We start from the raw sequence: 100,375 nt of genomic DNA on the forward strand, positions 1-100,375 counted from the left end.
TGTTGGGGGTTGTGGGGCCCGGGGCCCTTGCGGGGGGGGGGGGCCCCCCCCGCGCGGCCCGCCCCGCCCGGGGGGGGGCCGGCGGGGCCCCCCCGGGCGGTCCGCCCGGCCGGGGGGGGGCAGGGGGGGGGGGGGCCCCCCCCGTCCGGGGGCGCCCCCGCGCGGCCGGCGCCGCCGTCCTATCCCCGGCGGTGACGGCCGTGCGCCGGAGCGGTGGCGTCCTCCGCCGTGGCCGCACCCCCTCGGTGCTTCCCGGAGCGGCCGGCGTCGTCCCGTTCGGCGGCCGAGGGCTGCGGCCGCGTCTGGGTCGTGTCGGTTCGTACGTCAGACATGTTGGGAAATCCCCTGGAGTCGCTCGATCGCTTTCACCTGGCGCAAGGCCCGCCCCGCCGTCACCACCGGCGTTCAGCCGGAACGACCGCGTAGCCCCGACCGGAATCAACGACGCGCGTCACGCCCGGTCAGGGGCGCCTGCTGGAGCGGTACGGGCTTGCACACAACAGGAGTGTCCGGAGCCTCGAACGGTTCCCCACCTGGTCCTTCCCCCGCCGCGGGTTCCGCAGGCGCCACGTCCTGCGGGGCGTCGATCCGCGCCACCCCGCACGGCACCGCACCCGTCGCGTACGGCAGACGCAGCACCCCCTCGCGCGTCCAGAGCCCCGTGCCCCGCAACCACCCCTGGGGCGCCGCCAGGTGATGCAGCCGCCGCCCCGCCGGACGCCACACCCCGACCCAGCTCCCCGCCGCACCGTCGATCCGCAGCGCCACCGCGCAGGTCTCCGGGGTCAGGACCTGCCCCGGCTGCACCGCGAACGGCGTCACGGCGACATCGGCCGGTCCCAGGCACTCCGGGAAGCGCACCGGCAGCATGCTGCCCAGTACGCCCCACCCCAGCCGGTCGCGTCCCGGCGCGTCCGACCGGATGAGCAGCAGCCCGCTGTCCGGATCGGCCAGCAGCAAACGGTCGTTGCTGCCCTCCGCGATCTGGAGCAGCGGCGTCACCTCCCCGCCCCGCTCCAGGTCGACCGCCACCGCCTTCGTCACCCCGTCGGCCTCCCGGTCGAGCGCGAGTATCCGGCCCGTACGGTCGAGCCACACGCCGCCCGAGCAGCGCCCCTCGATCTCGGCCACGTGCTCGGGGCCGAAGGCGCCGCCCGCCACCTGCCAGATCGTGGTGAACCGTTCGCCCACGGACAGGGCGTACGCCCGCGTACCGTCCGGGGCCGGCGGCAGCAGTTCCAGCCGCTCGCACTCGACCGCGCCCACCGGCACCTCCCCGGTGCGCGGCCCCGTCGGATACAGCAGCGCGAAGGAGTGCCGCCCACCCCCGCTGCCGAAGGCGTGCGAGGCGCCTCCCTGCCTCCGGTGGATCAGTACCCGCCCGTCCGCCAGCGGCAGCAGTCCGGTGTCCGGCTCCTCGGGCTGGTCGGCCGGCAGCGGCACGGCGTACGGCTCGGGTCCGTCCAGCGTCCACCGCTCGGGGAACCGGGCGTCGCCCTCGCCGGCCAGCCGCGCGGCGTAGGAACCGTCGGCGGCGATCGTGAACACCGCCTCACGCACCGCGTCACCGTCGGCCGCGGTCTCGATGGCACAGGCCGTCATCAGGCCATCACCTCCGGCGAACGAAGCTAGTTTTCGCACTTCCTGCCGAACAACACGAGACAGCCCACTTCACACATAAGGGTGGCCGCTGTCCGATTCCGCTGAGGTGGCGGGGGCTGGTGTGCTGCGAGATGTCCGTATGTCGACAAACCGAGGGCCGCGGCGGCGGTTTCCGGCCGCGAGGCGAGGCCCCGAGCGGACCGGCGACGCGTACGCCGACCGGGAGCTTCACCGGCGTCCACGACGACTCCGGCGGCACCGGCCGGGACGAGGGGCGCGCGCCGAGGCGGAGGGCCCCGCCCGCCGACGGCGTCGTCGGCGGGACCTTTCCCCGGGCCTCGGCGTGGGCATGACGGCCGGCGCCCGCGTGCTCGACGACGTTTCGCGGGGTGGACGGGGCGACGGAGTGGATCGCTCCGGCCGGGCGGACCGGCCTGCCCGGTGCGGCGGAGGGGCCGCCCGAGCGGGTCCCCCACGCCATGGCGGGCGGGGCATCCGGCGCAGGTAACCTGTCTGCGTGCCCCGTCTGTCTGAAGTCATCGCCGCGCTCGACGCCCTCTGGCCCCCCGAGCGGGCCGAGAGCTGGGACGCGGTGGGTACGGTCTGCGGCGACCCGGACGCCGAGGTGACCCGGGTCCTGTTCGCGGTCGACCCGGTGCGGGAGACCGTCGACGAGGCCGTACGGCTCGGCGCGGACCTCCTCGTCACCCACCACCCGCTCTACCTGCGCGGTACGACGACGGTCTCGGCGTCCACCTTCAAGGGCCGCGCCGTGCACACCCTGATCAAGAACGACATCGCGCTGCACGTCGCCCACACCAACGCCGACAGCGCCGACCCCGGTGTCTCCGACGCCCTCGCCGGGGCGCTGGACCTGCGGGTCACCGGGCCCCTCGTGCCCGACCCCACCGACCCCAAGGGCCGCCGCGGCCTCGGCCGCGTCTGCGAACTCGACCCCCCGGCCACCCTCCGCCACTTCGCCGCCCGCGTCGCCGCCCGGCTGCCCGCCACCGCGCAGGGCGTCCGCGTCGCCGGCGACCCGGACGCCCTCATCAGCAGGGTCGCCGTCAGCGGCGGCTCGGGCGACAGCCTCTTCGCCGACGTACGGGCAGCCGGCGTCGACGCCTTCGTCACGGCCGACCTGCGCCACCACCCGGCGTCCGAGGCCCGTGAGCACACCCCTCTCGCGCTGATCGACGCCGCGCACTGGGCCACCGAGTGGCCCTGGTGCGAACAGGCCGCCGCACAGCTCGACGAGATCTCCGACCGGCGCGGCTGGGACCTGCGCGTCCACGTCTCGAAGACCGTCACCGACCCCTGGACCTCCCACCACGCCCCCACGACCGCCCTTCCGACGAGCGCTTCGCGCGCCCCCTTTGATCCTTCTGGAGCCCCCAACTGAACGCCGCGCCCGCCGACCAGATCCGTCTCCTCGACGTACAGGCACTCGACCTGCGCCTGTCCCAGCTCGCCCACCGGCGCAACTCCCTGCCCGAGCACGCCGAGCTCGAATCGCTCACCAAGGACCTCGCGCAGCTTCGCGACCTGCTGGTCGCCGCGCAGACCGAGGAGAGCGACACCACCCGCGAGCAGACCAAGGCCGAGCAGGACGTCGACCAGGTCCGCCAGCGCGCCACGCGCGACCAGCAGCGCCTCGACTCGGGCGCGGTCTCCTCGCCCAAGGACCTGGAGAACCTCCAGCGCGAACTCGTCTCCCTCGCCAAGCGCCAGAGCGACCTGGAGGACGTGGTCCTCGAAGTCATGGAGCGCCGCGAGTCCGTCCAGGAGCGCGTCGCCGAGCTGACCGAGCGCGTCTCCTCCGTCCAGGCCAAGGCCGACGACGCGACCGCGCGCCGCGACGCCGCGTTCGAGCAGATCGACGGCGAGGTCGCCACGGTCACCAAGGAGCGCGAGGTCGCCTCCGCGACGATCCCCGCCGACCTCCTGAAGCTGTACGAGAAGCTGCGCCTCCAGTCCGGCGGCGTCGGCGCGGCCCGCCTCTACCAGCGCCGCTGCGAGGGCTGCCAACTGGAGCTCAACATCACCGAGGTCAACGAGGTGCGCGCCGCCGCCCCCGACGCGGTCGTGCGGTGCGAGAACTGCCGCCGCATCCTCGTCCGTACGTCCGAGTCCGGCCTGTAGCCGTGGGACGCAGCCTCGTCATCGAGGCCGACGGCGGTTCCCGGGGCAACCCGGGCCCCGCCGGCTACGGTGCGGTCGTCCTCGACCCGGAGACGGGGGAGACGCTCGCCGAGGCCGCCGAGTACATCGGCGTCGCCACGAACAACGTCGCCGAGTACAAGGGCCTGATCGCCGGGCTGCGCGCCGCGCACGCGCTCGCTCCCGACGCGACCGTCCACGTCCGTATGGACTCCAAGCTCGTCGTCGAGCAGATGTCCGGCCGCTGGAAGATCAAGCACCCGGACATGAAGCCGCTCGCGGCCGAGGCCGCCACGGTCTTCCCGCGCGTACGGGTCACCTACGAGTGGATCCCCCGCGAGAAGAACAAGCACGCCGACCGGCTCGCCAACGAGGCGATGGACGCGGGCAAGAAGGGCAGGAAGTGGGAGCCCTCGGCCTCCACCGCCGACCTCGCCTCCCGTGCCTCCGCCGCACCGCGCGTGGTGGGTGACGCGGTGGCCGGCGCGGCCAAGGCCCGTGCGGCCATGGGGCGCACCGCGACGGTGGCCGAGCCGCTGACCCTGCCGGAGGCCGCCGAGGCCGAGCCGGTCACCGCCGCGCCCGCCGTCGGGTGGGGCGCCGCCGCGGACCTCGGCCCGCCGGCGACGTTCGTGCTGCTGCGCCACGGGGAGACGGCGCTCACCCCGGAGAAGCGGTTCTCCGGGAGCGGGGGCTCGGACCCGGAGCTTTCGGCGGTGGGCCGCCGGCAGGCCGAGGCGGTCGCCACCGCCCTGGCCGCGCGCGGCACCGTACAGGAGATCGTCAGCTCGCCCCTGCGGCGCTGCCGCGAGACCGCGGACGCGGTGGCTGCGCGGCTGGGACTGGACGTACGCGTCGAGGAGGGCCTGCGCGAGACGGACTTCGGGGCCTGGGAGGGCCTGACGTTCGGTGAGGTCCGCGAGCGGTACCCGGCGGACCTGGACGCGTGGCTGGCGTCGCCCAAGGCGGCGCCGACCGGGGGCGGCGAGAGCTTCGCGGCGGTCGCGCGGCGGGTGGCGACGGTGCGGGACAAACTGCTCGCCCGGTACGCGGGCCGCACGGTCCTGGTCGTCACGCACGTGACGCCGGTCAAGACGCTGGTACGGCTGGCCCTGAGTGCTCCGCCCGAGTCCCTGTTCCGGATGGAGCTCTCGGCGGCGTCGCTGTCGGCCGTGGCGTACTACGCGGACGGCAACGCGTCGGTGCGCCTGCTGAACGACACGTCGCACTTGCGCTGAGGTCGTTCGGCGGGGTGCGGGGTGCGGGGTGCGGGTTGCGGGTTGCGGTGCGGGGTTCTGGGTGCCGGGTGCCGGGCCCTACGGGAACGGCATTCGGGACTGCACGATTTAGGCGCGATGCCGGGGTGCCTGAAAGCCTCCCCGGCGCCCTGCCCACAAATCGCGCTTTACGTCCCGAACACCGCTCCCTACGGTCCCGACACCCTCCCGCCGTCGCGGGTACCGGTCACCACCCCGGCCGCGCGGCGCGGCACAAGGGGCTGACCCGGACCTCCGGCCGGAATCACCCGTGGCGGGATGCGCCGGAGGCATGCCTGCCGGCGTAGGGGCGGGACCCGCGAGGAGGGCTTCGGACGTCGCGCCTTCTCCGGGGGCGCCCTCGGACCCCAGGGCGGAACGCCAGGGCCACCCGCCGCCCGAGGGGCTGCAACCCCGGGAGGGGGCGGGACGCGCAGGGGGTGGTGTTCGGGACGTAGAGCGTGATTTGTGCGCAGGGAGTGGGCGTCGTACAAGGACCGCTGGTGCGCGGCTAAATCATGCAGTCCCGGACGCCGCCCCCGGAGCGGCCCGCCCCCGGCACCACGAACGGGCCCAACCCCGGGGTCAGCCGCGCAGTGCCGCCGCCTCGCGGGCCAGTGCCTCCACCCGGCCCCAGTCCTTCGCCGCAAGCGCGTCCGGGGGCAGCATCCAGGTGCCGCCCACGCAGCCCACGTTGGGCAGGGCCAGGTACGAAGGTGCCGTAGCCAGGGTGATGCCCCCTGTGGGGCAGAAGCGGGCCCGGGGGAGCGGTGCGCCCAGCGCCTTCAGGTACGGCGTGCCGCCCGCCGCCTGCGCCGGGAAGAACTTCATCTCCGTCACGCCGCGCTCCAGCAGCGCCACGACCTCCGACGCCGTGGACACCCCCGGCAGGAACGGAACCCCCGACCCGGCCATCGCCCCCAGCAGCCCGTCCGTCCACCCGGGGCTGACCAGGAAGCGGGCCCCGGCGTCCACCGCGTCGGCCACCTGGGCCGGGGAAAGCACCGTGCCCGCGCCGACCACCGCGTCCGGCACCTCGGCGGCGATGGCGCGCACCGCGTCGAGCGCGGCGGGCGTCCGCAGCGTCACCTCGATCGCCGGGAGCCCGCCCGCGACCAGCGCACGCGCGAGGGGCACCGCGTCGGCGGCGTCCTCCAGGACGACGACGGGAACGACGGGCGCGAGGTCGAGCACGGAAGTCATGCCGCCATCCTGCCGCCGGCCCACGCAGCACGCAACGACCGTTGCGCACAGTGCAACGAGCCGTCAGTGGATCTGCGTCACCACCACGTCCAGTGCCCACGGCTTCCCCGCCTTGGCGGGAGCCGTGGCCTCCACGACGTACCCGAGATCCCGCAGCACCGCCACGAGCTCGGCCGGTCCGGCCGGAGCCGCTCCCGCGACGAGGAGGTCCCGTACGATCCGCCCCTTCGTCGCCTTGTTGAAGTGGCTGACGACGGACCGCTTCTCGACCCCGTTCGCGTCCGTCTGCGCGTGCAGCACCCGCACCGTCGCCGTGCGCCCCGCCAGGTCACCCTTCGGCTTCCACGCCGCCGCGTACGCCGAGGACCGCAGGTCGAGGACCAGCCCGTCGCCCGCGGCGACCGGCATCGCGGCGGCCATCGGCTCGCGCCAGAACGCCCCGAGCGCGCCGAGCCCCGGCAGCTTCACGCCCATCGAGCACCGGTAGGAGGGGATCCTGTCGCCGATCCCCACCGCGCCCCACAGCCCGGAGAAGACCAGCAGCGACTTCCGGGCCCGCTCGTGCGCGGCCGGGTCCAGGGTGGCGAGGCCGAGCGCGTCGTACAGCACGCCCGTGTAGATCTCCCCGGCGGGACGCGCCCCCGAGGTCCGCAGTACGACGTTCTTGGCGATCTCGCCGCGCAGCCCCTCGCTGAGCCCGAGGACCACCCGCGCCTTCTCCTCGTCGGCGGCGCACAGTTCCACCAGCTCGTCCAGCACCGCGGCCCGCGCTCCGGCCAGCTCCGGCAGGGAGAGGGACTCCGGCTTCAGGGGCGCGCCGGACCCGCCGGCGGCCTTTCCTTCGGACGGAGGCAAGAGGACGAGCACGGCGGAACTCCTTCGGATACGGACACACCAACACGCCAGGGTAAGCGGAGTCCGCCATGCCGCCGGGCCCCGTCCGGCCTACGCTCGGACCATGCCCCGTCGCCCCATCCATGTGACCGGCGCACCGGAAGCCCCCCTCCGGGCGGCCCTGCGCGCCCTGCGCGGCACGCTCGACGTGCCGCCCGCGTTCCCGGCCGAGGTCCTCGCGGAGGCGGAACAGGCCGCGCAGGCCCCCCGGCTGCCCGCGTACGACGCCACCGACATCCCGATGTACACCATCGACCCACCCGGTTCCGTCGACCTCGACCAGGCCGTGCACCTGGCCCGCCGCACCGGCGGCGGCTACCGCGTGCACTACGCGATCGCGGACGTGGCCGCCTTCGTCAGGCCGGGCGGCGCGCTCGACGCCGAGGCCCACCGCAGGGTGATGACGCTGTACTTCCCGGACGGGAAGGTCCCCCTGCACCCGCCGCTGCTCTCGGAGGACGCCGCCAGCCTGCTCCCCGACCGGACCCGCCCGGCCCTCCTGTGGCGCATCGACCTCGACGGGCACGGCCGCGTGGAGGCGGTGGACGTACGGCGTGCGCTCGTCCGCAGCCGGGCGAGGCTGGACTACTCCGGTGTCCAGCAGCAGATCGACGCGGGCACGGCCGACGAACCGGTGGCCCTGCTGCGGGACGTCGGGCGGCTGCGCGAGGAACTGGAGCGCGAGCGCGGCGGCATCTCGCTGAACGTTCCGGAGCAGGAGATCGTCGAGCGCGGCGACTCGTACTTCCTCGGCTTCCGCGCCCCGCTGCCCGCCGACGGCTGGAACGCGCAGATCTCCCTCCTGACCGGTATGGCCGCCGCCGACCTGATGACCGCCACCGGCACGGGCATCCTGCGGACCCTGCCCGCCGCCCCGCTCGGCGAGGTCGCGCGTCTGCGCCGGTCGGCGAAGGCGCTGCGGATCGAGTGGCCGCACCACACCTCGTACGCCGAGATCGTCCGTTCCCTGGACCCGACGAAGGCCGCGCACGCCGCGTTCCTCCAGGAGTGCACGACGCTGCTGCGCGGCGCGGGCTACACCGTCTTCACGAACGGCGAGATCCCCGACCCGGCCGTCCACGCGGCCGTCGCCGCCCCCTACACCCACTGCACCGCCCCGCTGCGCCGCCTCGTCGACCGGTACGCGGGCGAGCTGTGCGTGGCCGCAGCGGCCGGCGAGGAGCCGCCGCAGTGGGTACGGGACGCGCTGCCCGGGCTCCCGGGGCGGATGGCGGAGGGGACGCGGCGGGCGGCGGCCGTCGAGCGCGAGTGCGTGGACATCGTCGAGGCGGCGCTGCTGAGGGACCGGGTGGGTGACCTGTTCCACGCGCACGTGGTCGACGTGAAGGAGCGCGACCGGTCCGTCGGCACGGTCCACCTGGAGGACGTGGCGGTGGTGGGCCGCGTGGACGGCGGCGACGGCGACCTGCCGCTGGGCGAACGCATCAGGGTCCGCCTCACCCAGGCCGACCCGGGCACGGCGAAGGTCCTCTTCACCCCGGCCTGAACCCTCCCGAGAAGCGCGCGCCGCGTCTGTCGTCCCTCTCCGGGCATGTGCCACGATCGGGGGGAGAACTCCCATCTCACGGACGGCTGAACGCGCGATGTCCCAGTCTGGCGAGCGACCGAGGAAGGGGCGTGACATGAGTGCCATGCCGCAAGAACCGCTCACGCAGGCGGACGTCCTGCTGGCCGGCTTCCTGGCGCTGGACACGCCGGAGGGCTTCCGGGCCGAGCTGATCGAGGGGGAGATCGTCGTGACGCCGCCGCCGGACGGAGACCACGAGGACTACATCAGCGTGCTGGTGAAGCAGGTGCTGCGGCACTCACGGACGGACATGGACTTCTCCGGGAACAAGGGCCTCAGACTGCGCAGCGGAGGATCCTGCCCGAGAAACCATGCCATTCCCGACTGCACCTTCGCCCCCACCGAGCTTCGCCTGTATCGCGGCGCCGAGCCGTGGATGCCGTGCGACGGCGTGGCCATGGTCGCCGAGGTCACCTCCACCAGGCCGAGGCGTGGCCGGGAGGAGAAGCGCCACTGCTACGCCCGCGGCGGCATCCCCCTGTACCTGCTCGTCGACCGTGAGACGTCCTCGCTGACGCTGTTCGGCGAGCCGGAGGGGGACGACTACCGCCAGTTGTGCACCGTCCCCTTCGGCAAGACTCTCGGGCTCCCCGACCCTTTCGGCTTCGACCTGGAGACGGCGGCCTTCGTCTGAGCCGGCGCGTCCCGGCGGGTAGCATGGGCGGCACGGCAGACGAGCCGGGCGGACGGCCGCGTGGAGATCCCCGGATCTCCCCGAGGAACGTCCGGGCTCCACAGGGCAAGGTGGTGGCTAACGGCCACCCGGGGTGACCCGCGGGACAGTGCCACAGAAAACAGACCGCCGGGGACCTCGGTCCTCGGTAAGGGTGAAACGGTGGTGTAAGAGACCACCAGCGCCTGAGGTGACTCAGGCGGCTAGGTAAACCCCACCTGGAGCAAGGTCAAGAGGGGGCGTCGCGAGACGTCCCTGCGCGGACGTTCGAGGGCTGCCCGCCCGAGTCCGCGGGTAGACCGCACGAGGCCGGCGGCAACGCCGGCCCTAGATGGATGGCCGTCGCTCCGACGACCGCGAGGTCCCGGGGCACAGAACCCGGCGTACAGCCCGACTCGTCTGCCGCTCACCGCTTGTGACCCGTAGGGGTTGCGCGCTCGTGCGCGCGGGAGGTGTCGCAGGTGCGCGGGGCTGCCGGTCTGCGCATTCTTGACGGGAGTGTCCCAGCGAGCCGAGGAGTCCTCCCGTGGTGATGACCGCCGATCAGTTGTCGGAGCCTGCCGTGCGCGCGTTCGTGTCCGCCGTGAACGCCGGCGACCGGGCGGCTTTCCAGGCGGTTCTCGCGCCCGGGGCGACCATGTCCGACGACGGCACGGAACGCGATCTCGCGGACTGGACCGAGCGGGAGATCTTCTCCTCGGGCGGTCGGATGGTCGTCGAGGCGGAGAAGGCGGGCGGCCGGTCCCTGGTCGTCCGGTACACCAACGACACCTACGGCGAGATGCGTACCGCCTGGGACTTCGTCGTGGACGGCGGGAAGATCACCCGGTTCGAGACAGGGCAGGCGTAAAGCCCGTTGCGCTGCCTCGCCGGGCCGGCCGCTGACGGGGTTACGCCGTCCCGCTGCCTCACGGGCTCGCCGCTGACGCGTTGCGCCGTCCCGCTGCCTCACGGGCTCGCCCCTGACGGCGCACACACCGTTCCGACTGGCCATGCCGCCCACGACTGATCACGCCGGCCCACGACGGGGCGCCGTCCCACAACGGGCCACGCTGTCCCGACGCGTCACACTGTCAGGCGTCGGGACACCGCCGACCGGCCCGCCCATCGTTGCTTCAGGCGTGCCTGTGCCGTCTGGGCCGTCCCGTGCGTGCCCGCACCGTTCGGGCCGTCCCGTCAGCCACGCCCGCGCCGTCGCGTCACGCCTTCGCGACCCGCCGACCGGCCCGTCAGGGAGTCGGCGTGCCTGCCGCGCCGTCGGTCGGTCCGTCCGGGATGCGGGCGCCCGTGCCGCCGACCCTGACGCGCGTGTCCTGCGTGTGGAGTTCGACCGTCAGTACGCCGGGGCGGCCCATGTCGGCGCCCTGGTGGAGGGTGAGGACCGACTCGTCGGGGACCAGGCCCAGCTCCCGCGCGTACGCCCCGAACGCGGCCGCCGCCGCGCCCGTCGCCGGGTCCTCGACCACGCCGCCCACCGGGAACGGGTCGCGTACGTGGAACGTCGTCTCGTCCTCGCGCCACACCAGCTGCACCGTCGTCAGGTCCAGCCGGCGCATCAGCGCCGCCAGCCGCTCGAAGTCGTACGACAGCCGCGCCAGCCGTTCGCGGGTCGCGGCCGCCAGGACCAGGTGGCGTGCGCCCGCGTACGCGATACGCGGCGGGAACGCCGGGTCGAGGTCGGCGGCCGGCCAGTCCAGTGCCGCCAGCGCCTCTGCCAGGTCGTCCCCGGCCACGTCCTCGGTATGCGGCTCGACGCTGGTCAGGACGGCACGGTACGTGCCGTCCGCGCTCCCGGTCACCCGCACCGGCACCGTCCCGGCCGGCGTCTCGAAGACGAGTTCGCCGCCCCGGCCCCAGTGCTCGGCGAGTGCGACGGCCGTCGCCACCGTGGCGTGGCCGCAGAACGGGACCTCGGCCTCGGGACTGAAGTAGCGGACGGTGAAGGCCCGGCCGGGCTCCAGCTCCTTGGTGAGGAACGCCGTCTCGCTGTAGCCCACCTCCTTCGCCACGGCGAGCATCGCCGCGTCGTCGAGCCCGGACGCGTCCAGGACGACGCCCGCCGGATTGCCGCCGTCCGGGTCGGTCGAGAAGGCGGTGTAGCGCAGAACGTCGGTGCCGGTGAATGACTTCATACGGCGGCCAACGGACAGCGGACCGCCGATGTTCCCTCAGGCCCCGTCCCATCGATGGCGGGCCGCCGGCGTTTCCCGGCCCCGTCTCGCAGATGGCCGGCCGCCGGTGTTCCCCGGCCCCGTACAGCGGACCGTCCGTGGGACCTCAGCCGCGCCCCACGTACGGCATCGTCGTCGCCATCACCGTCGCGAACTGCACGTTCGCTTCGAGCGGCAGTTCCGCCATGTGCAGCACCGTCCGCGCGACGTCCCGTACGTCCATCACCGGCTCCGCCATCATCCCGCCGTGCGCCTGGAGGATGCCGGCCTGCATCCGCTCCGTCATGTCCGTCGCCGCGTTGCCGATGTCGATCTGGCCGCACGCGATCCGGTACGGCCGTCCGTCGAGCGAGAGGGACTTGGTCAGGCCCGTCATGGCGTGCTTGGTGGTCGTGTACGCGATCGAGTGCGGCCGGGGCGCGTGCGCCGAGATGGAGCCGTTGTTGATGATCCTGCCGCCCTGCGGGTCCTGACCCTTCATCTGCCGGAACGCCGCCTGGGCGCACAGGAACGAGCCGGTGACGTTCACGTCGACGACGGAGCGCCACTCCTGGTACTCGATGTCCTCCAGAGGTACGCGCGGCCCGAACGTGCCGGCGTTGTTGAAGAGCAGGTCGAGGCGCCCGTACCGCTCGCGCACGGCGCCGAAGAGCGCGTCCACCTCGTCCGGGAGCGACACGTCCGCCCGCACGCACAGCGTCTCGCCGCCGGCCTCCTGCGCCGTCTCCTCCAGCGGTCCCGTACGCCGCCCCGCCAGCGCGACCGACCAGCCCGCGCCGGCCAGGACGCGGGCGACGGCCCGGCCGATGCCCGAACCGGCTCCGGTCACCAACGCGATCTTCGTCTCAGGGTTCATGGGCCAGCAGCGTACGTGACACGTACATGAAAGCGCGGCGACGCCCCGTACCACTCCAATACCTCTGACAACAGCCGTCAGGGGAGGGGCAGATGACGACGACATCGGTCGCACCGGGTACGCCGGAACGGGGCCGGGGCCACGGCCGGGAGCTCAGGGCCGCCGCCCGGCACATCCACCGCCGCGGATTCCTCACCGTCACCGGAGCGGCGGCCGCGCTGGCCTTCGCCACGAACCTGCCCGGGACCGCGCAGGCCGCCGAGCTCGACGCGCGGCGCCTCACCGACGACCCCTTCACCCTCGGCGTCGCGTCCGGGGACCCGCTGCCCGGTTCCGCGCTCCTGTGGACGCGGCTCGCCCCGAAGCCGTACGAGCCCGGCGGCGGCCTGCCCGGGGCCCGCGTCCAGGTGCGCTGGGAACTCGCGCACGACGCCCGCTTCCGCCGCACCGTCCGGCGCGGCCACGTCACCGCCCACCCCGAGTTCGCGCACAGCGTGCGGGTGGAGGCCGACGGGCTCGACCCGGACCGGGTCTACTACTACCGGTTCCGCGCGGGCGACTGGACCAGCCCCGTCGGGCGCACCCGCACGGCGCCCGCCCGGGGCGCCCGCATCGACGGACTGCAGCTCGCGGCCGTCTCCTGCCAGGCGTACCACGACGGCTACTTCACCCCGTACAAGCACCTCGCGGAGGAGGACCTCGACGTCGTCTTCCACCTGGGCGACTACCTGTACGAGTACGCCGTCAACGGCGCCGGTGGCGCCCGCGCGTACACCGACCGCCGCCTGCCCGCGCACTTCAACCGCGAGACGGTCACGCTGGAGGACTACCGGCTGCGGTACGCCCTCTACAAGTCGGACCCGGACCTGATGGCCGCGCACGCCGCCCACCCCTTCGTCGTCACCTGGGACGACCACGAGACGGAGAACAACTACGCGGGCGGCACCCCGGAGAACGACGTACCGCCCGAGGAGTTCCTGCTGCGCAGGGCGGCGGCGTACCGCGCCTACTGGGAGAACCAGCCGCTGCGCGCCCCCCAGCGGCCCCAGGGCGCCGACATGCGGCTCTACCGGCGGCTGCACTTCGGGCGGCTCGCCCAGTTCGACATCCTCGACACCCGCCAGTACCGCTCCAACCAGGCGTACGGCGACGGCTGGCAGCTCCCGGGCCCGGAGTCCGAGGACCCGTCGCGCACCATGACCGGCGCGGAGCAGGAGCGGTGGCTCCTCGACGGCTGGCAGGCGTCGCGGGCGCTGTGGAACGTCGTGCCCCAGCAGGTCACGTTCGCCCGCCGGCGCACCGTGGGCGACCCGAAGGTCAGCATGGACGCCTGGGACGGTTACCCGGCCTCCCGCAAGCGGGTGCTCGACGGCGCCGAGGCGGCGGGCGTCGACAACCTCGTGGTGCTCACGGGCGACGTCCACGTCGCGTACGCGTTCGACCTGAAGAAGGACTTCGAGGACCCGGGTTCCCGCACCGTCGGCACGGAGTTCGTCACGACCTCCATATCCAGCGGCAAGGACGGCGCGCAGCGGCCCGCCAACTACGACCGCCTGATGCAGGGCAACGCCCATCTGAAGTTCTACGACGGCAGACGCGGCTACACGACCGTCACACTCGGGGCGGACACCGCGCGCGCGGACTTCAGGACGGTGTCGGGCGTCACCGCACCCGGCGCGCCCGTCACGACGGCCGCGTCGCTGGTGACGGAGGCGGGGAACCCGGGTCTGAAGCCCGCCTGACGCCCCCCGGTGCCCCTACTCCTCGTCGTCGGCCGGGTAGCGGACGCCGACGCGCTCACGTACCGCGTCGAGCGTCCGCATGACGGCGAGCGTGCCCTCCAGGGGGACGAGCGGCGACTCCTTCTCGCCCGCGCGCAGGCAGCGCATGACCTCGGCCGCCTCGTGGCGGAGGCTGTGCCGGCTGTCGACCCCGGCGGTGAACTCCTCCGGCTCCGCCCCCTGCCGGTGGAGTACGAACCGGTCCGGGTAGAAGAAGCCGCGCCCCAGCTCGATCCGGCCCTTCGTGCCCGTCACCGCCGCGGTGAGGGGGGTGTCGGCGGTGAGGGAGCAGCTCAGCAGTGCCGTCGCGCCCGTGTCCCACCCGAGCAGCACACCGGTGTTCAGGTCCACGCCCTCCGGCGACAGCAGCGCGTCCGCGTGTACGCGGTCGGGCTCGCCCAGCAGCAGGTGCGCGAACGACACCGGGTACACCCCCAGGTCGAGGAGCGCCCCGCCGCCGAGGGCGGGATCCCGCAGCCGGTGCCCGGCGCCGAAGGGCCCCGCGAGCCCGAAGTCGGCCTGTACGGTCCGCACTTCACCGATCGCGCCGTCCCGCACCAGTGCGGCGAGCCGGCGGACGACCGGGTTGCAGTACATCCACATCGCCTCCATCAGGAAGCGGTCGTGGCGCCGGGCCAGGGACACCAGCTCCCGTGCCTGGCGGGAGTTGAGCGTGAACGCCTTCTCGCACAGCACCGCCCGGCCCGCCTCCAGGCACAGGCCGGCGGCGGCCCGGTGCGCCGAGTGGGGGCCGGCGACGTACACGACGTCCACGTCCTCGTCGGCGGCGAGCTCCGCCCAGCTCCCGTACGCCCGCGGTATCCCGAACCGTTCGGCGAACGCCTTCGCGCCGGCCGTCGTACGGGAGGCCACCGCGACCACCTCCGCGCCGTCGGTGTCGCGCATCGCGAGCAGGTCGGCGGTGAACGACGACGCGATGCCGCCGGTGGCCAGCACGCCCCATCGCACGGTTTCCTTGTGCATCCCAGCCCCCGGGAAAAAGGTCTCGACCACTCCGGACGAGCTGAGAGCATAGGTGCAGATTCAACGACATGGAGATGCGAATGCCGGAGACAGGCCAGTCCACGCAAGGTCACATATCCGGCACAGGAGGCACAAAGCAGCCCGATCCGCTCCCCTTGGCCCGTCGGGCGAGCCTCCTGGTCACCCTGGTGCTCGGCGGCCTCACCGCCCTGCCGCCGCTCTCCATGGACATGTACCTCCCCGCGCTCCCGGAGGTCACACGGTCCCTGGGCTCGCCCGCCGCCACCGTGCAGCTCACCCTGACCGCCTGCCTGGCCGGCATGGCGCTCGGGCAGCTCGTCGTCGGGCCGATGAGCGACCGGTTCGGCCGCCGCAGGCCCCTGCTCCTCGGCATGAGCGTGTACGTCGCGGCCACCGCGATCTGCGCCTTCGCGCCCACCGTCGAGCTCCTGATCGCCTTCCGGCTGCTCCAGGGGCTCGCGGGCGCGGCCGGCATCGTGATCGCCCGCGCTGTCGTCCGCGACCTGTACGACGGCGTCGAGATGGCCAGGTTCTTCTCCACCCTCATGCTGATCTCCGGTGTGGCACCGGTCATCGCGCCCGTCATCGGCGGCCAGGTGCTGCGCCTCACCGACTGGCGGGGCGTCTTCGTGGTCCTCACCGCAGTGGGCGTCCTGCTCACCCTCGTGGTGTGGAAGTGGCTGCACGAGACGCTGCCGCCGGAGCGGCGGCACGGCGGAGGCGTCGGCGAAGCCCTCCGTACGATGCGCGGACTGCTCGCGGACCGGGTCTTCACCGGCTACGTGCTGGCCGGCGGCATGGCCTTCGCCGCCCTCTTCGCGTACATCGCCGCGTCCCCGTTCGTGGTCCAGGAGATCTACGGGGCCTCGCCCCAGACCTTCAGCCTGCTCTTCGGCCTCAACTCGGTCGGCCTGATCGCGGTCGGCCAGATCAACGGCAAGCTGCTGGTGGGCCGGATCAGCATGGACAAGGTGCTGGCGACGGGCCTGACCCTGATCGCCCTCGCCTCCCTGGCGCTCCTTCTCATGACCGCCGGGGTCTTCGGCGAGGCCGGCCTCGTGCCGGTCGCGGCGGGCCTGTTCGTCCTGATGTCCTCGATGGGCCTCGCCCTGCCCAACACCAACGCTCTGGCCCTGATGCGCACCCCGCACGCGGCCGGTTCGGCGTCGGCGCTGCTGGGTACGTCGTCGTTCCTGATCGGGGCGATCGCCTCGCCGCTGGTCGGCATCGCGGGCGAGGCGACGGCGGTCCCGATGGCCGTGGTCCAGCTGACCTGCGCCCTCACGTCCCTGGCCCTCTTCGCGGCCCTGTGCCGGCCCTGGCAGCGCACGTCGGCGTGACGTCCGGCCGCCGCGGCCCCGGTCCGCTGGCCGGCCGGCCGGGGCCGGCCCCGGGCCCGGCGGCCCCCCGCTCAACCCCGCCGCGCGCAGGCGGTCAGGCGGGGGCGGTCCTTGCGGTCCGTCCACGGGAACAGGGCCGTCCCGGCCACCTCCACCGCCGGTACGCGCACGTTCGCCGCGAGCGCCGCCGGCCGCCGTGTCGTGAGGTCCGCCTCCACCGGCGTGCCCGTGGCCGCCGTGCCGTACGCCACGCCCGTGTCCGTCACCACCGTCAGGGACAGCGGCCGCGTGCCGTCGGCCTCCTCGAAGCAGTGTCCCGTCCCCGTCTCCAGGTCGAAGCCGAGGCGCCCCGCCACGAGGTAACGGCCCTCCGGGGACAGCGCCGCCCTCGGATGCGTGCCCGGCTCTATGGCCGGCTTGCGGCACTCCGTCCGCGCCAGCACCTTCCCGGTCGCCGTGTCGTGCACCGCCCACACGTCGTGGTCGGCGGCGCCCTTGCCGCGCTTCTTGTGCCACCTCGCGACGATCCGCCCGTCGGTCACCGAGACCGGCACCCCGGAGGTCGCCTCGGTGCCGCCCGGCGCGTGCGAGCGGCTGTGCCAGCCGCCCCGCACCCAGAACTCCCGGCGCCCGCTCACCAGCAGCCCCTTGTCCGTCACCGCCCGCACCTGCGTCTGCACCCGGCACTCGCCGCAGCCCTTCGGGGGCCGCAGGTCCTTCGGGCCCGTGCGGGTCACCTGGCCCGTCACGGGATCGACGACCGCGCTGTCCGCGGCGCCGTCGCTGACGAGGACACCGGGGCCGTCCGCGCTCACGCTCGGTACGCCGGGCCAGGGCAGCTCCACCCGCTGCTGCGCGCCGCTGCGCACGTCGTACACGTCCAGCGCGACGATCGAGTCGGCCGAGGACAGCGCGTCCTCGCCGACCTTCCCGTACGACCAGGTGACGAAGAACTCCCGGCCGTCCTTGGCCACCGCGAGCAGCCGGGGGAAGTGCGCGGGATCCGACAGCGGCTGCCACGCGTCACCGGACCACCGCGTCCGCCCGCTCGCCGCGTCGACGGCCCGCAGGCGGAAGCGGGTGGCGGACGCCCGCTCCAGGAGACCCACCCGCCCCGCGCTCGCGGCGATCGCGTACTCCTGCGACGCGCCGGTGACCTCCCAGCCCCGTGCGGTGGTGTACGCCGGGGGAACGGCGAGCCGTGTCGCGGGCCCGGCCGCCGTGCTCTTCCTCGCGGGCGCGGACGACGCGGGCGGCTTCGGCTTCCCATCAGAGCCGTCACGGCCTCCGTCGCCCCCGCCGCCGCACGTGGCCAGCAGGAGCAGCAGTGCCAGGACGATCACACCCGTCACCAGAGCCACCCGTACGACCCGCTGTCCCATGGTCCCCCCGAGGGTCACGACAAGGGCGTCAGCGTAGCAACTGGCGCACCGCCGCGATCAGTTCGCCGGCGTCCCGGGGCGGGCTCCCCGGCCGGGCCGCGGGCGGCGACCCGCGTACCGCGCGGGGGCCTAAAATTTGACGGTGAACTCCACCCTCCCCACCGCGGAATCCCTGCGCGGCACCCTCGCCGGACTGCTGGACGGGCTGCCGCCCAAGCAGGCCGCGCAGGCCGTCGAGCGGCTGATCGCGAACTACCGGGGCACCACCCCCACCGGCGCCCCCGTGCTCCGCGACCGTTCCGACGTCGCCGCGTACGCCGCGTACCGGATGCCCGCGACCTTCGAGGCGGTGCGTTCCGCGCTCGCCGCGCTGCGCGCCGCGGCCCCGGAGTGGACCCCGGCGACGCACGCGGACCTCGGCGGCGGGACCGGCGCCGCGACCTGGGCGGTCGCGGAGGCGTGGGGCGAGAAGGCGGCCAGTACGGTCGTCGACTGGGCGGAGCCCGCACTGGCCCTCGGCCGCGAGCTGGCCGAGGCCAGCGGCTCGCCGGCCCTCGCCGCCGCGACCTGGCAGCGCTCCCGTATCGGATCGGCGCTCAGGATCGAGAGCACCGATCTCGTCACCGTCTCGTACGTGCTGAAGGAGCTCACCCCCGCCGACCGCGTCGCCCTGGTCGCCGAGGCCGCCCGCGCCGCCCGGGCCGTCGTGATCGTCGAACCCGGCACCCCCGACGGCTACCTCCGCGTCATCGAGGCCCGGCAGCAGCTGATCGACGCCGGCCTGAGCGTCGCCGCGCCCTGCCCCCACAGCGGCGCCTGCCCCATCGAGCCCGGCGCCGACTGGTGCCACTTCTCGGCGCGGGTCAGCCGCTCCTCGCTCCACCGCCAGGTCAAGGGCGGCTCGCTGCCGTACGAGGACGAGAAGTTCAGCTACGTGGCCGCCGTCAGCCCCGGCGTGCCCGCCGGTCCGGCCGACAACCGCGTGATCCGCAGGCCGCAGATCCGCAAGGGCATGGTCCTGCTGGAACTGTGCGCGAAGCCGGAGGAACTCACTCGCGAGACGGTCACCAAGAAGCGCCACGGCGACCTCTACCGCGCGGCCCGCGACGCCGACTGGGGCGACGCCTGGCCGCCGCCGGAGGCCGGACACGCAAGGAGCGGCGGACCGAGCGCCGCCGGGCGCTGATCCGCCGCTGCCGCGAGGGGTTTCCCGTCCACTCCCCGGTCGAGGGTTTCTTCAGGCGTCAGTTGTGACCTGGCGGGGCGTGGCCCGCGGGGTTCCGGTTCTCGGTCTCCTGCGTGTGCGCGCCGCCCTTGCAGCTCGGCTGCTGGCCGCCGGGCTCATTGCCGGCCGGGTTGGTACACGAGATGTCCACCGGCTGGATCTTGGCTTCGGCGATTCCGGCGCCGCCGAGGCCCAGTGCGAACGCGGCAGCCACTGCGGCAACCGCCGCTCCGAGCCGCTTCCTCGTTGTCGTGCTTGCCATGGTGAGCTCAGCCTCCAGACTCATCTTGTGGCTTCGCGGCAGAGCATCAAATCTGTCGCATCTCTCCGGCCCACCTTTCTCGGATGGGCGATATGTGTCAAGATGCCCTAATATTCGCCCGCGCTCACGACATCACCGTCGACGCGACGGCGCGGCCCGCCGGGCGGACCGGCGCACTCGCCGCCGCTCGCCCGCCGGTCCGCGCCAGCCGCGCGCGATGCGCGTCCGGGCCCCGCGGCCCGTCGGACGCGGGGTCCGCGGTGGCTACCGGGGCGTAACCAGCCCGGCGCCGCGCAGCTCCTGCGTGCAGCACTTCACGCTGCCGCCGCCCTTGAGCAGCTCTCCGAGGTCCATCCCGACCGGCTCGAACCCGCGCGCCCGCAGCGGCGCGAAGAGCCCCAGCGCGGTCTGCGGCAGCAGCACGTGCCGCCCGTCGCTCACCGCGTTGAGCCCGAGCGCCGCCGCGTCCGCCTCGTCCGCGACGATCGCGTCGGGGAAGAGCCGGGCGAGGACGGCCCGGCTGCCCGGGGAGAAGGCGCCGGGGTAGTACATGACCTCGTCGGTGCGGTCGTCGAGGACGGCCAGCGCGGTGTCCAGGTGGTAGTAGCGCGGGTCGACGAGGTCCAGGCCGATGACGGGCCGGCCGAAGAACTCCTGCGCCTCGTCGTGCGACAGCGGGCTCGACCTGAAGCCCCGCCCGGCGAGGATCCACGACGAGGTGACGGCGAAGTCGCCCTCGCCCTCGTTGATGTGCGCGGGTTCGTGGATGTCGGTGAAGCCGTGGGCGCGGAACCACTCAAGGTGCGCCTGGGCCTCCAGTGACCGTTCGGCGTACGCGAACCGGGCGCCCAGCACCCGCCCGTCGACGACGGTGGCCCCGTTCGCGGCGTACACCATGTCGGGCAGGCCGGGGCGGGGGGTGAGGAGTTCGACGGTGTGTCCCAGGCTCCGGTAGCGGTCGCGCAGGTCCTCCCACTGCGTGATGGCCAGCGGCAGGTCGACCGGCTTCCCGGGGTCCATCCAGGGGTTGATGCTGTACGTCACCCTGAAGTGCTCCGGGGGGCACATCAGGTAGCGGCGGGGCGAGGCGTCACGAGGCAATGAGGGCTCCTCACGAGCGGCGTGGGGCACAGAGTGTGCGTGAGGCCATGGTCGCGCCGAACCGTCCCGTCGCACAGTGAACCGATCGGGTGGTTCCCGACTGGTCAGCTCACGTACATCCGGCGGGCGCCGGCCCGGGACTTCGACGAGACGTGACGTCTCGCCCCGCTGGTAGATTGGGCCCATGGCCGACACCCGCACCCCCAAGCCCGGCGCCAGGACCCCCGACACCGCCCGCCGCAGCGAGCGCTCCCGCCGCGCGATCTACGACGCGGCGCTCTCCCTCGTCGGCGAGGTGGGCTACCCGAAGACGACGATCGAGGGCATCGCCGCCCGCGCCGGCGTGGGCAAGCAGACGATCTACCGCTGGTGGCCCTCGAAGGCCGCCGTCCTGCTCGAAGCCTTCATCGACCTCGGGGAGCAGGCCGCGGAGGCGGCCGGAGCCGACAGCGGCGCGTACGAGATCCCGGACACCGGCGACCTGGCGGCCGACCTGAAGACGGTCCTGCGCGCCACCGTCGACGAACTCGTCGACCCCAGGTACGAGGCCCCCAGCCGCGCCCTCACCGCCGCGGGCATCGTCGACCCGGCCCTGGGCGCCGAGTTCGTCGGGAAGCTGCTCGAACCCTCGCTCCAGCTGTACGTCAAGCGGCTGCGCGCCGCGCAGGAGGCCGGTGACGTACGCGCCGACATCGATCCGCGCGTCGCGCTCGAACTCCTCGTGGCCCCGCTCACGCACCGCTGGCTGCTGCGCACCCTCCCGCTCACGCACGCGTACGCCGACGCCGTCGTGGACTGCGCGCTGGGCGGCCTGGCACCGCGCTGAACCCCGTCGCGCCCGCGAGCCGTGCCCGCCGTGCCCCGGACCGCCGCGCCGGGGTGAGTTCGCTCACGGAGTTCGCCGTACGTTCACCCCGAGGTCACTTATCGGGGCAAAGGCGCCAATCACACCACCGCTGTGTTACCGGCCCGTGTACCCCGGATGGGGAGTGCGGCCACCCGAGGCGCAGGATGGTGGCAGCATGGACAGCACAACGCTGAGGTGAGGGGTTGAATGGGCGCCGATTTCGGCCGCTATCGCGGCACAGAGAGCAGGCAGACAGTGGAAAGCAGACTTCCCCAGTGGCTGCGCCGCCGCCCGAAGGCCACCGACGCCGACGCCCTGGCCGAGGGCCGCGAGGCCCTGCTCCTGGCCGCCGCCGCCGCGGGCCTGCCCCTGGCCCCGGCCGCGCACCCCGTGGGATACCGGTGTTCGTGCGAGCGCGTCGGGTGTCCCACCCCCGCCCGCCACCCCGTGTCGTTCGCCTGGCAGACCCAGTCGACCACCGACGCCGCGCAGATCAGGCGCTGGGCCCAGGGTCAGCCGCAGGCCAACTTCATCACCGCCACCGGCATGGTCCACGACGTGCTCGACGTACCGCTCGAAGCGGGCCGCAACGCGCTGCAGCGGCTGCTCGAAGCCGGGGTCGACGTCGGTCCGGTGGCCGAGTTCGGCGCCAGCAACGGCGACGACGCCCGCCTGCTCTTCTTCACCGCCACCCGGGGCACCCCGGACGACGAGGACGAGTGGTGGCCCTGCGAGCTGGACTGCCACCCCGAGACCATGGACGAGCACCCGGGACTGCGCTGGCACTGCCGGGGCAGCTACGTCCTCGTACCGCCGGCGCGGCTCCCCGGCGACCACGGGGTGACCTGGGTCCGCGGCCTCGAACACCCGCTGCCCGACCCGCTGACCCTCCTGGAGACGCTGACCGACGCCTGCGCGCGGTACGTCGGCGAGGACGACCCGGACGACCACCACGCGGTGGCCTGGCCGCTGGGGCGCTGAGCCGCCGGCCGGGCGCGGCCGCTCACGACCCCTGGGCGGCCGTGAGCCCCTGAATGCGGGCGAGCACGGTCACCCGCGGCGTGCCCTTGCCGGCGCCGGCCGACGTGCCCGCCGCGTCCTTCGCCGGCACCTGCGCGACCTGGCTGGACACCCGCTCCTTGGTGAGCTTCGTCTTCGCGGTGCCGGTCATCAGCGCCCGCACGTCGGCGTTGAGGTCCAGCCGGACCCCCTGGGCCACCGTCTGCTGCTCGAACTGGCGGGTGGCGAAGAACACCGTCGCCCCGCCGTCCGCCGTGACCAGTCCCAGCGGCGCGAACGCCCCGGTGTCCAGCGCCTGGTCGCGGTACTGGACCGTACGGCCGATCTGGCGCGCCGTCTTCTGGCGCGTCTGGCGCACGGCGGAGGTGTGCGGCCCCGGAGCGAAGTTCTCCGGCTCGCCGTCCTGCATGTACGACGCGTACTGGACGCTCAGGTCCTTCGGCGGCACCACGAGCCCGGGCGCGTCCGGCGCCACCGGCTCGGCCCAGCCGTCCGCGTCCTTCTTGAACGTGGGCATCTCGTCGGGCGTGAGCACCGACAGGTGCGAGACCTCCCACAGCTGGTCGGCCCCGCCGCGTACGAACACCAGCAGCCAGCGGGTGTCCAGCCGCCCGCTGTCCTTGTCCCGGTTGCTGTCGGTGTCGGCGACGAACCACCGCGGCCAGCCGGCCTTCTTGGGAATGGAGAACTTGGCGTCGGTCAGCTCCAGCGGATCGTGCCGCGGATTGCCGTTCGGGCTCTGCACCTGGCGCGCCTTGAGGCCGGCCTGGTTGATCGCCCCGAGCGCGCCGGTGACCCGGCCCGCGTCGAGGGCCGGGTCGTACGCCTTGTCCGCCTTGTTGTACGCGGCCGTGAAGTCCTTGAGGGCCCGCGCGGCCTCGGACCGCGTCGCCGCCGGTACGACCTCCAGCTCGCCGTGCACCGTCACGCACCCGCTCGCCGTCAACGACAGTGCCGTCGCCGTCGCGAGACCCGTTACCAGCCGCTTCAGCCTGCTCATGCGCTGCCTTCTGTGTCCTCGTCCCCACCGACCTCCGGAACCCTACCGGGGCCGGGGAAAGCGCGAGCGCGGGGACCGGGTACAGCGGCCGCACCGTGACCCGGCGGACGCCCGCGACGGCCCCCGGCCCGGGCCCCGCGAGGCGCTCGGGGCCGGGTGCTTCAATTCCGGCATGAACGAACTCGACGTACTCCGCGTCTTCTGCGGTCCCGGCGGACACCACGGCAACGCCGTCGGCGTCGTGCGCGACGGACGTACGTACCCCGACGAGGCGTCCCGGCAGGCCCTCGCCGCCGAACTCGGCTTCGGCGCCACCGTGTTCGTCGACGACCCGGAGCGCGGTGTCCTCGACGTCCGCACGCCCGGCCCGCGCCCGGCCTTCGCCGGGCACCCCCTGGTCGGCGCGGCGTGGCTGCTCGACCTGGAAGTCGTCAACCCGCCCGCCGCGGAGGTGTGGGCCCGCCACGACGGCGAGTTCACGTGGATCACGGCACGCGCCGAGTGGGCCCCGCCGTGCCGCCTCCAGCAGTACGCCTCCGCCGCCGAGGTCGACGCGCTGCCCGCGCCGCCGCCGGGTGAGGGCGGGCTGTACGCCTGGGCCTGGGAGGACGAGGCGGCGGGCCGGGTGCGCGCCCGCGAATTCCCGCGGGCGGACGTCGGCGTCGCGGAGGACGAGGCGACCGGCGCCGCCGCGCTGCTGCTCACCGCCGCACTGGGGCGCGCCCTGAACATCGCGCAGGGCCGCGGCTCGCAGATCCTGACGGCGCCGGGGCCCGACGCCACCGTCGAGATCGGCGGCCGCGTCCGCTTCGCGGCTCAGGCGCCCGTACCGGCCCGGGCGTTCACGCGCTGAGCGGGAACTGGCCGCCGAGCTCCCGGAAGACCGCCCCGTTGAAGTCGAAGGCGCGCCTGCACTCGTCGATGATGCGCTGCTTCTCCAGGTCGTCCGCGTTCACCCGGTCCAGCAGCTCCCGGTAACCGCGCTTGAAGGCGGCCGGGTTGGCGATGTCCTCGAAGACGTAGAAGCGCACGCCGTCGCCCTTGCGCGCGAAGCCCCAGGTCCGTTCCGCCTTGTCGCGGATGATCTGACCGCCCGACAGGTCGCCGAGGTAACGCGTGTAGTGGTGCGCCACGTAACCGGCCGGCCAGTCTCGCGCGCAGGCGGTGATGCGGGCGGCGTACGCGGCCGTCGCGGGCAGCGGCTCGGCCCCGGCGCGCCAGTCCGCGCCGCGCAGGTGCGCCAGATCGCGCTCCAGCTCGGGGGCGCGCATCAGCTCGGGCCGGATGAACGGGCCGGCGACCGGGTCGTCCGCGAGGGACTGCGCCGCGTCCTCCAGCGCCCGGTACACGAACCAGAGCTGCTCCGTGTAGCGCGCGTACGCGTCCACGGGCAGCTTCCCGCCGAGCATGTCGCTCATGAAGGTGGAGGTCTCCGCCTCCGTGTGCTGCGCGTGCGAGGCCACACGGATCAGCGTCGAGAAGGGAGTCGCGGCGTCAGTGGCGGTTGCGTCCAAGGCGGACCTCCGGGGACCGATGGAGACGGGAGAGGAAGGGCCTGCGGTGGCGGCACGCGCAGCCGCCACCGCCCATCCTCCTGCTTAGGTATACCTAAGTCAATGTGTTCCCGACGACCTGTCGGTAAAAACGCTACGCCCTCATCGGGTTCACGGCAGCGTGAGGATGTCCGCCCCGGTCTCCGTGACGACCAGCGTGTGCTCGAACTGCGCGGTCCGCCTGCGGTCCTTGGTCACGACCGTCCAGCCGTCGTCCCACATGTCGTACTCGTGGGTCCCCAGCGTCAGCATCGGCTCGATGGTGAACGTCATGCCGGGCTGCATCACCGTCGTGGCGTGCGGGCTGTCGTAGTGCGGGATGATCAGACCGGAGTGGAACGACGAGTTGATGCCGTGGCCCGTGAAGTCCCGCACCACCCCGTAGCCGAAGCGCCTGGCGTACGACTCGATGACCCGCCCGATGACGTTGATCTGGCGCCCCGGCTTGACCGCCTTGATCGCGCGGGCCAGCGACTCGCGGGTGCGCTCGACGAGCAGCCGGGACTCCTCGTCGACGTCACCGCACAGGTACGTCGCGTTGTTGTCGCCGTGCACGCCGTTGATGTACGCCGTGACGTCGAGGTTCACGATGTCGCCGTCCCGCAGCACCGTGGAGTCCGGGATGCCGTGGCAGATGACCTCGTTGACGGAGCTGCACAGCGACTTCGGGTAGCCGCGGTATCCGAGGGTAGACGGATAGGCACCGTGATCGATCATGAAGTCGTGGGCCACCCGGTCCAGCTCGTCGGTGGTCACGCCGGGCGCGATGTGCTTGGCGGCCTCCTCCATCGCCTGCGCGGCGATGCGGCCCGCGACGCGCATCCGCTCGATGGTGTCGGAATCCTGGACCTCCGGGCCGGTGTACGGCGTCGGCGCCGGCTTCCCGACGTACTCGGGACGCCGGATGTTGCCGGGAACGGAACGGGCGGGAGAGAGCTCCCCTGGTACGAGCAGCGACTGGCCAGACATGCAAGCGAGTGTATCCAGCCGCCATCGGGCAGCATGGCGTCAGAGGAAGGAGCCGACGATGGCCCTGTTCAAGAAGCGCACAGCCGGAAAGCCGGGCGAATGGTTCTACTGCCTGGAGCACAAGAAGGTCGAAGAGGGACCCGAGTGCCCGGCCAAGGACCGGTTCGGCCCCTACCCGACCCGGCAGCAGGCGCAGCACGCGATGGAGACCGCGGCCGAGCGCAACCTGGAGTGGGAGACGGACCCGAAGTGGCACGACAAGGACGGCACGCGACCGGACGGCGAAGCCGGCTGACCGCCTCCTAGCCCGCCGTCCCGGCCGCCGCCGCGTCCTTCCGGTCCCGGCGGCGCCGGGCGTCCGGGTCCGTCCGCGAGTCGTACGTCAGCAGGCTCGGCAGCGCCGCGGCGAGCACGGCCACGGACGCCACGCAGGCCAGGCCTCCGCTCCAGATCGCGGGACGGGTCCCCGACCAGCCCGCGAGGGCGCCGGACCGCACCTGGCCGAGCTGCGGTCCGACGCTGTACGACAGCACCTCTATGCCCGCGAGCCGGCCGCGCAGCTCCTCCGGAACGGTCTGGTTCCAGATGGTCGACCGGCCGAGCCCGCTGAGCATGTCGCCCGCCCCGGCGAACGCCAGGCAGACCAGCACGGCCCCCACGCTGTCGCACCACCCGGCGGCGGCGATCGCGAGCCCCCACCCGGCCGCGCCGTAGACGACCAGCCGCCCGTGCCGCCTGACGCGCGAGGTCCAGCCGCTGGTCAGGCCGACGAGGACCGACCCCACGGACCCGGCGGAGTAGAACAGCCCGAGCGCCCAGTCGGCGTCGAGGTCGTCCGCGAGGAACGGGAAGACCGCGTTCGGGAACGCGAAGAACATCGCGGCCAGGTCGACCGCGTACGTCCCCAGCAGCACCGGCCGGCTCCACGCGTACCGCGCGCCCTCCGCGATGCCGCGCAGGGACGGCCTGGGCGCGTCCCGCGACGCCGGAGCGGGCGCGAGGCGCGTGCACAGCACCACGGACACCGCGAACCCGACGACCGTGACGCCGTACGCCGTCGCGTGACCGGCGTAGGCGACCACCACGCCCGCCACCGCCGGACCGGTGATCGCGCCGGTCTGCCAGCGCAGCGAGTTCAGCGCGGCGGCGGCGGTGAGCTGGTCGTGCGGCACGATCCGGGCCATGAGCGAGTCCAGCGCGGGACGCTGGAGCCCGGCGAGGGCGGAGACGCCGGCGGCGACGACGTAGAGCGGCCAGAGCAACGGCTCCGGCAGCAGCGCATTGACCAGCAGCAGCCCGGCCAGCACCCCCAGGCCGGCCTCGCTCAGCAGGATGACCCTGCGCCGGTCGGCGAAGTCCGCCAGCGCCCCGCCGTAGAGCCCGAACACCACCAGCGGCACCAGCTCCACCGCGCCCATCACGCCGACGGCGAGCGGGGACCCGGTGAGGTCCTTGATCTGAAGCGGCAGCGCGATCATGGCCATGAAGCTGCCGAAGTACGTGACGAGGCCCTGTACGAACAGCAGGCGGAAGTCGCGCGAGGAGCGCCAGGGGGCGAGGTCCGGCAGTACCGCCGCGAGCTTCGGGGACACGACCGTCCATGCTCGGCCCCCCGCTCCCGCCGGACAACCGATTTACGCGCGCCCCCGGGCCTACCAGCGCCCCGGCGGCGGCGCCGTCAACTGGTCGGCCAGGTGGGAGAGGCGGTCCCGCAGCCGCTGCCGGCCCCGGGGAGCCGGCACGCTGTTCTCGCCCGCCGCCGCGCTCACCAAGTGCTGCACCGTGTCCAGGTCCACGTCCCCGCCCGCCGGCACGGACAGCGCCTCGTGCGCCAGCCCCCGGATCTCCCGGTCCCCGCCGTCCAGCGACAGCACGGTCGCCCCGGCCCGCCGCGCGTCGTGCACCCGCTCCAGCAGCCCCGCCTCCGGCCGCTCCGGCGCCACGACGAGCAGTGTCTCACCACGGCCGGCCGCCTCGACCCGGCCGAGGCCGACCGACAGGTGCGCCGGCTCCCCGGGCCGCACCCGGTGGCGTACGAGGGTGGGACTGAGTTCCGGGAGCCCGGACCACGCCGCCTCGTCGACGAGGTGCGCCGCCAGGTGCCACGGCTCGTACGCCTCGGTCCCCACCAGCAGCAGCCCGCCGCCCTGCGGCACGACCGAGGTGCGCAGCGCCCCCGCGAAACGCCGGGTGGCCGGCAGCCACTGCGTCCCGTCGAGGACCTCGCGCAGCAGGGCGACACGTACGGCATCCATGCGCCGGGATCCTGCCGCACCCGGGGCGCGGGCCGGGTGCGAATGCCCCGGTCTCACCCGTACGAGCGTGCTACCTGCAAGTAGGGTCGCCCCATGACTTCGACTGACAGCAGCCCGGCCGGCCCCGCCGGCGCACAGAAGCCCGCAGCAAGGGATCCCTGGGACCTCCCGGACGTGTCCGGCCTCGTCGTCGGCGTGCTCGGCGGGACGGGCGACCAGGGGCGCGGGCTCGCGTACCGGCTGGCCAGGGCCGGCCAGAAGGTGATCATCGGATCCCGCGCGGCCGCGCGCGCGCGGAGCGCCGCCGACGAGCTGGGCCTGGGCGTCGAGGGCGCGGACAACGCCGAGTGCGCGCGGCGCAGCGACATCGTGATCGTCGCGGTGCCGTGGGAGGGCCACGCCAAGACGCTCGAAGCGCTGCGCGAGGAGCTCGGCGGCAAGCTCGTCGTCGACTGCGTCAACCCGCTCGGATTCGACAAGAAGGGCGCGTACGCCCTGAAGCCGGAGGAGGGCAGCGCCGCCGAGCAGGCCGCCGCCCTGCTGCCGGACTCGCGCGTCACGGCCGCCTTCCACCACCTGTCGGCCGTCCTCCTCCAGGACGAGACGATCGAGGAGATCGACACCGACGTGATGGTGCTGGGGGAGTCCCGCGCCGACACCGACCTCGTGCAGGCCCTCGCGGCCCGCATCCCCGGCATGCGCGGCGTCTTCGCCGGCCGGCTGCGGAACGCCCACCAGGTCGAGTCCCTGGTCGCGAACCTGATCTCGGTGAACCGCCGCTACAAGGCCCACGCCGGCCTGCGCCTGACCGACGTGTAGGAGCGGCGTACAGCGGACGCCGGGGCATGGTGGACACTGGACGGGAAGCCTTCGCCCCCGGACAGGAGCCGCCCCCCATGCCCCGCCTCGCTCTGTACGCCCTCCTCGTCTGCCTCCTCGCCGTGGCCGCGGCGGTGGTGTCCTTCGTCCAGGGCAGCTGGCTCGGCGTCGTCTGGATCCTGCTGGCCGGAGTCGCCTCCAACATGGCGTGGTACTACGTGCGCAGGGCCAAGGCCGACCGCGGCGCCCCGGTCACGGGCTGACGCGCGCGGGGTCCGGGTCGCCGTCCCAGAACCGGTAGTACTCCAGGCCCGTCCGCCAGTCCTCCACCCCCAGGCCCCGCAGCACGGCGTCGACCGCGTCGAAGAAGACGCCCCCGACCTCGGGAATCCACAGCAGGGCGAACACCAGCAGCAGTCCGAACGGCGCGAGCGGCTCGACCTGGCGGCGGACCTTGTACGAGAGCCAGGGTTCGATCACGCCGTACCCGTCGAGACCGGGCACCGGCAGGAAGTTCAGGATCGCGGCCGTCACCTGGAGCAGCGCGAGGAAGCCGAGCGCGTACAGGAACGGCTTCGGCACGCCGTCCGTCGCGCCCAGCCAGAACGGCGCCGTGCACACCACCGCGAACAGCACGTTCGTCAGCGGCCCCGCCGCCGAGATGAGGCTGTGCTTCCAGCGCCCCCGGACGCGGCCCCGCTCGACGTAGACCGCGCCGCCCGGCAGCCCGATGCCGCCCATGACCACGAAGAGCACCGGCAGCACGATGCTGAGCAAGGGGTGGGTGTACTTGAGCGGGTTGAGGGTCAGATAGCCCTTCGCGCCGACCGAGACGTCACCGCCGTGGAGCGCGGTGCGGGCGTGCGCGTACTCGTGCAGACACAGCGAGACGACCCACGCGGACGTGACGAACAGGAAGACGGCGAAGCCCGTGCTCGCCGAGAACTCCGTCCACACCGCCCAGCCGGAGACCGCCATGACGGCGACGATCCCGAGGAAGACGGGACTGATCCGCCGGTCGCGACGGGTGAGGGCGGTGGCCATGGGCGGGTCTCCAAGGGTGGGAAGCAGGCCGGTCGCAGAACTGCCTACCCGGCGGGACTGTGAAAACGTCTCGCGCGGCCCCGGTGGTTCCGGGGAAGCTGCATCCATGGCGCTCTGGCGAAACATGTACGACGACCCGTGCTGCGGCGATCCGTTCCCGGTGGGCGACGAGGCCCCGCGGGTCCGCTGGAAGCGCGGTCACCGCCGTACCGGGACGGGAGTCCCGGCCACCCCGGAGACGCCGGGCGGCCCGGCGTCCGCACGTCCCGGAGAATAGACCCGTGCGCTATCGCATCCTCGGCCCCACCCAGGCCCTTCGCGACGACGGAAGCCCCGTAGCCGTCGGCGGAGCGCGCTTGCGCGCGCTGCTGACGGTGCTGGCGCTGCGGCCGGGACGGACGGTCACGGCCGGCGCGCTCACCGACGAGGTGTGGAACGGCGAGCCGCCGGCCGACGCGACCGGAGCCCTCCAGGCCCTCGTCGGCCGTCTGCGCCGGGCCCTCGGCCACGCCGCGATCGCCTCGGCGGACGGCGGCTACCGGCTGTGCGCCGACCCGGAGGACGTGGACCTCTACCGCTTCGAGCGGCTGGCGGGAGAGGGCGCGCGGGCGCTGCGGACCGGCGATCCGGGCAAGGCGGCCGAACTGCTGGGCGAGGCCCTGCGCCTGTGGCACGGCCCGGTGCTGGCCGGGCTGCCCGACCGCACGGCGGAAGCGGCCCGGTGGGAGACCCGACGCCTGGCGGCCCGCCGCGCCCGGCTGTCGGCGCTGCTGGCCCTTGGACGGGCGGAGGAGACCCTCCCGGAACTCGCGGCGCTCTGCGACGACCACCCGATCGACGAGCAGCTCCAGCTCCTGCGCCTGAGCGCCCTGCGCGACACGGGCCGCACGGCACAGGCTCTGGCGGCCTACGACGAACTCCGCCGCGACCTGGCCTCCCGCCTCGGCACAGACCCGTCCCCACCCCTCCAATCCCTCCACACCACCCTCCTCTCCCCACCTCCCACCCCCGCCGCCCGCTCGACAATGCCGGGCGGGCACGCGCGCAACACCACCCCTGCCCACGACTCCACGGTGCCGGGCGGAAACGTGCGGGGTACCTCCCCTGCCACCCGTTCGACGGTGCCGGGCGGGGACGTGCGGGGCACCACTCCCGCCCACGGCCCGACGGTGCCGGGCGGGGACGTGCCGGGGCGCTCCCCGCAGGGTGTCGAACGCAACCACGCCGAAGATTCCGCAGCGGTGCCCGAAGGTTCGGCACCCGAGGAGACGCCCGGGCACGGCACCGCCCCCGGAGCCCCCGCCCAGCAAGGCCAAGGCACCGCCCCCGAAGCCCCCGCCCAGCAAAGCCAAGGCGCCACGACCGCAGCAACCCGGAAACAAGGCCAAGACGCGAACCCCCCAAGCCCCCCACAAGGCAACCTGCGCGCCCGCCTGACCTCGTTCGTAGGCCGCGAGAGCGACATCGAGGCCATCACCGCCGACCTGGCAGGCGCCCGCCTCGTCACCCTGCTCGGCCCCGGCGGCGCCGGAAAGACCCGGCTCTCGCAGGAGGCCGCCGAAGCCGCCGAGGCCAGGAACGCCGCCTGGCGGGACGGCACCTGGCTGGCGGAACTCGCCCCCGTGGACGACCCCGACACCGTCCCCGAAGCCGTACTCGTCGCGCTGGGCGCACGCGAGACCGTGCTGCGAGGCGCCGGCGCCGAGGAACTGCGGGCCGCGGACCGCCACGGCGACGACCCGCTCGTACGTCTGGTCGAGCACTGCGCCCGCCGCCGCATGCTGATCCTGCTCGACAACTGCGAGCACGTGATCGAGGCTGCCGCCCGCCTCGCCGAGGAACTGCTGGCCCGCTGCCCCGGCGTGACCGTACTGGCCACCAGCCGCGAACCGCTCGGCGTCCCCGGCGAGGTCGTGCGGCCCGTGGAACCGCTGCCCGACCCCATGGCCCTGCGCCTCCTGGCCGACCGCGGCGCCGCCGCCCGCCCCGGCTTCCGCATCGACGAGGACCGGGACGCGGCCGCCGAGATCTGCCGCCGCCTCGACGGCCTGCCGCTGGCCATCGAACTGGCCGCCGCCCGCCTGCGCATGCTGACCCCGCGTCAGATCGCGGACCGCCTGGACGACAGGTTCCGGCTGCTGACCGGCGGCAGCCGCACCGTGCTGCCGCGCCAGCAGACGCTGCGCGCGGTCGTCGACTGGTCGTGGGACCTGCTGGACGAGGAGGAGCGGGCGGCCCTGCGCGCCCTGTCGGTCTTCGCCGGCGGCTGCGACCTGCCCGCCGCGGAAGCGGTGATCGGTCCCGGCGCGCTCGACCTGCTCGGCTCACTGGTCGACAAGTCGCTGGTGGTGGCGGCCCCTTCGGGCGACGGCGCGATGCGCTACCGCCTGCTGGAGACGGTGGGCGAGTACGCCGCCGAGCGACTGGACGAGGCGGGGGACCGCGCCGCCGCCGAACACCGCCACCTCGTTCACTTCCGCGAGCTCGCCCGCCGCATGGAACCCCGGCTGCGCGGCCGGGAGCAACTGGCGTGCTTCGGCCGCCTGGAGGTCGAGTACGAGAACCTGCGCACCGCCCTGCGCCGCGCCGTCGCCGCCCGCGACGAGCACGAGGCGCTGTGCCTGGTCCACTCGCTGGCCTGGTACTGGACGATCCGGGGCCTGCGCAGCGACGCCCGCCATTGGTCGCGCGCTGCCGCCGACCTGGGCCCCGACCCCTTCGCCCCGCCGGCCGCCCCCGCTCCCGCCCTGCACGAGCGGTGCACGGACGCGCCGCCGCCCATGTCGCCCGAGCACCTGCTGGAGGCCAGAAGGGGCGCCTGGCTCATCCACCTGTCGAGCATGAACCACGAGCTCGACCAGTGGACCGGCGAGGAGGCCACGGCCTGGCTGCGCAGTGTCGTCGAGGTCTACCGGCCCGGGCTCCCGCAGACCTGCCGCGTGCCGGGGACGATGTGGGTCTACGCCGTCATGCTGACCGGGACGCCGGAACAACTGCTGGAGGTCGTCAACGAGACCGTGCGTGCCTGCCGGGAGTACGGCTACGTCTGGGAGCTGGCCATGGCCCTGCAACTGCGGGCCAACCTGCTGGCGAACCGGACCGAGTGGGCGGGGGACGCGAGCCGCGACGCCGACGAGAGCCTGGGGATCTTCACCCGGCTCGGCGACGCCTACGGAGAGGCCGAGGCCCTCGCCGCGCGCGCCGAGTCCCGTGAGCGCAGGGGTGAGTTCGCCCTCGCCGCCGAGGACTACCGCGCGGCGATCGGCCGGGCGGTGGTCCTCGGAGCGCAGACCCAGGTGCTGCTGCTGCGCGCCCGGCTGGCGGGCGTGCTGGTGGAGACGGGCGACGGCGATGTGGCGGAGGCGATGCTGCGCGACATCCTCGCCGAGGTCGAACACCAGGGGCACGAGTCGGAGGCCGCCGCCCGTCTGTTCCTCGCGGTGTGGCTCGGCCGCACCGGCCGGACCGACGAGGGCCGCGAGCACATGGAGCTGATGCGCCGCTCCTTCAACCAGTCCAACCTCGCCATCTTCGAGGGCTTCGTCATCGGCCTGCTCGCCTGGATGGACAACCTGGACGGCCTGCACGACGAGGCGCTCGACCGGGCCCGCCACGCCCTGGAGTGGGCGCGCGAGCCGCTGGCCCGCATGGTCGCCCCGCAGATGCCCGCGGTCCACCTGATGACGGCCGCCCGGGCCCTGGCGGGCCAGGGCAGCCACGACCGGGCCCGGGACGCCGCCCGGCTGCTCGGCGTCTACCGGGCCCTGCTGCCGCGCGGCCACTTCTCCACCGTCCAGGAGCGCGAGTCGGCGGCGGACGCCGAGGCGGCGGCCCGTGCCGTGCTGGGCGACGCCGCGTTCGACGCGGCGTACGCCGAGGGCGGCGGCCTCACGCTGGAGCAGGCCGTCGCCCTCCTCGACCGCTGACGCGGCCGCCGAGCCGACCGCCGACGCGGCCGGCGGGTCAGGTCTTCTTGCGGAACTTCGAGATCGCCAGCGGCGCGGTCACCAGCGTGATGGCCACCGCCCAGGCCAGCACCATCCACACGTCGCGGGCGACGGGCCCGCCGATGAACAGCCCGCGCGACGCGTCGGCGAGGCTCGACAGCGGGTTGTAGTCGGTGAAGGTCCGCAGCCAGCCCGGCATCGTCGACGGCGGGGTGAAGATCGACGAGCCGAACTGCAGCGGCATCAGCACGAGCATCGCCATGCCCTGCACGGCCTGCGCCGTCTTCACCGACAGTCCGATGACGATGAAGATCCACATCAGCGAGGCGCCGAAGAGGAGCGAGAGCCCCACGGCCCCCAGCACGTGCAGCGGCGACGTCTCGACCGACATGCCGAGCATGAAGCCCACGGCCAGCAGGATCGCGAAGGCGACCATCATCCGGCCGACCTCGACGACGATCTTCGCTATGAGGACGGAGGACCGGGCGATCGGCATGGTGCGGAACCGGTCCATCACCCCCTTCTGGAAGTCCTCGTTGATGCCGGTGCCGACCGCCATGGAGACGTTCAGGCCCATCATCGCCATGAGACCGGGGACCAGGTAGCTGACGTACTCGTCCTGCCTGCCGTTGCCCGCGACCGCGCCGCCGAAGACGAACACGAAGAGCAGGGTGAAGACGATCGGCATGAGCAGCACGTCGAACATCGACTGCGGATCCTGCTTGATCTGAAGCGTGTTGCGGCGGGCGAGCGCGCCGATGTGCCGCAGGTTGGCCCGCAGGCCGATCCGCCCCTCGCCGCCGTCCGCCTTCACGGCCGTCGGCGCGGGCGCGGGCGGGGTCACTGTCGCCGCGCTCATGCCGCGACCTCCTCGAGCTTGTCGTCGTCGGCGGATCCGGCGGACTCGGCGGACCGGCCGGAGCCGGCCGCCGCGTCGCTCGTCTTCTCGCCCGTGATGGCCAGGAACACCTCGTCCAGGCTGGGCAGATGGGTCCCGATGTGCGCGATGCCGAAGCCACGCGCGCCCAGCAGGCCGACCACGGCGGTCAGTTGCTCGTCGCTGAGGATCGGTACGTACAGCAGGCCCTCGCCCGCGTCGACCTGCGCGCCGGCGATGCCGTCGAGCCCCGCGTCGGCCAGCGCCCGCGCCATCTCCGGCAGCAGGGCCGGGTCGGCCGGGCGGACCTCCAGGGTGCGGCCGCCGACCTTCGCCTTGAGCTCGTCGACCTTGCCGCCCGCGATCACCCGGCCGCGGTCGATGACCGTCAGCTCGCTCGCGAGCTGCTCGGCCTCCTCCATGTACTGGGTGGTGAGCAGGACGGTGACCCCCTCGCCCACCATCCGCTTCACCTCGTCCCAGACCTCGTTGCGCGTCCGGGGGTCGAGTCCGGTCGTCGGCTCGTCCAGGTAGAGCACGGCGGGCTGCCCGATCATGGACGCCGCCAGGTCGAGGCGCCGCCGCATGCCGCCGGAGTACTGCATCACGGGCTTCTTCGCGGCCTCGGTGAGGGAGAACCGCTCCAGCAGTTCGTCCGCGCGCCGGCGCGCGTCCTTGCGGGACAGATCGAGCAGCCGCCCGATCATGTAGAGGTTCTCCCAGCCCGCGAGCTTCTCGTCGACCGAGGCGTACTGCCCGGTCAGACCTATGGTGCGGCGCAGCTGCCGGGGCTGCTTCACCACGTCGTACCCGGCCACGACGGCCGTGCCGGCGTCCGGCTGCACGAGGGTGGAGAGGCAGCGTACGAGGGTGGTCTTGCCGGCGCCGTTGGGCCCGAGGACACCGAGCACGGTGCCTTCCCGTACGTCCAGGTCCACGCCGTCCAGTGCCTTGGTCTCGCCGTAGTGCTTGACCAGTCCCCTTACCTCGACGGCGTTGGCCGCGCCGCCTGTGGGGCTCTTGTCGAATCGCGTCATGCCGACCATGGAAGCAGCCGCCACTGACAACGCGCCGACAGGCGACCGACAGACGACCGACAGACGACCGACAAGGGCCCGACGACGGCCGGCGAACCGCCCTCCGCCCCCGCCCCGCGTACGCCGACAGCCCGCCGATGGGGGATGTCGGCGGGCTGTCCGTGGTGCGGCAGTGGCTTCGATACGGCTAGTGGAAGGTGTGCTCCTCCTGCGGGAACGTTCCGCCGACGACATCGCCGGCGAACGCCTTCGCCGCGTCCCCGAGGGTCTGCCGCAGGTTCGCGTACTGCTTGGTGAAGCGCGGCACCTTGCCGCCGGTCAGACCCGCCATGTCGGTCCACACGAGGACCTGCGCGTCCGTGTCCGGCCCGGCGCCGATGCCGATGGTCGGAATGTGCAGCGAGCGCGTCACCTCGGCGGCCAGCTCGGCCGGTACGAGTTCCAGCACGACCGCGAAGGCGCCGGCGTCCTGCGCCGCCTTCGCGTCCCGCAGCAGCTGGTGCGCGGCCTCGTCGCTGCGCCCCTGCACCCGGTAACCCATGGTGTTCACGGACTGCGGCGTCAGCCCCAGGTGCGACATGACCGGGATGCCGGCCTTCACCAGCAGCTCGGTCTGGGCGTGCGAGCGCTCGCCGCCCTCCAGCTTCACGGCGCCGACCCCGGCGTCCTTGATCAGCCGGGTGGCGTTGCGCAGGGCCTGTACCGGGCCTTCCTGGTACGAGCCGAAGGGGAGGTCGCCGACGACGAGGGCGCGCGTGGTGCCCCGTACGACGGCGGCGGACAGCAGCGTCATCTCGTCCATCGTGACGGGCACGGTGGTCTCGTAACCGAGGTGGCAGTTGCCCATGGAGTCGCCGACGAGGATGACCGGGATGCCGGCCTCGTCGAAGACGGAGGCGGTCATCGCGTCGTACGCGGTGAGCATGGGCCACTTCTCACCGCGCTCCTTGGCGGCGGCGATGTCGTGGACGGTGAGGCGGCGAGTGCCCTTGCCGCCGTACAGCGCCTTGCTGCTGTCGGCGGATGTCTTCTGGGCAGCCTGAAGCGTCATGACCAACGGCTCCTTCGAAATCTCGAGGCGCCCTGACGGCGTCCCCGGACCACGTCCATGGTGGCATCCCGGCGGCGCGTACGGGAAGTGGGGATGCGCGTCGGTCCGCACACACTGGCTGGTTTGTGCGCGTTTCGTCACAGCGTTCCTCCGACGCGCCCGAGCCGGAACCCCGCGGCCGCGCCGTGTCGTCCTGGTGGCAGTAAGGCCGTCGTGTCCCGGCGGCCCGGAAAGACGCCGGTCATCCCCTAGGGTCAGACGGGGGCGGGGCGGTGTGCACGGCAAGGCAGTCAGTGAGGGCAGCGGAAATGGCGCAGGCGTACATGACGGACACCGGGAACGGCAGCTCAGGGCCCGGGCGTCCTGGATCCCGCCTCCTGCGCCGCCTCGGCGGTCTGCGCCACGACCGGGGCATCTGGCGGCGCGGCGTCCTGCTCGCGCTGTGCGCGGTGCTGCTCACCCTGCTGATGGTCCTGCACGCGCAGATCCCGAACGCGATCGGCAACCTCGGCAGCCTCACGGAAACCTTCCTTCCCTGGCTGGGCCTCGGTGTTCCGCTGCTGCTGGCCGGCGCCGTGCTGCGCCGTTCGGCGACCGCGGCCCTCGCCCTGCTGCTCCCGGCCGTGGTCTGGCTGAATCTCTTCGGCGGCCTGCTCACCGACAAGGCCGGTCCCGGTGGCGGTCTCACGGTCGCCACCCACAACGTGAAGGCCGACAACGCCGACCCCGAGGGAACGGCCCGTGAGCTGGCCGGCTCGGGCGCGGACGTGGTCGCCCTCCAGGAACTGAAGGCCAGCGAGGTCCCGGTCTACGAGGACGCCCTCTCGGGCACGTACAAGTACCACTCGGTGCAGGGCACGGTCGGCCTGTGGAGCAAGCACCCCATGACCGGCACCGGGCCCGTCGACATCAAGATGGGCTGGACGCGCGCGATGCGCTCCACGGTGGCCACGCCGGCGGGCGACGTCGCCGTGTACGTCGCCCACCTGCCCTCGGTACGGGTCAAGGTCGACGCCGGCTTCACGGCCGGGCAGCGCGACGACAGCGCGGACGCGCTGGGCGAGGCGATCGCCCGGGAGCCCGTCGAGAGGGTCGTCCTCCTCGGCGACCTCAACGGCACCATGAACGACCGCGCCCTGAACGCCGTCACCTCGCAGATGCGCTCCACGCAGGGCGCGGCGGGCGACGGCTTCGGCTTCAGCTGGCCGGCGTCGTTCCCGATGGCGCGGATCGACCAGATCATGGTCAAGGGGATCAGGCCGGTGTCCTCGTGGGCCCTGCCGGAGACCGGCAGCGACCACCTGCCGATCGCGGCGCGCGTCGAGCTCTGACGACGGTCGCCGCACGGTTCGCGGGGCCGGCCGCGCCCGCTCGCAACCCCGCGTTCGCAGCGCGGAACATTTCACCTGAGAGGCTTTGTTCAGTACGGGAACGTACTATCGCGCCCCCAGCCACTGAAAAGGTCCCTCCATGCCCAGGCCGCCCCGGCCCGTAGCCCTGCTCGCCCTCGCCGTCAGCGCCTTCGGCATCGGCACCACCGAGTTCGTGATGATGGGCCTGCTGCCCAACGTCGCGGACGATCTGGGCACCTCGGTGCCCACCGCGGGCCACCTGGTGTCGGCGTACGCGATCGGTGTGGTCATCGGCGCCCCGCTGCTCACCGCGCTCGGCTCCCGCATCCCGCGCAAGCGGATGCTGCTCCTGCTCATGGCCCTGTTCACGGTCGGCAACCTGGCCTCCGCCCTCGCCCCGGGCTTCGGCTGGCTGGTCGCGGGGCGGGTGCTCGCCGGGCTGCCGCACGGCGCGTTCTTCGGCGTCGGCGCGGTGGTCGCCGCCCGGCTGGTCGCGGACGGGCGGCAGGCGCGGGCCGTCGCGACGATGTTCCTCGGCCTGACGGTCGCCAACATCGTCGGCGTGCCGGCCGCCACCCTGCTCGGCCAGCACCTCGGATGGCGGGCGACGTTCCTGGTGGTGGCGGCGATCGGGCTGGTCGCGATGGCGGCGCTGGCCCGCCTGGTGCCGTACGTCCCGCTGGACGAGCGGCAGAACGTACGCCGGGAACTGCGCGCCCTCGGCGACCGTCAGGTCATGCTCGGACTGCTCACCGCCGTCTTCGGCTTCGCCGGCGTCTTCGCCGTCTACTCCTACCTGGCCTCGATGACCACCGAGGTCATGGGCTTCGGCGAGTCCTCGGTCACCGTCGTCCTGGCCCTCTTCGGCATCGGCATGACCCTGGGCGCCCTGGCGGCGGGCCCGCTGACCGACCGGGCCCTGCGGCCCACCCTGTACGGCTCACTGGGCGCGCTCGCGCTGGTGCTGCTCGCCTTCCACTTCACGGCGCACGTGCGGTGGGCGGCGCTGGTCACCGTCGTGGTGCTGGGCGCGGTCGGCTTCATGACCACGACGCCGCTCCAGATGCTCGTCATGAACAAGGCCAAGGACGCGCCGACGCTGGCGTCCGCATCCAACCACTCCGCGTTCAACCTCGCGAACGCGGGCGGCGCCTGGCTCGGCGGCACGGCGATCGCCGCCGGCTGGGGCTGGACGAGCCCCACGCTCGTCGGAGCGGTGCTGGCCGTCACGGGCCTCGCCGTCGCGGCGACGGCCGGCCTGCTGGACCGTGCTCCGGCCTCGTCCCGCTCCCGGGTGGTCGCCTCCGGCGAGGCGGCGGCCCCGGCGCGCGAGCCGGCGCACGACACGGCGGGCTGAGCGGGGCCGGGCGGGCCTTCCCGCCCGGCCCGCCCGCGGCCCGCCGTCAGCCGGACTCGCGCCAGCGGTTCGTGATCGGCAGGCGGCGGTCCTTGCCGAAGCCCTTCGCGGAGATCTTCGTGCCCGGCGGGTACTGCCGGCGCTTGTACTCGGCGGTGTCGACCATCCGGATCGTCCTCGCCACCATCTGCCGGTCGAAACCGGCGGCCACGATCGCCTCCAGGCCCTGGTCCTGGTCGACGTACAGCTCCAGGACGCGGTCCAGGACCTCGTAGTCCGGCAGCGAGTCGGTGTCGACCTGCCCCGGCCGCAGCTCCGCGCTCGGCGGCTTGAAGATCGAGTTCTCCGGGATCGGCGGGACCTGGCCCCGCTCCTCGGCCGCCCTGTTCCGCCACCGGGCGAGCGTGAAGATCCACGTCTTGTAGACGTCCTTGATGGGCCCGTACGCGCCCACGGAGTCGCCGTACAGCGTCGAGTAGCCCACCGCGAGCTCCGACTTGTTGCCCGGCGCGAGCACGAGCTGGCCCTCCTGGTTGGAGATGGCCATCAGCGTCGTCCCGCGCAGCCGCGACTGGAGGTTCTCCTCGGCCAGCCCGGTCAGACCGAGCGCGTCCATGTAGGCGTCGAACATCGGCTCGATGGCCACGGTCCGGTAGTTCAGTCCGGTACGCCGGGCCAGTTCGGCGGCGTCGTCCTTCGAGTGGTCCGAGGAGTACTTCGAGGGCATGGACACGCCGTACACGTTCGGCGCGCCCACCGCGTCGCACGCGATCGCCGCCACGAGGGCCGAGTCGATGCCCCCGGACAGACCGACCAGGACCCTGTCGAAGCCGTTCTTGGCGACGTACGCGCGCAGGCCCACCACCAGCGCCGAGTACACCTCCTCCGGGTCCTCCAGGCGCTCGGCGTAACCGCCCGTCAGCTCCGGCTCGTACGCCGGCACCGGGTCCTCGGAGAGGATCACGCGGTCGATGTGCAGCTTGTCGTCGACGACTCCGGCCGGCGCCTCGGCGGCCGGCGCCGCCGCGGGCAGGTCCAGGTCGAGCAGCATGCTGCCCTCGGAGAACTGCGGGGCCCGGGCTACGACTTCGCCGTTCTTGTCGCAGACGATCGAGTCACCGTCGTAGACCAGCTCGTCCTGGCCGCCGATCATCGCGACGTAGGCCGTCGTGCAGCCCGCCTCCTGGGCGCGCTTGCGGACCAGTTCGAGCCGGCTGTCGTCCTTGTGGACCTCGTAGGGCGAGGCGTTGATCGAAACCAGCAGACCCGCGCCGGCGGACCGGGCGGCCGGCACGCGCCCGCCGTCCTGCCACAGGTCCTCGCAGATGGCGAGGGCGACGTCGACGCCGCGCACCCGGACGACGGGCAGCGAGTCGCCCGGCACGAAGTACCGGAACTCGTCGAAGACGCCGTAGTTCGGCAGGTGGTGCTTGGCGAAGGACAGCGCGACCTCGCCGCGGTGCAGCACGGCGGCGGCGTCCTGCGGGGCGCCGGCGGGCTGGCCGTAGCGCGGCTGGGCCTTCTCGCAGCGGTCGAGGTAGCCGACGACGACGGGGATCTCCCCGAAGCCCTCGTCGGCGAGGCGCACCGCCAGCGCGCGGACGGCCTCGCGCGAGGCCTCGACGAAGGACGAACGCAGCGCGAGGTCCTCGACGGGGTAGCCGGTCAGCGCCATCTCGGGGAACGCCACGAGGTGGGCGCCCTGCCCGGCGGCGTGCCGGGTCCAGTGGACGATCGCTTCCGCGTTGCCGGCCAGGTCGCCGACGGTCGAGTCGATCTGATTCAGAGCGAGGCGTAGTTGAGGCACGCGCCCAGTCTAATCGTCTGTTTGACGCTATGTCCTGGGGGAGCCGGCAACGGCCGTCCGAATCCCTTGACCGGTGCCGCTCCGGACGGCGTCGAGGGACTCGGAACGCCGCGCGGCCGAGGCCCGGACCCGGAGCTCCGGCGTCCACCGGTGACCCCGTGCGGCGCCCCGGGCGCCGCGAAGTAGCGTTCACCCCACTATGCCGATTGCGTTTCTCCGCGGTACCCGGCCCGTCGCCGTCCTCCTCCTGCTCGGCGCCGCCGCGTACACCGCCTGGGTGCTCGAAGCCGTCCTCGCGACCGGCCTCGACCCCCTGCGCACGTACGTGAGCGAACTGGCGGCCGAGGACCAGCCGTTCGGCGGCCTGTTCCGGTCCACCGACCTCACGGCGGGCCTGCTGATCCTCGCGGGCGCGCTGTGGGCGTTCGCCGCGTACCGGCCGCGCGGGCTCTGGGACGTCACCGGCTGGGCGGCGCTCGCCCTCTTCGGCGCCGCGACCGCCGTCGACTCCCGGCTGCCGATGAGCTGCTCGACGACCTCGGACGCCGCCTGCGCGGCCCGCGAGGCGGCCGGGCTCGTGCCGGCGACCCACACGGCCCACACCTGGAGCAGCAGCGTCGCGTCGACCGCGGCGGTCGTCGGCGTCGTCGCGCTGACCGTCGCGGCGCGCCGCCGCCACGACCGCGGGTCCCTCCTCGCCCGTACCGGACCGGCCCTCGCGGCGGCCGAACTGGCGGCCACCGCCTGGACCCTGGCCTCCATCGCCGCCTTCGAGGCCGGCAACGGCACCTGGCTCCTCGGGGCCGGCCAGCGGCTCCAGGTCCTGATCGCGGCGGTCTGGCTCGTCCTGCTGGCGATGTCGGTGGCGCGCGAGAAGCTGTACGAGTGACCTCGACCGGACGTTTCCTCAGGATCGGCGGCACCGCGCACCACGTGGTCGTGGACGGCGACGGGCCCGTGTGCGTGCTGAGCGCCGGGCTCGGCATGAGCTGGTTCGACTGGGACCCCGTCGTGGCGCTGCTCGCGCCCTCGCGCACGGTCGTGCGGTTCGACCGCCCCGGCCACGGCCTGAGCGCCCCGGCGCCGGCCGGGACGCCGCCCACGGCCGACGGCGAGGCGCACCGCGTCGCCGCGGTGCTCGACGCGCTCGGCCTGCCCCCGCGCGGCGCACCCGTCACCGTCGTGGGGCACTCGGTCGCCGGGTTCCACGCGGAGGCGTTCGCCCGCCGGTACCCGGCCCGTACGGCCTCCCTCGTGCTCGTCGACTCCAGCGTCGAGGAACACGCGCGCACCCCCGCCGCCCCCGCCCTGCGCACCGCCGCGACGCGGGCGCTGGGCACGGCCCTGTCCGCCGCCGGGCTCCCGGCGGCGCTCGGACCGCTCGCCCGCGGCGCGGCGGTCCGCGCCGGCCGCGCGCACCCGGCGGGCGGCCCGGGCGGCGACCCCGCCCCCGCCCCGCTCGTACGCCGCTGCTACCGCACCTCCCGGGTCCTGCGCGGAGCGCTCCGGGAGAACACCCACTACCGGGCCGTCGCCGCCGGACTCCTCGCCCTGCGCGAGCGCCACCCGCTGCCCGACGGCGTCCCGGTCACGGTCCTGGCGGCGTACGACGGCCGCGGCGGAAGCGGTGCGACGCGCTGGCTCGAACGGCAGCGCGGCCTCGCGAGCACTCTCGGCGCCCGCTTCGAGGTGGCCGAGCCCGCCGGTCACCTGGTGATGCTGGACCGCCCGGACGCGGTGGTCCGGGCGGTCCTGGCGGCCGGCCCCTCCTAGGGGCGCCGGGCCGCGCCCCGCTCCTCGAGCAGATCGGCCATCAGCGCGATCTCGGACTCCTGGGCGTCGACCATGCCCTGCGCCAGGGACTTCTGCGGCCCCACCTCGCACCGCTCGGCGCAGCCCTTCGCCATCGTGACGCCGCCCTTGTGGTGGGCGGTCATCAGCCGCAGGAAGAGGATCTCGGCCTGCCGGCCGTCCGCCGCACGGAGCTCCGCCAGGTCGGCCCTGGTCGCCATGCCGGGCATCAGCGACCCGTCCCGTGCCTCGTGCGCCCCGTGGGCCCCGTGCCCGCCGTGCCCGGCTCCGCCCCCGGCCATCCAGGCCATCGGCTCGTCCGACGAGACCTTCGGCAGGCCCCACAGGTCGAGCCAGCCGAGCATCATGCCCCGCTGGTTGGCCTGGGTGTTGGCGATGTCGTACGCCAGCCTGCGCACGTCCTCGTCCTTCGTGCGGTCGCGCACGATGAACGACATCTCCACCGCCTGCTGGTGGTGCACGGACATGTCCCGGGCGAAGCCCGCGTCCGCGGAGTCCCCGGCGGGCGTACGGGAAGCCGGCGAACCGCCGTCCTCGCTCCCGCTCCCGGCGGCGACCGTGACGGCCCCCGCCGCGAAGAGCAGCGCGAGCACGACGGCCGTGAGGGCCGCCCCGTACGCACGCGTCATCACTGGGCCATTCCGCCCGTGCACGCCGCACCCGGCTCGGGCGTCTGCGGCCCCTGCACGTACTTCGTGAAGAACTGGTCGACCCGCGGGTCCGCGGCGCTGTCCACCGTCACCTGCTTGCCCCACGCGCTGAGCATGAGGGCGCCGGCCTGGTCCTTCACCGGGCTCATCAGGGAGTACGGGGTCTTGCCGACCTTCTCGGCGAGCTTCTCGACGTCCGCGTCGGCCGCCTTGTCGTTGTAGGTCACCCACACCGCGCCGTGCTCCAGCGAGTGCACCGCGTTGACCTTGGGGATCTCCTTCTTGTAGACGTCGCCCTCGCAGTTCATCCAGACCTGCGAGTGGTCGCCGCCCACCGGCGGGGTCATCGGGTACGAGACGTCCTTCGTGACGTGGTCGCGTCCGAGCTTCTTCGCGTCCCAGGACTTCTCCTGCTTCACGGGCGCCTTGGCCAGGGCGGTCTTGCGGTCCTTCTCCTCCGACTCCTGGAGGAGGACGAACGAGCCGAACCCGACGAGGCCGAGCACGACGACCGAGCTGATGCCGATCACCAGGAAGCGGTTTCTGCGCTCGCGGGCCTGTTCGGCGCGGCGCATCTCCTCTATTCGGGCCTTGCGGGACGCGTTCGCGGTCTTGTTGGAAGCCATGATGTGAGTCCTTCGTCCTGCTGAAAGTGTGTGGGGGTCGCGGAGGCAAGTACCGGGGGACGGGCGTCCCGGCTACGTCCGCATCACCTGAAGGACATGGCGTCCCGGCGCCCTGGCGAGTATGCCGGAACCGCGCGCCGGCCCGACGGCGGCCGGCGGTGCGAAGGGCTGCGGCTCGGCGGCGGCCGGCGTGGCCGGCGGCGGCACGGTGAGCACGGCGGGGGACAGGTGCGGGAAGACGCCGCAGTGCTGCGAGTCGTACGGGCAGACGTACGCGGGTCCGCCCCGCGCCTGCGGGGCGGCCGTCACTGTGGCCGCACTCCCGGTGGCCCCGGTTCCGTGGCCTTCCCGGGGCTCGGGGCTGATCGCCAGGCAGACGAAGAGCGCGGCGAGGAGCGTCGCCACGGCGCTCAGCAGCGCCATGGGACGTCCCATGCGCCTGGTGCGCCCGGTGCGGGATCGCCGCCGTCCCCCCATGGGCGGAAATCGTAGTGCGCCGCGGGGGCCCGTTGGCCATACGGGTCGCATCCCTTTGCGGCCGGTGGCACGGATTCCGCGGTGGGCTGATCGGCAACCCGCCGTTCATGGTGCAAATCGGATCCCGGCTGGGACGGGGCGGGAGGACGGGGCGGGCCGGACCCCGTGACCCGGTCGGTCACGAGGGGGCCGGGTCACGGGGTCCGAGCGTCAGCGCGGGGCGAAGCGGTGGGCCAGTGTGAAGGAGTGCCCGGCCGGGTCGGAGTACACGCGCTCGTCGCGCGGCCCGCTGTTGTCCTTGGTGTCCACGGGCCGCGCGCCCAGGCTTACGGCCTCGCGCTCCGCCTCGTCCATGTCACCGCGCTCCACCAGGATCCGCAGGTGTGCCTGCTGCGAGTCCTCCGGACGCGGCCAGCTCGGCGGCGCGTAACCGTGGTCGCGGCGGATGGCCATGAAGACGCCCTGCTGCCCCACGACCTCCACGAAATCCGGATTGGCACCGGTCCGTGCCTCCGCGTCCAGCAGGCCGGCGTAGAACTCCGCCAGCACCTCGGGCTCCGCGCAGTCCAGGACCAGAACGCTTCGCTTCGCGACCGTCATCTGCTCTCCCCAATACACCCGGGACGACCCCGATGTCCGCAGTGGGCCGGACGGCCCACTGACCCGCGTACCCGCCGCTTGCGGCGGCACACGGACCGTCACGCACGGCCGGACCGGTGGCATCACGCCGGGGGGAGCGGGTACCCGCTGCTCGCTGTCTCCGGTCGCGCGCGCGATCTGGGCGGGCGAGCCTGGGGATCGGCGACGACGAGAGAAAGAAGCCTCACAGTGAACAGCACGGAACACTCCGGAACGCAGGTCCTGGTGGAACTGACGGGCAGCTCCAAGGAGGACGCCAACGCCGTCTTCGGCGCGCTGTGCACCGCCTTCGAGTCCGACCGCGAGGCCGACGAGGAACTGCACAACGGCGTGAACGGGCGCCCGATGGTGTGGAGCGCCACGTACGACGTGTTCGGCGTCCGGGAGCAGGCCGCTCCCGCCCGCCTGACGGCGCCCGTCACCGTCACGCTCCAGGGCGGCTACCGGGCGGTGGAGCAGGTGCGCGAGCAGCTCGCGGCGGCGTTCGCCGTCCAGGAGGAGGGCTCGGCGTCCGGCGACCAGGAGAAGGAGCTCCAGCTCCGTCTGGAGAGCGGACCCGGGACCTCGCCATGACGGACGGGCCCGGCGGGCCCGCCGGGACGGGCGGGACGGACTCCGGGAGCGGGAGAGGACGCCGGGCGACGGACAAGCTGCTGCGCGGCCGTCACGAGACGGAGGAGGAGCGGGCGGACCGGCTCTGGGTGGAGCTGCTCCAGGAGCTGCGGGTCGCCCAGACCGGCGTACAGGTGCTCTTCGGCTTCCTGCTGACCGTCGTCTTCCAGCCCCGGTACACCGAGCTGTCCCGTACCGACCACGGCATCTACGTCGTCACGGTCGTGCTGGGCGCCGCGACGGTCGGCGCGCTCGTCGGCCCGGTGTCGTTCCACCGTCTGGTCACCGGCCGGCGGATCAAGCCGCAGACGGTCCTGTGGGCCTCGCGGCTGACCGTCGTCGGACTGGTGCTGATGCTGTGCACGATGGCGTCCGCGCTGCTGCTGATCCTGCGCGTGGCCCTGCACGACACCACCGCGCTGTGGCTGGTCGGCGCTCTGGTGCTGTGGTTCGTCCTGTGCTGGTTCGTACTGCCCGTCTGGGCCCGGCACGCCAGTGCGGGCAGGGACTGACCGAAGTCACTCCCTGCCCGCACCGGTGCGCGGCCCTGCCCGGCCCCGCGTGATCCGTGCCGCCGCGCCTACGCGGCGCCGCCGCGAGCGCTGCCCGCGCCGCTGCCGCCGTAGGACCGGCGGCGCGCCTGCGCCGGAGCGCTGCGGCGCCCGCGCTGCGAGGACGCACTGCGGGCCGGGCGCTCCCTGACGGGCGACGAGATGACGACCGGTACGCCGGAGGGCGCCTGCGCACCGGTGATCCGGCTCAGCTCGGCGTCGCCGGAACGCACCTGGGCGGTGTGCGGGGTGATGCCCGCGGCCTGCATCAGGCGGGTCATCTCGCGGCGCTGGTTGGGCTGCACCAGCGTGACGACGCTGCCGGACTCGCCCGCGCGGGCGGTACGGCCGCCCCGGTGCAGGTAGTCCTTGTGGTCGGTCGGCGGGTCGACGTTGACCACGAGGTCGAGGTTGTCGACGTGGATGCCGCGGGCCGCGACGTTGGTCGCCACCAGCACGGTCACGTGCCCGCTCTTGAACTGGTCGAGCGTGCGCGTGCGCTGCGGCTGCGACTTGCCGCCGTGCAGCGCGGCCGCCCGTACGCCGCTGGCCAGCAGGTCCCGGGTCAGCCGGTCCACGGCGTGCTTGGTGTCCAGGAACATGATCACCTTGCCGTCGCGGGCGGCGATCTCGGTGGCCGTGGCCTGCTTGTCGGCCGGGTGGACGTGCAGCAGGTGGTGCTCCATCGTCGTGACCGCGCCCTGCGACGGGTCGACCGAGTGGACCACCGGGTCGGTCAGGTAGTTGCGTACCAGCTTGTCGACATTGCGGTCCAGGGTGGCCGAGAACAGCATCGTCTGGCCCTCCGGCGCGACCTGCTGGAGCAGCTCGGTGACCTGGGGCATGAAGCCCATGTCGGTCATCTGGTCGGCCTCGTCCAGCACCGTGATCTTCACCTGGTCCAGGCGGCAGTCACGGCGGTCGATGAGGTCCTTGAGCCGGCCCGGGGTGGCCACGACGACCTCGGCCCCGGTGCGCAGCGCGCCGGCCTGGCGGCCGATCGACATGCCGCCGACCACCGTGGCGAGCCGCAGCCGCACGGCGCGGGCGTAGGGCGTCAGGGCGTCCGTGACCTGCTGGGCGAGCTCACGGGTGGGGACGAGCACCAGGGCCAGCGGCTGACGCGGCTCGGCGCGCTTTCCGGCCGTCCTGGCCAGCAGCGCGAGCCCGAAGGCCAGCGTCTTGCCGGAGCCGGTGCGCCCGCGTCCCAGGACGTCGCGTCCGGTCAGCGTGTTGGGCAGGGTGGCGGCCTGGATTGGGAACGGCACCGTCACGCCCTGGGCGGTCAGCGCCGACAGCAGGGCCGCGGGCATGTCCAGCTGGTCGAAGGCCTCGACCGCCGGAAGCGCCGGCGAGGTGCCGACCGGCAGGGCGAACTCGCCCTGGGGCGCCGAGGAGCGGCGCTGCGGGGAGCGGCCGGAGTAGCCGGAAGAACGGCTGGGGGCGGCGGGGCGGAAGCGCTCGCCGCGGTCGCTGGTGCGGCCGGCGTGGTTGCCGCCGGCGCGGGTGCGGGCGAATCGTTCACGGTCGTTGGAGCGTGCTGCGCGGTTCATGTGAACCTTCCTCGATGGGCACGTATCGAGGAATTCCGGGCAGCGGTCACCACGAGAGTGACTGTGCAAGGAATCGCAAGAACGAGCCGGTAATTTAAAAGCCGAAATGAAGCCGGTGAAAAGGTTTGAATTCCTTCTGGCCGGGAGCTTCGAAGTGGCTGCAGTCCGCGCGGAGAAAGTGCGGACGGGGCGGGGCGACGAGAATCGTGGCCGACCGCTCAGGAGTCGGCCGCGCTATAGGGGCGGCCGAGTCGGGGCAACGATTCAAAGCAACGAGACGGGGCCCGCACCCTCAGGTGCGGGCCCCGACCGTGTAGTACGCGTCAGCGTCAGGCGGGAACGATGTTCTCGGCCTGCGGGCCCTTCTGGCCCTGCGTGACGTCGAAGGTCACCTTCTGGCCTTCCTGAAGCTCACGGAAGCCCTGGGTGGCGATGTTGGAGTAGTGGGCGAAGACGTCAGCGCCGCCACCCTCCTGCTCGATGAAGCCGAAACCCTTTTCGGCGTTGAACCACTTCACGGTGCCAGAAGCCATGTCAATTCTCCTTTGGAGCAGTGCCGGAGACCGCCGTGTGCGGACTCCGAGTCGCGTTGCCGCGATGATTGCCCCGTCCGGAAACAAAGCACCGGAAATACGAAAGTGCGCCCGCAACAGAGAGTCGCGGGAGCACTTGAAGTTTGGGAACCACAACTGCAACTGAGATCAACAGTAGCACGGAGAGGCCGCCGCGCCAGGGGGCTTTCGTCACATCGGCCGTGGCGCCATAAACCCTCTACGCACGCCGCTTTAAATTCTGCAGCTGCCGCACTAGGTATTTTGCTCGCGCAGTTGCTCGTTGATGCGCAGGGCGTCTTCCAGCTGGTCCTCGAGGATCACGATGCGGCAGGCGGCGTCGATGGGCGTGCCCTGGTCGACCAGTTCCCGGGCGCGGGCGGCCACGCGGAGCTGGTAGCGGGAGTAGCGGCGGTGGCCGCCCTCCGAACGCAACGGGGTGATCAGCCGTGCTTCGCCGATGGCCCGCAGGAACGCGGGGGTGGTGCCGATCATCTCGGCGGCCCGGCCCATGGTGTAGGCGGGGAAGTCGTCGTCGTCGAAGCGGTCGGCCTTGGTGGTCCGATGGGTCTGAGCGGTCACTTGCACCATCTTCTGTAGCGCGCGGGGCGGACACTACGAGTGTGGCATGTCTGCTGCGGCGGTGGCAGATTTTCGTCTCCCGGCGCCCGGGCCCGGGTCCGCACCGGCGTGCCGCGGGCACTATGGAGGAAGCGGCGGTGAGGCGGACACGGGCGTTCACCCGCGCGGCGCCGGGTGTCGGCCCCAGGGGCCGCAACGTGTTGGTAACCGTGTGGTGGGATGCTCAGGTGCCCCGACGTGCGCCCGAGGCGTGGGGGGCAGGCGGCTCGACCGGCAAGGATGGGTAGGAAGACCAGATGGATAAGCAGCAGGAGTTCGTGCTCCGTACGCTCGAGGAGCGCGACATCCGGTTCGTGCGCCTGTGGTTCACCGACGTGCTCGGCTTCCTGAAGTCGGTCGCGGTGGCCCCGGCCGAGCTGGAGCAGGCGTTCGACGAGGGCATCGGCTTCGACGGCTCCGCGATCGAGGGCTTCGCCCGCGTGTACGAGTCGGACATGATCGCCAAGCCGGACCCGGGCACCTTCCAGATCCTGCCGTGGCGCGCCGAGGCCCCCGGCACGGCCCGGATGTTCTGCGACATCCTGATGCCGGACGGCTCGCCGTCCTTCGCGGACCCCCGTTACGTGCTGAAGCGCATCCTCGCCAAGACCTCGGACCTCGGTTTCACCTTCTACACCCACCCCGAGATCGAGTTCTTCCTGCTGAAGAACAAGCCGCTCGACGGCACCCGGCCCACCCCGGCCGACAACTCGGGCTACTTCGACCACACCCCGCAGAACGTCGGCATGGACTTCCGCCGCCAGGCGATCACCATGCTCGAGTCCATGGGCATCTCGGTCGAGTTCAGCCACCACGAGGGCGCCCCCGGCCAGCAGGAGATCGACCTCCGTTACGCCGACGCCCTGTCGACGGCCGACAACATCATGACGTTCCGCCTCGTCATGAAGCAGGTGGCGCTGGAGCAGGGCGTCCAGGCGACCTTCATGCCGAAACCGTTCTCCGAGTTCCCCGGCTCGGGCATGCACACGCACCTCTCCCTCTTCGAGGGCGACCGCAACGCCTTCTACGAGTCGGGCTCCGAGTACCAGCTCTCCAAGGTCGGCCGGTCCTTCATCGCGGGCCTCCTCAAGCACGCCGCGGAGATCTCCGCCGTCACCAACCAGTGGGTGAACTCCTACAAGCGCATCTGGGGCGGCTCCACCCGCACGGCCGGCTCCGGCGGCGAGGCCCCCTCGTACATCTGCTGGGGCCACAACAACCGCTCGGCACTGATCCGCGTCCCGATGTACAAGCCCGGCAAGACCGGCTCGGCGCGGGTCGAGGTCCGCTCGATCGACTCCGGCGCGAACCCGTACCTGACGTACGCCGTCCTGCTCGCCGCCGGCCTCAAGGGCATCGAGGAGGGCTACGAGCTCCCGCCGGGCGCCGACGACGACGTCTGGGCCCTGTCCGACGCCGAGCGCCGCGCGATGGGCATCGAGCCCCTCCCGCAGAACCTCGGCGAGGCCATCGCCCTGATGGAGCGCAGCGAACTGGTCGCCGAGACGCTGGGCGAGCACGTCTTCGACTTCTTCCTGCGCAACAAGAAGCAGGAGTGGGAGGAGTACCGCTCCGAGGTCACCGCCTTCGAGCTCCGCAAGAACCTGCCGGTGCTGTAACCGCAGGTCAGCGCACGCTTTGCGCTTGAGCGACCCTCCGGGCCGGCACCGTCACGGTGCCGGCCCGGAGGCGTCTCGGCAGCGCCGCGGCCGCGGCGGGTGGTCAGCCGAAGAGCCAGCGGGTCTGGCTGTAGACGCCCTTGCCGAAGCCGAACGCGGCCACCGGCGCGACGCGGAAGACCACCGCCCGGTCGCCCTCGCCGTAGAACGCCCCGTCGCGTACGTCGAAGTGCCAGTCCGGGCCGTACTTCTCCTCGTACGCCGCTGCCAGGCGCCGCAGGCGCCGCTCGTCGCTCTCCCGCACCGCCTTGCCCTCCACCACCAGGTCGAAGCCCTCGCGCAGGGTGTTCGCGCCGGTGGTGAGGACGACGTGCGGGTTGCGGGCCAGGTTCTTCGCCTTGCGTTCCGCCGGGCCCGTGCAGAAGTACAGGGCCTCGTCCTGCCAGACGGCCAGCAGCGGGGTGACGTGCGGGCGGCCGTCCGGGCGTACGGTCGTCAGCCAGAACAGCTCGGCCCGCGCCAGGCGCGGGACCGCCTCGGACCACGGGGTGGCGCTGGCGTCCTGCTCGCTGTAGCGGCTGTCCAGGTCCGTGCGCGGCTCCGGAGTGTCCTGGTCCTCGTGGCCTTCCATGGTGTCCGCCTCTCGCTCCCGGTCCGTCTTTCGTCCAGTACATCCCACGAAGGCAGACCGGGAGCGGGAGCGAAACTCAGCGGACGGGCGGCGCGGGCCTCGTCGTGACCGGCGCCGGGCCCACCGGCTGCCACGCCGGGTCCCCGCCGCCGCTCCAGTGCAGGCGGCCGTCGAGCGCCACCGCAGCGACGGACGGGTGGCCCGCCGTGTCCGTGGTGACCGCCGGCGCCCCGCCGAAGAGGAAGCCGCCCCGGCTCCAGTGGAGTGCGACGGCGCCGCCGGCCGGCAGCTCGGCCGTCCCCAGGCGCCCCGAGCCGTCCCGGGCGGCCAGCAGTGCGCCCGCGGCGGCCACCGCGCCGTGGCCGGCCCGGCCGCCCAGGTCGTCGACCGTGCCGGCCGGGGCCGCGGCGGGCACCGCACCCGTCGCGGAACCGGCGGCGAAGCGGACCGTGAGGACGTCGCCGGAGCCCGGCTTGCGGAAGTACAGGCGTACGCCGTCGCCGTCCGTCCGGACGGTGGGCGGCAGCGGCGTCGCGGGCAGGGCGGTGGGCACCGGGCCGCGCAGGGGGCCGCCGGGCGCGTCCTGGGACCAGACGACGGTCGAGGTGAGCGTCTGGGCGAAGACGTAACCGCGGCCCTCGCCGTCGACGGCGGTCGTCGGGTCGCCGAACACCTGCTGCCCGCCCAGCGTCCGCCAGGGGCCCCAGCCGCCGTCGGGCAGCTGCGTACGGGAGCTGAGGGCGTGGCCGCCGTCCCGCAGGTACACGGTGGCGCGGCCCGCGCGGTCCACCGTCACCGCCGGGGCGCTGATGTCCAGCGAGCCGGGCGCGTGCGGGGAGTGCGGCATGCCGAGGGACTGCCAGGGGCCGAAGGCGCCGCCCGCCGCGCTCTGCACGGCGGTGACGACGTCCCGGCGGTAGCCGCCCGGGCCGTCGAACGAGGTGCGGGTGCCGAACAGGGCTATGCGGCCGTCGGGCAGCCGCTCCGACGTGATGCCGCTGTCCAGGCCGGTTCCGCCGAGCAGCGCCGGACCGGTCCAGGCCGGCCGGGAACCGGCCTTCGCGCCCGGCGCGCGGTGCCAGACCGCGAGGCGGGTGTCCAGTACGGAGAACGCCCACAGTTCGCCCTCCCGTGCCCCGCTCTGGAGCCAGGAGGTGCTGGTGTTGCGCGAGTGGCGTATGCCGTAGACCCAGCCGGGCCCCGTGGGCCGCCCCGCCACCTTGCGGTCGCCGCAGCCGGCCTCCGCGTCGCAGTAGTTGTCGGGGTAGTCGGTCCAGGCGTACGTCTTCAGCGTCTCCAGCTTCTCGCGCACGGCGTCCGGGCCGAGGACGTGCGGCAGGCTGCCGTTGAGGTAGCCCAGGTAGTTCTGCACCGTGAAGTGGGGGCGGTCGCCGCGCCGGCCGTACTCGGTGAGCGCCAGCTGGGCGAACCGGGCGCCGTACATGTGGTCCTGGTGGTCGGGGAGCATGTGCGCCGTGGCCTCGCGGCCGTTCGTCGGGTCGAGCATCCGCACGTGCGTCGGCCGGAAGCGCTCCAGCAGGCCGGTGATCGTCCGGACGACGTCGTCCCTGGTGTACGAGAAGTCCTCCGGCACCGGCGTGCCCGACGACAGCTCCGACTCCAGCCGCTCCACCCGGCCGTCCCACAGCCCGTGCAGGCTGTGCGGGCGGTCCGCCGCGCTGGCGCCCGCCTCGTGGAGCTGCACCCAGACCAGGCTCACCTCGGGGCGCGCCTTCAGGGTGTCCAGCTCCGCCCAGCCGCCGCCGTCCGTACGGATCGCGGAGCGCTGCCAGGGGCTGGTGCGGTCCCCGGTGGCCATCCGGGCGTACGCGGCGCGTATGCCGTTCTGGCGGGCCTCGGCGTACCGCACCTTGTCGGGGGCCGGGAGCGGGACGCCCTCGTTCGCGCCGCCGCGGAAGGAGTTGACGCCGTCCGCCTCGCCCGCCGTCAGGTAGACCGAGGTCAGGCTGTGACCGGTGCGCACCGACTGGCTGAGGTCGGGGTTCATGAAGAACAGGTCGTCGTCCGGGTGGGAGACGATCTGCATCACGGACTCACCGGCGGCCCGCACCGGCCCGGCCTTCCCGGCCCCGCCGTCCGCCTGCCCCCGGTCGCCCGCCACCGTCCGGGCCGCCTGGGGGGCGGGCGCCGCGAGGGGAACGGCGGGACGGGCGAGCTGGATGCCCGTCACCGTCAGCAGCAGCGTCGAGAGGACGACGCTGGGCAGAGCGCGGCGCGGCAGGCGGAAGGTACTGAGGGCCCTGGGCGGCATAGGAAACGTGCTTTCGGTGTGCGATGGGGCTGGTACGGGAAGGGGTGCGCCCAGGACGGCGCTGATCATCGCGCTGACTGTGGAGCAGAAGTGAAGAGGGTTTCACGTGGGGTCCGGTTCACCCCCGCCCGGAACCCGTGATGTTGCGGATCTCACTGGCCTTTCGCGTCACAGGACCGGCCGGCGGACGGGCCCCGCGCGCCGGGCCGCGGGCCGTCCCGCGGCTCCTGCGGATAGGCTCGTGAGCCGGACCTTGACCGGACGGTTGTACGGACCGTGGGACGGCCGGAGCGGGAGGCAGAATGTCGGCGCCGGGGCGCAGGAGCAGTACTTTCACGCGGCTGCTGCGGCACGGTTTCACGGATCCGTCCGCCGCCGAGCGGCTCCTCGGCGCCCCCGAGCTGGCCGCCGTGCGCAACGACGCAGTGCTGCTCGACGCGCTCGGCGCGACCGCCGATCCCGACCTGGCGCTCCTCGGGCTCGTACGGCTCGCGGAGGCGCAGGACCCGGCCGGGCGGCGGGTGCTGCTCGACACCCTCGTCACCGCCAAGCCCATGCGCGACCGGCTGCTCGGTGTGCTCGGCGCCTCGGAGGCGCTCGGCGACCACCTGGCCCGGCACCCGCGCGACTGGCAGGCCCTGGTCACGTACGAGGCGGCCGACCTCCACCCGGGCGTCGCGGACTTCGAGCGCGGTCTCGCCGACGCCACCGACCCGGTGGCGCTGCGGGTCGCGTACCGGCGCTGCCTGCTGTCGATCGCCGCGCGGGACGTCTGCGGCACGACCGACGTCGCCCAGGCCGCCGCCGAGCTGGCCGACCTGGCGACGGCGACCCTGCGGGCGGCGCTCGCCATGGCCTGCGCCGCCGCGCCGGAGGACGCCGCCGTGTGCCGGCTCGCGGTCGTCGCGATGGGCAAGTGCGGCGGTCACGAGCTGAACTACGTCTCCGACGTGGACGTGATCTTCGTGGCGGAGGCGGCGGAGGGGGCAAGGGGCGACGAGGACAAGGCGCTGCGCGCGGCGACCCGCCTCGCCTCGCACCTCATGCGCATCTGCTCCGAGACGAACATCGAGGGCACGATCTGGCCCGTCGACGCGAACCTGCGGCCCGAGGGCCGCAACGGGCCGCTGGTACGGACCCTCTCCAGCCACCTCGCGTACTACCAGCGGTGGGCGAAGACCTGGGAGTTCCAGGCGCTGCTCAAGGCGCGGCCGGTCGCCGGGGACACCGCGCTGGGCGAGGCGTACGTCGAAGCGGTGTCGCCACTGGTGTGGCAGGCCGCCGAGCGCGAGAACTTCGTCGCCGACGTGCAGAAGATGCGCCGCCGCGTCGTCGACAACATCCCGGCGGCGCAGATCGACCGCGAGCTGAAGCTCGGGCCGGGCGGACTGCGGGACGTCGAGTTCGCCGTACAGCTGCTCCAGCTCGTGCACGGGCGCAGCGACGCGACGCTGCACGGGGGCTCGACGCTGGGGGCGCTCCAGGCGCTCTCGGCGGGCGGGTACGTGGGGCGGGCGGACGCCGTGCAGCTCGACGAGGCGTACCGCTTCCTGCGGGCCATGGAGCACCGCATCCAGCTCTACCGGCTGCGCCGCACGCACCTCGTACCGCAGGACGAGGCCGACCTGCGGCGGCTCGGGCGCTCGCTCGGGATGCGCACGGACCCCGTCGCCGAGCTCAACCGGGCCTGGCGGCGGCACGCGTCGGTGGTGCGCCGGCTGCACGAGAAGATCTTCTACCGCCCGCTGCTCGACGCGGTCGCGCAGCTGGCCCCCGGCGAGATCCGGCTCAGCCCCAAGGCGGCGGGACAGCGTCTGGAGGCGCTCGGGTACGCCGACCCGGCGGCCGCCCTGCGGCACCTGGAGGCCCTGTCGTCCGGGGTGACGCGCAAGGCGGCCATCCAGCGGACGCTGCTGCCGGTGCTCCTCGGCTGGTTCGCGGACTCCGCCGACCCGGACGCCGGTCTGCTGGGCTTCCGGAAGGTGTCCGACGCGCTGGGCAAGACGCCGTGGTACCTGCGGCTGCTGCGGGACGAGGGCGCGGCGGCCGAGAACCTGGCGCGGGTCCTCTCGGCCGGCCGGCTCGCCCCCGACCTGCTGCTGCGGGCCCCGGAGGCGGTGGCCCTGCTCGGCGACCCCGAAGGGCTCAGGCCGCGCGGGCGGGCGCACCTGGAGCAGGAGGTGCTGGCGGCGGTCGGGCGCGCGGACGGGGCGGAGGCGGCGGTCGCGGCGGCGCGCGGGGTGCGGCGGCGGGAGCTGTTCCGTACCGCCGCCGGCGACCTCGTCGGCTCGTACGGAACCGAGGAGAGCCCGGCCGAACAGGACCCGGGCGCGCTGGTCGACCGCGTCGGCAACGCCCTGACCGACCTGAACGCCGCCACGCTGGCCGGGGCGCTGCGGGCCGCCGTGCGGGCGGGGTGGGGCGACCGGCTGCCGACCCGGTTCGCGATCATCGGCATGGGGCGCTTCGGCGGCCACGAGCTGGGTTACGGGTCCGACGCGGACGTGCTCTTCGTGCACGAGCCGTGGGAGGACGCGGACGAGCAGGAGGCGGCCCGGGCGGCGAACACGGTGGTCGCCGAGATGCGGCGGCTGCTCCTGCTGCCCACGTCCGACCCGCCGCTGCTGATCGACGCGGATCTGCGGCCGGAGGGCAAGAGCGGGCCGATGGTGCGGACGCTGGCGTCCTACGCGGCGTACTACCGGCGGTGGTCGCTGACCTGGGAGAGCCAGGCGCTGCTGCGCGCGGAGCCGATGGCGGGCGACGCGGACCTCGGGCGGCGGTTCGTCGAGCTGGTCGATCCGCTGCGGTACCCGAAGGCGGGGCTCGGCGAGGACGCGGTGCGCGAGATCCGGCGGCTCAAGGCGCGGATGGAGTCGGAGCGGCTGCCGCGCGGCGCGGACCCGACGCTGCACGCGAAGCTGGGCCGGGGCGGCCTGAGCGACGTCGAGTGGACGGTCCAGCTGCTGCAGATGCGGCACGGAGCGGAGGTGCCGGGCCTGCGGACCACCCGTACGCGTGAGGCCCTGGCGGCGGCGCGCGAGGCGGACCTCATCGCGGCGGACGACGCGGCGGTCCTCGACGAGGCGTGGGTCCTCGCGACCCGCGTCCGCAACGCCGTGATGCTGGTGCGGGGGCGGCCGGGCGACACGTTCCCCTCGGACGGGCGGGAACTGGGAGCGGTGGCCCGGTACCTGGGGTACGAGGCCGGGCACGTCGGGGACATGCTCGACGACTACCGGCGTACGACGCGGCGCGCGCGAGCGGTCGTCGAGGAACTGTTCTACGGGTCCTGACCCTCGTGCCGTCCGCGCCCGGCGGACCGGGGGACGGGCGCGGCACGGGACACCGGGCCGCGCCCCGCGGCGTTACGCAGAGGGCCGCATGGGCCAGGGGCGGCGGCCCGTCCGGGGCCGGGACGCGTCCTCGGCGACGAGCCTCGGGAGGCGGCTCGGCAGCGCTCCGTACCAGGCGCAGCTCAGGGCGTAGCCGAACGCGAGGCAGAGCAGGCCGCCGACGGCGTCGAGCCAGAAGTGGTTGGCGGTGGCGACGATGACCACCAGGGTCACCGTCGGGTAGAGCAGCCCGAGGACCTTGGCCCACGGCACGGTGGCCAGGGCGAAGATCGTCACGCCGCACCACAGGGACCAGCCGACGTGCATCGAGGGCATGGCGGCGTACTGGTTCGACATGTTCTTGAAGTTGCCCGAGGCCATCGAGCCCCAGGTCTGGTGCACCAGGACCGTGTCGATGAAGCTCTGCCCGTTCATCAGGCGCGGCGGCGCCAGAGGATACAGGTAGTAGCCGAGCAGGGCGATTCCCGTAGTCGCGAAGAGGACGAGGCGGGTGGCGGCGTAACGGCCGGGATGGCGGCGGAAGAGCCAGACCAGCACGCCGATGGTGACGACGAAGTGCAGGGTCGCGTAGTAGTAGTTCATCGACACGATCAGCCATGTCACCGAGTTGACCGCGCGGTTGACCGTCTCCTCGACGGCGATGCCCAGACCCTGCTCGGCCTTCCAGATCCAGTCCGCGTTGCGCAGGGCCGCGGCCTTCTGTTCCGGCACCGCGTTGCGGATCAGCGAGTACGTCCAGTAACTCACCGCGATCAGCAGGATCTCGAACCAGATGCGCGGGTGGCGCGGTGCGCGCAGCCGGCTCAGAGCAGCGGACCGGGGGGACGGCTTCCGCTGCTCTTCGTCCACCTCGGGTGAGAGGTCGGTGGCCGTCCGGCCTTCCAGAGTCTTCACGGTCGCGTCACCCATGGGGAGAGAGTCTGCCAGATGAGCACCACCCTTCCGATCATCCTCCGGTCGGGTGACGCGTGCACGTGCTGAGGGCTAGGGCCGGGGCCCCGAAGCCGTTGAACCTCGTACTACCAGCTCGGGCATGAAAACGAACTCGCTGTGCGGCGCCGGGGTCCCGCCGACCTCTTCGAGGAGCGTGCGGACCGCCGCCTGCCCCATCGCCGTCACCGGCTGGCGGATCGTCGTCAGGGGCGGGTCGGTGAACGCTATGAGGGGCGAGTCGTCGAAGCCGACCACCGAGATGTCGCGCGGTACGTCCAGTCCCAGGCGGCGGGCGGCGCGGATCGCCCCCAGCGCCATCATGTCGCTGGCGCACACGATGGCGGTGCAGCCCCGTTCGATCAGGGCCGAGGCGGCGGCCTGACCGCCCTCCAGCGTGTAGAGGGAGTGCTGGATCAGCTCCTCCGCCTCCTCCGGGCTCAGACCCAGCCGCTCGCGCACGGCCGAGCGGAACCCCTCGATCTTGCGGAGTACGGGCACGAACCGCTTCGGGCCGACGGCCAGGCCGATGCCGGTGTGGCCCAGCGACGCCAGGTGCGTCACGGCCAGCCGCATCGCGGCCCGGTCGTCCGGGGAGATGAAGGGGGCCTGGACCTTCGGCGAGAAGCCGTTGACCAGGACGAAGGGGACGCCCTGCGCCCGCAGCTGCTCGTAGCGCTGCATGTCGGCGGTGGTGTCGGCGTGCAGCCCCGAGACGAAGATGATGCCGGAGACCCCGCGGTCCACCAGCATCTCGGTGAGCTCGTCCTCGGTGGAGCCGCCGGGAGTCTGGGTGGCCAGGACCGGTGTGTACCCCTGGCGGGTCAGGCCCTGGCCGATGACCTGGGCCAGCGCGGGGAAGATCGGGTTCTCCAGCTCGGGGGTTATGAGGCCCACCAGACCGGCGCTGCGCCGGCGCAGGCGTACGGGCCGCTCGTATCCGAGGACGTCGAGCGCGGCGAGTACGGATTCGCGGGTGGCCGCGGCAACCCCCGGCTTGCCGTTGAGCACGCGGCTGACCGTCGCTTCACTGACCCCCGCCTGGGCTGCGATGTCGGCAAGCCGTGCGGTCATGGGAGTGGACTGTACCGGTCGCATGTCAGATTGCCCACCAAGCGCACGAATCGGCCGGGAGGGTGACCGTGCCGCCGTCCTCGGCGGGGGCCTCGGAGGCGAGCAGCAGACGGCCGGGCAGGGGGACTTCGGCCGGGCGGTCCGTGGTGTTGAGGGTGCAGACGAAGCCGGGCCGCCCGAACACGAGCAGCCCGTCCGGACCGCCTCCCGGGGGCTGCTCCCAGGTCATCGGACCGTCGCCGAGGCCCGCCAGGTCGCGGCGCAGGGCCAGCGCCGAGCGGTAGAGCTCCAGGGTCGACCCGGGGTCCCCGGTCTGGGCCTCGGCGGTCAGGCACTTCCAGGAGTCGGGCTGCGGCAGCCAGGAGGGGGCCGCGTCCGGCGGGGAGAAGCCGTACGGCGGCGAGCCGCCCGACCAGGGCATCGGCACCCGCGCCCCGTCGCGCAGCCCGTCCTGGCCGTCGGTGCGGAAGAACGACGGGTCCTGGCGGACCTCGTCCGGCAGGTCGGTGACCTCGGGCAGCCCCAGCTCCTCGCCCTGGTAGAGGTACGCCGACCCGGGCAGAGCCAGCATCAGCAGCGCCGCCGCGCGGGCCCGGCGCAGACCCAGGGCCTCGTCCCCGCCGCCGTACCGGGTGACGTGGCGGACCACGTCGTGGTTGGACAGCACCCAGGTGGTGGCCGCGCCGACCAGGGCGGTCGCGGCCAGCGACGTCTCGATCACGGCCCGCATCGCCCGCGCGTCCCACGGGCAGTTCAGGAACTGGAAGTTGAACGCCTGGTGCAGCTCGTCGGGGCGTACGTACAGGGCGAGCCGCTCGGGGGAGGGGGCCCACGCCTCGGCGACGCCGATGCGTTCCCCCTCGTACGAGTCGAGCAGCCGGCGCCAGGAGCGGTGGATGTCGTGGACGCCGTCCTGGTCGAAGAACGGCAGGACCTGCGAGCCGATCATCTTGGCCTGCTCCCGGGCGCCGATGTCGGGCAGGCCCTCCGCCTTGACCATGCCGTGGGCGACGTCGATCCGGAAGCCGTCCACGCCCAGGCCCAGCCAGAAGCGCAGGATCGAGTCGAACTCCTCGTGGACCTCGGGGTTGTGCCAGTTCAGGTCGGGCTGCTGGGGCGCGAACAGGTGCAGGTACCAGTCGCCGTCGGGCGTGCGGGTCCACGCGGGGCCGCCGAAGACGGACTCCCAGTCGTTCGGCGGGAGTTCCCCGCCGCCGCGGCCGGGACGGAAGACGTAACGGTCGCGGGCCGGACCGCCCTGGTCGTCGGCGAGGGCGGCGCGGAACCACGCGTGCTGGTCGGAGGTGTGGTTCGGCACGATGTCGACGATCACACGGAGGTTCAGCGCGTGCGCCGCGTTGATCAGTGCGGCCGCGTCGTCGAGGGTGCCGAAGAGCGGGTCGACGGTGCGGTAGTCGGCAACGTCGTAGCCGCCGTCCGCCTGCGGCGAGGCGTAGAAGGGGGTCAGCCAGACCGCGTCGGCGCCGAGGGCCGCCACGTGGGGGAGGCGCTCACGGATTCCGCGCAGGTCGCCGACGCCGTCGCCGTCGCTGTCGGCGAAGGAGCGCACGTAGACCTGGTAGATGACGGCGTCCCGCCACCAGCCGCGCTCCGGCGCCGTCCGGGTGGGGGCGAGCTCCTGCGTCATGAAAGGTCCCTCTCGTACGGGGCGGCCTGCCCGGGTGGTCACTACGAGATCAACGCGGGTGCACCTCGAAAGTAACAGGGCTGCAAGTCCTTGCGGGAGTCGTTGCAGGGTGCCCCGCAGCCCCGCTAACCCGGGCCCGGCCCGTCTGACAAGGGGTTCGACGGCAACCGTGAGGACACGCAGATGTAACGATCGGCTGCTCTTGCGGAAATTCCTCGCAAGCTCTTTCGGACTTCTTTCATCCTTGTTACGTTCCTCGACGACCCGGCGCCGCGACGGAGCGGTTCGGCAGTTGAAGGAGTTCAGATGCGACGTGGCATAACGGCCACCGCCCTGGTCGCGACCCTGGCGCTCGCGGCGACCGCATGCGGCGGAGACAGCGGCGAGAACGGTGACAAGAAGGCTTCGGGCAAGCTGTCCGGCACCGTCACCTGGTGGGACACCTCCACCGTCGGCAGTGAGGACAAGGTCTTCAAGAAGCTGGCGGAAGGCTTCGAGAAGAAGCACCCGGGCGTCGACGTCAAGTACGTCAACGTCCCCTTCGGTGAGGCGCAGAACAAGTTCAAGAACGCCGCTCAGTCCGGCTCCGGCGCCCCCGACGTGATCCGCTCGGAGGTCGCCTGGACCCCCGAGTTCGCGGACCTCGGCTACCTCGCCCCGCTGGACGGCACCGCCGCCCTCAAGGACGACAAGGACTTCCTCGCGCAGGCCGCTGCGAGCACCAAGTACAAGGGCAAGACGTACGCCGTGCCGCAGGTCATCGACTCGATGGGCCTCTTCTACAACGAGAAGATCTTCAAGGACGCCGGCGTCGAGGTGCCCGAGACGATCGACGAGCTGAAGACCGCCTCGAAGAAGATCAAGGACAAGACCGGCAAGACCGGCCTCTACCTGCGCGGCGACGACGCGTACTGGTTCCTGTCCTTCCTCTACGGCGAGGGCGGCGACCTGGTCGACGCGAAGAGCAAGACCGTCACGGTCGACAAGGAGCCCGGCGTCAAGGCGCTGAAGGTCGTCAAGGACCTGGTCGACTCCGGGGCCGCCAAGACGGACGCCACCGACGGCTGGGAGAACATGCAGTCGGCGTTCAAGGACGGCAAGGTCGCCATGATGATCAACGGCCCGTGGGCCGTCGCCGACACCTACGCCGGCAAGGAGTTCAAGGACAAGGCCAACCTGGGCATCACCACGGTCCCGGCCGGCAGCAAGGGCCAGGGCGCCCCGCAGGGCGGCCACAACCTCGCCGTCTACGCGGGCTCCAAGAACCTGGACGCCTCGTACGCCTTCAGCGAGTACATGACCTCCGCCGAGAGCCAGGCGCTGGTCGCCAAGGAGCTGAGCCTGCTCCCGACGCGCACCTCGGTCTACTCCGAGCCCGACGTCTCCGGCAACCAGATCGTCGGCTTCTTCAAGCCGGTCGTCGACAAGGCCGTCGAGCGCCCCTGGATCCCGGAGACCGGCAGCCTCTTCGCGCCGCTGGTGACCGAGTACACCAAGGTCCTCACCGGCCAGACCGCCCCGGAGAAGGGCGCCAAGGCCACCGGCGACCAGTACCGCAAGCTCCTCAAGGGCTGGAAGTAACAGGAAGGCAGGCCGACTGATGGCTGTCCACACCAGCCAGTCGGTGGCGAAGGCCGCGGGCGACGACGTCGCCCGCGGCCCCAGCCGCGGTGCTGGTAGTACGCCGGGCCCGTTCCGGCGCGCGCTCTCGATTCACTGGTACGCCTGGACGATGGTCGCCCCCGTGGTGGTCGTGATCGGCGTGATCATCGGGTATCCGCTGGTCCGCGGCATCTACCTGTCGATGACCGACGCGAACGAGCGCAACGTCGAGCGCAGCATCGGCGTGAACCACGTGCCCGCGACGTACGAGTTCGTCGGGCTCGACAACTACGCCGACGCCCTCACCGGCGACCAGTTCCTCGGCACCCTCGGCTGGACGCTGGTGTGGACGGTCTCCTGCGTCAGCGTCACGTTCCTCCTGGGGCTCGGCCTCGCGAACATCCTCAACCGCAGGATCGCGGGCCGCTCGGTCTACCGGATGATGCTGATCCTGCCGTGGGCCATCCCCGGCTTCGTCTCCGTCTTCGCCTGGCGCTTCCTTTACAACGAGGACCGCGGCTTCCTGAACCGGCTCCTGGCCGGCGGCGGCATCGACGCCGTGCCCTGGCTCAACGACCCCACGATGGCGAAGATCTCGGTCATCGCCGTCAACGTCTGGCTCGGCGTCCCGTTCATGATGGTCGCCCTCCTCGGCGGCCTCCAGTCCATCGACAGCTCCCAGTACGAGGCCGCCGAGATGGACGGCGCCAACGCCTGGCAGCGCTTCCGGCACATCACACTGCCCGGACTGCGGCCCGTCAGCGCCACCGTGATCCTGCTGAGCACGATCTGGACCTTCAACATGTTCCCGGTGATCTTCCTGCTCACCCGCGGCGGACCCGGCGAAGCCACCCAGATCCTGGTCACCCAGGCGTTCAAGTTCTCCTTCGAGATCAGTCCCCGCGACTTCGCGCAGTCCTCCACCTGGGGCGTACTGATCCTGATCCTCCTGATGCTCTTCGCCGCGGTCTACCGGCGAGTGCTCCGCAAGCAGGGAGATGTCTGGTGACCACCTACACCGACGCCCAAGTCCCGCCCGGCAGCAAGGTCGCCATGGCCCCCGCCGCGGCGAACGCCCCGCTGCGCGGCCGGCGCTCGCCGCTGGCCTCGGTCGGCCTGCACGCCACGCTCGTCGTCGCGTCCGTGATCGCCGTGTTCCCCGTGCTGTGGGTCCTGCTGACCTCGCTCAAGCCGCCGGCGTACGCGACCAGCACGGACTTCTTCAAGGACACGACGCTCACGAACTACACGAACCTGCTGAACGACACCCCGTTCCTCACCTGGTTCGCCAACTCGCTGCTCGTCGCCGCCCTGACCACGGTCATCGGCGTCTTCGTCGCCGCCACCACCGGCTACGCCGTGAGCCGCTTCCGGTTCCCCGGCAAGCGCGGCCTGATGTGGACCCTGCTCATCACCCAGATGTTCCCGGTCGCGGTCCTGATCGTGCCGATCTACAACATCATGTCGAGCATGGGCCTGCTCAACCAGCCGGTCGGCCTGGTGATCACGTACCTCACGATCGCCGTGCCGTTCTGCGCCTGGATGATGAAGGGCTTCTTCGACACCATCCCGCGCGAGATCGACGAGTCGGGCCAGGTGGACGGGCTCACCCCGTTCGGCACCTTCTGGCGGCTGATCCTGCCGCTCGCCAAGCCCGGCATCGCGGTGACCGCGTTCTACTCCTTCGTCACCGCGTGGGGCGAAGTGGCGTACGCCTCCGCCTTCATGGTGGGCGACGAGAACCTGACCCTCGCGGGCGGCCTCCAGAAGTTCGTCAACCAGTACGGCGCCCAGTGGGGGCCGATGGCCGCCGCCTCCGTGCTGATCGCCATCCCGGCCGCGCTGGTCTTCCTGTTCGCCCAGCGCCACCTGGTGACCGGCGTGTCCGCCGGAGCCGTCAAGGGCTGACCGCCCGCCTCGCACACGTCTGCGGCGCCGGACCCGCAACCAGGCACCGGCGCCGCTCCAACCCCATGACTTCCAGGGACGACATGACCCAGCACCTCGCTGCTCCCACCGCCCCCACCAGTGCCGCCGCCTTCGGCAACGAGCGCACCGGCTGGTGGCGCGACGCGGTGATCTACCAGGTCTATCCGCGCAGTTTCGCCGACGGCAACGGCGACGGCATGGGCGATCTCGAAGGAGTGCGCCGCCGTCTCCCGTACCTCAGGGACCTCGGTGTCGACGCTGTCTGGCTCAGCCCCTTCTACGCCTCGCCGCAGGCCGACGCCGGCTACGACGTCGCCGACTACCGGGCCATCGACCCCATGTTCGGCACCCTGCTCGACGCCGACGCACTGATCCGCGACGCCCACGAGCTGGGCCTGCGCATCATCGTCGACCTGGTGCCCAACCACTCCTCCGACCAGCACGAGTGGTTCAAGCGCGCGCTCAAGGAGGGCCCCGGCTCCGCCCTGCGCGAGCGCTACCACTTCCGGCCCGGCAAGGGCGAGAAGGGCGAACTCCCCCCCAACGACTGGGAGTCCATCTTCGGCGGCCCCGCCTGGACCCGTACGACGAACCCGGACGGCACGCCCGGCGACTGGTACCTGCACCTCTTCGCGCCCGAGCAGCCCGACTTCAACTGGGAGCACCCGGCCGTCGCCGACGAGTTCCGTTCCATCCTGCGCTTCTGGCTCGACATGGGCGTCGACGGCTTCCGCATCGACGTGGCGCACGGCCTGGTCAAGGCCGAGGGGCTGCCCGACCTCGGCAGCCACGACCAGCTGAAGCTGCTCGGCAACGACGTCATGCCGTTCTTCGACCAGGACGGGGTCCACGAGATCTACCGCTCCTGGCGCCGCATCCTCGACGAGTACCCGGGCGAGCGCATCGGCGTGGCCGAGGCGTGGACGCCGACCGTGGAGCGTACGGCCAACTACGTGCGCCCCGACGAGCTGCACCAGGCGTTCAACTTCCAGTACCTCGGCACCGCCTGGGACGCGGCCGCGCTGCGGGAGGTCATCGACGTCTCGCTGGCCGCGATGCGGCCCGTCGGCGCGCCCGCGACCTGGGTGCTGTCCAACCACGACGTGACGCGGCATGCGACCCGGTTCGCCAACCCGCCGGGCCTCGGCACCCAGATCCGCACCCCCGGCGACCGCGAGCTCGGCCTGCGGCGCGCCCGCGCGGCGACGCTGCTGATGCTGGCGCTGCCCGGCTCGGCGTACGTCTACCAGGGCGAGGAACTGGGCCTGCCCGACGTCACCGACCTGCCCGACGAGGCCCGCCAGGACCCCTCGTTCTTCCGCGCGGAGGGCCAGGACGGCTTCCGTGACGGGTGCCGGGTGCCGATCCCGTGGACGGCCGGGGGGCCGTCCCACGGCTTCGGCACGGGCGGCAGCTGGCTGCCGCAGCCGGCCGGCTGGGGCGAGCTGAGCGTCGAGACGCAGAGCGGCGACCCGGGCTCGACCCTGGAGCTGTACCGCTCCGCGCTCGCCGTCCGCCGGGACCACCCCGGCCTCGGCGCGGGCACGGACGTGGCCTGGCTGGACGCGCCGGAGGGCGTGGTGGCCTTCGCGCGCGAGGGCTTCGTCTGCACCGTCAACACGACCGGTACGGCGATCCGCATCCCCGCCCCCGGCCGCATCCTGCTGGCCAGTGGTGAAGTCGCCTACGACGACGGCGACTTCGACCTGCCCGCCGACACCACGGTGTGGTGGACGGTGTGACCGTCCCCGCGCCGCGGCTGGCGCACATCGCGGAGCACGCCTCCGTCAGTGAGGCCACCGTGAGCCGGGTGCTGAACGGCAAGCCGGGCGTCGCGGACACCACGCGTCAGCGGGTGCTCGCGGCGCTCGACGTCCTCGGGTACGAACGCCCGGTGCGGCTGCGGCGGCGCAGCGCGGGCCTGATCGGGCTGGTCACGCCGGAGCTGACCAACCCGATCTTCCCGGCGTTCGCCCAGGTCGTCGAGCAGGTCCTCGCGGGGCACGGCTACACGCCGGTGCTCTGCACCCAGCTGCCCGGCGGAGTGACCGAGGACGAACTGGTCGAGCAGCTGGTCGAGCGGGGCGTCGGCGGCATCGTCTTCCTGTCCGGCCTGCACGCCGACCTGTCGGCCGACCCCGCGCGCTACGCCGATCTGGCGGCGCGCGGGGTCCCGTTCGTCCTCATCAACGGCTACAACGAGGCGATCAGCGCGCCCTTCGTGTCCCCCGACGACCACGCGGCGATGCGGATGGCCGTCGGTCACCTGGCCGAGCTCGGCCACGAGCGGATCGGCCTCGCGGTCGGTCCGCAGCGGTACGTGCCCTCCCTGCGCAAGCGGGAGGGGTTCGTCGACGCGCTCGGCAGCGCCCTGCGCATGCCCCGGGGCGAGGCCGAACACCTCGTCCAGCACACCCTGTTCAGCGTCGAGGGCGGCCAGGTCGCGGCCGGCGCGCTGCTCGACAAGGGGTGCACGGGCATCGTCTGCGGCAGCGACATGATGGCGCTCGGCGTGGTGCGCGCGGCGCGCGAGCGCGGTCTGGAGGTCCCCGGCGACGTGTCGGTGGTGGGCTTCGACGACTCGCAGCTGATCGCCTTCACCAACCCGCCGCTGACCACGGTGCGCCAGCCGGTGCAGGCGATGGCGACGGCGGCGGTCGGCGCGCTCCTGGAGGAACTGGGCGGCAGCCCGGTCCAGCGCACGGAGTACGTGTTCCAGCCGGAGCTGGTGGTGCGCGAATCGACGGCGCAGGCCCGGGCGCGGGCACGCGCGTAACGGTTCGACCGGACGTGACCGCGCGGCCCCGGGCCCGGTGCGGTACCGGCCCGGCCGGTCGGGCGCGTGGGGCCCGGACCCGCCGGGACCCCCGGCCGGCCGGGCCGGAGTAGGGGAGAACGTAGCAGAGGCGCAACTGCTTGCGAAAGGGCTTGCAGGGCCGACAACTGCCAGGTTTCCTGCGCGTTAGCGGGATGTGTCAGAAGGGTTGACCGCGCTGGTCGGGGCTCGTACGGTCTGCTCCGGCAGCTTGGTTTCATTCTTGCTGCAAGAACATTCAAGCCTTGAGGGCAAGGCGCGTTGCCGCGCGAGGCTGCACCGTCGCACCCGCACCTCCCCCCATGCAGGAGGCACCAATGGCTCGCAGACCCTTCTCTGCCGCGCTGGCCCTCGCCCTCACCGCAGGTACGGCCGTTCTGGCGGCCCCCGCCGGGACGGCGCAGGCCGCGCCGCCCGGAGCCAAGGACGTCACCGCCGTCCTCTTCGAGTGGAAGTTCGACTCGGTCGCCAAGGAGTGCACGCGGACCCTCGGACCCGCCGGCTACGGCTTCGTCCAGGTATCCCCGCCGCAGGAGCACATCCAGGGCGCCCAGTGGTGGACCTCGTACCAGCCCGTCAGCTACAAGATCGCCGGACGGCTCGGCGACCGCACCGCGTTCGCGAACATGGTGAACGCCTGCCACGCGGCGGGCGTCAAGGTCGTCGCCGACAGCGTCATCAACCACATGGCGGCCGGCAACGGCACCGGCACCGGGGGCACGGCGTACGAGAAGTACAACTACCCCGGGGTGTACTCCGGTTCCGACCTGGACGACTGCCGCACCCAGATAACGAACTACGGCGACCGGGGGAACGTACAGAACTGCGAGCTCGTCGGCCTCGCCGACCTGGACACCGGCGAGGACTACGTCCGCGGCCGGATCGCCGCCTATCTGAACGACCTGCTCTCGCTCGGCGTCGACGGCTTCCGGATCGACGCCGCCAAGCACATGCCGGCCGCGGACCTCGCGAACATCAAGTCCCGGCTGAACAACCCCGGCGTGTACTGGAAGCACGAGGCCATCCACGGAGCCGGTGAGGCCGTCTCGCCGAGCGAGTACCTGGGCGCGGGCGACGTGCAGGAGTTCCGCTACGGCCGGGGCCTCAAGCAGGTGTTCAACAACGAGAACCTCGCGAACCTCAAGAACTACGGCGAGGGCTGGGGCTTCATGGAGAGCGGGAAGTCCGCCGTCTTCGTGGACAACCACGACACCGAGCGCGGCGGCGACACGCTCAACTACAAGGACGGCGCCAAGTACACCCTGGCGAGCGTCTTCATGCTGGCCTGGCCGTACGGATCGCCGGACGTCCACTCCGGCTACGAGTTCAGCAACCACGACGCCGGACCGCCCGCCGGCGGAACGGTGAACGCCTGTTACAGCGACGGGTGGAAGTGCCAGCACGACTGGACCGAGATCAAGAGCATGGTCGGCTTCCGGAACGTGGCGCGCGGTCAGGGCGTCACGGACTGGTGGGACAACGGGGGCGACCGGATCGCCTTCGGCCGGGGCGACAAGGCGTACGTCGCCATCAACCAGGAAGGCTCTTCGCTCACCCGCACCTTCCAGACCTCGCTGGCGGCCGGCACCTACTGCAACGTGCAGAACAACACCGCCGTGACCGTGGACGGCTCCGGCCGGTTCACCGCCACCCTGGGCGCCAACACCGCGGTCGCGCTGCACGTCGGCGCGAAGACCTGCGGCGCCGGCGGCACCGACCCGGACCCGGTCTCCGCCGGCGCCTCCTTCAACGTCAACGCCACCACGTCGCCCGGCCAGAACATCTACGTCACCGGCAACCAGGCGGCGCTCGGCAACTGGAGCACCGCGGCGGCGACCAAGCTCGACCCGGCGAGCTACCCCGTGTGGAAGCTCGACGTCGCACTGCCCGCCGGCACGTCCTTCGAGTACAAGTACATCCGCAAGGACGCCTCCGGCAACGTCACCTGGGAGAGCGGCGCCAACCGAACGGCGACCGTCCCCGCGAGCGGCAGGGTCACGCTGAACGACACCTGGCGCAGCTGACCCGCCCGCCCGTCCCTCGTTCCCCGCACATCCGAGGAGTACCGCTGTGATACGCCCGCCCCTGCGAAGAGCGGCCGTCGGCGCCGTGAGCGTGGCGCTGTGCGCCGCGCTCGCGCCCGCCGTCCCGGCCGCGGCCGCGAAGCCGCCGGCGCCGCCGTCGGACAAGGCCCTCGCCGCCGAGTCCCCGCGGCACGACCTGACCCGCGAGCAGTTCTACTTCGTACTGCCCGACCGGTTCGCCAACGGTGACACGGCCAACGACAGGGGCGGGCTCACCGGGACGCGCCTGGAGACGGGCTTCGACCCGTCCGACAAGGGGTTCTACCAGGGCGGTGACCTCAAGGGCCTCATCAAGCGGCTCGACTACATCAAGGACCTCGGCACCACGTCCATCTGGATGGCGCCGATCTTCAAGAACAAGCCCGTGCAAGGGACCGGCAAGGACGCGTCCGCCGGCTACCACGGCTATTGGATCACCGACTTCACCCAGGTCGACCCGCACTTCGGCACCAACGCCGACCTGGAGAAGCTGATCGACAAGGCCCACGACAAGGGCATGAAGGTCTTCTTCGACGTCATCACCAACCACACCGCCGACACCGTCGACTACGCCGAGAAGAAGTACGGCTACCGCCCCAAGGGCGCCTACCCGTACCTCGACCGCACCGGGCGCCCCTTCGACGACCGCGAGGGCGTCGCGGACGTCGACGAGGACGCGCACCCCTACACGCCGAAGACGCGCGCGGACGAGAAGAAGGTCCCCGCCTGGCTCAACGACCCGGCGATGTACCACAACCGGGGCGATTCGACCTTCGCGGGCGAGAGCGCCGAGTACGGGGACTTCAGCGGGCTCGACGACCTGTGGACCGAGCGTCCCGAGGTCGTCGACGGCATGGCGAAGATCTACCAGAAGTGGGTCCGCGACTTCGACATCGACGGCTTCCGCATCGACACCGTCAAGCACGTCGACCTGGACTTCTGGACCCAGTGGGCGACCGCCCTCGACGCGTACGCGAAGAAGCGGGGCCGGGACGACTTCTTCATGTTCGGCGAGGTGTACTCCGCCGACACCGCGATCACCTCCCCGTACGTGACCCGCGGCCGCCTCGACTCGACGCTCGACTTCCCGCTCCAGGACGCGATGCGGGCGTACGCCTCCCAGGGCGCGCCGGCCGGGCGGCTCGCCAAGGTCTTCGCCGACGACTACCGCTACACCACCGACAAGGCCAACGCCTACGAGCAGGTCACCTTCACCGGCAACCACGACATGGGCCGCTTCGGCACGTTCCTCAAGCAGGACAACCCCGGTGCCGGCGACGCCGAACTGGTCGATCGCGCCCGCCTCGCCAACGAGCTGATGTTCCTCTCGCGCGGCAACCCCGTCGTCTACTACGGCGACGAGCAGGGCTTCACCGGCGCCGGCGGCGACAAGGACGCCCGCCAGACCCTGTTCGCGTCGAAGACCGCCGACTACCTCGACGACGACCAGCTCGGCACGGACCGCACGCACGCCACCGACGCGTACGACACCGGGCACCCGGTCTACCGGTCGATCGCCGCGCTCTCCAAGCTGACGAAGGCCCACCCCGCGCTGCGCGACGGCGTCCAGCAGGAGCTGCTCTCCGAGGGCTCCGTCTACGCCTTCTCCCGTACGGACGCCCGGCGCGCCACCGAGTACGTCGTCGCGGCCAACAACGGGGCCGAGGCCAAGACCGCCGAGCTGACGGTGGCCACGGCGGGCGCCGACTTCCGGCCCCTGTACGGCGCCGACAAGGCGGTACGCAGTGACGCCGGCCGCAGGCTGACCGTCACCGTGCCCGCGCTGTCGTCCGTCGTGCTGCGCGCCGCCGAAGCGCTCCCCGCCCCGGCCGCCCGCCCGTCCGTCACCCTCAAGGCCCCGGAGGCCGGCGCCACCGGCACCGTCGAGATCACCGCGGACGTCGACGGCGGTCAGCTGAACCGGGTCGTCTTCGCCGCCCAGACCGGCAGCGGCAAGTGGCGCACCCTCGGCACCGCCGACCACGCCCCGTACAAGGTCACCCAGTACCTGGGCCGCGACGTGAAGGCCGGGACCGCCCTGCGCTACAAGGCCGTCGTGGTCGACCGCGCCGGACGCACCGCGAGCGCCCTCGCGTCGACGACCGCCGGCCGGGCCCCCGCCCCGGACAGGCCCACGGCCGTCGAGCGCGACTACGCCGTCGTCCACTACAAGCGCCCCGACGGCGACTACGACGGATGGCAGCTCAAGTCCGGCGACAAGTCGGCCGCCTTCACCGGGCGCGACGCGTACGGCGCCTTCGCCTGGATCAAGCTCCCCGCGAACGCCTCCTCCTTCGCGTACACCGTCGAGAAGGACGGCGCGGCGGACGGCCCGCAGCGCACCGTCGACCTCGGGAAGACCGGCCAGGTCTGGATCGAGCAGGGCGACGACGGCCAGGCCACCAAGGCCCCGGACGGCGCGTACCCGCCCCAGGACAAGAGCACGGCGGTGCTCCACTACCAGCGCGCCGACGGCGACTACGACGGCTGGGGCCTGCACACCTGGACCGGCGCCAAGGAGCCCACGGACTGGTCCAAGCCGCTGATGCCGGTCAAGAAGGACGCGTACGGCGTGACCTTCGAGGTCCCGCTCGCAGGCGGCGCCACGTCCCTCAGCTACATCCTGCACAAGGGCGACGAGAAGGACCTGCCGAGCGACCAGTCCCTCGACCTCGCCACCTTCGGGCACGAGGTGTGGATGCTGGCGGGACAGCCCAAGTACCTGCTGCCGCAGAGCGCCGGAGCGACCTCGCTCGACCTGGGCAAGGCCGAGGCGCAGTGGATCGACGCGCACACGGTCGTCTGGAAGGTCAAGGCCACCGAGGCCACCAGCCAGCAGCTCGTGTACGCCCGTGACGGCGGCATCTCCGTCCTCGACGGGGCGCTCTCCGACGAGGGCCGCTGGCTGCGGCTCACGCCCTCCGCGCTCACCGACGCGCAGAAGGCGAAGTACCCGCACCTCAAGGACCACCCGGCGTTCACCGTCGACCCGCGCGACCGCGACCGGATCCGCGCGTCCCTGCGCGGCCAGGTCGTCGCCACCCAGCGGGCCGCGAACGGCGCGCTGCTCGCCGCCACCGGCGTCCAGCTGCCGGGCGTGCTCGACGACACGTACAGCGACTCCGCCACCAAGGCGTCGCTGGGCCCCGTCTTCCGCAAGGGCCGCCCCACCCTGTCCCTGTGGGCCCCCACCGCCCAGCACGTCACCCTCGAACTCGACGGCAGGGCCGTCCCGATGCGGCGCGACGACCGCAGCGGCGTCTGGTCCGTCAGGGGCGACAGGTCCTGGACGGGCAAGCCGTACCGCTACGCCGTGAAGGTCTGGGCGCCCAGCGTCCAGAAGGTCGTCACCAACAAGGTGACCGACCCCTACTCGACCGCGCTCACCGCCGACTCGGCCCGCAGCCTCGTCGTCGACCTCACCGACCCGAAGCTGGCCCCCAAGGGCTGGTCGACGCTGAAGAAGCCGGCCGCGACCCCGCTGCGCGACGCGCAGATCCAGGAACTGCACGTCCGGGACTTCTCCGTCGCCGACCGCACCGCCAAGCACCCGGGGCAGTACCTGGCCTTCACCGACCGCGGCTCCAAGGGCATGAAGCACCTCGACGGGCTGGCCAGGGCCGGCACGTCGTACGTCCACCTCCTGCCCGTCTTCGACATCGGCACCGTCCCCGAGAAGAAGGCCGACCAGCAGACCCCCGCCTGCGACCTCGCCGTCTACGCGCCCGACTCCGAGGAGCAGCAGGCGTGCGTGGCGAAGGCGGCGGCGAAGGACGCGTACAACTGGGGCTACGACCCGCTGCACTACACCGTGCCCGAGGGCTCGTACGCCAGTGACCCCGACGGCACCCGCCGCACGGTCGAGTTCCGGCAGATGGTCAAGGGCCTGAACGACTCCGGGCTGCGCACCGTCATGGACGTCGTCTACAACCACACGGTCGCGTCGGGCCAGGCGGACAAGTCCGTGCTCGACAGGATCGTCCCGGGCTACTACCAGCGGCTGCTGGCCGACGGCAGCGTGGCCACGTCCACCTGCTGCGCGAACACCGCGCCCGAGAACGCCATGATGGGCAAGCTCGTCGTGGACTCCGTCGTCACCTGGGCCAGGGAGTACAAGGTCGACGGCTTCCGCTTCGACCTCATGGGCCACCACCCGAAGGCGAACATGCTGGCCGTCCGCAAGGCGCTGGACGAGCTCACCGTCGCCCGTGACGGCGTCGACGGCAAGAAGATCGTGCTGTACGGCGAGGGCTGGAACTTCGGCGAGATCGCCGACGACGCCCGCTTCGAGCAGGCCACCCAGAAGAACATGGCCGGCACGGGCATCGCCACCTTCTCCGACCGCGCCCGCGACGCGGTGCGCGGCGGCGGGCCGTTCGACGAGGACCCGGGCGTGCAGGGCTTCGCCTCCGGCCTCTACACCGACCCCAACACCTCGCCCGCGAACGGCAGCCGGGCCGAGCAGAAGGCCCGTCTGCTCCACTACCAGGACCTGATCAAGGTGGGGCTGACCGGCAACCTCGCCGCGTACACCTTCACCGACACGGCCGGCCGTACGGTCAAGGGCTCCGAGGTCGACTACAACGGCGCCCCGGCCGGATACGCGGCGGAGCCGGGCGACGCGCTCGCCTACGCCGACGCCCACGACAACGAGACCCTGTACGACGCGCTCGCCTTCAAGCTGCCGCACGCGACCCCGGCGGCCGACCGCGCGCGCATGCAGGTGCTGGCGATGGCGACGGCCGCGCTCTCGCAGGGCCCGGCGCTGTCCCAGGCGGGCACGGACCTGCTCCGTTCCAAGTCGCTCGACCGCAACTCCTACGACAGCGGTGACTGGTACAACGCGATCCACTGGGACTGCCGCGACGGCAACGGCTTCGGCCGGGGCCTGCCGCCCGCCGCCGACAACAAGAGCAAGTGGCCGTTCTCCAAGCCCCTGCTGACCGCCCCGTCGCTGACCCCGGACTGCGGGGACGTCGAAGGCGCCTCGGCGGCCTACGCGGACCTGCTCAAGATCCGCACGACGGAGAAGACCTTCGGCCTCACGTCGGCGGAGGAGGTGCAGAAGGCGGTCTCCTTCCCGCTCTCGGGCAAGGAGGAGACCCCCGGCGTGATCACCATGCGCGCGGGCGACCTGGTCGTGGTCTTCAACGCGACCCCGGACGAGCAGGAGCAGCGGCTGACCGCCCTGGCGGACACCCCGTACGCCCTGCACCCGGTCCAGGCGGCGGGCGCGGACGCTACGGCCAAGAAGTCGGCGTACGACCCGAAGACGGGCACCTTCACGGTCCCGGCCCGCACGGTCGCGGTGTTCACCGAGGGATAGGGGTCCCCGGGCCACCCGAGGGGCTGGACGGCTGCCGCGACGCGGCGCTGTTCAGCCCCTCGGGCGTTTCCGCCCCACCGCCCGCTCCAGCAGCGTCACGCCGTACGTGCCCCCGCCCGCGCCGCCCTCCTTGGACGGCTGCTCGCCCACCACCCGGTACCCCGCCGCCTCGTAGTACGTCCGCAGCCGCGGGTTCGACGTCAGGCAGTCCAGCCGGCACAGCCCCCGCCCCTCCTGCGCGATCCGCCGCTCCGCGTGCGCCAGCAGCGTCCGTCCCAGTCCGGCCGGCGCGGCCGCGCGGTCGGTCATCAGCCGGTGCACGTATCCCGCGACCGGCGGCTGCTCGCCCCACGCCGGCACGTCGTCCCACCACAGCTCGTACGCCCCTCGCAGCGCACCGCCCCCGGCCGCCTCCGCCAGCCACACCTCGCCCTCCTTCATCCGTATCCGGAAGTGCTCCGCGTCCTTCCCGCCCGGCCGCCACTGCTCGACGCCACGGCCCAGCAACCGCCGTGCGGCTCCGTCGTAGAGCGCGGCGAGGGCGGGGGCGTCCCCGTCGTGGCCGATACGGAAAGTCACGCGCGTCGTCATGCGGATCACCGTATCCGCGGGCCGGTGAAGTCCCCGAGTGACCAAGAGGCGCGGGGGAATCCGTACCGTATGACTCTCACCGATGCCGACCGGCGTCCCCCCGGCGCCCCGCGCCGCTCCCGCTTCCCCCGGTGGGCCGTGGCGGCGGGCGTGCTCGCCGTGCTGGTGGCGCTGCTGGTCGCCGGCGGGCGGCTCAGCCTGCTGCCCGGCCTCGACGACTTCTTCGGCGAGGAGACCCACGACCGGTCCGGCCCCGCGCTCCTGAAGTCCATCCAGGACATGAGCCGTTACGAGGCGGCGTCCGGCAACTTCCAGGTCGTCGTCGACCTGGAGAAGGACGCCGCGTACCTCCCCGACGCGATCCGCGGCACCCGCACGCTGTACGTCGGAGCGGGCACGGTCGGCGCGTACGTCGACCTCGGCAAGGTGGGGGAGGGGCAGGTCACCGTGAACGAGGACCGCACCGCCGCGACCCTGCGCCTGCCGCACGCGCGGCTCGGCAGGCCGGCGCTGGACGCGGACCGTTCGTACGCCGTCTCCAAGGAGCGGGGGCTGCTCGACCGGCTCGGCGACCTGTTCTCCGACAACCCGGCCGACGAGCGCGCCGTCAACCGCCTCGCCGCCCGTCACATCGCCGAGGCCGCCGAGGAGAGCGAGCTGACGGCACGCGCCGAGAAGAACACCACCGGCATGCTCCAGGGCCTGCTGCGCTCACTGGGCTTCAAGGAGGTCACCGTGCACTACGGCGACGGCGGACGCTGATCCGGCACCGTCCCCGGCCCCGCCGGAGCCAGCGCCGCCAGGCGCACGACGAGGTCCGCGAACAGCCCGTCGGCCGGCTCCAGCGCCAGGATGCCCAGCAGGATCCGCGCCATCTCCTCGTCGTAGGCCGCGCTCACCGCGGCCAGCGCCGCGAAGTCGTGGACCAGCTGGAGCTCCAGCTCCGAGCGCGGGATCTCCCGGCCGTCCAGCCAGATCAGCGCGGTCGACTCGGCCAGCGACACCCAGGACCGCACCACCATCGCCAGCCTGGCCGGGGGGTCGGTGATGCCGAGGTGCGCGAGGATCTGCTCGTACGCGGCCTGGCGCACCTCGTCGATCATGGCGTTCGTCGTCGACGAACCGACCGCGGGACCGCCCCGCATCAGCGCGGAGAAGCCGGGCCCGTGGTCGTCGACGAAGTCGAAGAAGCGCCCCATCACCCGCAACAGCCGTGCGCCGAGAGGACCTTCGGGCGGCTCCACGAACCGCCCGGCGAGCTCGTCCGCCGCCCGCCGCAGCGCGGCCTCGTACAGGCTCTGCTTGCCGGGGAAGTAGTGGTAGACCAGCGGCCGCGAGATGCCCGCGGCGGCCGCTATCTCGTCGATCGACACGTCCTCGGGCGAGCGGTGGCTGAACAGCTCCAGTGCGACGCTGATCAGCTGCTGCCTGCGTTCCTCGACGCCCATTCTGCGGCGCACCCCGGTCGTCATACGAGCAGCGTAACCGCCGCCGTCCCCTACATATCCAGGACCAGGCGCTTCCCGTACGCCCGTGAGACGCAGATCAGCATGGAGTCGTCGCGCTCCGCGTCGGTCAGCAGCTCGTCGCGGTGGTCGATGTCGCCCTCCAGGACGCGCTGTTGGCACGTGCCGCAGAAACCCTGCTCGCAGGAGTACGACACGTTCGGGACCTCGGGGCGGACGGCGGCCAGCACCGTGCCGTCGGCGGGCACGGTCACCGTGCGGCCGGTGCGGCGCAGTTCGACCTCGAAGGCGCCGGAGCCGCCGGCGGGCGCGCCCGGCGCGAAGCGCTCCAGGTGGAGGACGCACCCGGCGGGCAGGGCGTCGGTCACGGCGGCCATCAGGGGTTCCGGGCCGCAGCAGTAGACGGCCGTGCCCTCGGCGGCGTCCGCGAGGGCCGCCGCCACGTCGGGCAGCCCGGCCTCGTCCTCGGCGACGATCGTCACGCGCCCGGGGGCGGCCAGCTTCTCGATCTCGTCGACGTACGGCATCGAGACGCGGCTGCGGCCGCCGTACACGAGCTTCCAGTCCGCCCCCGCGGCCTCGGCGGCGCGGAGCATGGGCAGGACCGGCGTGATGCCGATGCCGCCGGCGACGAAGACGTAGGCGGGGGCCTCGGTGAGGGGGAAGCGGTTGCGGGGGCCCCGGATCTCCACCTCCGAGCCCTCGTGCAGCTGTTCGTGCACCTCGCGGGAACCGCCCCTGCCGTCCTCGACCAGGCGGGCGGCCAGCGTGTACGTGCTCCGGTCGGCCGGATCGCCGCACAGCGAGTACTGGCGCACCAGGCCGGACGGCAGCACCAGGTCGACGTGCGCGCCGGGGGTCCAGGCCGGGAGGTCGGCGGTGTCGAGCGCCTCCAGGTGGAGTTCGGCCACGCCGTCGGCCGGTTCGGTGCGGCCGGTGACGAGCAGCCGCAGGGACGCGGGGGCGCGGGAGGCACGGGTGCCGGAGACCGGATTCTCCAGGGCGGGCAGCGGCCAGAGCGGGGAGCGCCGGACACGGCGGCGCAGGGCCCGCCGAGCCACCAGGGCGGCGCCCGCGACGACGACGACCGTGCGTACGCGGGACATCTCAGGCACCTCCGGTGGGGGCGGTCCGGCCGTTGGCGGCCGGGGAGTTCGCGAGGTAGGCGACGGCCTGGGCGGTGCTGGCCTCCTGCGAGGGGTGGTACGTACGGCTGAGATAGCGGGGGACGGAGCGGGCGATGTCGCCCGTCGCGGGCAGCACGCCCTGGCGCCCGCGGCGCACGAGGTCCGTGAAGGTGGCCCTGCCGTCCAGCAGGGTCGGGTCGTTCTCCATGAAGAACCGCGCACCGCGCTGCCAGAGGAAGACCAGCGCCGTGAAGGCGGTCGCCCACGTCCTGACCCGCCGCCGGTAGCCGCCGTCGACGTGCATGAAGAGCTCGAAGGCGACGGAGCGGTGCTCCACCTCCTCCGCGCCGTGCCAGCGCAGCAGATCGAGCATGGTGGGGTCGGCGCCGCGCCGGTCGAGCTCGCCGGCGTTCAGCACCCAGTCGCCGAGGAAGGCGGTGTAGTGCTCGATGGCGGCGATGATCGCGACCCGTTCCATCAGCCACCAGGTGCGGGCCCTGCCGGGCGGCAGGGTGCGGTCGCCGAGGAGCTTCTCGAAGAGCCAGTCGACCTGCGCCGTGTACGGGGTGGGGTCGAGGCCCAGCTTCTTCAGGTGCGGCAGCACGTCGTCGTGGGCCTGGGAGTGCATCGCCTCCTGGCCGATGAAGCCGATGACGTCCTCGCGCAGGCGGTCGTCGTGGATGTACGGCAGCACCTGCTTGTAGACGTGCACGAACCAGCGCTCGCCCGCGGGCAGCAGCAGGTGCAGCACGTTGATGGTGTGCGTGGTGAACGGGTCGCCCGGGACCCAGTGGAGGGGTGTGCCGTCCCACTCGAAGGAGACCTTGCGGGCCTTGAGCGCCGTCCGCTCGGACTCGATCGCGGCCGGCGCGGGCCGCCCCTGCGGCGTATTAGACATGGCGTCAATGTACTGACGGGTACGGGCCTGGCAACAGGGTCGTGCGCCGGGTTTCTTCGCGCGGGCCGATCCCGCCCGCGCGTTCCGGCCTCCGTCGTGCCTGGTCGGCTCCCGCGCCCGGCCCGCCCGGGCCCCGCCCGTCTCCGGCGCGCTCGCCCGGAGAGAGCCCGCCGGGGCCCGCCCGTCCGCCTAGCGCAGCGCGCCCACCCGGTCCCCGCTCTCCACCCGGCCCTCCAGCTCCGCCTGGGCGCCCGCCCTCGCGCGCACCGCGAGGAGGTTGCCGTCCGCCGTGCCCCGCACGCCGCCCGACGTCGTGACCGACCTGAACTGCCCGCTGCCCGCCGCCAGCACGTACCAGTTGCCGCCCCGCGACTTCCACAGCACGCCCGCCAGCACCCGCGGATCACGCACCCCGCACGACGGCGAGTGCTCGGCGCGCGCCGCGATCGCGCCCGGCACCCCGCGCTTCGCGGACGGCGCCTGGAACTGGGCCAGCACCCTGCTGCCCGTGCCCCGCCAGGTCTCGGCGCGGGTGCAGACCCAGGCGGCGGTGCCGTTGCCCTCCGGCAGCGGCTGCTCGGCGTACGCCCACGAGTTCACGCTGCGCACCCCGTGCGAGCGCACCGCGGGCAGCAGGCACGCCGTACGGGCCCAGCGCGCCCGCTCCTCGGGGCCGCTCACATCGCGCGGCGCCGACGGCGGCCCCGACGTCAGCCGGGCCGGGGCCAGCTCCCCGAGATCGGTCATCAGCCGGGGCCCCGCGTCGTCGCGCAGTTCCAGCGCGTCCCAGGAACGGCAGTCCCGGGCCTGGACGGGACTGGCCATCGGATCCGTCACCCCGTCCGCCGAGCGCTCCAGCGGCGCGGGGGCCACGGCCGGATCCAGCAGGTCGCGCACGGACGCCGAGCGCACCCAGGGAGCGGTGAGGTACCGGACGTTCCCGTCGGTGCGGCCGACCACCAGCGCGTTCGCCGCCGCCGTGTCCGCGCCGTCCACCCGGGCGAAGTCGAGGGCCGCGCCCGCCGTGCCGTCGCGCGGCTCGGCGTACCGGACGACGCGCAGCCCGTCGTACAGCAGGACCACCCTCGCCTGGTCGACGTCGCCCGCGAAGAGCAGGTGCGGCGGCCCCATCGGCGGGCCCACCGGTGTGGCGGGCGTCGCGGAGGCCTGCACGGAGGGGCCCGGCCGGGCCCAGACGGCGAGGGCGCGGCGCAGCAGGGCCCTGTCGCCGGTGAGACCGCCACGGGCCGGCCAGACGGAGAAGTCGGTACGGGAGGACCGCTTCCACACGGCGGCGGCGACCTTGACCGTCTGCGACGGGTCGAGGGCCCGCTCGGCCGCCGGGTTGCGGGCGTAGGACGGCGCGGCGGCCCCGTCGGGACCCCACCCCTCGCCGGGCAGTCCGAGCAGCGCCCCGCACACCACCGCGGCGGCGGTCGCGGCGAGCGCGGCCTTCGCGTGCTGTCTGCGCCGCATCAGGTCGGTCGGCCTGGCCTGGAGCGAACACGGGTCGAACTCGGCCGACCCCAGCAGCGCCGCCGCGCTCGCGCCGCCCGGCGTCTCCACCGCGTCCGCCTCGGCGAGCGCCGCCTGCGGGTCACCTGCCCCGGCGGCGGCGAGCGTCTGCGCCACCTCCGTGTCGCGCATGCCCTCCAGGCCCCGCAGCACGTACGCCGCGCGCCCCGGTCCACTGAGCCCGGAAAGGCGCTGGTCGAGGGCGAGTTCGTCGGCCCCTCCGGAGCGGGGGAACAGCCGCAGCCCCCACACCTGCGGCAGCAGCGGCGGCAGTTGCGCCCGCTTGGGCCAGGCCCTGCGGCGCAGCGGCAACCCGGCCTCCAGCGCCTGGCGCAGCACCCGCTGCCGTACGAACGCGTAACCGGGATCGGCCGAGGCCGCGCCGCCGCCCCCGGCCCGGCGCGGCAGCGGGACGCCGGCGGCGCCCGGGGCCCGGCCGCGCGGCAGCGAGCGCTGCGCGAGCGAATGGGCGGTCAGGACGCGGCGGTTGCGGCCGAGGCGGGGCGGCAGCACGAGGTACGCCAGGCGCACGAGGCGCGGATAGTGCTCGACGAGCGCGGCTTCCGCCTGCTCGACGTCGACGGGAACGGGGACAGGGCGGTGGGTGACAGCATCCTGTGGGCGCACGTTCAACAGAACGAGCGAATCGTCGGATGGTCACCTCGACGCCGGGCCGGTCACGCCCCACCCACTGAACTCCGCCGTCCCGCGCGTCCCGCCGCCTCCGTGCGCCGCGCACATGAACATCCCCGCGTCCGCCGCCGCGCCGCGCGCCGCGCCGCGCGCCGTTCCCACCGTCCGCCACGTCGCCCCGTCGTCCAGCGAGAACGCGCCCGTGTACGCGTCGCCCGCGCGCGTGAGCCGCAGCCGCACCGGCGCCGTGACGCCGGTGACGCGCCAGTGGGCGTCCAGGGCCCCGTCCCCGTCCGCGTCGTACGAGAGGACCACGCCGTTCCCGGGCGTGACCGCCAGGTTGAGGAAGCCCGGCGAACCCGGCTCCGCGAGCCGGTCGCGGACCACGATGCCGGCGCGCGCCCAGGCGCCCGTCGCCTCCTGCGCGTCCACCCGCACGGTGACACCGCCGCCGTCCCGCAGCTCCCCCTCCCGGTACAGCGCCCCGAACTCCGCCGTCCCCTTCCACAGGTCGAGGCCGCCGCCGTCGACCGCGTACCGGGTCCGCGCCGGGTCCGGGTGGCCGAGCTGCCCGAAGACCGCCCCGTTGTTCGTGTACGTCCGCCAGCCCCGCCCCAGCGGCCCGGCGACGTACAGCCCGCCCCGCCGGACCTGGGTGACGGGGGCCTCGCCACGGGGCCCGTACGAGACGCTCAGCTCGTACGGCAGCGGCTCCAGCGGGGCCTTGAGCGGTCCGGCGGGGGCCGTCACGCGCCAGGTGGCCGTCCCCGTGCCCGCCGCCGGGACGGACTCCACCGAGCGGGGGCCCTCCGGCACCGCCGCGACACCCGTGAGCGCGAAGTCGACGCGGCCGGTCGCGCGCAGGCCGTTCAGGTTGCGCAGGCCCGCCGTCACCAGCGCCGAACCGCCGGGCGCGAGGGCGGCCGGGACGGCGGTGACCGTGACCGAGCCCTGGTAGGGGGCGCGGGCCAGCACGTCGTGGACGCGCAGCGCCGTGCGGTACGCGTCGTTCGGCGGGCGCAGCGGATACGCCGTGCGCTGCCGCGTCCACGCCTCCTCGGCCGCGTACCAGTCGAACGGTTTGGCCGCGCGGTTTGCCGCGAGGGCGTCCGCCAGCTCGTCCAGGTACGCCTGCCACTGCGGCAGGTGGAAGTCGCCGACGAGGCCCTGCCAGTCGCGGTTGGCGTAGTTGGCGAGGCGTCCGCCGTCTGCGGCCGGGCGGTCCGCCCACGTCGTCACCAGGACGCGCGCCGTCCGCTCCAGCCGCCGCGCCTCCTCGGGCGAGGTGCCCATGCGCCTGGCCTCCTCGATCCACGGCCCGAGCAGGAACGCGCGGTGCGACCCCGCCATGTCCTCGCTCAGCCGCATCAGCTTCAGCCAGAGGCCGGCCAGCGCGCGGAAGGCCGCCCGGTCGCCGCGCTCGTACGCCGCCCCGAGCTGCGGCAGCAGGAGCCACGAGCGGTTGGCGAGCGCCTGGCGGCCCAGGTCGGTGAGGTCGTAGCGGTACGCGTCCGAGCGGCGCAGCGGCTCCCGCACCTCCAGCAGCGCGCCGAACGCCTTGTCGAAGTCGGCCGTGTCGAAGGCGGGCGTACGCGTCGAGTAGTGCGTGCCCGAGGCGGCGGTCAGGTCCGGGCGGGACGCGAACAGCGAGTCGTGCGGGCGGCCGTCGCGGCTGGCGGTGCGGTACGCCGTGTCGCGGAGCGCGGCGAACGCGTCGCGGGCCCGCGCGTCGCGGCCCCCGTAGCGCAGGTCGGCGTACCCCCGGAACCACCGCGCGCGGTCCACCGGCTCCCGCCGCCACGCCAGCTCCGAGAACAGCTCGAGCGCCGCCGGGTCCCGCTCGGCGGCCTCCGGCATGTACGCGGTGCCGGCGAGGGCGGAGCCGGGGCGGTCGCGCCAGGCGGTGAAGCGCTCGGTCCACCGGTGGGTCTTGGCGCCGATCGTCGTACGGCCGCCGAAGTTGGGGATGGTGCCGAAGGCGTACGGGGCGCCGCCCCAGTCCTTCTCGCGGTCGGTCACGGAGTCCAGGTCGGACAGGCCGTCCACGACGAGCAGGCGCCGCTTGTCGAGCGCGTCGAGCAGCTCGCGGCGAGGGTTGGCCTGCCACCCCAGCAGCACCCAGGTGGCGCGGGGGCGGGCGGTGCGCAGCGCCGTCTCGACGGCGCGGGCGGCCTCCGCCACCGGCACGTCGCCCGCCGAGCCCCCTTCGTGCAGGAGGTCCATCTTGAAGTGGCGCACGGGTCCGAAGAGTTCGTGCTGGTGCCGGTAGAACGCGGCGGCCACCGCACGGAAGGCGGGCGTGCGCGGGTCGAGCCAGTCCGGGCGGCGCAGACCCGCCCAGTCGCCCTGCGGGACGGTGCGGGCGCCGGGGTTGCGGGCGGTGAAGCCCTCGGGGACGGTGCCGAAGTAGCCGGGGAGCACCGGTTCCATCCCGAGCTCGCGCAGGCGGTCGGCGACCCGGCGGCCGAGGGTCGCGCGCTTGTCGATCAGTTCGGGGGAGAGCGGTCCGCCGTACGCGCTCATGTTCTGGAGCAGCCACCACGGCTGGTGGGAGGGGGCGGGCAGCCAGGCGCGGGCCTCGGCGTCGGAGTAGCCGAAGTCCTTGAGGAGCCGGTGGTAGACGGCCTCCTGGCCGGTCGTCACGAGCACCTCGTTGAAGCCGTGCAGGGCGAGTACGTCGATCGTCCGCTCCCAGCGCGGCCAGTCGGCGTACGGCGCGGTGTAGCCGTCGTGGGTGTCGTTCAGCACGAAGCGGTGCGGGACGGTGGCCGAGCGTTCCAGGGGCGAGCGGGGGGCGGGCAGCCGCCGGGGAAGGTCCAGTTGGGTACCGGACCAGGAGAGGTGCGCCCCGCAGACGTACTTGAGGTACCAGTGGACGCCGGTGAGCGCGGCGGCGGGGCTCGTGCCCGCGACCTCGACGCGGCCGGTGGCCCCGCCGACGCGGAACCGGTCGCCGCCCCCGTCGGCGGGCGGGGCGAGCGCGGTGAGGCGGAACTGGCCGGCGTGGTCCGGCAGCAGCCGTTCGAGCGCGGCGCGGGCGGGGACGGTGAAGGACCGGCCGGGCCCGGGCGCCGCCGCGGCCGGAGCGGACGCGCCCATCGCGGCCCCGACGCCGATCGCCCCGGCCGAGCCCAGCAGCGTACGTCGCGACAGGCGGTCGGTCATGGGGGCGGCTCCTCGGAGGCACGACACGGGCAAGAGTGATGAAAGGTGCGCTACGGGCGCGTACCGGGCGCACGTTAACGACGGCGCGGGGGCGCGGCAACCGGGCGTGCGAAGTGTTCGTATCGACCCCACCGTGTGGCCCAACGGGGCACGATGGGCGGATGCGCAACCAACGTCGACGTACAGCGAACGCCGCCTCCGCCATAGCCGTCCTCGCCCTTCTGGCGACGGGCTGCGGAGCGGGCGGGAACGAGGAGAAGCCCGTGCCGGAGACGGCCACGGGCAGCCTGGAGCAGCTCGCCGAGAAGGTCGAGTGCGAGCCGAACATCCAGACGGACGCCGCGGAGCTGCGGCAGGGGAACTGCGAGACGGGCGACGGCCGCTACGTGCTGGCCACCTTCACGACCGACCGCGGTCAGCGCGAGTGGATCAACGAGGCCAAGGACTACGGCGGGACGTACCTGGTCGGCAGGAAGTGGGTCGCGGTGGGCGACGGCAAGGTGGTGACAGCACTGCGCGGCCGGCTCGGCGGGACGGTGGAGACTTCCTCGCACCACTCGGGGGAGAGCGATGGTGGGGGGAACGAGGGGAAGCACTCCGGTCACGGGAGCTGACCGCGCAGCGGGGAAGGGCGGCCGGTGGGGGACGGCCGCCCTCGACGGGGGTCAGGCGCACCGGCGCCCTTCGTTCAGGCAGGCCACCACCTTGTTCATCAGCCGGTTGTTGAAGACGTTGATGAAGTCCCCGTGGTCGGTGCCGGGCTTGTGGAGCTGCTCGGGGAACGAGTCGACCGCGAAGCCCGGGCCGGGCGGGACGTCGTACACGATCCGCTGCACCAGCTGCGGAATGGCACGGAATCCGTTCGGGCAGGCGCCGTTCTCCTCGGCGAACGCCACATGGGTGCGGTGGTTGGCGCTGTCGGTGTTCTGCCCGTCCCAGCAGCTCTGGAAGTTGAAGGTACGGACGACCTGGCTGCCTTCCGGGCAGATCGGGTACTTGTCCTTGAGCTGGCGGTCCTCGAACCCGGTGCAGCTCCACGACGCGTTGGCGTTCGCGTCGCCGTTGGTGAACGCCTTGGCGTCACCGGTGATGATCCGCAGGAACTTGGGCATCGCGGTGACCTTGCCGACGGGGCTTCCGACGAACTTCAGCGAGACCTCGGTGGGCGTCTGGATCTCGCCCACGTTGCTGTCCTTGCCGCCGCCGTCCGCGTTGGCGTCGTTCTCGTTCTGGCCGTTCTGCAGGCGCAGGACGGGCCAGTAGTACGTCGACTTGTCGCCCTGGTTCCGGCAGGTGGTCTGCCCGCGGGCCAGGTCGTCGTCGCTGGCGAAGGCGTCGTTGGCCTGGTTGCCGACGTAGTCGTGCATGTGGTGCGCGCCGTTGCTCACGCCCGGGGCGACGATGACGTTGTCCGGATTGAACTTCCCGTTCTCGTTCTTGCCGCAGTCGGTGACGAACTGGCCCCGGGAGGCGCCGCGCTGCTTGGGCGGCTGCTGGACGTTCGGCTGGACGGACTGGATGTCGACGAAGTCGGCGTCGTTGGGGCCGTTGCCGGCCTGGCCGCCGTTGCCGTTGTTCCCGTTGTCCTGACCGTTGCCCTGGTCGCCGTCCTGGTCACCGCCCTGGCCGCCGTCCTGACCGTTGTCCTGGTCACCGTCCGCGTTGCCGTCGCCCTGGTCGGCGCCCTGGTCACCGCCTTGGTCACCGTCCTGACCGGCGTTGTCGCCCTGGTCTCCGTCGCCCTGTCCGTCCTCGCCGACCCCTCCGTTGTCGTCGGCGCGGAGCGTGCAGGGTGCCAGGCCCTCAAGACCTTCGGGGCGTTCGTCCGCACGGTCGATGGAGATGACGATCCGGCCGATGGCGGCCAGCCGCTTGTCCTTCAGCGGTCCGAGAATGGCGTTCTGTGCGAGATTCGGGTCCTGGGCGATCTGCTCCTTCGAATCGGCGAACCGCTGGTACGCCTCCGTGATCTGGGAGTCGAGAGCCGCGAGTTCGCGGTCTACCTCCTGGCGGGCCGAATCGGGGATCTCCTGGGGCAGGCCGTTCGCCACCTCCGGACAGTCGATGGTCGACATCTGCTGACCGGCTGCTTTGAGCTCACCGGACTGGGCCGGTTCGGGGTCGGACCAGCCTTCACCTGCGGATGCGTAGACATTCACCGCGAGCAGTCCACCCCCGCCCAGGATCAGGGCGGCCGATGCGGCAATCGCCCGGTTCGCCAGCGTGGAACGTTTTCTGGTTGCGCGTCGCATGGAACTCCTCTGCTTCGATGCCGGGTGAAGGTAAGGGGGGTCCCGGCAGGGGAGAAGCGCTCCGTTCCATACGGGGCCGGTGCGCGGCCCGTTCAAACCTCCTCGCGATTCGTAGGTGTCTCCATACGCAAAAACGGACGGACCGCGACGTACGGGTCCCTCACTCCTCCCAGCCGTACGCCGTCAGCTGCTCGTCCAGGGGCGCGGCGGTCATCCGGTTCGCCAGGGTGGACATGGTGTAGGCGCCGATGCCGAGGACGACCTCCAGGGCGTTCTGGGGGGTGTAACCGTGGTCGAGGAAGCGGCGCAGGGTGTCGTCGGGGACCGCGCCCGCCGTGGCGACGACGTCCAGCGTGAACCGGCGTACGGCTTCGAGGCGTTCGTCGGCGGCCGGCCGCCGCTCGCGCAGGGCGGCGATCAGGGCCGCGTCCGCGCCGAGTGCGGTCAGTTTCGCCGTGTGCATCGCGACGCAGACGTGACAGCCGTTCGTGGTCGCGATCGTCATGATCACGACCTCGCGGGAGAGCGGGTCCAGGGTCGACGACTCGAAGAGCGCGCTGATCCTCAGGAAGCCGTCGAGCAGATGCGGCGAGGTGGCCAGGCGGCCGACCGGAGCGGGCAGGTAGCCCAGCCGCTGGGCCGTCGCCTCCATCGGGCGGCGGGCGGCGGCCGGGGCGGTCTCGGTGGTGTGGTCGGGGAAGCATGCGGTGCGGATGCCGGTCAAGGCGTCTCCTCGGGGTAAACTCGTCAATGTGATTGACGAAAAGGTAAACTACGTTGACGAGTTCCGCAATGGCTGAGGGGTACGAGCTCCCGCTGCTGCTGTTCGCCGGATTCCGCTCGTTCATCGACGAGTTGCACGCCGAGCTGGCCGAGCAGGGCCACCCCGACGTCCGTCCGGCGTACGGCTTCGCCCTCCAGGCGGTCGGCCGCGACGGCGTGACCCCGGGCGAACTCGGACGGCGGCTGGGAGTGTCCAAGCAGGCCGCGGGCAAGACCGTCGAGCGGCTGGAGCGGCTCGGTTACGTCGAGCGGGCCGACGACCCGGCCGACGGGCGGCGCAAGCTGGTCAGGCTCACGCCGCGCGGAGTCGACGTCCTCGTGCGATCGGCGGCCTCGTTCGACCGGCTGCGGGAGCGGTGGGTCGAACGGCTCGGCGCGGAGCGGGTGGACCAACTGGAGGCGAGCCTGCGGACGATGGTCCCGGCAGGCGGTCTGCGCCTGGATGCGGCGAGCTGGTTCGGTTCCTAGCGGCCGGTGCGGGTGTGCGGGTGCGCCGCCGGGCCGCCCCGATCATGCACCCGCCCCACCGCCTCCGCGGCCCTTCGCGTACCGGCTTCCCGCACCTCTTCACCCACGCCGACCGCCCGGATGGCACGATGTGCGGACCATGACAGACGCCCGGTCGCCCCTGCGCGCACTGAGAGCCGCACTCTTCGCGGCGGTCTGTGTCATTACGGCAGCGGTGGGGCATTCGTCCATGTCCGGGCATGAAGTCCCGGGTCCGGCGCTGCTCGCCGCCTTCGTGGGCATCGGCGTCCTCGCCTGGACCGCGAGCCGCCGCCGGCGCGGCGTCCTCGCCGTGGGCGGCGGGCTCCTCGCCGTACAGGGCGCCCTGCACCTCGCCTTCGGCACGGCGCAGGGGCCGGGCGCGGGTCACCACGGGATGCCCGTCACGCACCGGCCGGCCATGGGTCCCGAAGCCATGGAGGCCGCGGCCTCCGCCGCCGGCCAGGGCTCCGACTCCCTGGCGATGACCGCCGCGCACCTCGCCGGGGCACTCGTCTGCGGCCTGTGGCTGGCGCGCGGCGAGGCCGCGTTCTTCCGGCTCGCGCAGACCGTCGGGGCGCTGGCCTTCACACCGCTGCGCCTGCTGCTCGCCGTCGTACGGACGCTCGCGCTGCCGGAGCCGGTACGCCCCCGGGGGCCCCGCACCACCCGACGCCACGGCCACGGCGTCGTCCTCGCGCACACGCTGTCGCGGCGCGGCCCGCCGCGGGTCCCCCCGACCCGCACCACGGCCCCCGCTCCTTCCGCTGTCTGACCGCGTGACAGGGGGCCGCCACCCATGCCCCGTGACCCACGTCACCAGTCGACATTCCGAGGACAGTCATGGCCATTGACGACCCCGTACAGCCGCCGCGCGCGCCCGAAGAGGTCCCGGCGCCCGCCGCCGAACGCGGCACCATCTGGAGCGCCCTGCGCCCCCTCGTCCTGCGCGTCCACTTCTACGCGGGCCTGCTGATAGCCCCGCTCCTGCTGATCGCCGCCGTCAGCGGGATGCTCTACGCGCTCTCCTTCCAGGCGGAGAGGATCATCTACAGCGCCGAACTCGAAGTCCCGGTCGGCGAACGCGTCCTGCCGGTCGGCGACCAGGTCGCCGCCGCCCGCACCGCGCACCCCGAGGGCACGGTGACCGCCGTCTGGCCGTCCGCCGAGGACGGCGCGACGACACGGGTGCTGATGACCTCGCCCGAGGTGGAGGAGGGCAAGTCCCTCGCCGTCTTCGTCGACCCGTACACCGCCGAGGTGCGCGGTGAGCTGACCAGTTTCGGCAGCTCCGGCGCCCTGCCGCTGCGCACCTGGCTCGACGAGCTCCACCGCGACCTGCACCTCGGGGACCTCGGCCGCCACTACAGCGAACTCGCGGCGAGCTGGCTGTGGGTGGTGGCCCTCGGCGGCCTGCTGCTGTGGCTCTGGCGCAGGCGCACGGCCCGGCGCGACCTTCTCGTCCCCGAACGCGGGGCGAAGGGCCGCCGCAGGACGCTCTCCTGGCACGGCACGGTCGGCATGTGGGCGGTGCTCGGACTCGTCCTGCTCTCGGCGACCGGCCTCACCTGGTCCCGGTACGCGGGCGAGAACATCGGCGCCGTACAGGACCAGCTCGGCGGCGCCACCCCGGTCGTCTCCGCCGCACTCACCGAAGGCGCCGCTGACGGCGGCGGCGGTGAACACGAGGGCCACGGCGGCGGCGCCGGCTCCCACGAGGGCATGGCCGGCACGGACGTCGGCATCGACAACGCCCTCGCCGCCGCCCGTCAGGCCGGCATCGACGGCAGGATGTCGGTGATCCTGCCGAGCGAGGGCAGCGGTTACGTCGTCAAGGAGACCGACACGCAGTTCCCGGTCCACCTCGACTCGGTCGCCGTCGACCCCGCCGACGGCCGGATCATCGACGAGCTGCGCTTCGCCGACCATCCGCTGCTGGCCAAGCTGACCCGCTTCGGCATCGACGCCCACACCGGTGTCTTCCTCGGCCTCGCCAATCAACTCGTGCTGGCCGCACTGGCGTTCGCGCTGGTCATGCTGATCGTCTGGGGCTACCGCATGTGGTGGCTGCGCAGGCCCACGAAGGACCGCAGGCTCACCGCCGGCCGCCCCATGCCGCGCGGCGCCTGGCGCAGGGCGCCGGTCACGGCGCTGCTGCCGCTGGTCGCGCTCACCGCGCTGGCGGGCTGGTTCATACCACTGCTCGGCATCAGCCTGCTGGCGTTCCTCGCGGTGGACGTGGTGCTGGGCCTGGTGGCGAAGGTTCGCGCCCGTACGGCGGCCTGAGCACGGGGGAGGCCCGCCCGGTCCGGCCCCGGAGCGGACGGGCCTCCCCCCTCGCCCAGCGACTCGACGGCTCCTGAACCTGCCTGAGGGCCCGTCAGGGCGGGTGCGGCGAAGATCGTCCGGCCGGGGGCAACCGGGGCCGGTTCCGGCGCATGCGGCAGGATGGCGACCGCGCCGGGGCCCCGCGTACGCACGCGTACGCCGGACGCGACCGCGCCGTACCCCCCTCGACCACCACGGGAGAAGATCACTGATGTACCGGGCCCTCACACCGCACGACGTGATCGTCGCCGGAATCGCGGTGGCCGTCGGCGTCGCCGCCGGTCTGCTCCTGCGGGTGACGCTCCGATGGCTCGGCGAGCGGGCCAGCCGCACGCGGTGGGGCGGGGACGACGTGATCGTCGACGCCCTGCGTACGCTGCTGCCGTGGGCGGCGGTCGCGGCCGGCGCGGCGGTCGGGGCCGCGGCGCTCCCGCTGACCCCCGCCACCGGCCACAACGTCAACGTGGTGCTGACCGCCCTGCTCGTCCTGGCCGGCACCCTCACGGCGGCCCGCGTCATCGCTGGCCTGGTGCAGACCGTGGCGCAGTCCCGCTCCGGAGTGGCCGGTTCGGCCACCATATTCGTCAACATCACGCGCGTCGTGGTGCTGGCCATGGGCTTCCTCGTCGTACTCCAGACCGTGGGCGTCTCCATCGCGCCGCTGCTCACGGCGCTGGGCGTGGGCGGCCTCGCCGTGGCGCTCGCGTTGCAGGACACCCTGGCCAACCTGTTCGCGGGCGTGCACATCCTCGCCGCGAAAACGGTCCAGCCCGGCGACTACATCCGCCTCAGCAGCGGCGAGGAGGGCTACGTCGTCGACATCAACTGGCGCAACACCGTAGTCCGCAACCTCTCGAACAACCTGGTGATCATCCCCAACGCCCAGCTCGCCGGCACCAACATGACCAATTTCAGCCAGCCCGAGCAGCAGCTCTCGATCATGGTCCAGGTCGGCGTCGGCTACGACAGCGACCTGGAGCACGTCGAGCGCGTCACCACCGAGGTCGTCGAGGCCGTGATGTCGGAGATCACCGGCGCCGTCCCCGACCACGAACCGGCCGTCCGCTTCCACACCTTCGGCGACTCCAGGATCGGCTTCACGGTGATCCTGGGCGTCGGCGAGTTCAGCGACCAGTACCGGATCAAGCACGAGTTCATCAAGCGCCTGCACCAGCGCTACCGCGCCGAGGGCATCAGGGTCCCCGCCCCCAAGCGGACGGTGACCGTGCAGCAGGGCGAGCTGCCCGCGGCGATCCCGCACCAGCGCGAGTCCGCCGAGCCGGTGCGGTAGCGCCGGACGGCCCGGTCAGGGCGCGTACTTGTAACCGACCCGCCGGATCGTCCGGATCGACGCCCGGTGCTCCGCGCCCAGCTTGCGGCGCAGCCGGGCGATGTGCACGTCCACGGTCCGGCCGTCGCCCACGTGCCCGTACCCCCACACCGTCGACACCAGGTGGTCACGGGTGTGCACCCGGTGGGGATGCGCCACCAGGTGCGCGAGCAGCTCGAACTCCAGGTACGTCAGGTCGAGTTCACGCCCGTCCACGGCGGCGGTGCGCTCGGCCCCGTCGATCCGTACGGGCCCGTCGGCCACCGCCTCCGCCGGTTCGTCCCGGCCCTGCCGGTCGTGCTGATCGGCCGGTACGAGCACGAGGTACCCGACCATCGGCGGGCGTCCCGGCAGGCTGGGAAGCGTGTGCTGCGGTGCGGGCAGCCAGGTGGCGCCGGGCGGCAGGAAGTCGCCCACGTACGGGGCGCTGCCGGTGCGCACCACCTCGTCGCGGTCGACGGCCCGCAAGCGGTGGCGGGCGGCGGCCGGAGCGGGAACGGAGGCGGACAGGGGCGTACGGACGTTCGTGAAGTTCGCCATGAGAGGTCAGCTCTTTCGCGCGGAGGAGTCGTCGAGGGACGTACTGCGTCGTGCGCGCTGGCCGAAGACCGGTGTGAACGGCTTTAGAGGGCCCGCGCGTTCCTCGCGCGGCAACACACCCGGTCGAAGTCGTGGTGCTGACGGGAAGGCCAGAAGGGCTCGAGGTCGCTGCGACCTGTCGAGGAGTTCCGGTAGCCAACCATGCGCCTATTGAAGCAGACGCGCGCTCCCACCAGCAGCCCCGTCCCACGTTGTGGCCGGAAGCCGTCCGGAAGGCCGCCCGGGAAGTCCGTGGGAGGCCCATGCGGAAAAGTCCGCCGGGGAACGCGCGAAGGGGCGCCCGCCGGCCGGCGGACGCCCCTGAGCTGTCAGTGCGCTGCGGATCAGACCTGGCCGGCCTTCTCCAGGGCGGTGCAGCAGGTGTCGACGATCAGGCGCGTGACGACGTACGGGTCGACGTTCGCGTTCGGACGCCGGTCCTCGATGTAGCCCTTGCGGTCCTGGCCGACCTGCCACGGGATGCGGACCGAGGCGCCGCGGTCCGAGACGCCGTAGCTGTACTCGTTCCACGGGGCGGTCTCGTGCAGGCCGGTGAGGCGGTCGTCGATGCCCGCGCCGTAGTTCTTGACGTGGTCCATCGGCTTCGAACCCTCGCCCAGCGACTCGCACGCCGTGATGATGGCGTCGTAGCCCTCGCGCATCGCCTTCGTCGAGAAGTTGGTGTGCGCGCCGGCGCCGTTCCAGTCGCCCTTGACCGGCTTCGGGTCCAGGGTCGCGGAGACGTTGAAGTCCTCGGCGGTGCGGTAGAGCAGCCAGCGGGCGACCCACAGCTGGTCGGCGACCTCCAGCGGCGCCAGCGGGCCCACCTGGAACTCCCACTGGCCCGGCATGACCTCGGCGTTGATGCCCGAGATGCCCAGACCGGCGGCGAGGCAGTGGTCGAGGTGCTTCTCGACGATCTCGCGGCCGAAGATCTCGTCCGAGCCGACGCCGCAGTAGTAGCCGCCCTGGGCGGCCGGGAAGCCGCCCTCGGGGAAGCCCAGCGGGCGGTGCCCGTCGAAGAAGGTGTACTCCTGCTCGATGCCGAAGATCGGCTCCTGGCCGGCGAACTGCTCGGCGACCGGACGCAGCAGCGCACGCGTGTTGGACTCGTGCGGCGTCATGTCGATGTTCAGGACCTCGCACATGACGAGGACGTTGTCACCGCCGCGGATGGGGTCCGGGCAGGAGAACACGGGCTGGAGCACGCGGTCGGACGCGTGGCCCACGGCCTGGTTCGTGCTGGATCCGTCGAAGCCCCAGATGGGCAGCTCGGCGCCATCGGCCAGTATCTTCGTCTTCGAGCGAAGCTTGGCGGTCGGCTCTGTGCCGTCGATCCAGATGTACTCGGCCTTGAAGGTCACGGACGCCATCCTTTGCGGTGCTGCTGCGGTACTGCGGCTGGTGAGGGCAGCTTCGCAAGCGCTGATTTCCCGTCCGTTGCCCGATTGTGAACCCCGTGTTACTCAGGTTTCCTGCGTATCACGGGTGCGTGACGCGGCCTTTCGGCGGGTTGCGGGACGTACGGCCGCCACCACCGCCCGCGCCCCCGCCGGGCGGGCCGCACGAGGTCCGCCGGGCGCCGGACGAGGGGCCGGCCGCGTCGTCCGCCGTGTACGAAGATCCGCTCGTCGCCGCCGCGTCCGGTCCCGCGTCCCGTCCCGCGTCCCGGGCACACTGGCAGGCATGAGCCCATCGATGATCAGGCCGGAACCTCCCGCCGGGCCGCGCGTCGGACTGCTCGGCACCGGACCCTGGGCGACCGGCACCCACGCCCCGGGACTCGCGGCCCACCCCGGGGTCGAGTTCGCGGGCGTGTGGGGCCGGCGGCCCGAGGCGGCCGCCGCACTGGCCGCCGCCCACGGCGTCCCGGCGTACGACGACCCCGACGCCCTCTTCGCGGCCTGCGACGCCGTGGCGATCGCCCTGCCGCCCGACATCCAGGCCCCGCTGGCGGCCCGCGCGGCCGCGGCGGGGTGCCATCTGCTGCTGGACAAGCCGTTGGCGACGACGGTGGCCGCCGCCCGGGAGGTCGCGGAGGCGGCCGGGAAGGCGGGCGTGGCGTCCGTGGTCTTCTGCACGCTGCGCTTCGCGACGGGCACGGCCCGGTGGATCGCCGAGCAGGCCGCCGCGGGGGACTGGTTCACGGCGCACGCGCGGTGGCTGGGCGCGCTCTACTCGCCGGGCTCCGACAGCCCGTACGCCGCTTCGCCCTGGCGCGGCGAGAAGGGCGCGCTGTGGGACGTGGGACCGCACGCCCTGTCCGTTCTGCTGCCCGTCCTCGGCGACGTCACGTCGACGACCGCGGCGCGGGGCCCCGGCGACACGGTCCACCTCGTACTCCGTCACGCCTCGCAGGCGTCGAGCACGGTCACCCTGAGCCTGAGCGCCCCGGTGGGCGCGGTGGGGGCGGCGGTGGAGCTGCGGGGTGCGCGGGGCGCGGCCGAGATGCCGTCGTGGGGCGACGCGGCCGATGCCTTCGGCGCGGCGGTCGACGCCCTGCTGCACGCCGCACGTACGGGGCAGCCGCATCCGTGCGACGCGGCCTTCGGTCTGCGCCTGACGGAGATCCTCGCGGAGGCCGAGGCGCGGACGGCCCCCTGAGCGGGCCGGCCCGGGGCGGGCGGGAGCGCGGGACCGCCCGCCCCGGGCGCCGGGTCACCCCACGCGCTCGATGCGCGCCTTGCGGATGAGGAACTTGCCCGGCTCCCGCACCTGCTCGAACGCGGCGTTGTTGAGCAGGGCGCAACTGCCGGAGGCCGAAGTGACCTCGACGGTCGTCGACTTCGCGTTGTCGAGGTTGGTGACCTTGAGCTTGGTTCCGACGGGGAACTCCCCGCTGGAGGCGGCCGGCGCGCCGCCTTCGCCGGACAGCGTGACGGTCGACCCGGCGCACACCACTTCGCCCACCGCCCCGCCGCCGGCCGCCCCTTCGCCCTCGCCGCCCTCCGCGGGCGGGGCCGTGCCCTCCGCCGGGGGTGCCGTTCCCTCGGCAGGGGGTGCCGCGCCCTCGGCCGGGGGAGCCGTCCCCTCGGCCGGCGGGGCCGTCCCCTCGGCCGGGGGAGCCGCGGCGTCGTCCGGCGGGGCCGCGGCCTCGCACCCCGACGCTGCCTGCTGACGCCTGATCTGCTCGATCACCGCTTCCCGGTTGGCGATCCGCGCCTGCGACTGGGCGTCGGGGTTGGCCCGCTGGCCGGCGATGAACCGCTCGTTGTTGCTCAGGGCGGTGGCCAGCCCGTCACAGGCCACCGACGCCTGGCTCGTACCGGTCATCACGACGGCGGTGCCCGCGACCAGCGCGGCGGCGCCCGCCAGCAGGGCGATCTTCTTCTTGCGGGTGAGGGACTTCTTGCGCGACACGTGCGACTCCTGTCCGCGGCCGTGTGCACCACGGCCGCCTGGGTTTCCGTGTGCCGTTACGTACGAGTGGCGACCCCGTCCGTCTCAATCGCCCCAGTGACAACTTCCGTATCAGGCAGGCGGAAGCGCCCGGCACAGCGCGTCCAGCGCACCCGCGTACGTGTGCTCGGCCGGCGTGGAGTACCCCACCACCAGGCCGTCCCGCCCGCCCTCCGCGCCCATGTCCGGATGCCGGTACGCGGAGAGCCCCTCCACCGCCAGCCCCTGCCACGCGGCGGCCTTGACCACCGCCCGCTCGGTGCCCGGCGGCAGTTCCAGCACGGCGTGCAGCCCCGCCGCGATCCCCGTCACCCGCACGTGCGGGGCGCGCTCGGCCAGCGCCGCGACCAGCTGGTCACGCCTGCGCCGGTGGCGCTGCCGCATCCGGCGCACATGACGGTCGTACGCACCCGAGGTCACGAAGTCCGCCAGCGTCAGCTGCTCCGTCGCGCTCGACCACTGCTCACGCTCGCCCTTCGCCGCGACCACGTCGTCCACCAGCCGCTCCGGAAGCACCATCCAGCCGATCCGCAGCGTCGGCGACAGGCTCTTGCTGACCGACCCGATCAGCGCCACGTGGTCCGGGTCGAGCCCCTGCACCGCGCCCACCGGCTGCCGGTCGTAACGGAACTCGCCGTCGTAGTCGTCCTCCAGCACGAGCCCGCCGGTGGCCCGCGCGCGGTCCACGACCGCCGCCCGGCGCTCCGGACCCAGCGGACCGCCCGTCGGGAACTGGTGCGCGGGTGTGAGCAGCACGGTCTGGCCTCCGACCGGCCCGTCCACCCTGGCACCGTGCTCGTCGACGGCCACGGGCGTCGTGCGCACCCCTTCCTCCGCCAGCAGCGCACGGTGGAACGGCAGCCCGTACTCCTCCACCGCCCAGGTCCCGCCCACCACGCGGGCCAGCAGCCGCAGGGCGTGCGCGGCCCCCGAACACAGCACGATCCGGCCGGCGTCCGCCCGTACCCCGCGCACCCGCGCCAGGTACTCCACCAGCGCCCGGCGCAGCTCCGCGCGGCCCCGCGGATCACCGGGCCCGAACACGTCGTGGGGCGCCGCGGTCAGCGCCCGGCGGGCCGAGGCGAGCCAGGCGGCGCGCGGGAAGGCCGACGGGTCGGGCCGGCCCTGCACCAGGTCGTACGCCGGACGGGCGTCCCGCGCGGGGGTACGCGGCCGGGGCGCGGGCCCGGCCGGCGCGGCGCGTGGCGCCACCCGCGTCCCGGAACCCTGGCGGGCCGTCAGCCACCCCTCCGCCACGAGTTCGGCGTACGCGTCGGCGACGGTGTTGCGGGCGAGCCCGAGGTCGGCGGCGAGCGAACGGTACGGAGGCAGCCGCGTCCCCGGCGCCAGCCGCCCGCCCCGTACGGCCTCCCGCAGGGCCCGCGTCAGCGCGGCGCGGCGGCCGCCCGGCCCGGCGGCCACCAGCTCCAGATGCAGGTCACTGCCCAGGCCCTCAGCCGAATTGACCCATGATTCCGACACCGGAATGCACCCCTTCGCCGGTCGCCCCCGACCGTAGATTCGTAGTCATGACGACGACAGAGACCCACCGCACGACCACGACGTCCCCCCGCCTCAACTTCGCCAAGGCCGCCCCGAAGGCGTTCCGGGCCGTCATCGGCCTCGACGCCGCCGCCCGCGAGGGCCTCGACCCCACCCTGGTCGAGCTGGTCCAGATCCGCGCCTCGCACCTCAACCACTGCGCGTACTGCCTGCACATGCACACCTCGGACGCGCGCAAGGCGGGCGAGAGCGAGGAGCGGACGCACATGGTCGCGGTGTGGAAGGAGGCCGCGCACTTCTTCACGGAGAAGGAGCAGGCGGCCCTGGCCCTCACGGACGCCGTGACGCTCGTCGCGGACGGCGGCGTCCCGGACGACGTATACGCACGGGCGTCGGCCCACTTCGACGACGGGGAACTCGCCAGCCTCCTGGCCCTGATCCTCGCCATCAACACCTGGAACCGCATCGCCCTTGCCACCGCGAAGAGGGCGGGCGAGGACGAACGCGTCAGCCCGTGACGTGACGTGACGTGCGTGACGCGGCGTCGGCTCAGCGCGACATGGCGTCGCGCACCGCCTCGTCCGTACGCGCCACCACGGCCGTGCCGTCCTCCGCGGTGATGATCGGCCGCTGGATCAGCTTCGGGTGCTCGCTGAGCGCCGTGATCCAGCGGTCCCGCGAACCGGCGTCCCGAGGCCAGTCCTTGAGGCCCAGCTCCTTCGCCGCCGCCTCCTGCGTCCGCGTGATGTCCCACGGTTCGAGCCCGAGCCGCTCCAGCACCGCACGGATCTCGTCCGGGGCCGGCACGTCCTCCAGGTACCGGCGCACGGTGTAGTCGGCGCCCTCCTCGTCCAGCAGGCGCAGTGCGCCGCGGCACTTCGAACACGCGGGATTGATCCAGATCTCCATGGCCCCAACCGTACCTCCGGCCACCCGTCAAACGCCGTCTGGCCAGGGCCGATTGTCAGTGGTGCCCAGTAAAATCGAAGGAGTCAGAGAGGGTTGTCGACAGCCCCAGGAGGATGCCCATGACCGCAGCCGCACTGCTCCCGACCGCTCCGCAGCCGCCGGCCAAGATCCCGCTGCCGGCCGGGCGGCCGCGCGCGTGGTACGAGACCCACAACCGCCGCCTCAAGGCCATGCGCCTGGCCATCGCCCTGCTCGACACCGGCGTCTACCACCCGTCCCAGGCCCCCGACCGCAAGATACGCAGCACCGCCGAGAGCGTCGGCATCCACCCGCCGTCGGCCACCACCTGCACGATGGTGCGCAGCCTGATCCGCTACGGCCGCTGAACCAACGGCGAGGGCCGCCACCCGGAATCCGGACGACGGCCCTCGCTGATCACGCGGTACGGCTTAGAGGTCGAAGTACAGCTCGAACTCGTGCGGGTGCGGGCGGAGCTGGATCGGGGCGATCTCGTGCACGCGCTTGTAGTCGATCCACGTCTCGATCAGGTCGGGGGTGAAGACACCGCCGGCCAGCAGGTAGTCGTGGTCCGCTTCCAGGGCGTCCAGCACGGCGGGCAGCGAGGTCGGGACCTGCTGGACGTTCGCGTGCTCCTCCGGAGCCAGCTCGTACAGGTCCTTGTCGATCGGCTCCGCCGGCTCGATCTTGTTCTTCACGCCGTCCAGGCCGGCCATCAGGAGCGCCGAGAACGCGAGGTACGGGTTCGAGGACGGGTCCGGGGCGCGGAACTCGACGCGCTTGGCCTTCGGGTTCGAGCCCGTGATCGGGATGCGCATCGCGGCCGAGCGGTTGCGCTGCGAGTACACCATGTTGACCGGGGCCTCGAAGCCGGGCACCAGGCGGTGGTACGAGTTCACCGTCGGGTTGGTGAAGGCCAGCAGCGACGGCGCGTGCTTCAGGATGCCGCCGATGTAGTAGCGGGCGATGTCCGAGAGGCCCGCGTAACCCTGCTCGTCGTAGAACAGCGGGTTGCCGCCGGACCACAGCGACTGGTGGACGTGCATGCCCGAGCCGTTGTCACCGAAGATCGGCTTCGGCATGAAGGTCGCGGTCTTGCCGTTGCGCCAGGCGACGTTCTTCACGACGTACTTGAAGAGCATCAGGTCGTCGGCCGCGGCGAGCAGCGTGTTGAACTTGTAGTTGATCTCCGCCTGGCCGGCCGTGCCGACCTCGTGGTGCTGGCGCTCGACCTGGAGGCCGTTCTTGTCCAGCTCCAGGGAGATCTCGGCACGCAGGTCGGCGAAGTGGTCGACCGGCGGGGTCGGGAAGTAGCCGCCCTTGTAGCGGACCTTGTAGCCGCGGTTGTTCTCGACCGCACCGGTGTTCCAGGCGCCGGCCTCGGAGTCGATGTGGTAGAAGGACTCGTTCGCGGAGGTCTGGAAGCGCACGTTGTCGAACACGTAGAACTCGGCCTCGGGGCCGAAGTACGCCGTGTCGGCGATGCCGGTCGACGTGAGGTACGCCTCGGCCTTCTTCGCCACGTTCCGCGGGTCACGGCTGTACTGCTCGCCCGTGATCGGGTCGTGGATGAAGAAGTTGATGTTGACCGTCTTGTCCTTGCGGAACGGGTCGACACGCGCCGTCGACAGGTCCGCGCGGAGCGCCATGTCGGACTCGTGGATGGCCTGGAAGCCGCGGATCGACGATCCGTCGAAGGCCAGCTCCTCGTTCGGGTCGAACGCCGCGGCCGGGATCGTGAAGTGCTGCATCACTCCGGGCAGGTCGCAGAACCGGACGTCGACGAACTTGACGTCTTCGTCGGCGAGGAACTTCTTCGCATCGTCGGCGTTCTGGAACATCCAACTCCTCCTACTCCCACCCGGTGGGGATGGGGTTGCAGCTCTCCGTGCGGCCAGTGCGGTGGCACACGCTGGACCCGACCATAGGCAGACGGGATTTCTCAAGCATGACCCATTTGTTTCGCACAAGTTAACCGGACCGGCTCCGGACCGGCTGTGACCGGGCACCCGACGGGCCGCGACGGGCCCCGGCCTCCAGGGTACGAAAGCGGTCGCAGTACCGTGTACGGGTGGACAACAGGCAAGCAATCGGATCGTGGCTCTCCGGGCCGGGCGAAGCCGCCAAGCAGATGGGCGCCGACACCGGGTACCGGGGCCAGAGGCTCGGACTGCCCGAGCACGGGCCGGGCGCCGTCGCCCCGCTGGGCCGGCGCTTCGGCGCCCTCTTCACCGACTGGTCCCTGTGCATGCTCATCGCATACGGGCTGCTCACGGGCGGTAACGGCCAGGCGGCCGGCAACTGGGCGCTCGGCGTGCTGCTCGTACTGAGCGTCCTCACCGTCGGCACGGTCGGCTCCACCCCCGGCAAGCGCCTCTTCGGCCTGCGCGTCGTCGCCGAGGACGGCGGCCGCCTCGGCCTCTTCCGCGTGACCGTCCGCAGCGTCCTGCTGTGCCTCGCGATCCCCGCCCTGGTCTGGGACCGCGACGGCCGCGGCCTCCACGACCGCCTCGCCCGCGCGGTCCAGGTCAGGATCTGAGACGCGGCCCCACGACGGGCCCGGCAAGCGGGAAAGGCGGCCCGGAACCTCTCGGTTCCGGGC

At 73.0% G+C, this 100,375-nt stretch carries 88 protein-coding genes and 1 other RNA gene; 43 read left to right on the forward strand and 46 right to left on the reverse strand.

From position 1 onward, the window contains the following. Positions 1–179: 179 nt before the first annotated feature. Positions 180–332 (reverse strand): hypothetical protein, encoded by a 153-nt coding sequence (locus ACWGH0_RS15380; protein WP_453404627.1) that lies wholly within the window; start codon positions 330–332, stop codon positions 180–182. A 106-nt stretch (positions 333–438) separates the two neighbouring features. After that, complete coding sequence (locus tag ACWGH0_RS15385; RefSeq protein ID WP_453404628.1) at positions 439–1,602, reverse strand: hypothetical protein; 1,164 nt, start codon at positions 1,600–1,602, stop codon at positions 439–441. A 517-nt stretch (positions 1,603–2,119) separates the two neighbouring features. Between ACWGH0_RS15385 and ACWGH0_RS15390 the strand changes: the two genes are divergently transcribed. Genes ACWGH0_RS15390 through ACWGH0_RS15400 form a run of 3 tightly spaced genes read left to right on the forward strand, consistent with a single transcriptional unit; the run spans position 2,120 to position 5,000 of the window. Continuing rightward, positions 2,120–3,004, forward strand: a complete 885-nt coding sequence (locus ACWGH0_RS15390; protein WP_453404629.1) for a Nif3-like dinuclear metal center hexameric protein — start codon at positions 2,120–2,122, stop codon at positions 3,002–3,004. Further along, a complete protein-coding gene (locus tag ACWGH0_RS15395; RefSeq protein ID WP_453404703.1) occupies positions 3,001–3,744 on the forward strand; it encodes a zinc ribbon domain-containing protein in 744 nt (247 codons plus the stop codon). The genes ACWGH0_RS15390 and ACWGH0_RS15395 overlap by 4 nt, the downstream gene beginning before the upstream one ends. 2 nt (positions 3,745–3,746) lie before the next feature. Further along, the gene (locus ACWGH0_RS15400) at positions 3,747–5,000 is read left to right on the forward strand and encodes a bifunctional RNase H/acid phosphatase (protein WP_453404630.1); all 1,254 of its coding nucleotides are present in this window, start codon (positions 3,747–3,749) and stop codon (positions 4,998–5,000) included. 603 nt (positions 5,001–5,603) lie between these two features. Here the strand turns inward: ACWGH0_RS15400 and eda are convergent. Together eda and yaaA are read right to left on the reverse strand one after the other, a co-directional pair. Then, positions 5,604–6,221 (reverse strand): bifunctional 4-hydroxy-2-oxoglutarate aldolase/2-dehydro-3-deoxy-phosphogluconate aldolase, encoded by a 618-nt coding sequence (gene eda, locus ACWGH0_RS15405; RefSeq protein WP_453404631.1) that lies wholly within the window; start codon positions 6,219–6,221, stop codon positions 5,604–5,606. 63 nt (positions 6,222–6,284) lie between these two features. Beyond that, on the reverse strand, positions 6,285–7,088 hold the full coding sequence (gene yaaA / locus ACWGH0_RS15410) for a peroxide stress protein YaaA (protein WP_453404632.1): 804 nt from the start codon (positions 7,086–7,088) through the stop codon (positions 6,285–6,287). Between the two features lie 91 nt (positions 7,089–7,179). On the opposite strand from yaaA, the gene ACWGH0_RS15415 reads away from it, so the two are divergent. The 4 genes from ACWGH0_RS15415 to ACWGH0_RS15430 all read left to right on the forward strand — a co-directional run bounded on the left by ACWGH0_RS15415 (position 7,180) and on the right by ACWGH0_RS15430 (position 10,226). Then, positions 7,180–8,622 (forward strand): RNB domain-containing ribonuclease, encoded by a 1,443-nt coding sequence (locus tag ACWGH0_RS15415; RefSeq protein WP_453404633.1) that lies wholly within the window; start codon positions 7,180–7,182, stop codon positions 8,620–8,622. A gap of 145 nt (positions 8,623–8,767) precedes the next feature. Continuing rightward, a complete protein-coding gene (locus tag ACWGH0_RS15420) occupies positions 8,768–9,337 on the forward strand; it encodes a Uma2 family endonuclease (protein ID WP_453404704.1) in 570 nt (189 codons plus the stop codon). Between the two features lie 40 nt (positions 9,338–9,377). Beyond that, positions 9,378–9,778: RNase P RNA component class A (gene rnpB, locus ACWGH0_RS15425), an RNA gene on the forward strand. Positions 9,779–9,908: 130 nt separating this feature from the next. Next, a complete protein-coding gene (locus ACWGH0_RS15430) occupies positions 9,909–10,226 on the forward strand; it encodes a nuclear transport factor 2 family protein (protein WP_453404705.1) in 318 nt (105 codons plus the stop codon). A 379-nt stretch (positions 10,227–10,605) separates the two neighbouring features. On the opposite strand, the gene ACWGH0_RS15435 is transcribed toward ACWGH0_RS15430, so the two are convergent. Both ACWGH0_RS15435 and ACWGH0_RS15440 read right to left on the reverse strand, forming a co-directional pair. Next, a complete protein-coding gene (locus ACWGH0_RS15435) occupies positions 10,606–11,508 on the reverse strand; it encodes a PhzF family phenazine biosynthesis protein (protein ID WP_453404634.1) in 903 nt (300 codons plus the stop codon). Between the two features lie 145 nt (positions 11,509–11,653). After that, on the reverse strand, positions 11,654–12,403 hold the full coding sequence (locus tag ACWGH0_RS15440) for an SDR family oxidoreductase (RefSeq protein WP_453404635.1): 750 nt from the start codon (positions 12,401–12,403) through the stop codon (positions 11,654–11,656). Between the two features lie 92 nt (positions 12,404–12,495). Between ACWGH0_RS15440 and ACWGH0_RS15445 the strand changes: the two genes are divergently transcribed. Next, on the forward strand, positions 12,496–14,145 hold the full coding sequence (locus tag ACWGH0_RS15445) for an alkaline phosphatase D family protein (RefSeq protein WP_453404636.1): 1,650 nt from the start codon (positions 12,496–12,498) through the stop codon (positions 14,143–14,145). Positions 14,146–14,160: 15 nt separating this feature from the next. Here the strand turns inward: ACWGH0_RS15445 and ACWGH0_RS15450 are convergent, their stop codons facing one another. Continuing rightward, entirely contained in the window at positions 14,161–15,168 is a 1,008-nt protein-coding gene (locus ACWGH0_RS15450; protein ID WP_453404637.1) for a Gfo/Idh/MocA family protein, read from the reverse strand. A gap of 80 nt (positions 15,169–15,248) precedes the next feature. Here ACWGH0_RS15450 and ACWGH0_RS15455 point away from each other — a divergent pair, with 80 nt between their 5' ends. Next, a complete protein-coding gene (locus ACWGH0_RS15455; RefSeq protein WP_453404638.1) occupies positions 15,249–16,529 on the forward strand; it encodes a Bcr/CflA family multidrug efflux MFS transporter in 1,281 nt (426 codons plus the stop codon). A 71-nt stretch (positions 16,530–16,600) separates the two neighbouring features. On the opposite strand, the gene ACWGH0_RS15460 is transcribed toward ACWGH0_RS15455, so the two are convergent. After that, positions 16,601–17,911: a hypothetical protein gene (locus ACWGH0_RS15460; protein WP_453404639.1), complete on the reverse strand. Its 1,311-nt coding sequence runs from the start codon at positions 17,909–17,911 to the stop codon at positions 16,601–16,603. Positions 17,912–18,053: 142 nt separating this feature from the next. Here ACWGH0_RS15460 and ACWGH0_RS15465 point away from each other — a divergent pair, with 142 nt between their 5' ends. Then, positions 18,054–19,097 (forward strand): small ribosomal subunit Rsm22 family protein, encoded by a 1,044-nt coding sequence (locus ACWGH0_RS15465; RefSeq protein ID WP_453404640.1) that lies wholly within the window; start codon positions 18,054–18,056, stop codon positions 19,095–19,097. Between the two features lie 58 nt (positions 19,098–19,155). Here the strand turns inward: ACWGH0_RS15465 and ACWGH0_RS15470 are convergent, their stop codons facing one another. Then, a complete protein-coding gene (locus tag ACWGH0_RS15470; RefSeq protein WP_453404641.1) occupies positions 19,156–19,398 on the reverse strand; it encodes a hypothetical protein in 243 nt (80 codons plus the stop codon). A gap of 264 nt (positions 19,399–19,662) precedes the next feature. After that, the gene (ddaH, locus tag ACWGH0_RS15475; protein WP_453404642.1) at positions 19,663–20,529 is read right to left on the reverse strand and encodes a dimethylargininase; all 867 of its coding nucleotides are present in this window, start codon (positions 20,527–20,529) and stop codon (positions 19,663–19,665) included. Between the two features lie 154 nt (positions 20,530–20,683). Here ddaH and ACWGH0_RS15480 point away from each other — a divergent pair, with 154 nt between their 5' ends. Together ACWGH0_RS15480 and ACWGH0_RS15485 are read left to right on the forward strand one after the other, a co-directional pair. Then, on the forward strand, positions 20,684–21,325 hold the full coding sequence (locus tag ACWGH0_RS15480; protein WP_453404643.1) for a TetR/AcrR family transcriptional regulator: 642 nt from the start codon (positions 20,684–20,686) through the stop codon (positions 21,323–21,325). Between the two features lie 228 nt (positions 21,326–21,553). Next, positions 21,554–22,327, forward strand: a complete 774-nt coding sequence (locus tag ACWGH0_RS15485) for a bifunctional DNA primase/polymerase (protein WP_453404644.1) — start codon at positions 21,554–21,556, stop codon at positions 22,325–22,327. 22 nt (positions 22,328–22,349) lie between these two features. Here the strand turns inward: ACWGH0_RS15485 and ACWGH0_RS15490 are convergent, their stop codons facing one another. Next, on the reverse strand, positions 22,350–23,366 hold the full coding sequence (locus ACWGH0_RS15490) for a hypothetical protein (protein ID WP_453404645.1): 1,017 nt from the start codon (positions 23,364–23,366) through the stop codon (positions 22,350–22,352). A 172-nt stretch (positions 23,367–23,538) separates the two neighbouring features. Between ACWGH0_RS15490 and ACWGH0_RS15495 the strand changes: the two genes are divergently transcribed. Next, on the forward strand, positions 23,539–24,219 hold the full coding sequence (locus tag ACWGH0_RS15495; protein WP_453404646.1) for a PhzF family phenazine biosynthesis protein: 681 nt from the start codon (positions 23,539–23,541) through the stop codon (positions 24,217–24,219). Here the strand turns inward: ACWGH0_RS15495 and ACWGH0_RS15500 are convergent. Together ACWGH0_RS15500 and map are read right to left on the reverse strand one after the other, a co-directional pair. After that, positions 24,209–24,880, reverse strand: a complete 672-nt coding sequence (locus ACWGH0_RS15500) for a biliverdin-producing heme oxygenase (protein ID WP_453404647.1) — start codon at positions 24,878–24,880, stop codon at positions 24,209–24,211. The two genes, ACWGH0_RS15495 and ACWGH0_RS15500, sit on opposite strands and share 11 nt — an antisense overlap. 150 nt (positions 24,881–25,030) lie before the next feature. Beyond that, on the reverse strand, positions 25,031–25,888 hold the full coding sequence (gene map / locus ACWGH0_RS15505; protein WP_453404648.1) for a type I methionyl aminopeptidase: 858 nt from the start codon (positions 25,886–25,888) through the stop codon (positions 25,031–25,033). A 58-nt stretch (positions 25,889–25,946) separates the two neighbouring features. On the opposite strand from map, the gene ACWGH0_RS15510 reads away from it, so the two are divergent. After that, a complete protein-coding gene (locus ACWGH0_RS15510; protein ID WP_453404649.1) occupies positions 25,947–26,183 on the forward strand; it encodes a hypothetical protein in 237 nt (78 codons plus the stop codon). 7 nt (positions 26,184–26,190) lie between these two features. On the opposite strand, the gene ACWGH0_RS15515 is transcribed toward ACWGH0_RS15510, so the two are convergent. Continuing rightward, the gene (locus tag ACWGH0_RS15515; RefSeq protein WP_453404650.1) at positions 26,191–27,480 is read right to left on the reverse strand and encodes an MFS transporter; all 1,290 of its coding nucleotides are present in this window, start codon (positions 27,478–27,480) and stop codon (positions 26,191–26,193) included. 60 nt (positions 27,481–27,540) lie between these two features. Next, positions 27,541–28,143 (reverse strand): hypothetical protein, encoded by a 603-nt coding sequence (locus ACWGH0_RS15520; RefSeq protein ID WP_453404651.1) that lies wholly within the window; start codon positions 28,141–28,143, stop codon positions 27,541–27,543. Positions 28,144–28,236: 93 nt separating this feature from the next. Here ACWGH0_RS15520 and npdG point away from each other — a divergent pair, with 93 nt between their 5' ends. Next, entirely contained in the window at positions 28,237–28,962 is a 726-nt protein-coding gene (gene npdG / locus ACWGH0_RS15525) for an NADPH-dependent F420 reductase (RefSeq protein ID WP_453404652.1), read from the forward strand. Between the two features lie 26 nt (positions 28,963–28,988). Next, on the forward strand, positions 28,989–29,225 hold the full coding sequence (locus ACWGH0_RS15530) for a hypothetical protein (protein ID WP_453404653.1): 237 nt from the start codon (positions 28,989–28,991) through the stop codon (positions 29,223–29,225). Here ACWGH0_RS15530 and ACWGH0_RS15535 read toward each other — a convergent pair. Continuing rightward, a complete protein-coding gene (locus tag ACWGH0_RS15535) occupies positions 29,215–30,006 on the reverse strand; it encodes a site-2 protease family protein (RefSeq protein ID WP_453404654.1) in 792 nt (263 codons plus the stop codon). The two genes, ACWGH0_RS15530 and ACWGH0_RS15535, sit on opposite strands and share 11 nt — an antisense overlap. A gap of 106 nt (positions 30,007–30,112) precedes the next feature. On the opposite strand from ACWGH0_RS15535, the gene ACWGH0_RS15540 reads away from it, so the two are divergent. Together ACWGH0_RS15540 and ACWGH0_RS15545 are read left to right on the forward strand one after the other, a co-directional pair. After that, the gene (locus ACWGH0_RS15540; protein WP_453404655.1) at positions 30,113–30,283 is read left to right on the forward strand and encodes a hypothetical protein; all 171 of its coding nucleotides are present in this window, start codon (positions 30,113–30,115) and stop codon (positions 30,281–30,283) included. A 4-nt stretch (positions 30,284–30,287) separates the two neighbouring features. Next, the gene (locus ACWGH0_RS15545) at positions 30,288–33,932 is read left to right on the forward strand and encodes a BTAD domain-containing putative transcriptional regulator (protein ID WP_453404656.1); all 3,645 of its coding nucleotides are present in this window, start codon (positions 30,288–30,290) and stop codon (positions 33,930–33,932) included. A 37-nt stretch (positions 33,933–33,969) separates the two neighbouring features. Here ACWGH0_RS15545 and ACWGH0_RS15550 read toward each other — a convergent pair whose 3' ends face one another. The 3 genes from ACWGH0_RS15550 to panB form a co-directional block, all read right to left on the reverse strand. After that, on the reverse strand, positions 33,970–34,812 hold the full coding sequence (locus tag ACWGH0_RS15550; RefSeq protein ID WP_453404657.1) for an ABC transporter permease: 843 nt from the start codon (positions 34,810–34,812) through the stop codon (positions 33,970–33,972). Further along, positions 34,809–35,867, reverse strand: a complete 1,059-nt coding sequence (locus ACWGH0_RS15555; RefSeq protein ID WP_453404658.1) for an ATP-binding cassette domain-containing protein — start codon at positions 35,865–35,867, stop codon at positions 34,809–34,811. Before ACWGH0_RS15555 ends, ACWGH0_RS15550 begins: the two co-directional genes overlap by 4 nt. Positions 35,868–36,054: 187 nt before the next feature. Next, positions 36,055–36,918 carry a 3-methyl-2-oxobutanoate hydroxymethyltransferase gene (panB, locus tag ACWGH0_RS15560; protein WP_453404659.1) on the reverse strand — a complete coding sequence of 288 codons (864 nt, stop codon included), beginning with the start codon at positions 36,916–36,918 and terminating at the stop codon, positions 36,055–36,057. Between the two features lie 308 nt (positions 36,919–37,226). On the opposite strand from panB, the gene ACWGH0_RS15565 reads away from it, so the two are divergent. Both ACWGH0_RS15565 and ACWGH0_RS15570 read left to right on the forward strand, forming a co-directional pair. Continuing rightward, positions 37,227–38,249: an endonuclease/exonuclease/phosphatase family protein gene (locus ACWGH0_RS15565; RefSeq protein ID WP_453404706.1), complete on the forward strand. Its 1,023-nt coding sequence runs from the start codon at positions 37,227–37,229 to the stop codon at positions 38,247–38,249. 139 nt (positions 38,250–38,388) lie between these two features. Then, a complete protein-coding gene (locus tag ACWGH0_RS15570; RefSeq protein WP_453404660.1) occupies positions 38,389–39,627 on the forward strand; it encodes an MFS transporter in 1,239 nt (412 codons plus the stop codon). Positions 39,628–39,673: 46 nt separating this feature from the next. Here ACWGH0_RS15570 and ACWGH0_RS15575 read toward each other — a convergent pair whose 3' ends face one another. Continuing rightward, positions 39,674–41,434: an NAD+ synthase gene (locus tag ACWGH0_RS15575; RefSeq protein ID WP_453404661.1), complete on the reverse strand. Its 1,761-nt coding sequence runs from the start codon at positions 41,432–41,434 to the stop codon at positions 39,674–39,676. Between the two features lie 199 nt (positions 41,435–41,633). On the opposite strand from ACWGH0_RS15575, the gene ACWGH0_RS15580 reads away from it, so the two are divergent. Together ACWGH0_RS15580 and ACWGH0_RS15585 are read left to right on the forward strand one after the other, a co-directional pair. Next, positions 41,634–42,323: a DUF998 domain-containing protein gene (locus ACWGH0_RS15580; RefSeq protein ID WP_453404662.1), complete on the forward strand. Its 690-nt coding sequence runs from the start codon at positions 41,634–41,636 to the stop codon at positions 42,321–42,323. Beyond that, on the forward strand, positions 42,320–43,207 hold the full coding sequence (locus ACWGH0_RS15585) for an alpha/beta fold hydrolase (protein WP_453404663.1): 888 nt from the start codon (positions 42,320–42,322) through the stop codon (positions 43,205–43,207). Before ACWGH0_RS15580 ends, ACWGH0_RS15585 begins: the two co-directional genes overlap by 4 nt. Here ACWGH0_RS15585 and ACWGH0_RS15590 read toward each other — a convergent pair. The 4 genes from ACWGH0_RS15590 to ACWGH0_RS15605 form a co-directional block, all read right to left on the reverse strand. Then, complete coding sequence (locus tag ACWGH0_RS15590; RefSeq protein ID WP_453404664.1) at positions 43,204–43,875, reverse strand: DUF305 domain-containing protein; 672 nt, start codon at positions 43,873–43,875, stop codon at positions 43,204–43,206. The two genes, ACWGH0_RS15585 and ACWGH0_RS15590, sit on opposite strands and share 4 nt — an antisense overlap. Next, the gene (locus ACWGH0_RS15595) at positions 43,875–44,522 is read right to left on the reverse strand and encodes a DUF3105 domain-containing protein (protein WP_453404665.1); all 648 of its coding nucleotides are present in this window, start codon (positions 44,520–44,522) and stop codon (positions 43,875–43,877) included. Before ACWGH0_RS15595 ends, ACWGH0_RS15590 begins: the two co-directional genes overlap by 1 nt. A 72-nt stretch (positions 44,523–44,594) precedes the next feature. Continuing rightward, positions 44,595–44,957, reverse strand: a complete 363-nt coding sequence (locus tag ACWGH0_RS15600) for a hypothetical protein (protein WP_453404666.1) — start codon at positions 44,955–44,957, stop codon at positions 44,595–44,597. A 252-nt stretch (positions 44,958–45,209) separates the two neighbouring features. After that, positions 45,210–45,599, reverse strand: a complete 390-nt coding sequence (locus ACWGH0_RS15605; RefSeq protein ID WP_453404667.1) for a VOC family protein — start codon at positions 45,597–45,599, stop codon at positions 45,210–45,212. A 228-nt stretch (positions 45,600–45,827) separates the two neighbouring features. On the opposite strand from ACWGH0_RS15605, the gene ACWGH0_RS15610 reads away from it, so the two are divergent. Next, entirely contained in the window at positions 45,828–46,211 is a 384-nt protein-coding gene (locus ACWGH0_RS15610) for a hypothetical protein (protein WP_453404668.1), read from the forward strand. Beyond that, positions 46,208–46,762 (forward strand): DUF6328 family protein, encoded by a 555-nt coding sequence (locus ACWGH0_RS15615; RefSeq protein WP_453404669.1) that lies wholly within the window; start codon positions 46,208–46,210, stop codon positions 46,760–46,762. The genes ACWGH0_RS15610 and ACWGH0_RS15615 overlap by 4 nt, the downstream gene beginning before the upstream one ends. A gap of 68 nt (positions 46,763–46,830) precedes the next feature. On the opposite strand, the gene ACWGH0_RS15620 is transcribed toward ACWGH0_RS15615, so the two are convergent. The 3 genes from ACWGH0_RS15620 to ACWGH0_RS15630 all read right to left on the reverse strand — a co-directional run bounded on the left by ACWGH0_RS15620 (position 46,831) and on the right by ACWGH0_RS15630 (position 49,418). Beyond that, positions 46,831–48,354 (reverse strand): DEAD/DEAH box helicase, encoded by a 1,524-nt coding sequence (locus tag ACWGH0_RS15620; protein WP_453404670.1) that lies wholly within the window; start codon positions 48,352–48,354, stop codon positions 46,831–46,833. A 329-nt stretch (positions 48,355–48,683) separates the two neighbouring features. Continuing rightward, a complete protein-coding gene (locus ACWGH0_RS15625) occupies positions 48,684–48,887 on the reverse strand; it encodes a cold-shock protein (protein ID WP_028811307.1) in 204 nt (67 codons plus the stop codon). A gap of 273 nt (positions 48,888–49,160) precedes the next feature. Further along, on the reverse strand, positions 49,161–49,418 hold the full coding sequence (locus ACWGH0_RS15630; RefSeq protein ID WP_453404707.1) for a MerR family transcriptional regulator: 258 nt from the start codon (positions 49,416–49,418) through the stop codon (positions 49,161–49,163). 365 nt (positions 49,419–49,783) lie between these two features. Between ACWGH0_RS15630 and ACWGH0_RS15635 the strand changes: the two genes are divergently transcribed. Then, positions 49,784–51,145: a glutamine synthetase family protein gene (locus ACWGH0_RS15635; protein ID WP_447029703.1), complete on the forward strand. Its 1,362-nt coding sequence runs from the start codon at positions 49,784–49,786 to the stop codon at positions 51,143–51,145. Positions 51,146–51,248: 103 nt separating this feature from the next. Here ACWGH0_RS15635 and ACWGH0_RS15640 read toward each other — a convergent pair whose 3' ends face one another. Both ACWGH0_RS15640 and ACWGH0_RS15645 read right to left on the reverse strand, forming a co-directional pair. Further along, entirely contained in the window at positions 51,249–51,776 is a 528-nt protein-coding gene (locus tag ACWGH0_RS15640) for a pyridoxamine 5'-phosphate oxidase family protein (protein ID WP_453404671.1), read from the reverse strand. 76 nt (positions 51,777–51,852) lie between these two features. Then, positions 51,853–54,048 carry a PIG-L family deacetylase gene (locus ACWGH0_RS15645; RefSeq protein WP_453404672.1) on the reverse strand — a complete coding sequence of 732 codons (2,196 nt, stop codon included), beginning with the start codon at positions 54,046–54,048 and terminating at the stop codon, positions 51,853–51,855. Positions 54,049–54,350: 302 nt separating this feature from the next. On the opposite strand from ACWGH0_RS15645, the gene ACWGH0_RS15650 reads away from it, so the two are divergent. Beyond that, on the forward strand, positions 54,351–57,344 hold the full coding sequence (locus ACWGH0_RS15650) for a bifunctional [glutamine synthetase] adenylyltransferase/[glutamine synthetase]-adenylyl-L-tyrosine phosphorylase (protein ID WP_453404673.1): 2,994 nt from the start codon (positions 54,351–54,353) through the stop codon (positions 57,342–57,344). A gap of 72 nt (positions 57,345–57,416) precedes the next feature. Here the strand turns inward: ACWGH0_RS15650 and ACWGH0_RS15655 are convergent, their stop codons facing one another. From ACWGH0_RS15655 to ACWGH0_RS15665, 3 genes are all read right to left on the reverse strand, one after another. After that, on the reverse strand, positions 57,417–58,313 hold the full coding sequence (locus ACWGH0_RS15655; RefSeq protein WP_453404674.1) for a phosphatase PAP2 family protein: 897 nt from the start codon (positions 58,311–58,313) through the stop codon (positions 57,417–57,419). Positions 58,314–58,388: 75 nt separating this feature from the next. Beyond that, positions 58,389–59,408: a LacI family DNA-binding transcriptional regulator gene (locus tag ACWGH0_RS15660; RefSeq protein ID WP_453404675.1), complete on the reverse strand. Its 1,020-nt coding sequence runs from the start codon at positions 59,406–59,408 to the stop codon at positions 58,389–58,391. Positions 59,409–59,433: 25 nt separating this feature from the next. After that, positions 59,434–61,056, reverse strand: coding sequence for a glycoside hydrolase family 13 protein (locus ACWGH0_RS15665; protein ID WP_453404676.1), 1,623 nt, complete (start codon positions 61,054–61,056; stop codon positions 59,434–59,436). Positions 61,057–61,362: 306 nt separating this feature from the next. On the opposite strand from ACWGH0_RS15665, the gene ACWGH0_RS15670 reads away from it, so the two are divergent. From ACWGH0_RS15670 to pulA, 7 genes are all read left to right on the forward strand, one after another. Then, positions 61,363–62,637 (forward strand): extracellular solute-binding protein, encoded by a 1,275-nt coding sequence (locus ACWGH0_RS15670; protein ID WP_453404677.1) that lies wholly within the window; start codon positions 61,363–61,365, stop codon positions 62,635–62,637. A gap of 19 nt (positions 62,638–62,656) precedes the next feature. Next, a complete protein-coding gene (locus ACWGH0_RS15675; protein ID WP_453404678.1) occupies positions 62,657–63,667 on the forward strand; it encodes a carbohydrate ABC transporter permease in 1,011 nt (336 codons plus the stop codon). 44 nt (positions 63,668–63,711) lie between these two features. Continuing rightward, positions 63,712–64,566 carry a sugar ABC transporter permease gene (locus tag ACWGH0_RS15680; protein ID WP_453404708.1) on the forward strand — a complete coding sequence of 285 codons (855 nt, stop codon included), beginning with the start codon at positions 63,712–63,714 and terminating at the stop codon, positions 64,564–64,566. A gap of 83 nt (positions 64,567–64,649) precedes the next feature. After that, positions 64,650–66,329 carry a glycoside hydrolase family 13 protein gene (locus ACWGH0_RS15685; RefSeq protein WP_453404709.1) on the forward strand — a complete coding sequence of 560 codons (1,680 nt, stop codon included), beginning with the start codon at positions 64,650–64,652 and terminating at the stop codon, positions 66,327–66,329. Continuing rightward, positions 66,314–67,363, forward strand: coding sequence for a LacI family DNA-binding transcriptional regulator (locus ACWGH0_RS15690; RefSeq protein ID WP_453404679.1), 1,050 nt, complete (start codon positions 66,314–66,316; stop codon positions 67,361–67,363). The genes ACWGH0_RS15685 and ACWGH0_RS15690 overlap by 16 nt, the downstream gene beginning before the upstream one ends. Before the next feature lie 356 nt (positions 67,364–67,719). Then, entirely contained in the window at positions 67,720–69,426 is a 1,707-nt protein-coding gene (locus tag ACWGH0_RS15695; protein ID WP_453404680.1) for a carbohydrate-binding module family 20 domain-containing protein, read from the forward strand. A gap of 46 nt (positions 69,427–69,472) precedes the next feature. After that, positions 69,473–74,791, forward strand: coding sequence for a pullulanase-type alpha-1,6-glucosidase (pulA, locus tag ACWGH0_RS15700; protein ID WP_453404681.1), 5,319 nt, complete (start codon positions 69,473–69,475; stop codon positions 74,789–74,791). Positions 74,792–74,842: 51 nt separating this feature from the next. On the opposite strand, the gene ACWGH0_RS15705 is transcribed toward pulA, so the two are convergent. Further along, positions 74,843–75,382: a GNAT family N-acetyltransferase gene (locus ACWGH0_RS15705; RefSeq protein ID WP_453404682.1), complete on the reverse strand. Its 540-nt coding sequence runs from the start codon at positions 75,380–75,382 to the stop codon at positions 74,843–74,845. Between the two features lie 69 nt (positions 75,383–75,451). Here ACWGH0_RS15705 and ACWGH0_RS15710 point away from each other — a divergent pair, with 69 nt between their 5' ends. Next, positions 75,452–76,144 (forward strand): DUF4230 domain-containing protein, encoded by a 693-nt coding sequence (locus tag ACWGH0_RS15710; RefSeq protein ID WP_453404683.1) that lies wholly within the window; start codon positions 75,452–75,454, stop codon positions 76,142–76,144. Here ACWGH0_RS15710 and ACWGH0_RS15715 read toward each other — a convergent pair. From ACWGH0_RS15715 to ACWGH0_RS15735, 5 genes are all read right to left on the reverse strand, one after another. Continuing rightward, on the reverse strand, positions 76,123–76,854 hold the full coding sequence (locus ACWGH0_RS15715; RefSeq protein ID WP_453404684.1) for a TetR/AcrR family transcriptional regulator: 732 nt from the start codon (positions 76,852–76,854) through the stop codon (positions 76,123–76,125). The two genes, ACWGH0_RS15710 and ACWGH0_RS15715, sit on opposite strands and share 22 nt — an antisense overlap. Positions 76,855–76,880: 26 nt before the next feature. Further along, positions 76,881–77,954, reverse strand: a complete 1,074-nt coding sequence (locus ACWGH0_RS15720) for a PDR/VanB family oxidoreductase (RefSeq protein WP_453404685.1) — start codon at positions 77,952–77,954, stop codon at positions 76,881–76,883. A gap of 1 nt (position 77,955) precedes the next feature. Next, a complete protein-coding gene (locus tag ACWGH0_RS15725) occupies positions 77,956–78,873 on the reverse strand; it encodes a metal-dependent hydrolase (protein WP_453404686.1) in 918 nt (305 codons plus the stop codon). Between the two features lie 189 nt (positions 78,874–79,062). Next, a complete protein-coding gene (locus ACWGH0_RS15730) occupies positions 79,063–81,015 on the reverse strand; it encodes a hypothetical protein (protein WP_453404710.1) in 1,953 nt (650 codons plus the stop codon). Positions 81,016–81,045: 30 nt separating this feature from the next. Further along, on the reverse strand, positions 81,046–84,186 hold the full coding sequence (locus ACWGH0_RS15735) for an alpha-N-acetylglucosaminidase (RefSeq protein ID WP_453404687.1): 3,141 nt from the start codon (positions 84,184–84,186) through the stop codon (positions 81,046–81,048). Positions 84,187–84,347: 161 nt separating this feature from the next. On the opposite strand from ACWGH0_RS15735, the gene ACWGH0_RS15740 reads away from it, so the two are divergent. Then, a complete protein-coding gene (locus ACWGH0_RS15740; RefSeq protein WP_453404688.1) occupies positions 84,348–84,800 on the forward strand; it encodes a hypothetical protein in 453 nt (150 codons plus the stop codon). 51 nt (positions 84,801–84,851) lie between these two features. On the opposite strand, the gene ACWGH0_RS15745 is transcribed toward ACWGH0_RS15740, so the two are convergent. Beyond that, a complete protein-coding gene (locus ACWGH0_RS15745) occupies positions 84,852–86,438 on the reverse strand; it encodes a DUF1996 domain-containing protein (RefSeq protein ID WP_453404689.1) in 1,587 nt (528 codons plus the stop codon). 160 nt (positions 86,439–86,598) lie between these two features. Continuing rightward, the gene (locus ACWGH0_RS15750; RefSeq protein ID WP_453404711.1) at positions 86,599–87,090 is read right to left on the reverse strand and encodes a carboxymuconolactone decarboxylase family protein; all 492 of its coding nucleotides are present in this window, start codon (positions 87,088–87,090) and stop codon (positions 86,599–86,601) included. Positions 87,091–87,230: 140 nt separating this feature from the next. Here ACWGH0_RS15750 and ACWGH0_RS15755 point away from each other — a divergent pair, with 140 nt between their 5' ends. From ACWGH0_RS15755 to ACWGH0_RS15770, 4 genes are all read left to right on the forward strand, one after another. Next, the gene (locus ACWGH0_RS15755) at positions 87,231–87,689 is read left to right on the forward strand and encodes a MarR family winged helix-turn-helix transcriptional regulator (RefSeq protein ID WP_453404690.1); all 459 of its coding nucleotides are present in this window, start codon (positions 87,231–87,233) and stop codon (positions 87,687–87,689) included. A gap of 229 nt (positions 87,690–87,918) precedes the next feature. Further along, positions 87,919–88,482, forward strand: a complete 564-nt coding sequence (locus ACWGH0_RS15760) for a hypothetical protein (RefSeq protein WP_453404691.1) — start codon at positions 87,919–87,921, stop codon at positions 88,480–88,482. Positions 88,483–88,550: 68 nt separating this feature from the next. After that, a complete protein-coding gene (locus ACWGH0_RS15765) occupies positions 88,551–89,993 on the forward strand; it encodes a PepSY-associated TM helix domain-containing protein (protein WP_453404692.1) in 1,443 nt (480 codons plus the stop codon). Between the two features lie 253 nt (positions 89,994–90,246). Then, positions 90,247–91,326: a mechanosensitive ion channel family protein gene (locus ACWGH0_RS15770; RefSeq protein ID WP_453404693.1), complete on the forward strand. Its 1,080-nt coding sequence runs from the start codon at positions 90,247–90,249 to the stop codon at positions 91,324–91,326. 15 nt (positions 91,327–91,341) lie between these two features. On the opposite strand, the gene ACWGH0_RS15775 is transcribed toward ACWGH0_RS15770, so the two are convergent. Both ACWGH0_RS15775 and glnII read right to left on the reverse strand, forming a co-directional pair. Beyond that, positions 91,342–91,905 (reverse strand): winged helix-turn-helix domain-containing protein, encoded by a 564-nt coding sequence (locus ACWGH0_RS15775; protein WP_453404694.1) that lies wholly within the window; start codon positions 91,903–91,905, stop codon positions 91,342–91,344. A 383-nt stretch (positions 91,906–92,288) separates the two neighbouring features. Next, on the reverse strand, positions 92,289–93,308 hold the full coding sequence (glnII, locus tag ACWGH0_RS15780; RefSeq protein WP_453404695.1) for a glutamine synthetase: 1,020 nt from the start codon (positions 93,306–93,308) through the stop codon (positions 92,289–92,291). Positions 93,309–93,642: 334 nt separating this feature from the next. Between glnII and ACWGH0_RS15785 the strand changes: the two genes are divergently transcribed. Next, a complete protein-coding gene (locus tag ACWGH0_RS15785; protein WP_453404712.1) occupies positions 93,643–94,548 on the forward strand; it encodes a Gfo/Idh/MocA family protein in 906 nt (301 codons plus the stop codon). Positions 94,549–94,602: 54 nt separating this feature from the next. Here ACWGH0_RS15785 and ACWGH0_RS15790 read toward each other — a convergent pair whose 3' ends face one another. After that, positions 94,603–95,304 carry a hypothetical protein gene (locus ACWGH0_RS15790; protein WP_453404696.1) on the reverse strand — a complete coding sequence of 234 codons (702 nt, stop codon included), beginning with the start codon at positions 95,302–95,304 and terminating at the stop codon, positions 94,603–94,605. A gap of 111 nt (positions 95,305–95,415) precedes the next feature. Further along, complete coding sequence (gene pdxR, locus ACWGH0_RS15795; protein WP_453404697.1) at positions 95,416–96,825, reverse strand: MocR-like pyridoxine biosynthesis transcription factor PdxR; 1,410 nt, start codon at positions 96,823–96,825, stop codon at positions 95,416–95,418. A 47-nt stretch (positions 96,826–96,872) separates the two neighbouring features. Here pdxR and ACWGH0_RS15800 point away from each other — a divergent pair, with 47 nt between their 5' ends. Then, the gene (locus ACWGH0_RS15800; protein ID WP_453404698.1) at positions 96,873–97,364 is read left to right on the forward strand and encodes a carboxymuconolactone decarboxylase family protein; all 492 of its coding nucleotides are present in this window, start codon (positions 96,873–96,875) and stop codon (positions 97,362–97,364) included. 31 nt (positions 97,365–97,395) lie between these two features. Here ACWGH0_RS15800 and ACWGH0_RS15805 read toward each other — a convergent pair whose 3' ends face one another. Next, positions 97,396–97,755 carry an arsenate reductase family protein gene (locus ACWGH0_RS15805; RefSeq protein WP_453404699.1) on the reverse strand — a complete coding sequence of 120 codons (360 nt, stop codon included), beginning with the start codon at positions 97,753–97,755 and terminating at the stop codon, positions 97,396–97,398. A gap of 119 nt (positions 97,756–97,874) precedes the next feature. On the opposite strand from ACWGH0_RS15805, the gene ACWGH0_RS15810 reads away from it, so the two are divergent. Beyond that, positions 97,875–98,141 (forward strand): hypothetical protein, encoded by a 267-nt coding sequence (locus tag ACWGH0_RS15810; RefSeq protein ID WP_453404700.1) that lies wholly within the window; start codon positions 97,875–97,877, stop codon positions 98,139–98,141. 63 nt (positions 98,142–98,204) lie between these two features. On the opposite strand, the gene glnA is transcribed toward ACWGH0_RS15810, so the two are convergent. Further along, entirely contained in the window at positions 98,205–99,614 is a 1,410-nt protein-coding gene (glnA, locus tag ACWGH0_RS15815) for a type I glutamate--ammonia ligase (RefSeq protein ID WP_453404701.1), read from the reverse strand. A 230-nt stretch (positions 99,615–99,844) separates the two neighbouring features. On the opposite strand from glnA, the gene ACWGH0_RS15820 reads away from it, so the two are divergent. Next, the gene (locus ACWGH0_RS15820) at positions 99,845–100,312 is read left to right on the forward strand and encodes an RDD family protein (RefSeq protein WP_453404702.1); all 468 of its coding nucleotides are present in this window, start codon (positions 99,845–99,847) and stop codon (positions 100,310–100,312) included. Positions 100,313–100,375 lie beyond the last annotated feature (63 nt).

The organism is Streptomyces sp. NPDC054887 (assembly GCF_053610585.1).

Coding starts and splice junctions, on each gene's coding strand:
- map (WP_453404648.1), bottom strand. CDS start 25,888: ATGTCTGGCCAGTCGCTGCTCGTACCAGGGGAGCTCTCTCCCGCCCGT.
- ACWGH0_RS15650 (WP_453404673.1), top strand. CDS start 54,351: ATGTCGGCGCCGGGGCGCAGGAGCAGTACTTTCACGCGGCTGCTGCGG.
- ACWGH0_RS15635 (WP_447029703.1), top strand. CDS start 49,784: ATGGATAAGCAGCAGGAGTTCGTGCTCCGTACGCTCGAGGAGCGCGAC.
- ACWGH0_RS15550 (WP_453404657.1), bottom strand. CDS start 34,812: ATGAGCGCGGCGACAGTGACCCCGCCCGCGCCCGCGCCGACGGCCGTG.
- ACWGH0_RS15470 (WP_453404641.1), bottom strand. CDS start 19,398: ATGGCAAGCACGACAACGAGGAAGCGGCTCGGAGCGGCGGTTGCCGCA.
- ACWGH0_RS15640 (WP_453404671.1), bottom strand. CDS start 51,776: ATGGAAGGCCACGAGGACCAGGACACTCCGGAGCCGCGCACGGACCTG.
- glnA (WP_453404701.1), bottom strand. CDS start 99,614: ATGTTCCAGAACGCCGACGATGCGAAGAAGTTCCTCGCCGACGAAGAC.
- ACWGH0_RS15720 (WP_453404685.1), bottom strand. CDS start 77,954: ATGTCCCGCGTACGCACGGTCGTCGTCGTCGCGGGCGCCGCCCTGGTG.
- ACWGH0_RS15380 (WP_453404627.1), bottom strand. CDS start 332: ATGTCTGACGTACGAACCGACACGACCCAGACGCGGCCGCAGCCCTCG.
- ACWGH0_RS15800 (WP_453404698.1), top strand. CDS start 96,873: ATGACGACGACAGAGACCCACCGCACGACCACGACGTCCCCCCGCCTC.
- ACWGH0_RS15450 (WP_453404637.1), bottom strand. CDS start 15,168: ATGCACAAGGAAACCGTGCGATGGGGCGTGCTGGCCACCGGCGGCATC.
- ACWGH0_RS15765 (WP_453404692.1), top strand. CDS start 88,551: ATGGCCATTGACGACCCCGTACAGCCGCCGCGCGCGCCCGAAGAGGTC.
- ACWGH0_RS15710 (WP_453404683.1), top strand. CDS start 75,452: ATGACTCTCACCGATGCCGACCGGCGTCCCCCCGGCGCCCCGCGCCGC.
- ACWGH0_RS15645 (WP_453404672.1), bottom strand. CDS start 54,048: ATGCCGCCCAGGGCCCTCAGTACCTTCCGCCTGCCGCGCCGCGCTCTG.
- npdG (WP_453404652.1), top strand. CDS start 28,237: ATGACTTCGACTGACAGCAGCCCGGCCGGCCCCGCCGGCGCACAGAAG.
- ACWGH0_RS15770 (WP_453404693.1), top strand. CDS start 90,247: ATGTACCGGGCCCTCACACCGCACGACGTGATCGTCGCCGGAATCGCG.
- ACWGH0_RS15785 (WP_453404712.1), top strand. CDS start 93,643: ATGATCAGGCCGGAACCTCCCGCCGGGCCGCGCGTCGGACTGCTCGGC.
- ACWGH0_RS15415 (WP_453404633.1), top strand. CDS start 7,180: ATGCCCCGTCGCCCCATCCATGTGACCGGCGCACCGGAAGCCCCCCTC.
- ACWGH0_RS15535 (WP_453404654.1), bottom strand. CDS start 30,006: ATGGCCACCGCCCTCACCCGTCGCGACCGGCGGATCAGTCCCGTCTTC.
- ACWGH0_RS15430 (WP_453404705.1), top strand. CDS start 9,909: ATGACCGCCGATCAGTTGTCGGAGCCTGCCGTGCGCGCGTTCGTGTCC.
- ACWGH0_RS15655 (WP_453404674.1), bottom strand. CDS start 58,313: ATGGGTGACGCGACCGTGAAGACTCTGGAAGGCCGGACGGCCACCGAC.
- ACWGH0_RS15715 (WP_453404684.1), bottom strand. CDS start 76,854: ATGACGACCGGGGTGCGCCGCAGAATGGGCGTCGAGGAACGCAGGCAG.
- ACWGH0_RS15680 (WP_453404708.1), top strand. CDS start 63,712: ATGGCCCCCGCCGCGGCGAACGCCCCGCTGCGCGGCCGGCGCTCGCCG.
- ACWGH0_RS15725 (WP_453404686.1), bottom strand. CDS start 78,873: ATGTCTAATACGCCGCAGGGGCGGCCCGCGCCGGCCGCGATCGAGTCC.
- ACWGH0_RS15775 (WP_453404694.1), bottom strand. CDS start 91,905: ATGGCGAACTTCACGAACGTCCGTACGCCCCTGTCCGCCTCCGTTCCC.
- ACWGH0_RS15420 (WP_453404704.1), top strand. CDS start 8,768: ATGCCGCAAGAACCGCTCACGCAGGCGGACGTCCTGCTGGCCGGCTTC.
- ACWGH0_RS15760 (WP_453404691.1), top strand. CDS start 87,919: ATGTCCGGGCATGAAGTCCCGGGTCCGGCGCTGCTCGCCGCCTTCGTG.
- ACWGH0_RS15435 (WP_453404634.1), bottom strand. CDS start 11,508: ATGAAGTCATTCACCGGCACCGACGTTCTGCGCTACACCGCCTTCTCG.
- ACWGH0_RS15385 (WP_453404628.1), bottom strand. CDS start 1,602: ATGACGGCCTGTGCCATCGAGACCGCGGCCGACGGTGACGCGGTGCGT.
- ACWGH0_RS15570 (WP_453404660.1), top strand. CDS start 38,389: ATGCCCAGGCCGCCCCGGCCCGTAGCCCTGCTCGCCCTCGCCGTCAGC.
- ACWGH0_RS15615 (WP_453404669.1), top strand. CDS start 46,208: ATGACGGACGGGCCCGGCGGGCCCGCCGGGACGGGCGGGACGGACTCC.
- ACWGH0_RS15630 (WP_453404707.1), bottom strand. CDS start 49,418: ATGGGCCGGGCCGCCGAGATGATCGGCACCACCCCCGCGTTCCTGCGG.
- ACWGH0_RS15745 (WP_453404689.1), bottom strand. CDS start 86,438: ATGCGACGCGCAACCAGAAAACGTTCCACGCTGGCGAACCGGGCGATT.
- ACWGH0_RS15735 (WP_453404687.1), bottom strand. CDS start 84,186: ATGACCGACCGCCTGTCGCGACGTACGCTGCTGGGCTCGGCCGGGGCG.
- ACWGH0_RS15580 (WP_453404662.1), top strand. CDS start 41,634: ATGCCGATTGCGTTTCTCCGCGGTACCCGGCCCGTCGCCGTCCTCCTC.
- ACWGH0_RS15565 (WP_453404706.1), top strand. CDS start 37,227: ATGGCGCAGGCGTACATGACGGACACCGGGAACGGCAGCTCAGGGCCC.
- panB (WP_453404659.1), bottom strand. CDS start 36,918: ATGACGCTTCAGGCTGCCCAGAAGACATCCGCCGACAGCAGCAAGGCG.
- ACWGH0_RS15445 (WP_453404636.1), top strand. CDS start 12,496: ATGACGACGACATCGGTCGCACCGGGTACGCCGGAACGGGGCCGGGGC.
- ACWGH0_RS15695 (WP_453404680.1), top strand. CDS start 67,720: ATGGCTCGCAGACCCTTCTCTGCCGCGCTGGCCCTCGCCCTCACCGCA.
- eda (WP_453404631.1), bottom strand. CDS start 6,221: ATGACTTCCGTGCTCGACCTCGCGCCCGTCGTTCCCGTCGTCGTCCTG.
- ACWGH0_RS15480 (WP_453404643.1), top strand. CDS start 20,684: ATGGCCGACACCCGCACCCCCAAGCCCGGCGCCAGGACCCCCGACACC.
- ACWGH0_RS15530 (WP_453404653.1), top strand. CDS start 28,989: ATGGTGGACACTGGACGGGAAGCCTTCGCCCCCGGACAGGAGCCGCCC.
- ACWGH0_RS15590 (WP_453404664.1), bottom strand. CDS start 43,875: ATGACGCGTGCGTACGGGGCGGCCCTCACGGCCGTCGTGCTCGCGCTG.
- ACWGH0_RS15490 (WP_453404645.1), bottom strand. CDS start 23,366: ATGAGCAGGCTGAAGCGGCTGGTAACGGGTCTCGCGACGGCGACGGCA.
- ACWGH0_RS15460 (WP_453404639.1), bottom strand. CDS start 17,911: ATGGGACAGCGGGTCGTACGGGTGGCTCTGGTGACGGGTGTGATCGTC.
- ACWGH0_RS15495 (WP_453404646.1), top strand. CDS start 23,539: ATGAACGAACTCGACGTACTCCGCGTCTTCTGCGGTCCCGGCGGACAC.
- ACWGH0_RS15555 (WP_453404658.1), bottom strand. CDS start 35,867: ATGACGCGATTCGACAAGAGCCCCACAGGCGGCGCGGCCAACGCCGTC.
- ACWGH0_RS15520 (WP_453404651.1), bottom strand. CDS start 28,143: ATGGATGCCGTACGTGTCGCCCTGCTGCGCGAGGTCCTCGACGGGACG.
- ACWGH0_RS15605 (WP_453404667.1), bottom strand. CDS start 45,599: ATGACGGTCGCGAAGCGAAGCGTTCTGGTCCTGGACTGCGCGGAGCCC.
- ACWGH0_RS15600 (WP_453404666.1), bottom strand. CDS start 44,957: ATGGGACGTCCCATGGCGCTGCTGAGCGCCGTGGCGACGCTCCTCGCC.
- ACWGH0_RS15705 (WP_453404682.1), bottom strand. CDS start 75,382: ATGACGACGCGCGTGACTTTCCGTATCGGCCACGACGGGGACGCCCCC.
- ACWGH0_RS15510 (WP_453404649.1), top strand. CDS start 25,947: ATGGCCCTGTTCAAGAAGCGCACAGCCGGAAAGCCGGGCGAATGGTTC.
- ACWGH0_RS15685 (WP_453404709.1), top strand. CDS start 64,650: ATGACCCAGCACCTCGCTGCTCCCACCGCCCCCACCAGTGCCGCCGCC.
- ACWGH0_RS15595 (WP_453404665.1), bottom strand. CDS start 44,522: ATGGCTTCCAACAAGACCGCGAACGCGTCCCGCAAGGCCCGAATAGAG.
- ACWGH0_RS15620 (WP_453404670.1), bottom strand. CDS start 48,354: ATGAACCGCGCAGCACGCTCCAACGACCGTGAACGATTCGCCCGCACC.
- ACWGH0_RS15670 (WP_453404677.1), top strand. CDS start 61,363: ATGCGACGTGGCATAACGGCCACCGCCCTGGTCGCGACCCTGGCGCTC.
- ACWGH0_RS15625 (WP_028811307.1), bottom strand. CDS start 48,887: ATGGCTTCTGGCACCGTGAAGTGGTTCAACGCCGAAAAGGGTTTCGGC.
- ACWGH0_RS15485 (WP_453404644.1), top strand. CDS start 21,554: ATGGGCGCCGATTTCGGCCGCTATCGCGGCACAGAGAGCAGGCAGACA.
- ACWGH0_RS15805 (WP_453404699.1), bottom strand. CDS start 97,755: ATGGAGATCTGGATCAATCCCGCGTGTTCGAAGTGCCGCGGCGCACTG.
- ACWGH0_RS15675 (WP_453404678.1), top strand. CDS start 62,657: ATGGCTGTCCACACCAGCCAGTCGGTGGCGAAGGCCGCGGGCGACGAC.
- ACWGH0_RS15750 (WP_453404711.1), bottom strand. CDS start 87,090: ATGGAGGCGACGGCCCAGCGGCTGGGCTACCTGCCCGCTCCGGTCGGC.
- ACWGH0_RS15440 (WP_453404635.1), bottom strand. CDS start 12,403: ATGAACCCTGAGACGAAGATCGCGTTGGTGACCGGAGCCGGTTCGGGC.
- ACWGH0_RS15455 (WP_453404638.1), top strand. CDS start 15,249: ATGCCGGAGACAGGCCAGTCCACGCAAGGTCACATATCCGGCACAGGA.
- ACWGH0_RS15540 (WP_453404655.1), top strand. CDS start 30,113: ATGGCGCTCTGGCGAAACATGTACGACGACCCGTGCTGCGGCGATCCG.
- ACWGH0_RS15660 (WP_453404675.1), bottom strand. CDS start 59,408: ATGACCGCACGGCTTGCCGACATCGCAGCCCAGGCGGGGGTCAGTGAA.
- ACWGH0_RS15755 (WP_453404690.1), top strand. CDS start 87,231: ATGGCTGAGGGGTACGAGCTCCCGCTGCTGCTGTTCGCCGGATTCCGC.
- ACWGH0_RS15740 (WP_453404688.1), top strand. CDS start 84,348: ATGCGCAACCAACGTCGACGTACAGCGAACGCCGCCTCCGCCATAGCC.
- ACWGH0_RS15665 (WP_453404676.1), bottom strand. CDS start 61,056: ATGACGCAGGAGCTCGCCCCCACCCGGACGGCGCCGGAGCGCGGCTGG.
- ACWGH0_RS15810 (WP_453404700.1), top strand. CDS start 97,875: ATGACCGCAGCCGCACTGCTCCCGACCGCTCCGCAGCCGCCGGCCAAG.